At 62.7% G+C, this 115,343-nt stretch carries 97 protein-coding genes, 1 tRNA gene and 1 pseudogene (2 of these 99 only partly in view); 31 read left to right on the top strand and 68 right to left on the bottom strand.

Annotation, left to right across the window (positions count from 1 at the left end):
- Positions 1-347, top strand: partial view of an MFS transporter gene (locus ACVWY1_RS17545; protein WP_457378566.1) — the final stretch only. It extends 841 nt beyond the left edge of the window; the window shows 347 of its 1,188 coding nt (coding positions 842-1,188); the start codon falls outside the window, past its left edge; the stop codon is at positions 345-347.
- A 108-nt stretch (positions 348-455) separates the two neighbouring features.
- Here ACVWY1_RS17545 and ACVWY1_RS17540 read toward each other — a convergent pair whose 3' ends face one another.
- The 5 genes from ACVWY1_RS17540 to ACVWY1_RS17520 form a co-directional block, all read right to left on the bottom strand.
- Positions 456-1,805, bottom strand: coding sequence for a TolC family outer membrane protein (locus tag ACVWY1_RS17540; protein WP_198754640.1), 1,350 nt, complete (start codon positions 1,803-1,805; stop codon positions 456-458).
- 9 nt (positions 1,806-1,814) lie between these two features.
- Positions 1,815-3,107 (bottom strand): HlyD family type I secretion periplasmic adaptor subunit, encoded by a 1,293-nt coding sequence (locus ACVWY1_RS17535; RefSeq protein WP_457378565.1) that lies wholly within the window; start codon positions 3,105-3,107, stop codon positions 1,815-1,817.
- Complete coding sequence (locus tag ACVWY1_RS17530) at positions 3,104-4,825, bottom strand: type I secretion system permease/ATPase (protein WP_457378564.1); 1,722 nt, start codon at positions 4,823-4,825, stop codon at positions 3,104-3,106. The genes ACVWY1_RS17535 and ACVWY1_RS17530 overlap by 4 nt, the downstream gene beginning before the upstream one ends.
- Before the next feature lie 44 nt (positions 4,826-4,869).
- A complete protein-coding gene (locus ACVWY1_RS17525) occupies positions 4,870-5,235 on the bottom strand; it encodes an AprI/Inh family metalloprotease inhibitor (RefSeq protein WP_457378563.1) in 366 nt (121 codons plus the stop codon).
- A 64-nt stretch (positions 5,236-5,299) separates the two neighbouring features.
- Positions 5,300-6,757 (bottom strand): serralysin family metalloprotease, encoded by a 1,458-nt coding sequence (locus tag ACVWY1_RS17520; protein ID WP_102684208.1) that lies wholly within the window; start codon positions 6,755-6,757, stop codon positions 5,300-5,302.
- Positions 6,758-7,196: 439 nt separating this feature from the next.
- Between ACVWY1_RS17520 and ACVWY1_RS17515 the strand changes: the two genes are divergently transcribed.
- Complete coding sequence (locus ACVWY1_RS17515; RefSeq protein ID WP_457378562.1) at positions 7,197-7,574, top strand: hypothetical protein; 378 nt, start codon at positions 7,197-7,199, stop codon at positions 7,572-7,574.
- 235 nt (positions 7,575-7,809) lie between these two features.
- Entirely contained in the window at positions 7,810-9,939 is a 2,130-nt protein-coding gene (locus ACVWY1_RS17510; RefSeq protein ID WP_111532678.1) for a TonB-dependent siderophore receptor, read from the top strand.
- Between the two features lie 158 nt (positions 9,940-10,097).
- Here ACVWY1_RS17510 and ACVWY1_RS17505 read toward each other — a convergent pair.
- Positions 10,098-10,187: transfer RNA gene (locus ACVWY1_RS17505), tRNA-Ser, on the bottom strand.
- 290 nt (positions 10,188-10,477) lie between these two features.
- Here ACVWY1_RS17505 and ACVWY1_RS17500 point away from each other — a divergent pair.
- From ACVWY1_RS17500 to ACVWY1_RS17490, 3 genes are all read left to right on the top strand, one after another.
- A complete protein-coding gene (locus tag ACVWY1_RS17500; RefSeq protein ID WP_457378561.1) occupies positions 10,478-11,167 on the top strand; it encodes a crotonase/enoyl-CoA hydratase family protein in 690 nt (229 codons plus the stop codon).
- A gap of 184 nt (positions 11,168-11,351) precedes the next feature.
- On the top strand, positions 11,352-12,086 hold the full coding sequence (locus tag ACVWY1_RS17495; protein WP_457378560.1) for a lysophospholipid acyltransferase family protein: 735 nt from the start codon (positions 11,352-11,354) through the stop codon (positions 12,084-12,086).
- Between the two features lie 67 nt (positions 12,087-12,153).
- Complete coding sequence (locus ACVWY1_RS17490) at positions 12,154-13,125, top strand: magnesium and cobalt transport protein CorA (protein ID WP_102684204.1); 972 nt, start codon at positions 12,154-12,156, stop codon at positions 13,123-13,125.
- A gap of 73 nt (positions 13,126-13,198) precedes the next feature.
- On the opposite strand, the gene ACVWY1_RS17485 is transcribed toward ACVWY1_RS17490, so the two are convergent.
- Entirely contained in the window at positions 13,199-13,933 is a 735-nt protein-coding gene (locus tag ACVWY1_RS17485; protein WP_457378559.1) for an amidotransferase, read from the bottom strand.
- Positions 13,934-14,461: 528 nt separating this feature from the next.
- Here ACVWY1_RS17485 and ACVWY1_RS17480 point away from each other — a divergent pair.
- Entirely contained in the window at positions 14,462-15,265 is an 804-nt protein-coding gene (locus ACVWY1_RS17480; protein WP_277503206.1) for a cytochrome c, read from the top strand.
- Positions 15,266-15,285: 20 nt separating this feature from the next.
- Here the strand turns inward: ACVWY1_RS17480 and ACVWY1_RS17475 are convergent, their stop codons facing one another.
- From ACVWY1_RS17475 to ACVWY1_RS17460, 4 genes are all read right to left on the bottom strand, one after another.
- On the bottom strand, positions 15,286-15,618 hold the full coding sequence (locus ACVWY1_RS17475) for a ribonuclease E inhibitor RraB (protein ID WP_102684201.1): 333 nt from the start codon (positions 15,616-15,618) through the stop codon (positions 15,286-15,288).
- A 185-nt stretch (positions 15,619-15,803) separates the two neighbouring features.
- Positions 15,804-16,040 carry a hypothetical protein gene (locus tag ACVWY1_RS17470; protein ID WP_102684200.1) on the bottom strand — a complete coding sequence of 79 codons (237 nt, stop codon included), beginning with the start codon at positions 16,038-16,040 and terminating at the stop codon, positions 15,804-15,806.
- Positions 16,041-16,185: 145 nt separating this feature from the next.
- A complete protein-coding gene (locus ACVWY1_RS17465) occupies positions 16,186-18,261 on the bottom strand; it encodes an LTA synthase family protein (protein WP_139672742.1) in 2,076 nt (691 codons plus the stop codon).
- 186 nt (positions 18,262-18,447) lie between these two features.
- On the bottom strand, positions 18,448-18,639 hold the full coding sequence (locus ACVWY1_RS17460; protein WP_023629733.1) for a PLDc N-terminal domain-containing protein: 192 nt from the start codon (positions 18,637-18,639) through the stop codon (positions 18,448-18,450).
- Positions 18,640-18,766: 127 nt separating this feature from the next.
- On the opposite strand from ACVWY1_RS17460, the gene ACVWY1_RS17455 reads away from it, so the two are divergent.
- Entirely contained in the window at positions 18,767-19,705 is a 939-nt protein-coding gene (locus ACVWY1_RS17455) for a ZIP family metal transporter (protein ID WP_457378558.1), read from the top strand.
- A 48-nt stretch (positions 19,706-19,753) separates the two neighbouring features.
- Here ACVWY1_RS17455 and ACVWY1_RS17450 read toward each other — a convergent pair whose 3' ends face one another.
- Positions 19,754-20,284, bottom strand: coding sequence for a hypothetical protein (locus ACVWY1_RS17450; RefSeq protein ID WP_102684198.1), 531 nt, complete (start codon positions 20,282-20,284; stop codon positions 19,754-19,756).
- A 60-nt stretch (positions 20,285-20,344) separates the two neighbouring features.
- On the bottom strand, positions 20,345-20,866 hold the full coding sequence (locus ACVWY1_RS17445; protein ID WP_110698120.1) for an ankyrin repeat domain-containing protein: 522 nt from the start codon (positions 20,864-20,866) through the stop codon (positions 20,345-20,347).
- Positions 20,867-21,134: 268 nt separating this feature from the next.
- On the opposite strand from ACVWY1_RS17445, the gene ACVWY1_RS17440 reads away from it, so the two are divergent.
- Positions 21,135-21,407: a DUF3509 domain-containing protein gene (locus tag ACVWY1_RS17440; protein WP_046856587.1), complete on the top strand. Its 273-nt coding sequence runs from the start codon at positions 21,135-21,137 to the stop codon at positions 21,405-21,407.
- Between the two features lie 74 nt (positions 21,408-21,481).
- On the opposite strand, the gene ACVWY1_RS17435 is transcribed toward ACVWY1_RS17440, so the two are convergent.
- The 3 genes from ACVWY1_RS17435 to aroC form a co-directional block, all read right to left on the bottom strand.
- Positions 21,482-22,018, bottom strand: coding sequence for an oxidase (locus tag ACVWY1_RS17435; RefSeq protein WP_277503204.1), 537 nt, complete (start codon positions 22,016-22,018; stop codon positions 21,482-21,484).
- Positions 22,018-23,172, bottom strand: coding sequence for an MFS transporter (locus ACVWY1_RS17430; protein WP_139672751.1), 1,155 nt, complete (start codon positions 23,170-23,172; stop codon positions 22,018-22,020). Before ACVWY1_RS17430 ends, ACVWY1_RS17435 begins: the two co-directional genes overlap by 1 nt.
- A 133-nt stretch (positions 23,173-23,305) precedes the next feature.
- Positions 23,306-24,397, bottom strand: a complete 1,092-nt coding sequence (aroC, locus tag ACVWY1_RS17425; protein WP_139672754.1) for a chorismate synthase — start codon at positions 24,395-24,397, stop codon at positions 23,306-23,308.
- 210 nt (positions 24,398-24,607) lie between these two features.
- Here aroC and ACVWY1_RS17420 point away from each other — a divergent pair, with 210 nt between their 5' ends.
- Positions 24,608-25,567, top strand: a complete 960-nt coding sequence (locus tag ACVWY1_RS17420) for an alpha/beta hydrolase (RefSeq protein WP_139672757.1) — start codon at positions 24,608-24,610, stop codon at positions 25,565-25,567.
- A gap of 101 nt (positions 25,568-25,668) precedes the next feature.
- Positions 25,669-26,451 (top strand): hypothetical protein, encoded by a 783-nt coding sequence (locus tag ACVWY1_RS17415; RefSeq protein ID WP_457378557.1) that lies wholly within the window; start codon positions 25,669-25,671, stop codon positions 26,449-26,451.
- Between the two features lie 139 nt (positions 26,452-26,590).
- Here the strand turns inward: ACVWY1_RS17415 and prmB are convergent, their stop codons facing one another.
- Positions 26,591-27,499 (bottom strand): 50S ribosomal protein L3 N(5)-glutamine methyltransferase, encoded by a 909-nt coding sequence (prmB, locus tag ACVWY1_RS17410; RefSeq protein WP_046856593.1) that lies wholly within the window; start codon positions 27,497-27,499, stop codon positions 26,591-26,593.
- A gap of 179 nt (positions 27,500-27,678) precedes the next feature.
- Between prmB and ACVWY1_RS17405 the strand changes: the two genes are divergently transcribed.
- The 5 genes from ACVWY1_RS17405 to ACVWY1_RS17385 all read left to right on the top strand — a co-directional run bounded on the left by ACVWY1_RS17405 (position 27,679) and on the right by ACVWY1_RS17385 (position 30,366).
- Entirely contained in the window at positions 27,679-28,269 is a 591-nt protein-coding gene (locus tag ACVWY1_RS17405; protein WP_457378556.1) for a cysteine hydrolase family protein, read from the top strand.
- 88 nt (positions 28,270-28,357) lie between these two features.
- Positions 28,358-28,678 (top strand): hypothetical protein, encoded by a 321-nt coding sequence (locus tag ACVWY1_RS17400; RefSeq protein WP_110698106.1) that lies wholly within the window; start codon positions 28,358-28,360, stop codon positions 28,676-28,678.
- An 82-nt stretch (positions 28,679-28,760) separates the two neighbouring features.
- Positions 28,761-29,321, top strand: a complete 561-nt coding sequence (locus ACVWY1_RS17395) for a Smr/MutS family protein (RefSeq protein ID WP_023631547.1) — start codon at positions 28,761-28,763, stop codon at positions 29,319-29,321.
- Between the two features lie 69 nt (positions 29,322-29,390).
- Positions 29,391-29,936 carry a GTP cyclohydrolase I FolE gene (gene folE / locus ACVWY1_RS17390; RefSeq protein WP_023631546.1) on the top strand — a complete coding sequence of 182 codons (546 nt, stop codon included), beginning with the start codon at positions 29,391-29,393 and terminating at the stop codon, positions 29,934-29,936.
- Between the two features lie 58 nt (positions 29,937-29,994).
- On the top strand, positions 29,995-30,366 hold the full coding sequence (locus ACVWY1_RS17385; RefSeq protein ID WP_102684190.1) for a glutathione S-transferase N-terminal domain-containing protein: 372 nt from the start codon (positions 29,995-29,997) through the stop codon (positions 30,364-30,366).
- A 94-nt stretch (positions 30,367-30,460) separates the two neighbouring features.
- Here ACVWY1_RS17385 and ACVWY1_RS17380 read toward each other — a convergent pair whose 3' ends face one another.
- Positions 30,461-31,063 (bottom strand): glutathione S-transferase family protein, encoded by a 603-nt coding sequence (locus ACVWY1_RS17380; protein WP_139672769.1) that lies wholly within the window; start codon positions 31,061-31,063, stop codon positions 30,461-30,463.
- A 144-nt stretch (positions 31,064-31,207) separates the two neighbouring features.
- Here ACVWY1_RS17380 and ACVWY1_RS17375 point away from each other — a divergent pair, with 144 nt between their 5' ends.
- Positions 31,208-32,398 carry a benzoate/H(+) symporter BenE family transporter gene (locus tag ACVWY1_RS17375; RefSeq protein WP_457378555.1) on the top strand — a complete coding sequence of 397 codons (1,191 nt, stop codon included), beginning with the start codon at positions 31,208-31,210 and terminating at the stop codon, positions 32,396-32,398.
- Between the two features lie 15 nt (positions 32,399-32,413).
- On the opposite strand, the gene ACVWY1_RS17370 is transcribed toward ACVWY1_RS17375, so the two are convergent.
- From ACVWY1_RS17370 to ACVWY1_RS17360, 3 genes and pseudogenes are all read right to left on the bottom strand, one after another.
- On the bottom strand, positions 32,414-33,277 hold the full coding sequence (locus ACVWY1_RS17370; protein WP_371041576.1) for a methyl-accepting chemotaxis protein: 864 nt from the start codon (positions 33,275-33,277) through the stop codon (positions 32,414-32,416).
- Positions 33,272-33,499 (bottom strand): annotated as a pseudogene (locus tag ACVWY1_RS17365) (HAMP domain-containing protein); the annotation flags it as partial. The pseudogene ACVWY1_RS17365 and the gene ACVWY1_RS17370, both read right to left, overlap by 6 nt.
- 969 nt (positions 33,500-34,468) lie before the next feature.
- Positions 34,469-35,866 (bottom strand): aminotransferase-like domain-containing protein, encoded by a 1,398-nt coding sequence (locus tag ACVWY1_RS17360; protein WP_457378554.1) that lies wholly within the window; start codon positions 35,864-35,866, stop codon positions 34,469-34,471.
- Positions 35,867-35,982: 116 nt separating this feature from the next.
- On the opposite strand from ACVWY1_RS17360, the gene ACVWY1_RS17355 reads away from it, so the two are divergent.
- Positions 35,983-37,164, top strand: coding sequence for an MFS transporter (locus tag ACVWY1_RS17355; RefSeq protein ID WP_457378553.1), 1,182 nt, complete (start codon positions 35,983-35,985; stop codon positions 37,162-37,164).
- Here the strand turns inward: ACVWY1_RS17355 and ACVWY1_RS17350 are convergent.
- Entirely contained in the window at positions 37,115-37,876 is a 762-nt protein-coding gene (locus ACVWY1_RS17350; RefSeq protein ID WP_457378552.1) for an SDR family oxidoreductase, read from the bottom strand. The genes ACVWY1_RS17355 and ACVWY1_RS17350 overlap by 50 nt on opposite strands.
- A 179-nt stretch (positions 37,877-38,055) precedes the next feature.
- On the opposite strand from ACVWY1_RS17350, the gene ACVWY1_RS17345 reads away from it, so the two are divergent.
- Positions 38,056-39,057 (top strand): NADP-dependent oxidoreductase, encoded by a 1,002-nt coding sequence (locus ACVWY1_RS17345; protein WP_139672784.1) that lies wholly within the window; start codon positions 38,056-38,058, stop codon positions 39,055-39,057.
- 167 nt (positions 39,058-39,224) lie between these two features.
- On the opposite strand, the gene pyrF is transcribed toward ACVWY1_RS17345, so the two are convergent.
- The gene (gene pyrF, locus ACVWY1_RS17340) at positions 39,225-39,926 is read right to left on the bottom strand and encodes an orotidine-5'-phosphate decarboxylase (RefSeq protein ID WP_277503197.1); all 702 of its coding nucleotides are present in this window, start codon (positions 39,924-39,926) and stop codon (positions 39,225-39,227) included.
- A 182-nt stretch (positions 39,927-40,108) separates the two neighbouring features.
- Here pyrF and ACVWY1_RS17335 point away from each other — a divergent pair, with 182 nt between their 5' ends.
- Positions 40,109-40,276 (top strand): DUF2897 family protein, encoded by a 168-nt coding sequence (locus ACVWY1_RS17335; protein WP_082120463.1) that lies wholly within the window; start codon positions 40,109-40,111, stop codon positions 40,274-40,276.
- A gap of 46 nt (positions 40,277-40,322) precedes the next feature.
- Here ACVWY1_RS17335 and ACVWY1_RS17330 read toward each other — a convergent pair whose 3' ends face one another.
- From ACVWY1_RS17330 to mtnA, 24 genes are all read right to left on the bottom strand, one after another.
- Positions 40,323-40,661 (bottom strand): ComEA family DNA-binding protein, encoded by a 339-nt coding sequence (locus ACVWY1_RS17330; RefSeq protein ID WP_277503196.1) that lies wholly within the window; start codon positions 40,659-40,661, stop codon positions 40,323-40,325.
- 250 nt (positions 40,662-40,911) lie between these two features.
- Positions 40,912-41,982: an acyltransferase family protein gene (locus ACVWY1_RS17325; protein ID WP_277503195.1), complete on the bottom strand. Its 1,071-nt coding sequence runs from the start codon at positions 41,980-41,982 to the stop codon at positions 40,912-40,914.
- Between the two features lie 292 nt (positions 41,983-42,274).
- Positions 42,275-43,357 carry an acyltransferase family protein gene (locus ACVWY1_RS17320; protein WP_277503194.1) on the bottom strand — a complete coding sequence of 361 codons (1,083 nt, stop codon included), beginning with the start codon at positions 43,355-43,357 and terminating at the stop codon, positions 42,275-42,277.
- A 188-nt stretch (positions 43,358-43,545) separates the two neighbouring features.
- Complete coding sequence (locus tag ACVWY1_RS17315) at positions 43,546-45,540, bottom strand: polysaccharide biosynthesis protein (protein WP_102684357.1); 1,995 nt, start codon at positions 45,538-45,540, stop codon at positions 43,546-43,548.
- 102 nt (positions 45,541-45,642) lie between these two features.
- Positions 45,643-46,674 (bottom strand): MraY family glycosyltransferase, encoded by a 1,032-nt coding sequence (locus tag ACVWY1_RS17310; protein WP_277503193.1) that lies wholly within the window; start codon positions 46,672-46,674, stop codon positions 45,643-45,645.
- A complete protein-coding gene (locus tag ACVWY1_RS17305; protein ID WP_277503192.1) occupies positions 46,671-47,669 on the bottom strand; it encodes a UDP-glucose 4-epimerase family protein in 999 nt (332 codons plus the stop codon). The genes ACVWY1_RS17310 and ACVWY1_RS17305 overlap by 4 nt, the downstream gene beginning before the upstream one ends.
- The gene (locus ACVWY1_RS17300) at positions 47,666-48,814 is read right to left on the bottom strand and encodes a glycosyltransferase (protein WP_277503191.1); all 1,149 of its coding nucleotides are present in this window, start codon (positions 48,812-48,814) and stop codon (positions 47,666-47,668) included. Before ACVWY1_RS17300 ends, ACVWY1_RS17305 begins: the two co-directional genes overlap by 4 nt.
- 1 nt (position 48,815) lies before the next feature.
- The gene (locus ACVWY1_RS17295; protein WP_277503190.1) at positions 48,816-49,787 is read right to left on the bottom strand and encodes an NAD-dependent epimerase/dehydratase family protein; all 972 of its coding nucleotides are present in this window, start codon (positions 49,785-49,787) and stop codon (positions 48,816-48,818) included.
- Positions 49,784-51,010, bottom strand: a complete 1,227-nt coding sequence (locus ACVWY1_RS17290) for a hypothetical protein (protein WP_277503189.1) — start codon at positions 51,008-51,010, stop codon at positions 49,784-49,786. The genes ACVWY1_RS17295 and ACVWY1_RS17290 overlap by 4 nt, the downstream gene beginning before the upstream one ends.
- Before the next feature lie 7 nt (positions 51,011-51,017).
- Positions 51,018-51,881 carry a glycosyltransferase family 2 protein gene (locus tag ACVWY1_RS17285; protein ID WP_277503188.1) on the bottom strand — a complete coding sequence of 288 codons (864 nt, stop codon included), beginning with the start codon at positions 51,879-51,881 and terminating at the stop codon, positions 51,018-51,020.
- A 44-nt stretch (positions 51,882-51,925) separates the two neighbouring features.
- Positions 51,926-53,176 (bottom strand): O-antigen translocase, encoded by a 1,251-nt coding sequence (locus ACVWY1_RS17280; protein ID WP_277503187.1) that lies wholly within the window; start codon positions 53,174-53,176, stop codon positions 51,926-51,928.
- A 4-nt stretch (positions 53,177-53,180) separates the two neighbouring features.
- On the bottom strand, positions 53,181-54,293 hold the full coding sequence (locus tag ACVWY1_RS17275) for a DegT/DnrJ/EryC1/StrS family aminotransferase (protein ID WP_102684359.1): 1,113 nt from the start codon (positions 54,291-54,293) through the stop codon (positions 53,181-53,183).
- A 242-nt stretch (positions 54,294-54,535) separates the two neighbouring features.
- Positions 54,536-55,885 carry a Wzz/FepE/Etk N-terminal domain-containing protein gene (locus ACVWY1_RS17270; RefSeq protein WP_277503186.1) on the bottom strand — a complete coding sequence of 450 codons (1,350 nt, stop codon included), beginning with the start codon at positions 55,883-55,885 and terminating at the stop codon, positions 54,536-54,538.
- 342 nt (positions 55,886-56,227) lie between these two features.
- A complete protein-coding gene (locus ACVWY1_RS17265) occupies positions 56,228-57,163 on the bottom strand; it encodes a WxcM-like domain-containing protein (RefSeq protein ID WP_457378551.1) in 936 nt (311 codons plus the stop codon).
- A 231-nt stretch (positions 57,164-57,394) separates the two neighbouring features.
- Positions 57,395-58,456: an LPS O-antigen chain length determinant protein WzzB gene (locus tag ACVWY1_RS17260; protein WP_277503184.1), complete on the bottom strand. Its 1,062-nt coding sequence runs from the start codon at positions 58,454-58,456 to the stop codon at positions 57,395-57,397.
- A gap of 447 nt (positions 58,457-58,903) precedes the next feature.
- Positions 58,904-59,128: a lipopolysaccharide assembly protein LapA domain-containing protein gene (locus tag ACVWY1_RS17255; RefSeq protein ID WP_102684360.1), complete on the bottom strand. Its 225-nt coding sequence runs from the start codon at positions 59,126-59,128 to the stop codon at positions 58,904-58,906.
- Positions 59,129-59,144: 16 nt separating this feature from the next.
- A complete protein-coding gene (gene ihfB / locus ACVWY1_RS17250; protein ID WP_102684335.1) occupies positions 59,145-59,441 on the bottom strand; it encodes an integration host factor subunit beta in 297 nt (98 codons plus the stop codon).
- Positions 59,442-59,680: 239 nt separating this feature from the next.
- Positions 59,681-61,357 carry a 30S ribosomal protein S1 gene (gene rpsA, locus ACVWY1_RS17245; RefSeq protein ID WP_046856619.1) on the bottom strand — a complete coding sequence of 559 codons (1,677 nt, stop codon included), beginning with the start codon at positions 61,355-61,357 and terminating at the stop codon, positions 59,681-59,683.
- Positions 61,358-61,480: 123 nt separating this feature from the next.
- Positions 61,481-62,167: a (d)CMP kinase gene (gene cmk, locus ACVWY1_RS17240; RefSeq protein WP_102684336.1), complete on the bottom strand. Its 687-nt coding sequence runs from the start codon at positions 62,165-62,167 to the stop codon at positions 61,481-61,483.
- Entirely contained in the window at positions 62,164-64,404 is a 2,241-nt protein-coding gene (locus ACVWY1_RS17235; protein WP_457378550.1) for a bifunctional prephenate dehydrogenase/3-phosphoshikimate 1-carboxyvinyltransferase, read from the bottom strand. The genes cmk and ACVWY1_RS17235 overlap by 4 nt, the downstream gene beginning before the upstream one ends.
- 163 nt (positions 64,405-64,567) lie before the next feature.
- A complete protein-coding gene (gene pheA, locus ACVWY1_RS17230; RefSeq protein WP_110698041.1) occupies positions 64,568-65,662 on the bottom strand; it encodes a prephenate dehydratase in 1,095 nt (364 codons plus the stop codon).
- On the bottom strand, positions 65,662-66,747 hold the full coding sequence (serC, locus tag ACVWY1_RS17225; RefSeq protein WP_094010761.1) for a 3-phosphoserine/phosphohydroxythreonine transaminase: 1,086 nt from the start codon (positions 66,745-66,747) through the stop codon (positions 65,662-65,664). The genes pheA and serC overlap by 1 nt, the downstream gene beginning before the upstream one ends.
- 157 nt (positions 66,748-66,904) lie before the next feature.
- Positions 66,905-69,667 (bottom strand): DNA gyrase subunit A, encoded by a 2,763-nt coding sequence (gene gyrA / locus ACVWY1_RS17220; protein ID WP_214501173.1) that lies wholly within the window; start codon positions 69,665-69,667, stop codon positions 66,905-66,907.
- Positions 69,668-69,915: 248 nt separating this feature from the next.
- Entirely contained in the window at positions 69,916-70,992 is a 1,077-nt protein-coding gene (mtnA, locus tag ACVWY1_RS17215; protein WP_277503182.1) for an S-methyl-5-thioribose-1-phosphate isomerase, read from the bottom strand.
- A 111-nt stretch (positions 70,993-71,103) separates the two neighbouring features.
- On the opposite strand from mtnA, the gene ACVWY1_RS17210 reads away from it, so the two are divergent.
- The 4 genes from ACVWY1_RS17210 (at position 71,104) to ACVWY1_RS17195 (ending at position 74,722) form a co-directional block, all read left to right on the top strand.
- A complete protein-coding gene (locus tag ACVWY1_RS17210; protein ID WP_457378549.1) occupies positions 71,104-72,429 on the top strand; it encodes a TRZ/ATZ family hydrolase in 1,326 nt (441 codons plus the stop codon).
- Between the two features lie 64 nt (positions 72,430-72,493).
- A complete protein-coding gene (gene ubiG / locus ACVWY1_RS17205) occupies positions 72,494-73,192 on the top strand; it encodes a bifunctional 2-polyprenyl-6-hydroxyphenol methylase/3-demethylubiquinol 3-O-methyltransferase UbiG (RefSeq protein WP_457378548.1) in 699 nt (232 codons plus the stop codon).
- Positions 73,193-73,194: 2 nt separating this feature from the next.
- Positions 73,195-73,866, top strand: coding sequence for an N-acetylmuramic acid 6-phosphate phosphatase MupP (gene mupP / locus ACVWY1_RS17200; protein WP_102684341.1), 672 nt, complete (start codon positions 73,195-73,197; stop codon positions 73,864-73,866).
- Positions 73,867-73,981: 115 nt separating this feature from the next.
- On the top strand, positions 73,982-74,722 hold the full coding sequence (locus tag ACVWY1_RS17195; RefSeq protein ID WP_110698212.1) for a YciK family oxidoreductase: 741 nt from the start codon (positions 73,982-73,984) through the stop codon (positions 74,720-74,722).
- Between the two features lie 89 nt (positions 74,723-74,811).
- On the opposite strand, the gene ACVWY1_RS17190 is transcribed toward ACVWY1_RS17195, so the two are convergent.
- From ACVWY1_RS17190 to ACVWY1_RS17160, 7 genes are all read right to left on the bottom strand, one after another.
- Entirely contained in the window at positions 74,812-75,597 is a 786-nt protein-coding gene (locus ACVWY1_RS17190; protein ID WP_457378547.1) for a TenA family transcriptional regulator, read from the bottom strand.
- A gap of 38 nt (positions 75,598-75,635) precedes the next feature.
- Positions 75,636-78,092, bottom strand: coding sequence for an EAL domain-containing protein (locus tag ACVWY1_RS17185; RefSeq protein ID WP_102684343.1), 2,457 nt, complete (start codon positions 78,090-78,092; stop codon positions 75,636-75,638).
- A gap of 159 nt (positions 78,093-78,251) precedes the next feature.
- Positions 78,252-80,084, bottom strand: coding sequence for an ABC transporter ATP-binding protein (locus ACVWY1_RS17180; RefSeq protein ID WP_102684344.1), 1,833 nt, complete (start codon positions 80,082-80,084; stop codon positions 78,252-78,254).
- Complete coding sequence (locus ACVWY1_RS17175; protein WP_277503178.1) at positions 80,077-80,709, bottom strand: DsbA family protein; 633 nt, start codon at positions 80,707-80,709, stop codon at positions 80,077-80,079. Before ACVWY1_RS17175 ends, ACVWY1_RS17180 begins: the two co-directional genes overlap by 8 nt.
- Positions 80,710-80,712: 3 nt before the next feature.
- A complete protein-coding gene (trhO, locus tag ACVWY1_RS17170; protein ID WP_023631440.1) occupies positions 80,713-81,645 on the bottom strand; it encodes an oxygen-dependent tRNA uridine(34) hydroxylase TrhO in 933 nt (310 codons plus the stop codon).
- Positions 81,646-81,862: 217 nt separating this feature from the next.
- Complete coding sequence (locus ACVWY1_RS17165) at positions 81,863-82,162, bottom strand: BolA family protein (RefSeq protein ID WP_102684346.1); 300 nt, start codon at positions 82,160-82,162, stop codon at positions 81,863-81,865.
- 10 nt (positions 82,163-82,172) lie between these two features.
- A complete protein-coding gene (locus ACVWY1_RS17160) occupies positions 82,173-82,691 on the bottom strand; it encodes a DUF2059 domain-containing protein (RefSeq protein ID WP_102684347.1) in 519 nt (172 codons plus the stop codon).
- A 153-nt stretch (positions 82,692-82,844) separates the two neighbouring features.
- Between ACVWY1_RS17160 and ACVWY1_RS17155 the strand changes: the two genes are divergently transcribed.
- Positions 82,845-84,239 (top strand): class II fumarate hydratase, encoded by a 1,395-nt coding sequence (locus tag ACVWY1_RS17155; RefSeq protein ID WP_102684348.1) that lies wholly within the window; start codon positions 82,845-82,847, stop codon positions 84,237-84,239.
- Positions 84,240-84,276: 37 nt separating this feature from the next.
- On the opposite strand, the gene ACVWY1_RS17150 is transcribed toward ACVWY1_RS17155, so the two are convergent.
- Together ACVWY1_RS17150 and pap are read right to left on the bottom strand one after the other, a co-directional pair.
- Positions 84,277-85,230 (bottom strand): DMT family transporter, encoded by a 954-nt coding sequence (locus ACVWY1_RS17150; protein ID WP_457378546.1) that lies wholly within the window; start codon positions 85,228-85,230, stop codon positions 84,277-84,279.
- 195 nt (positions 85,231-85,425) lie between these two features.
- Entirely contained in the window at positions 85,426-86,916 is a 1,491-nt protein-coding gene (gene pap / locus ACVWY1_RS17145) for a polyphosphate:AMP phosphotransferase (RefSeq protein WP_102684350.1), read from the bottom strand.
- Between the two features lie 153 nt (positions 86,917-87,069).
- On the opposite strand from pap, the gene mnmC reads away from it, so the two are divergent.
- Positions 87,070-89,040, top strand: a complete 1,971-nt coding sequence (gene mnmC / locus ACVWY1_RS17140) for a bifunctional tRNA (5-methylaminomethyl-2-thiouridine)(34)-methyltransferase MnmD/FAD-dependent 5-carboxymethylaminomethyl-2-thiouridine(34) oxidoreductase MnmC (protein WP_457378545.1) — start codon at positions 87,070-87,072, stop codon at positions 89,038-89,040.
- A gap of 62 nt (positions 89,041-89,102) precedes the next feature.
- Here the strand turns inward: mnmC and ACVWY1_RS17135 are convergent, their stop codons facing one another.
- The gene (locus ACVWY1_RS17135) at positions 89,103-89,231 is read right to left on the bottom strand and encodes a PA1414 family protein (protein WP_256206021.1); all 129 of its coding nucleotides are present in this window, start codon (positions 89,229-89,231) and stop codon (positions 89,103-89,105) included.
- Between the two features lie 124 nt (positions 89,232-89,355).
- Entirely contained in the window at positions 89,356-90,249 is an 894-nt protein-coding gene (gene ptrR / locus ACVWY1_RS17130; RefSeq protein ID WP_457378544.1) for a putrescine utilization regulator PtrR, read from the bottom strand.
- A 107-nt stretch (positions 90,250-90,356) separates the two neighbouring features.
- Between ptrR and ACVWY1_RS17125 the strand changes: the two genes are divergently transcribed.
- Positions 90,357-91,517: an MFS transporter gene (locus ACVWY1_RS17125; protein ID WP_457378543.1), complete on the top strand. Its 1,161-nt coding sequence runs from the start codon at positions 90,357-90,359 to the stop codon at positions 91,515-91,517.
- 67 nt (positions 91,518-91,584) lie between these two features.
- Here ACVWY1_RS17125 and ACVWY1_RS17120 read toward each other — a convergent pair whose 3' ends face one another.
- The 4 genes from ACVWY1_RS17120 to ACVWY1_RS17105 form a co-directional block, all read right to left on the bottom strand.
- Entirely contained in the window at positions 91,585-92,511 is a 927-nt protein-coding gene (locus ACVWY1_RS17120) for a DMT family transporter (RefSeq protein ID WP_102684354.1), read from the bottom strand.
- Positions 92,512-92,602: 91 nt separating this feature from the next.
- Positions 92,603-93,007: a transcriptional regulator gene (locus ACVWY1_RS17115; RefSeq protein ID WP_139672903.1), complete on the bottom strand. Its 405-nt coding sequence runs from the start codon at positions 93,005-93,007 to the stop codon at positions 92,603-92,605.
- Between the two features lie 116 nt (positions 93,008-93,123).
- On the bottom strand, positions 93,124-93,516 hold the full coding sequence (locus tag ACVWY1_RS17110; protein WP_139672906.1) for an SMI1/KNR4 family protein: 393 nt from the start codon (positions 93,514-93,516) through the stop codon (positions 93,124-93,126).
- A 19-nt stretch (positions 93,517-93,535) separates the two neighbouring features.
- Positions 93,536-107,332, bottom strand: a complete 13,797-nt coding sequence (locus ACVWY1_RS17105) for a hemagglutinin repeat-containing protein (protein WP_457378542.1) — start codon at positions 107,330-107,332, stop codon at positions 93,536-93,538.
- Between the two features lie 226 nt (positions 107,333-107,558).
- On the opposite strand from ACVWY1_RS17105, the gene ACVWY1_RS17100 reads away from it, so the two are divergent.
- On the top strand, positions 107,559-107,828 hold the full coding sequence (locus ACVWY1_RS17100; RefSeq protein WP_139672912.1) for a hypothetical protein: 270 nt from the start codon (positions 107,559-107,561) through the stop codon (positions 107,826-107,828).
- Positions 107,829-107,839: 11 nt separating this feature from the next.
- Here the strand turns inward: ACVWY1_RS17100 and ACVWY1_RS17095 are convergent, their stop codons facing one another.
- The 3 genes from ACVWY1_RS17095 to ACVWY1_RS17085 form a co-directional block, all read right to left on the bottom strand.
- A complete protein-coding gene (locus ACVWY1_RS17095) occupies positions 107,840-108,076 on the bottom strand; it encodes a BrnA antitoxin family protein (protein ID WP_023631177.1) in 237 nt (78 codons plus the stop codon).
- Positions 108,051-108,332 carry a BrnT family toxin gene (locus tag ACVWY1_RS17090; protein WP_457378541.1) on the bottom strand — a complete coding sequence of 94 codons (282 nt, stop codon included), beginning with the start codon at positions 108,330-108,332 and terminating at the stop codon, positions 108,051-108,053. The genes ACVWY1_RS17095 and ACVWY1_RS17090 overlap by 26 nt, the downstream gene beginning before the upstream one ends.
- Before the next feature lie 185 nt (positions 108,333-108,517).
- Positions 108,518-109,843 carry a DEAD/DEAH box helicase gene (locus tag ACVWY1_RS17085; protein ID WP_023631179.1) on the bottom strand — a complete coding sequence of 442 codons (1,326 nt, stop codon included), beginning with the start codon at positions 109,841-109,843 and terminating at the stop codon, positions 108,518-108,520.
- Positions 109,844-109,985: 142 nt separating this feature from the next.
- On the opposite strand from ACVWY1_RS17085, the gene ACVWY1_RS17080 reads away from it, so the two are divergent.
- Together ACVWY1_RS17080 and ACVWY1_RS17075 are read left to right on the top strand one after the other, a co-directional pair.
- Entirely contained in the window at positions 109,986-111,287 is a 1,302-nt protein-coding gene (locus tag ACVWY1_RS17080) for a mechanosensitive ion channel family protein (protein WP_457378540.1), read from the top strand.
- A 164-nt stretch (positions 111,288-111,451) separates the two neighbouring features.
- Entirely contained in the window at positions 111,452-112,654 is a 1,203-nt protein-coding gene (locus ACVWY1_RS17075; RefSeq protein WP_457378539.1) for an MFS transporter, read from the top strand.
- A gap of 3 nt (positions 112,655-112,657) precedes the next feature.
- Here ACVWY1_RS17075 and ACVWY1_RS17070 read toward each other — a convergent pair whose 3' ends face one another.
- The 3 genes from ACVWY1_RS17070 to ACVWY1_RS17060 all read right to left on the bottom strand — a co-directional run bounded on the left by ACVWY1_RS17070 (position 112,658) and on the right by ACVWY1_RS17060 (position 114,838).
- The gene (locus tag ACVWY1_RS17070) at positions 112,658-113,530 is read right to left on the bottom strand and encodes a carboxylate/amino acid/amine transporter (RefSeq protein ID WP_102684417.1); all 873 of its coding nucleotides are present in this window, start codon (positions 113,528-113,530) and stop codon (positions 112,658-112,660) included.
- A 283-nt stretch (positions 113,531-113,813) separates the two neighbouring features.
- Positions 113,814-114,413, bottom strand: a complete 600-nt coding sequence (locus ACVWY1_RS17065; RefSeq protein ID WP_102684416.1) for an FMN-dependent NADH-azoreductase — start codon at positions 114,411-114,413, stop codon at positions 113,814-113,816.
- Positions 114,414-114,523: 110 nt separating this feature from the next.
- Positions 114,524-114,838 carry a 3-phosphoglycerate kinase gene (locus tag ACVWY1_RS17060; protein WP_139672940.1) on the bottom strand — a complete coding sequence of 105 codons (315 nt, stop codon included), beginning with the start codon at positions 114,836-114,838 and terminating at the stop codon, positions 114,524-114,526.
- A 50-nt stretch (positions 114,839-114,888) separates the two neighbouring features.
- On the opposite strand from ACVWY1_RS17060, the gene ACVWY1_RS17055 reads away from it, so the two are divergent.
- A protein-coding gene (locus ACVWY1_RS17055; RefSeq protein WP_028693074.1) for a LysR family transcriptional regulator crosses the window boundary here: on the top strand, positions 114,889-115,343 show its 5' portion. The gene runs 469 nt beyond the window's last position; 455 of the gene's 924 nt are visible here — the first part of the coding sequence; the start codon lies at positions 114,889-114,891; its stop codon lies beyond the right edge, outside the window.

Raw genomic sequence — 115,343 nt, 5'->3', positions numbered from 1 at the left:
GGCTGGTGGCGCTATTGCTGTCGTGGGTGCCGCTGGGGTTTGCACAGAGCTCGCTGATGGCATTGCTGGTGGGCGTGCTGTTGCTCGACCTGGCGGTGCAACTGGTGCACGTGAGCAACCAGAACGCGGTGATCGTGCTGCGCCCCGAGGCGCGCACGCGGCTCAATGCCGGTTATATCACCTGCTACTTCATCGGCGGAGCGCTGGGGTCGCTGCTGGGCACGCAGCTGTTCGAGGTGCATGGCTGGGATGGGATCGTGGTTGCCGGCCTGGTGATCGGTGCGCTGGCGCTGCTGGTGTGGGGGCTGGCTGAGCGCAGGCGTGGGAAGGCAGTGGTGCCAGCCTGAAAGTATTTTGCTGACAACACCGGCCTCATCGCCGGCAAGCCGGCTCCCACAGGGTATCGCGCAACATTTGTGGGAGCCGGCTTGCCGGCGATGAGGCCTGCGCAGAAGTCAGGGCTTGCCTTCGATGAACGCTTCGTCCACCCGCGCCAGTTGCGTCTCGCTCAACACCCCCGCCTGGTAATGCAGCTTGATCCACGCCAGCAGGTAGTCGTAGCGTGCCTGGGCCAGGTCGCGGCGGGTGGTGGCCAGTTGCTGTTCGGCGTTGAGCACATCCAGGTTCACCCGTTCGCCACCTTGCACGCTCTTGCGTGTGGACACCACCAGCGCCTCGGCCGCCACCAGCGCCCGCTCGTAGGCACGCAACTGGCTGGCGCCGGACTGGCAGGCGTTGTACTGCTTGCGCAGCTCGATCAAGGCGCTGCGGGTGTTGCCGTCGAGCTCGTACTCGGCCTGCTCCAGATGCCGACTGGCCTGGCGGGTCGAAGCCAGCACCCCGCCCCCGGCGAAGATCGGCACGCTGACTTCAATGCCCACGGTGTTGGTGTCATAGCGCTGGTTGTAGGTGTTGCCGCTGTCCGACTCCTGGCGCCGCGAAGTAGCGAACGCGGTGACCTTGGGCAGGTGCCCGGCACGATTGCGCTCGACCTCGTAGCGCGCCACTTCCAGGGCCTGGCGCGATGACGACAGTTGCGGGTTGTTGGCCAGGGCCCGCTCCTGCCAGGCCTCGTAGCCGCTGGGGTCGACCACTGGCAGGGCGAAGCCCAGCCGCAGCGGCGCCAGGTCCTCGACCCGCACCGCCGGCTCGCCAATCAGCGCGCCCAGTTCGCGCAGCGCGGCATCCTGTTCGTTACGCGCCTTGATTTCCTCGGCATCGGCCAACTCGTAGCGGGCCTGGGCTTCGAGAATATCGGTGCGCGTGCCTTCGCCTGCGTCGAACAGCCGCTGGTTCTGCTGGAACTGCTGGCGGTAGGCCTGCTTGCTGGCGACGCTGATGGCAATCTGGTCCTGGGCGAACAGCGCCTGGGTGTAGCTGGTCATCACCCGCACCAGCAGTTGCTGGCTCTGGTCGCGGAAGCTCTCGTCGGCGAACAGCGCCTGGGCCACGCCCTTGCGATAGCTCGAATAGGCTTCATAGTCGAACAGCGGCTGCTGGAGGATGAAGGTCGAGCCCATGCTGTTGTAGGTGCGGTCTTCCTTTTGCCGGCGTGAATCGCCGAGGTAGCGCACCTCGGAATCGTTGCGGCCCTTGTTGTAGCTGTACGACAGGCTGGGCAGCAGGCCGGCGCGGCCGATGGCGCGGTATTCCTGGCCGGCCTCGCGGGCCTTGAACGCCGCGAGGTAGGTCGGGTCGCGGCGCAGGGCCTGCTCGTATACCTGGAACGGCCCCATGGCGGCCTGGGCGGCGGTCGGCAGCCAGGCGCAGGCCAGCAGCAGCCCGATCAGTGGGAACTTCTTCACTGGCGGTCCTTATTGTTCGGTCAAGGCGGTGCCTGCACGGTCGAGCAGGGGTTTGAACAGGTAGTTGAGCAGCGAGCGCTCGCCGGTACGCACGAACAGCTCGGCGGGCATGCCCGGGCGGATCGCCAGCCCCTCGAGACGCGCCAGCGCTTCTTCGCTGACGGTGCTGCGCAGCACGTAGTACGGCTGGCCGCTGCGCTCGTCGATCAGCTGGTCGGCCGACACCAGCGCCACCTCCCCGGTCACCCGCGGCGTGCGGTTCTGGTTGAAGGCGGTGAACAGGATGTCCACCGGCAACTGCGGTGCCACCTTGTCCACCAGGTTCACCGGCAGGCGCCCTTCCACTTCCAGCGCGGTGCCCTGGGGCACGATTTCCAGCAGGGTATCGCCGGCCCGCACCACGGCGCCTTCGGTGTGCACGCCAAGGTTTACCGCGATGCCGTCGGCCGGGGCGATGATCTCGCTGTGCTGCAGCTCAAAGTGCGCGGAGTTGAGCTGCTGCTCCAGGGTCGCGGCCTTGACCTGGGCTTCGGCCAGCTGACTGCGCACCTCTTTCTGGTATTCCTCGCGGCGCTGCTGCAAGTTGAGCCGGGCTTCGACGATCACCTGCTCCAGGCGCGCGCTTTCGCCGGCGTTCTGCGCCAGGTCGCGCTGCACCTGTGACAGCTGGCGCTGATATTCCAACACGCGGTTGCGCGGGATATAGCCCTCGCCGGCCAACGGGCGCAGGCTGTCGAGCTGCTCGCGCAACGAGTCGGCCTGGGCCTGCAGGTCGCCGCGCGCCCGGCGCATGCCGGTCAGCTGGGCCTGAGAGCCGTCGATGCTGGCAGCCAGGGCGCCCTGCTCGCGGGCCTGGGCCTGACGGCGGCTGTCGAACAGCTGGCGCTGGCCTTCGAGGATCAGCACCAGACGGGCGTCGGCGTCTTCGAGCAGCTCCGCGGGAAACTGCACCTGGCCGAGGTTGTCACGCTCGCTCTGCCAGCGTGCCAGGGCGGCGCGGGTCATGCGGTACTGGGCCTGCAGCGCATCGACGTCGGCCTGCACCTGGGTGCGGTCGAGGCGGAACAGCGGCTCGCCCTGGCGCACCAGCTGGCCTTCGCTGACCAGGATGCGGCTGACCACGCCCGCGCCCATGGACTGCACCGCCTTGCGCTTGCCCGACACCACCACGGTACCTTGCACCGGCACGCCCTGATCGAGCGGGGCGAGGCTGGCCCAGGCCATGAAACCGCCGAAACCGACCAGGGTCAGCCACCACCCCAGGCGGACATGGAAACGGGCATCACGGGTGTGCTGGCTCATGCGCCACCTCCGGCTTGCAGGGGTCGTTGCGCCGGGGCCTGGCCCATGGCGTGGAGGATATCGCGAGCCGGGCCGAAGCCCTGCATACGCCCTTCGTTCATCACCAGCAGTTTGTCGGCCTGGGCCAGCGCTGCGCTGCGGTGGGTCACCAGCACCACGGTGCGGCCCTGGGCCTTGAGCTGGACGATGGCGTTGGCCAGGGCGGCTTCACCGTGGCTGTCGAGGTTGGAGTTGGGTTCGTCGAGCACGATCAGCCGGGCATCGCCATACAGGGCGCGGGCCAGGGCGATGCGCTGCTTCTGGCCGCCGGAAAGGTCCACCCCCTCCTCGCCCAGGCGCGTGTCGTAGCCCTGGGGCAGGCGCAGGATCAGGTCATGCACGCCCGCCAGGCGCGCCGCCTCGACCACCTTGATGCCATCCAGTTCGCCAAAGCGGGCGATGTTCTCGGCGATGCTGCCGCGCAGCAACTCGATGTTCTGCGGCAGATAGCCGATGTGCGGACCCAACGCGTCGCGGTCCCATTGGCTGAGCTCGGCGCCATCGAGGCGCACATGGCCGCCGAGGGTCGGCCAGACGCCGACCAGCACCTTGGCCAGGGTCGACTTGCCCGACCCCGAAGCACCCAGCACGCCGAGCAGTTCACCCGGCGCCAGGGCGAAGTTCACCTGTTGCAGGGTGGCCAGGTTACGCCCGGGCGGGCCAGCGCTGACCTGCTCCACCGCCAGTTGCCCGGTGGGCACCGGCAAGGGCATCGGCGTCGGCGGCTCGGGGTGTTCGCGCAGCAGCCCGTCCAGGCGCTGGTAGGCCAGCTGCGCGCCGCTCCACTGCTTCCACACCGCGATCAACTGGTCGATCGGCGCCAGCACCCGGCCCATGAGGATGGAGCCGGCGATCATCATGCCCGGGGTCATCTGCCCCTCGATCACCAGCAGCGCGCCCAGCCCCAGCACCAGCGATTGCAGGCACAGACGCAGGCCCTTGCTGGTGGCGGTGATCACCGCCGAGGTGTCGCTGGCCTTGTTCTGCAGGTCGAGGAAGCGCCCGTGCAAGCTGTACCAGCGCTGGCGCAGGGCACCGAGCATGCCCATGGCCTGGATGCTTTCGGCGCTCTGCAACTGGCTGCCGGCCAGTTGCGTCGACTGCTGCTGGAAGCCACTGGCCTCGGCCAGGGTGGCATGGGTGAGGCGCTCGTTGAGGATCGCCAGGGCGATCAGCAGCAGCGCGCCGACCGTGGCCATCACGCCCAGCCAGACGTTGAAGGCGAAGATCACCGCCAGGTAGATGGGGAACCAGGGCGCATCGAAGAAGGCGAACAGCGCGGGGCCGGTGATGAACTGACGCAGTTGGGTGAGGTCGCCCAGGGCCTGGCCAGCGGCACCGTCACGCTGGCGCAGATTGCGTTCGAAGGCGGCGCGGTAGACCTTCATATTGAACGTCTTTTCCAACTGGTTGCCGACCCTAATGACAATGAAACTGCGTACGGCTTCAAGCCCGCCGATATAAACGAAGAAGCCGACCACCATCAGCGTCAGCACCCACAAAGTTGTCGTGCTCTGCGAACTCAGTACACGGTCGTACACTTGAAGCATATATATCGACGGCACCAGCATGAGCAAGTTGATCAATGCCGTGAAACAGCCGACGCTGATCAAGGTCGACTTATGTTCGCCGAGTGCCGCCCACAAAGGCGCCCCGGGCTTTTTGCTCGGTAGTTTCATGTTTCGCCCTTGCTTGCCTGAAACTTTGAAGTTTCAGGCCGGGGTTATTTGTCCAGGCGCTTGAGCACCAGTTGCGTACCGTCCGGCCGGGTCCAGGCGTAACGCTTGGCACCCTCGCGACTGAAGTGCACCACGCTGCTGCCGTCGCCGCCCACCAGGGCCAGGGTGTCGGGGGTTACCAGCCAACTGCCGGGGCGCAGGCCCAGCAGGTCCCTGGCGCAATCCAGGTCGCCTTCGATTTCGCCTTCGTTGGCGCCCAGGTGCAGGTTGCAGGCTTGCGCCTGCTGCTGTTCGGGGTAAAGCGTCCAATCACCGGCCATTTGCGCGGCGTTGGGGAGTAACAGGCTGCTCGCCATACCTACCTCGGTCATCGACATCAGGGCAATCGCGGCCAGCGCGATCGTTCGCAAGGTTGCTTTCATTCGTCTGCCTCGCCGACAAAAGGGCGACGCGCGAGCGCCGCCCCCTGGTACATCAGACCACGATGTCGGTGACAGCGGCCTGGCCAACGGTGGTCACCAGGAAATCAGCCGAGGCGTTTCCGGTGAAGTCGATGGACAGGCTGCCCAGGTTGGTGGCCTGGTCGTAGGTCAGCAGCGCCTCGCCGGCATGGCCGGTGAAGGCATTGACGAACTGCAGCGGCAGCTTGTTCACGGCGAACGCGGAGATGGCCGACAGGTCGATCTTGTCCACGCCCGAGGTGAAGTCCATGATGCGGTCCGGCGCCGCCTTGGTGGAGTCGCTGACGGCGGCGAACACGAAGGTGTCCGCGCCACTGCCGCCCCACAGCTGGTCGGCGCCGCCGCCGCCGTAGATGATGTCGTTGCCGGCACCACCCTTGAGCACGTTGGCCAGCGCATTGCCGATCAGCAGGTCGTTGCCCGAGCCGCCGAAGGCGTTTTCGATGGTCACGCCCTTGGCGATGGATACGTTGCCGACCATGCCGCCGACATCGGAGAACGACGCTTCGTTGAGGTTGATCTTCTGGTTCTGGGTGAAGCCAGAGAAGTCGAAGGTGTCGTTGCCGCCACCGTCCCACACCGAGAACACCAGCTTCGACGAGGCCGAGGTGGCCGAGTAGAAGTCGCGATCAGCGGTGGAGTTGAAGCCGTAGGTGGTGTCGCTGGCGCGGGTGGCATAGTTGGCGCCGTAGAGCTTCTGGATCGCCAGGATGTCATCCATCAACGGAGCCGAGGCGTAGTACTGCCCGCCGCCCTTGATGAAGTTCTGCCCGTTGTTGCTTTCGCTCCAGTAGCTCATGACGCTGTAGCCACGGGTATCCTGGGCGTAGTCGGCGTCACGGTAGGTCGGGTTGCCCTCGCCGGCGTTGTAGTCGCCAGGGTGGGACAGGCCGAGCACGTGGCCGATCTCGTGGGTCAGGGTCTGGCGCCCGTAGTTGCCGGTGCCCGGGGTGATGTTGACCTGGTAGCCGCTGTTGATCAGGTACCAGGACTCGCCCTTGTGCGAACCCGGGCCGTCGAACGGCAGGTAGGCAAATGCCGCGCCGCCGTTGCTGGCGCTGAAGTTACCGAAGGTCATGTGACCGTCGCCGCCCGATCCTGCCTCGGTGAAGGTGACCTTGGCCACGTCCGACCAGGACTGCATGGAGAGCTTGGCCTGTTGTTTCTGCAGGTCGCTGAACTGGCTGAACGAGCCCAGTCCGCGGCTGTAGAAGTCAGACGGTGCCTTGGTCAGGAAGGTGTAGGTGAGGCTGATCGTGCCGTCCTTGTTCAGGTCCTTCCAGGCTGCGCCATCACGCAGGAGGTGGTCGGCGGCCTGGTCGACCGTGAAGGACTTCTTGCCATTGATGTTCGCGCCGCCGCGATCGTACTGGTGGGCAAAGCTATCGATCAGGCCGAAGGACGAACTTGGTCCCTTCGGCTGCAGTGCGGAAACGGCCGAAACAATAGCGCTTTCTTTGACTTTCGACATGCAGGTTACTTCCTTGTTTACAAAAAAGCAGTTGATGTCAGACAGGATTTCCCACCTGGCGAGAACTTCCTGTCACTCGCCTTTATGAGGCGCAAAAAAACTGACACACATTGAAACTTAATGTCCAGCGTTTTTTGGCGCCATTTTTTCGTTTTCGAAAACTCAACTGCATCGCACTTATTTGCGCAAACTGCGATGGATCAATGGCGGCAGCTGCAAGCATTAGTTCCAATCATGCCCCCAGGGCTTTATAGACGACGATTCGAAGTTTACTTTCGAAAATGCGACTTGTGCCTGTGATTTGCCATCAACGCTTCGTTTAGGCGCTTTACTACGCGACGACCTGCCGCACGACCCTCCGTCGCCTCGGCGTTGACTTGCCAGCGTGCGGAGCGCTCAGTAGGCGTTGGTCAAAGCCCCTTCCTGACAGGACGACACAATGACAAGACTCACGGTGCAATCCGGCGATTTCTTGCAAGGTGAAGGCGAGTATCGCAATGGAGCGCTCACTCTCAAGACCCCGCGCAGCCCTTCGCCCGGCGAGCGCATTTCACTGACGCGGATCAAGGATCTGAAACTGGCCAACCTCGAGTCGACCCGCAGCCTGGGCACCGCCCTGGGCTGGGGGGTGGCCGGCGCCCTGGTGGCCGGCCCGGTCGGCCTGCTCGCCGGCCTGTTGCTGGGCGGCAAGGAGGAAGAAGTCACCTTCCTCGCCACCTTCAAGGATGGCCGCAAGCTGCTGGCCATCACCGACGGCAAGACCTGGTCGAAGATCGACGACAGCTGGCGCCGGCACCAGCGTCCGGCGGCGGCCTGAATCACACCCCGCTTCGTTCGTATTGACTGTACTGGCGTCATCGCCGGCAAGCCGGCTCCCACAGGAAGAGCGCATGCCTCTGCATTGCGCGGCATCGGTGGGAACGGCGGTGCGCCAATCCCACGTCTGCACCCTGCATCCCTGAAAGGCTCGGCAGCCTGCTACCATGGCGCCCTTTTGCCTGCCCGACAGCTGCCGAGCGATAACGGCGCGTCCGCTTTTCAAGGAGCCTTGCATGACCCCGCTTCGCCCCCGCCTACCCTTGGGCCTGCTCGGCCTGGGCCTTGCCCTGCACAGTGGTCATGGCCTTGCCGACGACAGTGTGGCCCTGGCCCCCGTGCGCATCTCGGATGTTCAGGACAGCGGCTACCAGGCACGCGAAGCCCAGGTCGGCGGCCTGCACAGCACACCGCTGCTCGACACCCCGGCAGCGGTCAGCGTGTTCAGCCGCCAGCTGCTGGACGACCGCCAGGTGCGCAAGCTGAGCGAGGTGCTGCAGAGCGATGCCTCGGTGGGCGAAAGCTATGCGCCGATCGGCTACTACGAAAACTTCAACGTGCGCGGCTTCGAGCTCAACGCCGCCAGCAGCTACCGGGTCAACGGCCAGACCATCGCCGGCGAGCAGAACGTGGCGCTGGAGAACAAGCAGCAGGTGGAGCTGCTCAAGGGGCTGTCCGGGTTGCAGAGCGGCGTGTCGGAGCCCGGCGGATTGGTCAACTATGTGACCAAGCGCCCGGAGGATGTACGCAGCCTCAGCGTGTCGAGCAACGAACAGGGCGAACGCTACCTGGCCACCGACCTGGGCGGCTGGTTCGGCGCCGAGCGCCAGCTGGGCCTGCGGGTGAACCTTGCTCACGAGGATATCCGCTCGTATGTCGATCATGCCGACGGCAAGCGCGATTTCGCCTCCCTGGCCCTCGACTGGCAGCTCAACCCGAATGCCGTGCTGGAGCTGGATGCCGAATACCAGCACCGCGAGCAGTATTCGGTGCCGGGGTATCAACTGCTCGGCGGCACCCAGCTGCCCCATGGCGTCGACCCCAAGGATCACTTGGCCTGGCAGTCGTGGGCCAAACCCGTGCAGAACGACTCGCTCAACCTGGGCGGGCGCTTCAAGTACCAGTTCAACGACAACTGGAACGGTACCTTGAGCGCCTCGCGCAGCAAGGTGGTAATCGATGACTACAGCGCATTCGCCTGGGGTTCGAGCGAAGGGTCCTACTTCGGCAGCAATGGCGACTACGACATCTACGATTTCCGCAGCCCTGACGATACCCGTCGCATCGACGAAGCCCAGGCCACGCTCGACGGGCGCTTCGATGCCTTGGGCGTGAGCCATGAGCTGACCGTCGGCACCAGCGCCCAACGCCGCACGCTCGATCAGCGACCGGGCTACAACGAGTGGCGAGGTACGGGCAACATCCATACCGGTGCGCCAGCCGTGGAGCCATCGGACAAGCCCATTGGCAGCAGTGAGCGTCGCCTGGACAGCCGTCAGTACGGCCTGTTCTTCAGCGACCGCATCACCTTCAACGACAATTGGCAGACCGTGATCGGCGCACGGGAAGTGCGCCTGGACGAAAAGACCTGGGACCAGAATGGCGTTGCCGGGCGCCACACCCGACAGTACCAACTGCTGCCCAACGCAGCTTTGATCTACAAGCCGCAGCCGGACACCACCTTGTACGCCAGCTATGCGAAAGGCTTGTCCTCAGGTGGCACCGCCCCCTGGTATGCCAGCAACGCGTTCGAAATCCTCGCCCCCACCCTGTCGCGCCAGCTCGAAGTCGGTATCAAGCGTGACTGGCAGGGCATGAGTTTCAGCGCGGCCCTGTTCCAGATCCGCCAGGCCTACCAGTACGCCCGCCCCGATGAAAACCCGGCGCCGACCTACGTGCAGTCGGGCCAGCAGAAAAACACCGGCCTCGAACTCGGCGCCAGCGGCTGGGTCACCTCCAACCTGCAGATCCAGGCCAGCGCCGCGGCGATCCGCGCCCGGGTGCAGAACAGCGACACCGTCGCCTACGAAGGCCACCAGGCGATCAACGTGCCGCGCCTGCGCGCCGCGCTGCAGGCAGACTACGCCCTCCCCGTCCCCGGCCTGGCCCTGCTCGGCGGCGCCCGCTACAGCGCCAGCAAGTACGCAAGCTCTGCAGGCAATGTCGAAGTCGGCGGCTACACCGTGTTCGACATCGGCAGCCGCTACCGCACGAACATCGGCGGCTACGACACCGTGCTGCGCCTGACCGTGGACAACGTCTTCGACAAGCGCTACTGGCGCGACGTGGGCGACTACCTGGGCGACAACTACCTGTTCCAGGGCGCGCCGCGCACGGCACGGCTGTCGGCCTCAGTAAGTTTCTAAAGAGGCTGCTTCGCAGCCCATCGCCGGCAAGCCGGCTCCCACAGGAGATCGCATTACCTTGTGGGAGCCGGCTTGCCGGCGATGCGATCGCACAGGTAAAAAAAAGCGACAAACAAAAAGCCCCCGAACCTTTCGATTCGGGGGCTTCTCGTAGAATGTGGCGGTGAAGAAGGGATTTGAACCCTTGATACGATTTCTCGTATACACACTTTCCAGGCGTGCTCCTTCGACCACTCGGACACTTCACCGTTTTCTCTTCAAGCTATTCAGCCTGTCGAGGCGCGCTAATTTAGTAGAAGAGCTTTTACTTGGCAAGCATTTTTTTCAGAATTTTCATGCGCTTAAGGCAATCGGCCGAAAAGTCTGGCCAATCAGGGCAATGCTGCCATTGTGCCCAGCGCTTTTTCCCACCCGCTCAGCGCTGCCCAGATGGCGCAAGGCACGGCGGCGCGGCACTGACCGACCAGTCAGCCTTGGTGCTTTACCTGGCCGGCGCCGCTGGGTAACGTCGTCGCCACGCCATCCAAAGGACTCTGCCATGAGCGAGCTGATTACCTACCACGCCGAAGACGGCATCGCCACCCTGACCCTGAACAACGGCAAGGTCAATGCCATCTCCCCGGATATGATCAAAGCCTTCAATGCCGCGCTCGATCGCGCCGCCGAGGAACGCGCGGTGGTGATCATCACCGGCCAGCCGGGCATCCTCTCAGGCGGCTACGACCTCAAGGTGATGACCGCCGGCCCCAAGGAGGCCGTGGGCCTGGTCACCGCAGGCTCCACCCTGGCCCGGCGCCTGCTGTCGCACCCCTTCCCGGTGATCGTCGCCTGCCCCGGTAATGCCGTGGCCAAGGGCGCCTTCCTGCTGCTGTCGGGCGACTACCGCATCGGTGTTGAAGGCCCCTACAAGATCTGCCTGAACGAAGTGCAGATCGGCATGACCATGCACCACGCCGGTATCGAGCTGGCCCGTGACCGCCTCGGCCGTGCGGCATTCCAGCGCTCGGTGAACAATGCCGAAGTGTTCGACCCGCAGGGTGCCCGGGAAGCCGGCTTCCTCGACAAGGTGGTGCCAGCTGAAAAGCTGCACGAAACCGCCCTGGCCGCCGCCCGCGAAATGAAGAAGCTGAACATGCTGGCGCACAAGAACACCAAGCTGAAGGTGCGCAAGGGCCTGCTGGAGGCGCTGGACGAGGCGATTCTCGCGGACCAGAACCACCTGGGCTGAGTCCGTCCAGGGATTTTCCTCACAGGACTTTGTGGGAGCGGGCTTGCCCCGCGATGCGATCACCCAGTGTGACGCCATCGCCGGGCAAGCCCGCTCCCACTTGACCTCCCACGCTACAGCAACGTTTGCCCCCACCAGTGCACACCCGTACACTGCGCCGCGACTGTCCGGTGTGAGTCGTACCATGCTTTATATGCTTCGCATGCTCCTGTTGGCGCTGCACTTCCTGCTCGTGGGTGTCGTCGGCCTGGTGATCGGCCTGCTGCGCCCGTTCAATCCCGACAACAGCCGCCTGTTCGCCCGCCTGTACAGCGTACCGGCCGCCTGGTTGCTGCGCATCAAGGTCAAAGCCGAGGTCGGCCCGCTGTGGGACCAGCCCCCCGGCTGCGTGATCATCGCCAACCACCAGTCCAACTATGACCTGTTCATCCTCGGCCAGGTGGTGCCCTGGCGTACCGTGGCCATCGGCAAGAAGAGCCTGGGCTGGATCCCGCTGTTCGGCCAGTTGTTCTGGCTGGGCGGCAATGTGCTGATCGACCGCAAGAACGCCTATCAGGCACGCAAGGCCATGCAGACCACCACCCGGACCCTGCGCGACGATACTTCGATCTGGATCTTCCCCGAGGGCACGCGCAACCCCGGCGAACAGTTGCTGGCGTTCAAGAAAGGCGCTTTCCACATGGCGATCGAGGCCGGCGTGCCGATCGTACCGGTATGCGTCAGCCGCTACACCAGGCGCCTGAGCCTGAACAGCTGGCGCCAGCGCACAGTGGTCATCCGCTCGCTGGCCCCCATCGCCACTGCGGGCCTGACCCAACAGGACCTGCCCGCGCTGATCGAACAGTGCCGCAGCCAGATGCAGCATTGCATCGACCATATGGAAAGCGAGCTCACCGCGCCCTGCCCCTCTGTCCCATAGCAGACTTGCCCCGCGCCGCTACACAGCCCAAGCTGTGTAGCGTGTTCAATCGAATAAGCGGACAACCATGGGTCGAGTCGTCGCGGCGGCGGTCTACAGCGCCGGCAGGAAGGTCACCAACATCAGCCTCGACGAAGGCGCCGACTGGGCGCGCAAGCCCGGGCACTTCGTATGGATCGGCCTGGAAGAGCCCAACGCCGAGGAACTGGCCAACCTGCAGCGCCAGTTCGGCCTGCACGAGCTGGCCATCGAGGACGCCCTGGAGAAACACAGCCGGCCAAAGCTGGAAACCTTCGGCGATGCGCTGTTCATCGTCACCTATTCGCCGGTGCGGCACGAAGGCCGGCTGGAATTCATCGAAACCCACATCTTCGCCGGCAACGGCTACATCATCACCTGCCGCAACGGCCACTCAAAGTCCTACGCCCTGGTGCGCCAGCGCTGCGAGGCGCGCCCCTTGCTGCTTGAGCACGGCGAGGACTTCGTGCTCTACGCCCTGCTGGATTTCGTCACCGAAAACTACCAGCCGGTCAGTGAGGCCATCCACGGCGAGATCGAGGAGCTGGAGCAGAGCGTGCTCAGCAACTCGCTCAAGGAAGAAGACATCCAGCGCCTGCACAGCCTGCGCCGGGACATCCTGCGCCTGCGCCGCTACGTGGCGCCGATGGTGGAGGTCAGCGAAGAGCTGCAGCGCCTGAGCTTCCCGTTCATCGACAAGAACATGCGCCCGTACTTTCGCGACGTGCAGATCCACGTGACCCGGCAGATGGAAGATTTGGCCGGCATCCGCGACATCGCCAGCCAGACCATCGAGATCGGCATGCTGCTGGAGTCGTCACGGCAAAGCATCACCCAGCGCAAGTTCGCCGCCTGGGCGGCGATCCTGGCGTTTCCCACGGCGATTGCCGGGATCTACGGGATGAATTTCCAGAACATGCCAGAGCTGGGCTGGCACTACGGCTACTTTGCCGTGCTGGGGGTGATCGGCCTTGGGTGTTCGGGGCTGTATTTCAGTTTCAAGCGCTCGGGGTGGCTTTAGGATCGCCGGGAGCGCTTTCAACCCTGTGGGAGCCGGCTTGCCGGCGAAAAGGCCGCAAAGCGGCCTCGCTTGATCAGGCAATGCTATCCCCGGCCTTCACCGACTGCTGGACGAAGCGCAGCATCCACTCGCCCACCAGATCCCCCTGGTGCGCGGTGGCAAGGCTGGCCACCGCCTTGGCATAGACCTCGTCGCCCAACGAGGCCTGGCGCGCGTCGAGCAGCGCCCGGGAATAGTCGTGGACGAACTCCGGGTGCCCCTGGAAGCACAGCACCTGATCGCGGATGTGGTAGGCGGCGTTGGGGCAGAAATCACTCGAGGCGATCACCGTAGCCCCTTCGGGCAGCTCGGTGACCTGGTCCTGGTGGCTGATCAGCAGGGTCAGCTCGGACACCTGCGGGTCCATCCACGGCGCATGGGCCGCCAGGCTGTAGCGGTGGATGCCCACGCCCCAGCCCTTGTCGGCGCGCTCGGCCTTGCCGCCGAGGGTCAACGCCAACAATTGGTGACCGAAACACACCCCCAGCAACTTCTCGCCCCGCTCATACAGCTTGAGCAGGTAGGCCTTGAGCGTCTGGATCCACGGATCATCGCCGAACGAGTCGGCCTTGCTGCCGGTCACCAGGTAGGCATCGAAAGTCCGCTCAGCCGGCGGATAGTCGCCGTTCATCACGTTGTACACATCAAACTCGGCGGCGATCGGCTGGCGTGAAAACAGCTGCTCGAACATCCTTCCGTAGCCCTGGTACTGCGCGATCAACTCCGGCCGCAGGACATCGGTTTCAAGGATGCAGATGCGTAACGACATAGCGGTAGTCCTGAACGACATGTGGGTGGGATTTGCTGTAGAGACTGACGCGAAAGGGCTACACAAGCAAGTAGGATGTCCAGACGAACGGTAGGCCCTGTAACCCTTGGTAACCCTTGCCGCGCACTCGTCTAGCGTCAGCGTGCCAGCGGGGTGGCCAGTGGCCTTAAAGCCATGAGGAATCGACATGATTTTTTTTAGAGCAAAGGGTTCTGAAACAGGGATGACGCGGGCCCTAGTGTTGGTTGTATATCCACAAACACGCGGCAAGCAGTGAGGGCGTTCGATCACGCCACTGCGATCGACCCGAAGCCAGACAAGGAAGCCAAGGGTTATTCAGGAATAACAACAAGAAGGCGGTCCGCCATGTTCAGACAATCCAAAGTACGCCAAGCCGGGCTCATACTCTTCGCCACGACCCTGCTGCTGATCCTGCCCAACCTCACCCGGTTGTTCGGTTGATCGCGGCAGTGGCCTTTTCCGACCGTGCATGGGTAACCTGCCGACCTTGATGGTTGGAGATCACCCATGCGCCTGTGCCTTACCCTGCTCTGCTTGCTGATTCCCCTGCCAGCAGCGGCCGCGCAACTGACCCTCGAACTGGGTAACGGCAGCCGGCACTGGCAGAGCGAGCAACTGCTCAACCATCCCCAAGCGCGGGACGTCACTATTGAACAGGACGTTGCCTACAAGCGCACCATGCATTACCGCGCCGTACCGCTGGCGGCGTTGCTCGAGGGCGTGAAACCGACCGCCCACCTGCAGGCGGTGGCCCTCGACGGTTTCGCAGCAGAAATGCCTGCCGGCCCGCTGTTGCAGCCAGGCCCGGCACAAGCCTGGCTGGCCATCGAGGACAACGCCCAGCCTTGGCCGCCACTCGGCCAAGGCAAGCCGGGAGCCGGGCCGTTCTATCTGGTGTGGACCCAACCCGAGGCGGGCGGCATCCGCCCAGAGCAATGGCCGTTCCAGATCGCCAGGATTCGCAGCCTGGCACCGGTCGAGGCGCGCTTCCCCGCCCTGTTGCCCGCCCCAGCGCTGCCCGATGCGGATCCGGTGCGCCAGGGTTTTGCCCTGTTCCAGCAGAATTGCCTGGCCTGCCACCGCCTCAATGGCGCTGGCGATGCGCACCTGGGCCCGGACCTGAACCTGCCGCACAACCCCACCGAATACTTTCAGCCGGCATTCCTGCGCCAATATCTTCGTGATCCGCAGAGCCTGCGGCACTGGCCGCAGGCCAAGATGCCCGGGTTCTCCACCCAGGTGCTGAGCGATCAGGAACTCGATGCATTGCTGGCATACCTGAAACATATGGCCGGGCGCAAACAACGGTAGGGTGCACGGGGCCGCATTGCCTAGGCAATCGGCCGTTCCTGCTTGACGCCCCACCCCTCGACCTCGCCGCCATGGGGTGACACGAGCCGTTCGAAGGCCTGCTCGAAAGCGCCGATGCCGCCATGGGTGGCGTACATCACCTTGCTCAGTTCAAGGTGCCAGGCACCATCATCGCGTTCGCTCACCTGGGCGCTGAGTGACTCGCCACGGAACTGCACCGCCGCCCGGCGCGCGGCGGCCTCGTCGGGAAACACGGCATAGAACTCGATGGGATGGATGCGGGTGAAATCGAAACCGCCAGCTTTCATCTGGCGCAGGACATTGCTGCTGACGTCGTCGTATTGGCTGCTCATGAAACGTCCTCCTGCAAAGCAATGGATAGACTTTCAGTGCACAAGGCACCTGCCTGGCAAGCGTGCCATGCCTGGCAATTCGAGCTGATGCAAGACGCGAGTGGAATCGACGCGGACCCGCAGATTTGGCCGGCGCCTGTCTCCAGCGTAGTGCCTGTGCAGGCACTGCGCCAGAGCGAGGCGGCTCAGGGTAGCTGGCGAATGGTGGTGATGGTCACGCCGCTCTGCTCCTTGAGCCAGCGTGCCGTGGGGGAAAAGCTGCGGTCCTGGAAGTCATTGAGGTCAAGTTCATCCATGAGCGGGAACAAACTCGAACGGATGGCGCGTGCGGCGTCTTCCTCGCTGGGGCATTGCTCGGCGTTGAGCAGCAGCGTCTTAAGCTCGCCCTTCTGGTCGGCAAAGCTGACTTCCCATGCTTTCATCGATCAGCCCTCGCTGGCACAACGGTGAATTGAACTGCGTACTAGCTTGACCATCGCACAGCGGCAAATGTTCAGCCGCATGCATGAAACCGCATGAAAAAAGCCCGCCGGTCAACGGCGGGCTTCCTGAGACCACTGGGCGCTGCTACTTCGGCGTGCCGTGGACGACACCGGCGGTGTTGTCCAGCAGGCTCTTGGTGGCCGTCTGGATGTAGGCCTCGAGCTTCTTGAGCATCTCCGGCTGGTCGGGGCTGTCGATCAGCTCGGCCTTGAACTCACGGCCCAACTGGTAGCGGTACATCCGCGGGGTCATGTCCTTGGACTCGATGAGGATGCGGTCGCCCTGCACCAGGCCGACGATCTGCTCGCTGCCCGACGGTTTGATCATGCCCACGCCCTGGTCGCCCTCAGGCAGGTTGAGCAGGTCGCGCCCCCAACACTGATGGCGGGCCTGGCCACCGAGACGGCCCATGATGGTCGGCACGATGTCGACCTGGGTGCCCACGGTGTGGTTGACCGCGCCGAACTTCTCCTGGATGCCTGGGGCGATCAGCAGCAGCGGCACGTTGAAGCGGCCCAGGTCCAGCTCGGTGACCTGCTGGTGGTTGCCGAAGCCGTGGTCGCCGACGATGACGAACAGGGTGTCCTTGAAGTACGGCTCCTTGCGCGCCTTCTCGAAGAACTGGCCCAGCGCCCAGTCGGAGTAGCGCATGGCGGTCAGGTGCTCGTCCAGGCGGCCCTGCCCGGTGACCTTCTCCACCGGCAGGTCCTTGGGCAAGGCGTACGGGGTGTGGTTGGAGAGGGTCTGCAGCAGCGCGTAGATCGGCTTCTTGCCGTCATGCTTGGCCAGCTCTTCGTTGCCGCGGTCGAACATGTCCTGGTCGGACACGCCCCAGGTCGGGTCGGAGAACACCGGGTCGACGAAGTCGTTGCGGCCGATGAAGGTGGTCATGCCCTGGTTGCCGAAGAATCCGGACTGGTTGTCCCAGGCGAAGTCGCCGTTGTAGACGTAGACGTCGTCATAGTCGCGGGCACTGAGCAGCGCCGGCAGGCCGGACAGCTTGTGGCCGCCTTCCGGGGTCTGCATCAGGTATTCGAAGCCCGGCAGGTTGGGGAAGCAGGCCATGGTGGCGAACATGCCCTGGTGGGTATGGGTGCCGTTGGAGAAGAAGCGGTCGAACAGCAGGCCCTCCTTGGCCAGCTTGTCGAAGTACGGGGTGATATTGTTCGGGCTGCCCAGGGCACCGACCGAGTGGCCGGCGAAGCTTTCCATGAGGATCACCACGACGTTCTTGACCCCCAGCGTGTTCGCCGCGGGCGGCACGAAGTCACGGCGGATCGCGGCCTCGTCGGCATCGACCAGGGTGTCGTTGGCGGTCAGCAGCTGCTCGCGCACGGTCTGGGTGGCCAGCGGTTGGTCAAGTACGGGCTTCCAGATATTGGAGCGGTCCTCGCCAAAGCGGCTCTTGGCGGCATCGATCAGGGTCAGGGTGCCGTTCAGGCCCAGTTGGTTGACGAAGTTGGAGTCGGTGGTGAAGGCATCACCCCAGCGCATCGGCGGGCCCTGGCGCAGGGTGCCGCGAGCGGCGACCACGGCCACCAGCAGGACCACCATGAACACCGCCAGGCGACCGTACCAGGGCGCCAGCTTGCGGCTGCCCGATAGCTGGGCGCTGCCGTTGCCGCGGGTCAACCGGTCGATGCCCTTGAACAGCAGGCTCAGCAGCCAGGTGCCGACCAGCCAGGCCAGCAGGTAGCGGACCACCGGGAAACCGTACCAGAGCATGCTCATGACGGTCTTGGGGTCTTCCTTGATGTACTGGAACACCAGGCCGTTCAGGCGCTGGTGGAACTCGCGGTAGAAGTCCATCTCCATCAGGCCGAGGAACATCACCACGCTCGAGGCGATGGTCAGCCAGAAGCGGAACAGGCCACGGCGGGCCATCAGCCAGGGGCTGAGCAGCGCCAGCAGCAACGGAATGCTGATGTACACCACCACGCGCAGGTCGAAGCGCAAGCCGTTGAAGAAGCCTTCGGCGACGGTGGAGTACGGCGTGTCGCCGATCATGTCGCTGTTGTAGGCCAACAGCGCCAGGCGCACCAGGCTGAGCATCAGCATGATCACCAGGCCACTGAGCAACGTGTAGGCCAGGTGGGATTTCAGGGTCGGCGAGAACGAGCCTCGCACGCCCTGTTGCTTCAAGGCGTCCGTGTTAGCCATGAATGGAGAGGTCCTAGGATTGCGGTTTGCGGGAAGGCGAAAGCGCCAATAGCCTGGTGGTCTGGACCTCGTGGGCAAGGTGAGACCAAGGCCGCATTGTGCGGCGCGGATTTTCAGAAATCGAGTGTGAAAATTTTGTCGAGAGTAGCCTGCCCTTACAAAGTTACACAGTTGGGACGTGAGGTTTCAGATCCGCACATTGCCCCGCGGCCCGGCGATCGCCCAGATGATCAGCCCCAGCACTGGCAATAGCAGGATCAGCAGGATCCAGAGCACCTTGATCCCTACCTCGGCGCCGCTCTTGAGCACATTGAGAATGGCCCAGATGTCCAGGGCCAGGATGATCAGGCCGACCAGGCTGTTGAAGGTAGACCCCATGGCGCCGCTCCCGCACGGTGTGTGTGCTGCAGAGCATAGCTGGCTATGGCCCCTATAGAAGGGAATCCTTGGTCGGGAATGCCGGTCAGTGGATAGACTGCTGTTATCCACTGCCCTCGAGGTTCGCATGCCCCCCGCCCACACTCAAAGCGCCGCCCCTGACTCCCTGCTCAGCGCCTGGCGGCAACAGGCCCTGCAGACACCCTGGCTCAGCGCCGGCCTGGTGCTGAGCCTGCTGGCCATCAGCGCATTGCTGCTGGCCAGCATCTGGAACGCGGTCAACGGCGACCATGCCGATCACCTGCACCTGGCACTGCTCGGCGGCCTGTCCGGTTTCGGCGCCACCGCCCTGGGCGCGGTGCTGGCGGTGATCCTGCGTGACGTCAGCGCGCGCACCCAGGACGTCATGCTCGGCTTCGCCGCCGGCATGATGCTCGCCGCCAGTTCGTTTTCGCTGATCCTCCCCGGCCTGGACGCCGCCCGCGAGATCACCGGCAACGGCCTTGCGGCGGCCTTCACCGTGGTGCTGGGCATGGGCCTGGGGGTGCTGCTGATGCTGGGCCTGGACCGGTTCACTCCGCACGAGCATGAAAGCACCGGCCCCTGCGGCCCGCAGGCCGAGCGGGTGAGCCGGGTGTGGCTGTTCGTGCTGGCGATCACCCTGCACAACCTGCCCGAGGGCATGGCCATCGGCGTGAGTTTCGCCAATGGCGACATGGCCATCGGCCTGCCGCTGACCAGCGCCATCGCCATCCAGGATATCCCCGAAGGCCTGGCCGTGGCCCTGGCCCTGCGCGCCACGGGGCTGTCGAACTTCAAGGCGATGATGGTGGCGATCGGCTCGGGATTGATGGAGCCGCTGGGCGCGGTGATCGGCCTGGGCATTTCCACCGGCTTCGCCCTGGCCTACCCGATCAGCATGGGCCTGGCGGCGGGGGCGATGATCTTCGTGGTGTCCCACGAGGTGATCCCGGAAACCCACCGCAACGGGCACCAGACCGCGGCGACGCTGGGGTTGATGGGCGGTTTCGCGGTGATGATGTTCCTCGATACCGCGCTGGGTTGACGGGCCGGTCGCGGAGCCCTTTCCTACGGGCTCCGCGACGGCAGCGGCTCAGATGTGCACTGCCACCTTCAGCGCTTCCAGCGCCGGCTCCACCTTGATACCAACGGCCTCGCCCAGCTCCAGCACACGGGCCAGGTCGTGCTGCCCGACCATGATCATCTGCAGCTCATCGTCGAGCAATTGGCTGAAGTTCAGCAGCACGTAGCCACCGGCTTCCTTGTTCAGCGCGCCCATCTGCACCTGGATGCGGTTGAGCGCAGTCAGCGCCTCGGTGCGCGCCAGCTGCTTCGGTTTGAGGGTGAACGGCACGCTCTTGTCGAACGAGTCGCTGATCTGCTGGAACAGGTCCTGGTAGCTGTCGGCCTGGAACAGCACGGTATCGGGCAGACTGCCGACCACCACCCATTCACCCAGCGGGAACGGGAAGCTGTCGTCGTAGTTGATGTCCGGATTGGCGGCGAGGAAGGCGGCGGGGTCGGCGTAGGCCTCGGCGGCCTCGGCGGCAATGCGCTCGATATCCTCATCGCGCATGCAACCGGCGCCGATGAGGCTGATGAATTCGAGCAACTGGTCTTTCATGGGGGGGCCTGCGGGTTGGCGTGAAAAGCGCCAAGAATAGCCGCAAAAGCCCCCGGGCAGTTAGCCGGCCAATGCTTCGAGACGTGCCGCGCTATCCACCGCACCCATGGTGCGGGCCGCCATCAGCGCGGTGGCGCCGGCGGCATCGCGGTGCGCGGGGTCGGCACCCTGTGCCAACAGATAGTCGATGATCTCCAGGCGGTTGAACATCGCCGCCAGCATCAATGCGCTACGGCCGTCCGCGGCAGCGGCATCCACCGGTACGCCGTGTTCCAGCAACAGGCGGATCATCGCCAGGTCGCCCTTGAAGGCGGCGCCGGCGATGGGCAACTGGCCGTTGTCATTGGCGATCAGCGGATCGGCACCATGGGCCAGCAGCACCTGCACGGCGTCATGGTGACCGTGGTAGCTGGCCAGCATCAGCAAGGTGTCGCCCTTGTGGTTGCGCAGGTTGGCGGGCAGGCCGTTATCGAGCAGGCGGCCGAGCATTGTCGCGTCGCCGCGGCGGGCGCGCTCGAAGACCTCTTCGGCGAAGGCCGCGGTTTCTTCAGTGGTCATGGTGGCGGGCTGGTGATCGGACATCGGGAACCTCCTGGCATCTGGCAATGGGCCAAGTTTCCATCAGGCAGCAGCGACAGGTCCAAGGTTCAGATTCTATCGGCGGCAGAGAGCCAGGCTATGACCGTGCAAAATGCACTGTGCAAAATGCACGGGCGTGCAGAATGCAATACAGGTACCTGCAAAAACAAATATAACTTATTGATTTATAAGGATTTTATTTTAATCCCAGGCTGGCACGGTCACTGCAACCATCAACCCAAGTCTGCCAGTACAACAGTCAGGAGTTGATATGGACCTCATCCAGCAAAAATTCGCCTCGCTCTTCGCCGCCTACCAGGTTGCCACCCAGCCGCGCCCCGACGGCGGCGTGCTGCTCACCCTGCGCGCCAGCGACGGCGTGGTGACCCGCCGGGTGCTGTCCTATGCGCAACTGCACAGTGCCGAACAGCTGTCGTGGGCCATCAGCGCCATCCGCCGCGACCTTGCCGAACAAGCCAGCGAGCTGCCGGTGATTTCCATGCTGCAGAGCCAGCAACGCTTCGCCCTGCCGACCTACCGCTAAGCGCGTAACCTGTTCGCGGGGCAGCTTCTGCTCACCTTTGGAGGGTGTGAGCAGAAGCTGCCCCGCGAGTTCATTCAGAGTTCATCGAAACCAGCAAATTGCCGCGCCATGGCATCCCCGGTGAAGCGTGGCTGCACACCCTGCTCACTCCCGAACAGACGCAGGGCCAGGCAGAATGGGCTAGGCCCCAGGTCCAGCCAGCGGCGCGTGCCGGCCGGCACCAGCAGCACATCGTCCTTCTCGCACAGCACGGCATACACCGCGCCGCCCAGACGCAGGCTGACCTGTGCACGCCCGCTGATCATCGCGAACACTTCATTGCTGTCATGCACATGTTCATCACGCAGGTCGGCCTGGCTCAGGTCGGCGCCATCGCGGCTGAGCACGCCAAATACCACGCTGCCATGCTTGGTCATCAGTTGATCGAGCGGCCCACGGCACGCCGCGACCACTTCATCCTGGCTGCTGCCCGGGCGCAGGCGCGCGCCGGACTGCCAGCGGCCGAAGCGCACGCCCTGCTCGGCCAGGGTCGCGGCGATGTCGTCGTGGTGGGTCAGCACCTTGTGCGGCAGGTCCGGACTGGACAGGTCGAATACGCTGAGGATGCTCATCAGGGGTGGTTCCTGCTTTCTTTGAGTCGGAAGGCAATGATAACGGCTGCCGCGAGCGCCGCGACGCTGGCCATACCAAAGGTGAAGTGTGGGCCCAGCAGTTTCCAGCTGTAGCCCGAGTACAGGGCACCCAAGGCACCGCCGGTACCTGACAGCGCCGCATACAATGCCTGGCCCTGACCCTGCTGGCGAGCGCCGAAGCTGGCCTGAACAAAAGCGATGGCCGCTGCATGGAAACAGCCGAAGGTGGCCGCATGCAATACCTGGGCGAACACCAGAACCGCCGGGATTTCGGCCAGGTTGCCCAGCAACAGCCAGCGCAGCGCGGCCAGCAGGAAGCTGGCCAGTAGTACCTTGCGCACCGAACAGCGGGCAAAGATCCGGCTCATGACCAAGAACACCAACACTTCAGCCACCACGCCAAGCGCCCACAACAAGCCGATGGCGCCGCGGCTGTAGCCCAGGTGCTCCAGGTGCAGGGTGAGAAAGGTATAGTACGGGCCGTGGCTGAGCTGCATGAGGGCCACGCACACATAGAAGGCCAGGACCCCAGGCGCCCGCACTTGCCTGAGAAAGCCCCCTGCCCCGCGCTGCTCGGCCTGCTCGACGGGTTGCGCATTGGGCACCCAGAGGCTGGCAACGACGATACCGGCCATGATCGCCACCAGCGCCAGCGGGTAGATGTCCAGGCTCAGCCATTCGAACAGGCGTCCAAGCCCCACCACGGCGAGGATGAAGCCGATCGAGCCCCATAGCCGTACCTGGCTGTAACGTGCAGTCTGGCCGTGCAGGTGGGCCAGGGTGATCACTTCGAACTGGGGCAGTACCGCATGCCAGAAGAAGGCGTGCAACGCCATGACCAGCGCCAGCCAGGCGTAGCTCTTGCCGAAGAAGATCAGCGAGAAGGTCGCCAGGGTCGACAGCGCGCCCAGGCGCACGATCAGCAGGCGCTGGCCGCTGCGGTCACCGAGCCAGCCCCACAGGTTGGGGGCCACGCAGCGCATGAGCATGGGGATGGCCACCAGCTCGCCGATGCGCGCCGGGGAGAAGCCCAGGTGGTCGAAGTACAGGGCCAGGAACGGCGCGGTGGAGCCGAGCAGGGCGAAGTAGAAGAGGTAGAAGCTGGAGAGGCGCCAGTAGGGGATGGAGGACATCGTTCGGCCCTTGGTGATGACCTGTTCCTGCCCTATCGCCGGCAAGCCGGCTCCCACAGGATTACCGCAGGCTTGAGCCCTGCAGCGGACCTGTGGGAGCCGGCTTGCCGGCGATAGGGCCAGCGCAGGCGGATCAGAGCTGGCCCAGTACCGGGGTGCCCACCTTCACTTCGGCATTCTGCGCCCGGTGGCGCAGCAGGTGATCCATCAAGGCGATGGCCATCATCGCCTCGGCGATCGGCGTGGCGCGGATGCCGACGCAAGGATCGTGACGGCCCTTGGTGATCACCTCCACCGGATTACCGTCGACGTCGATCGAACGGCCCGGGGTGGTGATGCTCGAGGTTGGCTTGAGCGCCAGGTGGGCGACGATCGGCTGGCCCGAGGAAATACCGCCGAGAATGCCGCCGGCGTTGTTGCTGAGGAAGCCCTCGGGCGTCAGCTCGTCACGGTGCTCGCTGCCGCGCTGGGCGACACTGGCGAAACCGGCGCCGATCTCCACGCCCTTGACCGCGTTGATGCTCATCAGGGCATGGGCAAGCTCGGCGTCCAGACGGTCGAAGATCGGCTCGCCCAGGCCCGGCATCACGCCTTCGGCGACCACGGTGATCTTCGCCCCCACCGAATCCTGGTCGCGGCGCAGCTGGTCCATGTAGGCCTCGAGCTCCGGCACCTTGTCCGGATCGGGGCTGAAGAAGGCGTTTTGCTCCACCGAGTCCCAGGTCTTGAACGGGATTTCGATCGGCCCGAGCTGGCTCATGTAGCCGCGCACGCGGATGCCCTGGGTGGCCAGGTACTTCTTGGCGATGGCGCCGGCCGCCACGCGCATGGCGGTTTCGCGCGCCGAGCTGCGGCCACCGCCACGGTAGTCGCGGATGCCGTACTTGTGGTGGTAGGTGTAGTCGGCGTGGGCCGGGCGGAACAGGTCCTTGATCGCCGAGTAGTCCTTGGACTTCTGATCAGTGTTGCGGATCAGCAGGCCGATCGAGCAGCCGGTGGTACGACCTTCGAACACGCCGGAGAGGATCTCCACTTCGTCCGGCTCCTGGCGCTGGGTGGTGTGCCGGCTGGTGCCGGGCTTGCGCCGGTCGAGGTCGTGCTGCAGGTCGGCAAGGGAGATTTCCAGGCCTGGCGGGCAGCCGTCGACAATGGCGACCAACGCCGGGCCATGGCTTTCGCCTGCGGTGGTGACAGTGAACAGCTTGCCGTAGGTATTGCCGGACATGGACGCTCCGCGAATCAGCCTGAAGTGAACGAAAGCGGCAGTATACGGAAAACCGCGTGGCTGTGGTTGCCTGTGGGCCCCATCGCGGGGCAAGCACGCTTCCACAAATCAACACGACTGCGTGGGAGCGGGCTTGCCCCGCGATGGGGTCCGCGAACCTTCAGGATGACCCACGGTCGAATCAGCAACGTCCCACGTAGTACCCCGCCCATGAAGTCGCGCCTCGCCGCCCTGCTCCTGCTGTTTTGCACAAGCCTCGCCCAGGCCGCCCCCACCGTGCTGCAACGCCCCATCGACCTGGACACCGGCCAGGGCGTGCTGCACGGCAGCCTGCTGCTGCCCCAGCAGGCCACGCCACCCCCGGTGGTGCTGATCATCGCTGGCTCCGGCCCTACCGACCGCGATGGCAACAACCCAGCCTCCGGACGCCTCGACAACCTCAAGCGCCTGGCCTTGCTGCTGGCCGGCGAACACATTGCCAGCGTGCGCTTCGACAAGCGCGGCGTGGCCGCCAGCCAGCCGGCCACCCCCGATGAACGTGACCTCAGCGTCGAGCGCTATGTCGCCGACGTGGTGGCCTGGGGCCGCGCGCTCAAGCAGGACCCACGCTTCGGCCCGCTGATCCTGGTCGGCCACAGCGAAGGCGCACTGATCGCCAGCCTCGCCGCGGAGCAGGCCGGCGCCAGCGCGGTGATCACCCTGGCCGGCAGCGGTAGGCCGGTGGCCGACGTGCTGCGCGAGCAGCTGGCCCAGCGCCTGCCGCCGGCGCAATTGCCCGCTGGCGTGGCGCTGATCGACCGGTTGCAGGCCGGACAGACCAGCCTCGACGTTCCCGCGCCGCTGCGCCAGGTGTTCCGCCCCAGCGTGCAGCCGTACCTGATCACCTTGCTGCACCAGGACCCGGCGGCGGCCTTCGCCCGGCTCAAGGTGCCGGCGCTGATCGTCCAGGGGCGCAACGACATCCAGGTAGAGGTGGCCGATGCCGAGCGCCTCAAGGCAGCCAAACCCGACGCGCAACTGGCGTTGATCGACGGCATGAACCACGTGCTGCGCATCAGCCCCCGGGACATGAGCCAGCAGCGTGACAGCTACCGCAACCCCGAGCTGCCGCTGGCGCGTGAGCTGGGCGAGCGCATCGTCCTATTCATCCAAGGGTTGCCGCAGGCCTGAGACCTGCCCTCAGGTATTGCCCAGGCCTGCCGATAACGCGGCTGAGAAGGCAGTGATCCGCGGCCCACGCGCCCGGCCGCCGTGCACCTGAGGAACCCCTGATGACCGATGCCCCCGCCGCCGAGGCGACCGAAGAACAAGCGCCGGAAAGCGCCCCGCAGCCCTGGGCGGACCTTGCCGCCGAGCACTTCCAGCTGCTGCGCCTGGCGCCGATGCCGACCGACCGCAACAGCGGCGCCCGCCCGCTGCGCTTCGTCCAGTTCGGCTACGCCGAGCGCCACGACAAGGCCCACAGCCTGTTGCGCATGGAAATCCGTCTGCCTGGGCAGAAGGTGCGCAGGGAACAGAACCAGCTGGACATCCGTGTCGACCATGAGCTGCGCACGGTGCGCATCGGCGACCCGGCCGGCCTGCAGCTCGAGCCCCTCAACCGTGGTGTTGGCCGCTACCTGCTGGCGCAGGCGGTGCAATGGCTGCAGCACCGCTGCTCGCACTACCAGATCGAAGGCATGAGCCTGCCGAACAAGGACGCCCTGAACGAAGACACCCGTCTGCGCCGCGACCATGTGCTGCGCAGTGTTGGCCTGGAGGTGGAATACACCGATGGGCAGCTGCTCAAGGGGCGCCTGGTGGAAACGCCGGTGGGCCAGCTCAAGGGCGGCTGGAACACCGAGAAGGTGCAGCGCGTGGACAACCTCGAGGCCGCCGGCATGCTGCAACAGGCCGAGCAGAACCTGATGGAGAAGGAAGCGCAGTTGCGCGAGCGTGACGAACGCGTGGCCAAGTACCGCCGCGAAGACAGCGGGCTGCGCTTTACCATCACCTGCCTGGTGGCCTTCGCTGTGTTCCAGGCCGGTTTGCTGATCTGGATCGCCACCCGCTGACAGCCTGGGGCCGCCAGGCGGCCCATCGCCGGCAAGCCGGCTCCCACCCCGACCGGGCCGCCTTCAGGCCAAGCGCCATCCTGTGGGAGCCGGCTTGCCGGCGATGGGCTGCGCAGCAGCCCTGGCTACTCAAGAAGGGTCAGACCCGCGCCTTGAACAGCTCCTGATGCTGCCGGCACTGCTCGGCCGTCAGCATGAACACCCCGTGCCCACCGCGCTCGAACTCCAGCCAGGCAAAGTCCACCTCGGGATAGAGCGACTCGACGTGCACCTGGCTGTTGCCCACCTCGACAATCATCAGGCCCTTGTCGGTCAGGTGGTCGGCCGCCTCGGCCAGCATCCGCCGCACCAGGTCCAGGCCATCGTTGCCGCAGGCCAGGCCCAGTTCGGGCTCGTGGTGATACTCGGCCGGCATGTCGCCGAAGTCCTCGGCATCGACATACGGCGGGTTGGACAGGATCAGGTCGAAGCGCTGCCCCGGCAGCCCGGCGAAGCCATCGCCCTGCACGGTGTACACACGCTCCTCCAGGCCATGGCGCTCGATGTTCTGGTTGGCCACCGCCAACGCATCAAAGGACAGGTCGGCCAGCACCACTTCGGCGTCCTGGAACACGTCGGCGGCCACGATGCCGATGCAGCCGGAGCCGGTGCACAGGTCGAGGATGCGCGCAGGCTCGGCGGCCAGCCAAGGCTCGAAGCGTTTCTCGATCAGCTCGCCGATGGGCGAGCGCGGTACCAGCACGCGTTCGTCGACGATGAACGACATGCCGCAGAACCAAGCCTCACCGAGCAGGTAGGCGGTCGGCACGCGTTCTTCGATGCGGCGCTTGAGCAAGTGCTGCAGGCGTACACGCTCATCATCCTCGAGTGCGCAGTCCAGATAGCTGTCGGCCACCTCCCAGGGCAGGTGCACCGCGCCGAGCACCAGCAGGCGGGCCTCGTCCCAGGCATTGTCGGCGCCGTGGCCGAAGAACAGTTCATGCTCATGGAAGCGGCTGACCGCCCAGCGGATATGGTCGCGCAGGGTGCGCAGGCGGGATGTGATCACGGGGTACTCCTTTTCAGACAGGACAAAAGTCTAACAGCCCACACCGCACAAATGTTCCCTCCGATGGCCGAATGGATAGCCACAAGCCAGTAACCATGCCGCCTGCACTGTCAACCATTCACATTGGCGCCAAGGCAAGGGAGAATAGGTACACAAAAGCCCTACCCAAGGAGCCCTTGATGTCCGTTCCAACCACGATGTTCCGCCTCACTGGCCGCGACTACCCGCCGGCCAAGCTGAGCCAAGCCAGCCTGATCGTCATCGATGCGCAGAAGGAGTACCTGAGCGGTCCGCTGGCGCTGTCGGGCATGGACGAGGCCGTGGCGAACATTGCCAGGTTGCTCGACGCCGCCCGCAAGGCCGGCCGCCCGATCATCCATGTCCGCCACCTCGGCACCGTTGGCGGTCGCTTCGACCCGCAGGGCCCGGCTGGCGAGTTCATTCCCGGGCTGGAGCCGCGCGAAGGCGAGGTGGTGATCGAGAAGCGCATGCCCAACGCCTTCAAGAACACCAAGCTGCACGAGACCCTGCTGGCCTTCGGCCCGCTGGACCTGATCGTCTGCGGTTTCATGAGCCATTCCAGCGTCAGCACCACCGTGCGCCGCGCCAAGGACTATGGTTATCGCTGCACCCTGGTCGAGGATGCGTCGGCGACCCGTGACCTGGCCCTGAAGGACACCGTGATCCCCGCCGCGCAGATCCACCAGTGCGAGATGGCCGTGATGGCCGACAACTTCGCCTGTGTCGCCCCCACCGCCAGCCTGGTCTGAACCACGACCGCCCGGCGGACGGGCGGAACCCCAAGGTGACCCGCAGGTCGAAATCCGGATCAGTACCACCCGATCCTGAGGAATTCGAATGAAGCTCAAAGGCAGTTTCGATGCCAAGCGCCTGCGCCAGCGCGAGCCGAGCAACTGGGGCGCGCGTATCGCCGCGGCACTCTCGGTGCTGCTGGCCACCCTGGGCATCCTGCTGGCCATGGCCGGCTTCGCCGGCTTGCTGGGCAACTACGCCGCCCTGGCCGAACTCAATGCCAACCGGCCATTGTCGGCGGTCCTGACCATTGTCGGCCTGACCCTGCTGTACTTCGGCGTGCGCCTGTGGCGGCGCAGCCGTATCCGCCTGCGCCGCGGGCGCGAACTGAACCTGTCGCCGCACCTGATGAAGAAGCACGACTGACGCGTCTCGTACCGTCGCCAGGGGGAGCGGGCTTGCCCCGCGATGACAGTCGCGTAAACTACGCCGCCCACGTGGAGGCACCATGCAAGACGACGACTTTTCCCTCTTCCGCAGCCAAGTGCAGGGCGTCAAGCCAATCAAGCACGATCGCGCCGAAGTCGGCAAACCCAAGGCCGACCGCAAGCAGCTGGCAGGCCTGCGCCAGGCGGCGACCATCCGCAGCGACCAGACGCTGGTGATCGACGGCCTGTCCGACCAGTTCGTCATCGATGTCGGCGCCGAGGATGAGCTGATGTGGCGGCGTGACGGCGTGCAGGAAACCCAGCTGCGCAAGCTCAAGCTCGGCCAGATCGCCTTCGAGGGCAGCCTTGACCTGCACGGCATGAGCGTCGAGAAGGCCCGCGAGACGCTGTGGGCCTTCATCGCCGAAGCGACCAAGCTGGAAGTGCGCTGCGTGCGGGTCACCCACGGCAAGGCCGCGCGCCTGGACGGCAAGCGGCCGATGATCAAGAGCCACGTCAACACCTGGCTGCGCCAGCACCCTCAGGTGCTCGGTTTTACCTCGTGCCAGGCCCGCCACGGCGGCACCGGCGCGGTCTACGTGATGCTCAAGCGAACCATGCTCGAAGGGCGCGACGAGTGACATCGCGCTTGCAGCGCCGCCGTCGCCGCCGTACCCTTCGCCTTTGCGAAATTTTCCACAGGTAGATCCATGTCCCTGGAACAGAACTACACCGCGATCCTCAGCCAGATCGGCGAGGATGTCTCCCGCGAAGGCCTGCTCGACACGCCCAAGCGGGCAGCGAAGGCCATGAAGTACCTTTGCCGCGGTTATGAGCAAACCCTGGAAGAAGTGACCAACGGCGCGTTGTTCACCTCCGACAACAGCGAAATGGTGCTGGTCCGGGATATCGAGCTGTATTCGATGTGCGAACACCACATGCTGCCGTTCATCGGCAAGGCCCACGTGGCCTACCTGCCCAAGGGCAAGGTGCTGGGCCTGTCGAAGGTGGCGCGGATCGTCGACATGTACGCCCGCCGCCTGCAGATCCAGGAAAACCTCAGCCGCCAGATCGCCGAGGCCGTGCAGCAGGTGACCGGCGCCGCAGGCGTGGCGGTGGTGATCGAGGCCAAGCACATGTGCATGATGATGCGCGGTGTCGAAAAGCAGAACTCGACCATGCTCACCTCGGTGATGCTCGGCGAGTTCCGCGAGAACGCCGCCACACGCAGCGAGTTCCTCAGCCTGATCAAGTGATCGGCCTGTTTTCCGAGCCGACCCTCTGGGGTCGGCTTTTTCATTTCAGGAGTTGCCCATGATCGTCAAAGCCCTGCGGGTCGGCCTCGGCCAGCTTATCGTGTTCGGCGACTGGATCAGCCGTCCGGCCAAGAAGCAGCGCGATGCTGCGGCCCAGGCCCAGGTCGAACAGCAGGCCAAGGGCCTGGCGCTGTACCAGTTCCATGCCTGCCCCTTCTGCGTGAAAACCCGCCGCGCCCTGCACCGCCTCAATGTGCCGGTGGCGCTGCGCGATGCGAAGAACGATGCGCAGCACCGCCAGGCGCTGCTTGAAGGCGGTGGCCGGGTGAAAGTGCCGTGCCTGCGGATCGAGGAACAAGGCGAGGTGACCTGGATGTACGAGTCCAAGGACATCATTGCCTATCTGGACAAACGCTTCGCGGCGGTCTGAGAGATCGCCATCGCGGGGCAAGCCCGCTCCCACGCAAGCCAGAACCCATGGGGCGGGTCTGCGTGGGAGCGGGCTTGCCCCGCGATAAGGCCGGTCAATCCACCATCGGCACATGCCGAGGATGACTGGCCACCCGCGCCAACCAGGCCTGCACCGCCGGGTAAGGCGCCAGGTCGAAGCCCCCCTGATGCGCCACATGGGTATAGGCGTACAACGCCACGTCGGCGATCGAGTACTGCTCGCCGACCAGGTAAGGCGTCATTTCCAGCTGCTTGTTCATCACCTTGAGCGCCTTGTAGCCGCCCTTGTGCAGCCCCCTGTACTCCTCCAGCCGCTCTTGCGGCAGCCCCAGGTAGAACTGGATGAACCGCGCCACGGCGATGTAGGGCTCATGGCTGTACTGTTCGAAGAACTGCCATTGCAGCACCTGGGTGCGCAGCCGCGGCTCGCTGGGCAGGAACTCGCTGCCATCGGCCAGGTAGTTGAGAATCGCGTTGGATTCCCACAGGCAGGTGCCGTCCTCAAGCTTGAGCACTGGCACCTTTCCGTTAGGGTTCATGGCCAGGAACTCGGGGGTTTGCGTCTCACCCTTGAGAATGTCCACCGGGTGCCACTCATACGGGCGGTCGAGCAGGCTCAGCATCAGCTTGACCTTGTAGCAGTTGCCCGACTGGTAATCCCCATACACCTTGTACATCGCCCCTCCCCTTTCACGCAGTTGCGTAGTAATGCCTCATAGTTGGCGACTGTACGGCTAAATGCAATGCCTGCTGTATGGCAAGGATCACGCCATGGCACGGTAGCCTGAAAAAACTGCTTACACCTGCACAAGGAATTCCCTATGACCGATGCCACCTCAGCGCGCCTGCGGCCGCTGGCGGACAGCTCGCCGTCGGCGATCGTCGCCGGCTTTATCGCCATGCTCACCGGCTACACCAGCTCGCTGGTGCTGATGTTCCAGGCCGGCCAGGCGGCCGGTCTTACCAGCGCGCAGATTTCCTCATGGATCTGGGCCCTGTCGATCGGCATGGCAGTGTGCAGCGTCGGCCTGTCGCTGCGCTACCGCACGCCGATCACCGTGGCCTGGTCGACACCCGGCGCGGCGCTGCTGATCACCAGCCTCGGCGGGGTGAGCTACGGTGAAGCGATCGGCGCCTACATCACCTGCGCCGTGCTGGTGCTGATCTGCGGCCTGACCGGCAGCTTCGAACGCCTGGTACGGCGCATTCCCGCCTCCCTGGCCTCGGCCCTGCTGGCCGGCATCCTGTTCAAGATCGGCAGCGAGATCTTCGTTGCCGCCCAGCACCGCACGGTGCTGGTGCTGGGCATGTTCTTCAGCTACCTGCTGGTCAAGCGCCTGTCGCCGCGTTATTGCGTGCTGGCCGCGCTGCTGATCGGCACCGCGCTGTCCGGCGCCCTGGGGCTGCTGGACTTCAGCGGCTTCCAGCTGGAAGTCGCAACCCCGGTGTGGACCACGCCAAGCTTCTCGCTGGCGGCGACCATCAGCATCGGCATCCCGCTGTTCGTGGTGGCCATGACCTCGCAGAACATGCCCGGCGTCGCTGTGCTGCGCGCCGACGGTTACCCGGTGCCGGCTTCGCCGCTGATCTCGGCCACCGGCTTCGCTTCACTGCTGCTGGCGCCGTTCGGCTCCCACGGGATCAACCTGGCGGCGATCAGCGCGGCGATCTGCACCGGGCCGCATGCCCATGAAGACCCGGCCAAGCGCTACACGGCGGCGGTCTGGTGCGGGATCTTCTACGGTATCGCCGGCACCTTCGGCGCCACACTGGCGGCGCTGTTCGGCGCCCTGCCCAAGGAGCTGGTGCTGTCGATCGCGGCGTTGGCGCTGTTCGGTTCGATCATGAACGGCTTGAGCGTGGCCATGGGCGAGGTGCGCGAGCGCGAAGCGGCCCTGATCACCTTCATGGTCACAGCCTCGGGCTTCACCCTGTTCTCGATCGGCTCGGCGTTCTGGGGGATCGTGGCGGGGGTGCTGACCTTGCTCATACTCAGCCCGCGCAAAGGCTGAGACAAGCACAGGCATTCACAAGCGGAAATGCCCCACCATTCCCTTCAGGTCATTGCCCAGTTGCGCCAGCTCTACGCTTGAACGGGCATTGTCCTCCATCGCCAGTGCCGCCTGGTCGGCGCTGCCGCGAATCTGCGTGACGCTGCGGCTGATCTCCTCGGCCACCGAGCTCTGCTGCTCGGCCGCCGCGGCGATCTGCTGGTTCATCTGCTGGATCAGCGACACCGCCGCCGCGATGCTGCCCAGGGCGCTCTCGGTCTGCAGCGTGTCGGCCACCGCCAGGCGCACCAGCTCGGTGCTGCCGCGGATCTGCATCACCGACTGCTGAGCATTGCCGCGCAAGCTGGCAACGAGGCGCTCGATCTCCTCGGTGGATTGCCGGGTACGCCGGGCCAGGGCACGTACCTCGTCAGCCACCACCGCGAACCCCCGCCCCTGCTCCCCGGCACGCGCCGCCTCGATCGCGGCATTGAGCGCCAGCAGATTGGTCTGCTCGGCCACGCTCTTGATCACCTCAAGCACGTCCCCGATGGTATGGATCTCGGCGCTGAGGCTGTCGATGCCACTGCTGGCGGTTTCAGCGGCCTGCGCCAGTTGCTCGATGCGCTGCATGCTCTGACGCACCACCTGCTGCCCTGACCCAACCTTGTCGTCGGCAGCCTGGGCCGCCTGGGCTGCCTGCTCGGCGTTGCGCGCCACATCGTGCACGGTCGCGGTCATCTGCTGCATGGCGGTGGCCACCTGCTCGGTCTCGTCCTTCTGGCTACCGACTTCGCGGTTGGTCTGCTCGGTAACCGCCGACAAGGCCTGGGCACTGCCGGCCAACTGGTCGATACCCTGCTGCAAGCCACTGACGATGCCGGACAAGCCTTCGGCCATCTGCTGCATGGCCTGCAACAGCTGGCCGACCTCGTCGGCACGCGGCGGCTCGGCCTCGATACCCAGTTCGCCTGCGGCAATGCGCCGGGCCCGGCTGATCACCCGCTTGAGCGGCGCGACCACGGCGCGGGTGATCAGCCAGGCCGCCAGCACGCCTACCAGCAGCGCCAGCGCCGTGGCCGCAGTAATGGCGACGGCGTTGCGCGCCAGGTCAGCCTGCATGGCCTGCTCCTGATCGGCATACACCTGGTCGACGCGCGCGGTGACCTGCTCGGCACGCGCCTGCAACTGATCCTTGATACCCCGCTCCTGGCCCAGCAGGTCGGTGTACTCGTTGAGCTTTTCGGAGAAACTGCCGATATGCCCGGCCACTTCGCCCAGCACGCTCTGGTAGCCGGCGTCGGCGACCGAAACCTTGAGCTGGTCGACCAGGGTCGCCGCTTCGACGGTCTGGGCGATGCGGCCCTCGGCGCTGGCTTCACCGCCCTTGCGGCTCTGGTCCAGGCGCAACCGGGCCTCGTCCATGGCCTGCAGCATCAGCCGCGACACCTGCGCCACCTGCCCGGCCTGTTCCAGGAACTCACCACCCTGCTGCCCCTGGGACTGCTTGAGGGTATAGGTGCCATCGTCGGCCAGGCCGGCCTGCAGCACATCGAGGTTGTTGGCCACGCTCGATACCGACCAGCTGGCCATGTCCAGGGCCAGCTCCTTGGCCTGCACCGCCTGGACGAACTGGTCGAAAGCTTGCCCATAGGCATTCAGATCGGCCTCGGTCGAGGCCAGGGCCGGCACGGCCTGGGCCCGCTCCACCAACCCCTGCAACCCCGAGCGCAGGGCATCGGCCTCCTTGATGTCCGAGCGCAGGGCGAAGGCCTGTTCGTGCTGGCGCAGCTTCAACAGGTCGGTATTGAACTGGGCCATCTGCCGCAGCCCATCGAAGCGTTGGCCGACATTGGCCAGGGCGTACACACCGATGGCAGCCACCACCAGGGTGAGCAGCAACACCAGGGCGAAGCCCAGGCCGAGCTTGCGCGCCATGCCCAGATTGGCCAGTACACCGTGCTTGGTCGCAGCCATCACCAATCCCCTCGCCTTGTCGGACTTTACCGACAGCAAGAGTGACAATGGCGCCGACTCCGTCACAAGAGCCAGACGCGCCAATGGTGTCATTTAGCTATGAGCCTGTCGCTTTCAGACCGCCGGAGGTCGCCCCGCATGCCGAAAGAACGCCTCGGCCCGGGAATCCTGCCCATAGGCGACATTGATGCGCAGCCAGTCACTGGCCCGGCCGTGCGGATCGAAGGCGCTGCCCGGGGTGAGCAACACGGCATGCTCCAGCGCCAGCCGCTCCAGCTCGGCAAAGTCGCGCCCGGGCACCCGGGCCCAGACGAACATGCCGCCGACCGGCTCGCAGAACACCTCCCAGTCGCAGGCCTCCAGCTGCCGCAACGTCCTGGCCCGGTGCTGGCCCAGGCGCAACCGCAGACGCTGCACGCTCTTGCGGTAGCTGCCGTTGGCGAGCATCTGCCCGACCACCTGCTCGGCGAAGCGCGAGGTGCCGATGCCCGCGACCATCTTCAGCTCGGCCAGACGCGCCACCAAGGGCGGATCGGCCACCACATAGCCGACCCGCAGCGAACTGCTGAGGGTCTTGGAGAAGCTGCCCAGGTAGATCACCCGTTGCTCGCTGTCGAGGGTAGCCAGCCGCGTCGCCGGTCCGTCCTGGAAGTCGGCATAGAGATCATCCTCGACAATCCGCAAGTCATGCCCGCGGGCCAGCTCCAGCAGGCGATAGGCGACCTTGGGCGTCAGGCTGGTGCCGGTCGGGTTCTGGTACAGGCTGTTGATGAACAGACAGCGCGGTCGGTGTTCGGCGAGCAACTGCTCGAGCACGGCCAGATCTGGACCACTGGCAGTGCGCGGCACCTCAAACATGTGCACACCGTGCAGGCGCAGTAGGTTGTAAAGGTTGTAGTAACCGGGCCGTTCCACCAGCACCGTGTCGCCCGGCACCAGCAAGGTCCGCACCAGCAGGTCGAGGGCATGGCTGGCACCCTGGGTGGTGACGATTCGCTCCGGCTCGGCGGCGATATCCAGCCGCGCCAGCCCCTTGTGCAGTTGCAGGCGCAAGCTCGCCAGGCCCTGGGGCGGGCAGTAGTCGAACAGCGCCTCGGGCGCGCCACGGCTGACCTGGCGGATGGCCTGGGCCAGTTCAGCCTCGGCTCGCCAGGCCACGGGCAGCCAGCCACAGCCGAGCTTGAGCAGTTGCTCATGCCCTTCGCGGAACTGCCGCCAACTGCCGTCGATCGCCTCGCCCCACGGCTCGCCGGGGTCGGGCCGCAGGCCTGGCTTGCGCTCGGCGACGAAAAAGCCTGCGCCATGCCGCGCCTCCAGCCAGCCATTTGCCGCCAGGCGGTCGTAGGCCTCGATCACGCACGACGCGCTGACCGCCTGGGCCTTGGCCAGCGCGCGGATCGACGGCAGGCGAGCTCCGGGACGCAGGCGCTGCTGTTCGATCCAGGCCTGCAGGTGGTCGGTCAGTTGCTGGACCAACGGGGTGGGGAGTTTGCGGTCAAGATTGAAGTGCATGGCAAGTGTTCGGAGATTTCAGACAAACAGTTAAGCACAAAAAGCGGCAGAGTGTGCCTTGGCGAACAGCCGCTCTAGATTGGATGCTGGGCGCTATCGATCTTGCGGATATCCCCATGCCCACTCGCCACACCCCGGCCCTGCTGGCCTTCGCCCTGTGCCTGATCACCCTTGCCGTCAATCTCCAGGCCCCGCTGTACATCACCTACGCCGATCTCTCCGGGCAAGGCGCCGCAGCGACCGCCGTGGCTTTCTCCGGGTACGTGCTCGGCGTATTGCCAGTGCTGCTGGCCCTCGGCGGCCTGGCCGATCGGGTCGGGCGACGACCGTTGATCCTGGTCGCACTCGCCCTGTCGATGATCGCCACCTTGATCATGCTGCTGTCCCCCAGCCTGGCCTCCCTGGGCGTGGCGCGCTTGTTCCTGGGCCTGGGCACCGGCTTGGCCTCGGCCACGGCCACCGCGTACATGAGCGAGCTGATGCGGCCCGGCGAAAGTGACCGCGCCGCGACCTGGGTTACCGCCAGCACCTCCCTGGGCTTTGGCCTTGGCGCGGCGCTGACCAGCCTGTTTTTGCTGCGCGGGCCGACACTCACCCCAGGCAGTTTCCATTTGCAGCTGATACTGGCCGCTGCGGCCCTGGTGCTGGTCTGGCGCCTGCCAGACCCACGCCCGACGCAACGCAGCGCCATGCTGCGCCTGCCGTACTATCCCAGCGGCAGCCTGGCCTATGGCCTGGCGATCCTGCTGGCCTGGGCCTGTGTCGGGCTGGTCATCGCCCTGGTGCCGGGGATCCTGCGCCAGCACGGCCTGAGCACCTGGTCGGGGTTCTCGACCTTCTGCGTGATCAGCTGCGGCCTGCTGTTCCAGCCGCTGGCCCGACGCATGGCCAGTGCCCGGGCGACCTTGCTCGGGCTGCTGATCCTGCCGTGCAGCTACGCGCTGCTGGCCTGGGGCGCCGACAGTGGCAACCTGCCGGGCGTTTTGATGGGCGCGGTGGCCGCCAGCAGCGCCTGCTATGGCTTTATCTACCTGGGCGGGTTGGCGGCGGTGAATCAGTTGGCCGGCCAGGAAAAAACCCGGGCTTGTGCCGGGTTCTTCCTGCTGGCCTACCTGGGGTTCAGCCTGCCGGTGATCTTCACCGGGCTGCTCAGTGACCGGCTGGGGTCGCAGCTGGCCTTGATCATGTTTGGTGGTGTGTTGCTGCTGGGCTGCGCGGCGGTGGCACTGGCCCTGTGGCTGGCCTCGGTCAGATCGCCAGCGCGCCACCGTCGACCGTCAGGCTGTGCCCCGTCGTGAACGCCGCGCCATCGCTGCACAGGTACAGTACCGCGCTGGCGATCTCCTCGACCTTGCCGATGCGCCCGACCGGGTGCATCGCCGCGGCAAACTCGGCCTTGCGCGGATCGGCCTCGTAGGCGCGACGGAACATGTCGGTGTCGATCACCGCCGGGCACACCGCATTTACCCTGATACCCTTCTTCGCATACTCGATGGCCGCTGACTTGGTCAGGCCGATCACCGCATGTTTGGATGCCGCATAGATGCTCATCTTCGGCGCCGCCGAGAGGCCGGCCACCGAGGCGGTGTTGACGATAGCGCCGCCGCCCTGTGCCAGCAGCAGGGGCAGCTGGTACTTCATGCACAGCCAGACGCCCTTGACGTTGACACCCATGATCGCGTCGAACTCCGCCTCGCTGCCCTCGGCCAATCGCCCCTTCTCGATTTCGATGCCGGCATTGTTGAAGGCGTAGTCCAGACGCCCGTATGCCTCGACTACCCGCTCGTGCAATTGCCGCACATCTTCGTCCCGGGTAACGTCGCAGACAACGAACAACGCTTCGCCACCACTCTGGCGAATCAGCGCCACGGTGCCTTCGCCTCCGTTCGCATCACGATCGGCCACCACCACCTTGAGCCCCTCGGCGGCGAATGCCTGGGCCGTCGCCCGGCCGATGCCCGCCGCGCCACCGGTGACCAGGGCAACCTGGCCGGAGAAAGTCATGCTCATCACTGGCTCCTGCAAAAGATGGGAAGTCGTGGCTGAGTCTAGTCAGAGCACCGCTGAGCTGGGCAGCATCATCAAGGGTACGGTTGGACTACTATCGTTCGCAGTGATCTTGCGTGACGCGGCCCATTCAACCCGCCGATCATCCCCCCCTCACACTCGTTCGTTCAGGAGAACTCGCCATGCCCCACACCAACCGCCGTTTCCTGCTGACCAAGCGCCCGGTCGGCGCCGTGCGCCGTGACGACTTCACCTATGAGCAGGCCCCTGCCGCCGAGCCGGGCGAAGGCCAGGTGCTGGTGAAGAACCTTTACCTGTCCCTGGACCCTGCCATGCGCGGCTGGATGAACGAAGGCAAGTCGTACATCCCCCCGGTGGGCCTTGGCCAGGTGATGCGCGCACTCGGCGTGGGCGAAGTGGTCAGTTCCAAGCACCCGGACTACAAGCCCGGCGACCATGTCAGCGGCGCCCTCGGCGTGCAGGACTACTTCACCGGTGAACCTCAGGGCCTGCACAAGATCGACCCGCGCCTGGCCCCCCTGCCGCGCTACCTGTCCGCCCTGGGCATGACCGGCATGACCGCCTACTTCGCCCTGCTCGATGTCGGCCAGCCCAAGGCCGGCGACACCGTGGTGATTTCCGGCGCCGCCGGCGCGGTCGGCAGCATTGCCGGACAGATCGCCAAGCTCAAGGGTTGCCGCGTGGTCGGCATCGCCGGCGGCGCACAGAAATGCCAATACCTGCTGGATGAACTGGGCTTCGACGGGGTCATCGACTACAAGGCCGAAGACGTGCTCGCCGGGCTCAAGCGCGAATGCCCCAAAGGCGTGGATGTGTACTTCGATAACGTCGGCGGCGATATCCTCGATGCCGTGCTGTCGCGCCTGAACTTCAAGGCCCGGGTGGTGATCTGCGGCGCCATCAGCCAGTACAACAACAAGGAAGCGGTCAAGGGCCCGGCCAACTACCTGGCGCTGCTGGTCAACCGCGCGCGCATGGAAGGCTTCGTGGTGATGGACTACGTCAAGGAATACGGCAAGGCCGCGCAGGAAATGGCCGGCTGGCTGGCCAGCGGCAAGGTCAAGAGCAAGGAGGATGTGGTTGAGGGGTTGGAAACCTTCCCCGAGACGCTGCTCAAGCTGTTCAGCGGGGAGAATTTCGGCAAGTTGGTGCTGAAGGTCTGATCATTGCGGGCTGCGCTCAGGCGCAGCCAGGTTTGTGGGAGCGGGGGGGGGGCCCGCGCGCGGGCGGGGCGTGGGAGGGCCGCAGGCCGGCCCCCCCCCCCCCCCCCCCCCCCACCCCCCACCCCCCCCCCCCCCCCCCCCCCCCCCCCGCTCCCACGATCCCTGATTTAACCGCGAATCTCAGCCACCACAGCAGCCAACGCCTTGGCCGGATCCGCTGCCTGGCTGATCGGACGCCCGATCACCAGGTAATCGGAACCGGCGTCCAGAGCCTGGCGCGGGGTCAGGATCCGGCGCTGGTCATCCTGGGCACTACCCGCCGGGCGAATACCCGGGGTCACCAGCTGCAGCGACGGGTGCGCCGCCTTCAGTGCCGGCGCTTCCAGCGCCGAGCACACCAGACCGTCCATGCCGGCCTTCTGCGCCAGCGCCGCCAGGCGCAGCACCTGCTCCTGCGGGTCGACATCCAGGCCGATACCGGCCAGATCCTCACGCTCCATGCTGGTCAGCACGGTCACGCCGATCAGCAGCGGCTGCGGACCGCTGCGCTTGGCAAGCTCTTCGCGGCACGCCGACATCATGCGCAGGCCACCGGAGCAGTGCACGTTGACCATCCACACGCCCATCTCGGCCGCAGCCTTGACCGCCATGGCGGTGGTGTTGGGGATATCGTGGAACTTAAGGTCGAGGAACACTTCGAAGCCCTTGCTGCACAGGGTCTCGACGATGCCCGCAGCGCTGCTGGTGAACAGTTCCTTGCCCACCTTGACCCGGCACAGGGCGGGGTCGAGCTGGTCGGCCAGCTTCAGGGCGGCGTCACGGGTGGGGAAGTCCAGGGCGACGATCAGGGGCGTCTGGCAGGCGGGCATGGGCAGGGTCTCTTGGCAAGTCGTAAACGGCGCGCATTGTAAACGAAGTGGGGCGGGGTTTGGGGGCCGCGGGTCATGAGAATTGGCCTGGGTGGGGGTGGCTCCTATAATGGAACCAACGGCTGCGGCAATGGCTCGAATGCCATGTAAGCGGTGCCCTATACGCTTTCAGGAGAATCTCGATGCCTTGGTATGCCTGGTTGATACTGCTTGTTGCGCTTGGGTCGATTGTCGGCGGATTGATGCTGCTCCGCGATACGGCGAAGAAGTTGCCGTTGACCGAGGAGCAGTTGAAGAAGGTGCATGAGCGCAATGCCGAGGCGGATGCGAAGGATGCGCAGGATCGCTGATGCGCGGCAGAAAGCCGACCGATACTCATCGGTCGGCTGACCGAGGTTAGTTCACCCTCAGCTTTTCACGGTTGCGCTCGAGCAGCGCATTGCCGATTCCCTTGATTTCCAGCAACTCATCCACCGATTGGAATGGGCCGTGCGCCTCTCGATAGGCCACGATTGCCTCTGCCTTGGCCTTGCCGATGCCATTGAGTTCGTTCTGCAGGGTCAACGCATCGGCCTGGTTGAGATCAACCGTCCCCATTTGCGCCGATGACGTGGCAGCTTGCAGTTCGACCTGTTCGACAACGGGTACCGGTGCCGCTGCAGGCGCAGCGGAAACAGAGAATGACAGGCAGGTGAAGACCGGCAGCAACAGATAGGTCAGTACATAGTTTCGCATGTTGAGACTCCTTGGTCGTGGATTCCAGAGGCAGCGTTCCTTGGCTGCCCCTAAACCCTAGACGCTAAGGCCGCACATTCAACAGGCGAACACTCGGAAGAGTATTACCAGATCATTCCGCCGACAAGAACTTAACTTTGCAAAATGTAGATGACTTATAACAAGCACCCAATAGAGCGCATTGAAAATCCAGAGACATCCGCAATGCAAAGCACCTGATGCGCGGCCCCTGTGGCGATGAGATTTTATATCACGCCGGTCGCAGGAAAGCTTTTGAATCTCTAATCCGCTGAATAAAGGTGCGCCCAGCTGCTACCCCGTATCGCTCAATAGTTTTTGTCGCCACGTAGCACAGGACGAAAAGCAACACAATCTGCTGCAACTTATAGGGGATGGCAGTAAACCCGATCTTGACGACCAAAATCTCCAGATAACCCCACGACCAAAGATGGAATAGATAAATCGCGTAGGTCATCTCGGACAACGTCTTGATAATCGCATTACTAACGATTCGTTCTCTCAATGCCCACCCCGACAAGAAGAGCAAGGTTGCCATCACTATATAATTGCTTTCCTTGAGCGCTGGTTTCAGTAGCACCGTTTGCTCAATGGAAACCACTGCAATCAAAAAAATCAAGGAAAAGCAGAGATAGCGATTCGCCAGATTTTTTTCGACAAGATAGACCATTACACCCACAAACAAAAACGGTCCAAAAATGTTGAGGTAGCCATCAGTCCAGGCACCAGCGTGTGGGAACGCGCCACCAAAGAATAGTATCAGGGTCATGACCGCAAGAACCAATGGCAGGAGTTTGGGCCGCTCAATGAGGCCCACTGCTTTCAGAACAGCCATGAACCCATAGAACAGAATTTCTATCCTCAGTGTCCATTCCACGCCACCCAGTGCATTAGGCGTATTGAAAAAATCCCCGACCAGTAGAAGCCTAGAGGTCAACTCAAGCAAAGAAGGTAAAGGCACGCTCATAACCGTATGCGTGACTACAACCTCTGACAGAATTGCAACGACGTAAAGTGGGTAAATTCTAAAAATCCGACGAATGACGAATTCGCCTGTACGTTCATGTTGCAGGACATGGGTAATGATATACCCCGACGTCATGAAGAACACAACGACACCGGCCGCCCCAGCGAAACAGATGTCATATATCAGCTGCGCGACCTGGCGAACAGTGAGATGCAGGGAGGTATCCATTGCAATCTCAGCCAGATGCTTGTTGAACAGGTGACCTATGAGTACGCTTAGAAAGGCAAACACCCTCATGAAGTCGAGAAAGTCGATCCTGCTTTTATCTCTCAACATAACTACCCGCCAGTGACCGAGGAAAAATGGGCTAGATTCTACATCAGACAGAAGCAAAAGCAAGCATCAGGATTGCTGGAGCCATCTGTATTTTTCACACCTGTTACCGCTACCACGCTTGAGGCTGTCGGACCTCATCGACAATCGGAGGCCGTTGACTGCAAGTAAGCGCTGCCCTTGCCTTTATTGCGTTATTGCACCCACTCAAAAAAAGTTCTATTACTGTCATCAAGCCGTAGCTCTATTTTTAAACAACCTTGAAAAACAAACCCGCAACAGTATGCGCCCCCCATCACACCGCCATTCCCCAGCGCCTCCGACGCCACAGTGAAATCATCTTCATTCTAGCGGGAGTTTCATAATACTTGAAAAGGAAAATACTGAGCACCAAAGAGACTACAAAATAGACGACTGCAAAGCCTGCATCCGTCAAAACAGCATGATCACTATTAAGCCTCAGCCTGAGTTCCTGACCAACAATAATTACCAACTGATGCACGAGATAAAATGCAAAACTCGCCTCCCCCAACAGAACCAACAAGCGTGAGCTTATCGCTTGCGCAAGAACTCCCTGCTGGTGCGCAAAGGAAAAAACAAGGTAAGCCATAGGCAAAAGATAATAGATATCAAATCTATAGGACTGTGGAATGAATTTACCAAGGGAGAAGAAAGCCACAAGTACGAGCAATGACGACGCCTGACAGAATGACGCCTGCCCGCTCGTGTACACCGGCCCCCCCACATAGAGCCTAAACAGCAAAATCCCCACCAGGAAATCAGCAAGGCGCAGCGGAGGAAAGATATAAAACAAGAAATGCTCCAACGCTTCGCCGCCCCACAAAGCCAAGGCACATTTCAACAAAACAATAGAGACAACGACACCTACCAGCGCGCGGGTACCGAATGAAATTAAAAAAGGAAACAATATATAGAAAAAAAGCTCTACTGACAGACTCCACGAAGGGGCATTAAACGAGAAGTACACCGATGCCTTGGCGCTCAGGGCTTGAAAAAGACTGATATTTAACAGTAACGACGATACATATTTCCAAACACTGGATGGCCCGCCGCCAACTGCCGCCAATACAGCAATGGACGCCAGCAAAGTCAGTAGATGTAGCGGGTAGATCCGCGCCGCCCTCGAAAACAGATACTCGCCGTAACCAAATACCTTGCCATGATTGGCGTAAGCAAGAATAAACCCCGAAAGCACAAAAAAAAAGGTGACCCCAATGTATCCTTCATACATATAGTCACCATAAAAATCGGACACCACTACGGAATCGCTTTGCCTTAAAAAATTCAGATGACTAACAAAAACCAAAAGCGCGCCAAAGAAACGCAACGATGTCAGGGCAGAAAGTTTAGAGCCCATAAAAATTTACCTTACCATTGCCTGACCGAGAGATGCAGGGCTAATATCGACCCACAGCGCGAGCTTAATAAAACGCAGTAACTTATAAGCACAGCACACAGTCGATCTTACTCAGAACCGGACGAACAGGTGTATCCCGCACATTGATTGCGGGGCACACCCTGATCGACATGCATACATCTATTAAATCACGGATCCATTCGCCTCTGAAGATAGATCCAATCTACAATTTCACTGTCCGGAGAATAGCCGCTGACCATTTCCCGAAGCAACTGGCGAACAGAAACATAATCATCCATCTGCACCGCACTCTGCAGTCGAACCAACTGTTCCTTGAGTGCTGACCACTCGAGGAAGTCCTCATCGGCGCTCATGATCATCGGGTGCTGAGTGGAGACGACGTTGTCGCCGATCAGCAGCTCTTCATAGAGTTTCTCTCCTGGCCGCAATCCGGTGAACTCAACGGCGATGTCACCATTCGGATTACGCTCCGACCGAACGCTAAGGCCAGAAAGGTGAATCATCTTCTCTGCCAGTTCCACGATCTTCACCGGTTTTCCCATGTCCAGCACGAACACATCCCCTCCCAACCCCATGGAACCAGCCTGGATGACAAGCTGCGCGGCCTCGGGAATGGTCATGAAGTAACGGGTAATCTTGGGGTGCGTGACGGTCAGTGGACCACCAGACTTGATCTGCTTGTGGAAAAGCGGAATGACTGAACCCGAGGATCCCAGCACGTTGCCGAACCGGACCATGGTGAACCTAGTCCGGTTGACATGAGGAAGATTACTGCTGCGGCCAAACAGGACAGGGGCAGACTCACGGCTCAACGCCTGCAGGATCATCTCTGCCAAACGCTTGGTACTGCCCATGACGTTGGTAGGACGAACCGCTTTGTCGGTGGAAATCAGCACAAAATTCGATACGCCGGCCTGCAACGCAGCCTGTGCGGTGTTGAGCGTTCCAAAAATGTTATTGAGAACCCCTTCGGCGATATTGTGCTCGACCATAGGTACATGCTTATACGCGGCAGCATGGTAGACCGTGTCGATATGCCAAGTACGCATGACGTCGAATAGTTGATCAGGATTGCGAATGGATCCCAGAATCGGTAATACCCTGACAGGCAAAGACTCGCGGGAAACCCGCTGCTCGAGCTCGCTCAGAATGCTATAGAGATTAAACTCACTGTGTTCAAACAGCAGCAGATTCTTCGGACGAAGACTCAATATCTGACGACAGAGTTCGGACCCGATCGAGCCCCCGGCCCCGGTGACCAGCACAGATTGGCCGACAACACAGCGCTCCAGCAACTCGCTCTGTGCCGGCACTGGATCACGCCCAAGCAAATCGGCGATGTCGACTTCCTGGATATCATCTACTTTGACCTGACCACGGGCCAGGTCCATGAAGCCAGGCACACTACGCACATGCAAGGGGAAGCCTTCGAGGAAGCTCAGTATTTCACGCCGGCGCGCACGGGTTGCCGAAGGAATGGCGAGCAGGATTTCCTCAGCGCCGGTCAACTCCAGCATTCTTTGAATATGCTTGGGTTTGTAGACCTGCAGCCCGGCGATCACCCGATCACTGATGCTCAGATCATCGTCAATGAAAGCCACCGGACGCATCAGCCGGCCCATGCGCAAGGCCGCGACCAACTGGTTGCCGGCAGCTCCAGCCCCATAAACCGCGACTTTCGGCAATCCATCATCACGGTTTGTGAAAGGGACATGCTTGGCCGCTGCAAACCAGTCGCCCAAAAAGTATTGGCGCATCAACAGACGCAGTCCACCAAGAAACACCAAGCTCAACCACCAGTAGTTGAAGATGATCGAGCGTGGCACCACCGCCTGATGGTTGCTGTACCAATAGACCACCAGTGCAAGGATCAACGACGAAAGGCTAACGGCCTTGGCGATGGCGATCAGCGCATCGTTACCGAAATATCGCATGACTGCACGGTACATGCCGAAGCGTATGAACAGTGGGATCGCCACAATCGGGGCGGCGATAAAGAGCCACAGGTGCTCCTTGATCGGATTGGATAGCTCTTCGACCCCCAGGCGAACAAGAAATGCCAGCCACAAGCTGCCCCAGACCAACACAACGTCAGTTGCAACCTGCAACAGCCTTTTGTATCGCCGAGGCAACCCTAGCAATGCGGACCGAAAACTATCCATAACCCCTTTCAAAATCATTCTCCTCTTACTGAACCTGAGCCGCACTCGCAACAATAGTGGCTGGCATGAACGATGCCGCCGGGGCCTTTTGGTCTTGGTCACTCATGCTGGCGACTTGTCGACCATTTCCCTTTGCCCCGCCTTGAATTTGACGGCAAGCGCGAGGAGCGGTGCATAAGCCACGATCACGCCAACCAATGCATCCACATGTCCCAGTGCCACAATGGCCGCCCAAGGCAGCAGCCAGAGCAGATTGATGGCCGTTACGGCCAGCGTGACGGGACGGTGCTTACCGAAATATCGCGAAGCATACTGGTAGGCATGGCTTCGGTGTGCTTCATAGACCTTGTCGCCACGCAACAGCCGACGAGCCAGGGTAAAGGTGGCATCGACGATGAAAACACCCATCAGGATGATCCACGACCAGAGCAGCACGGGGGCGCCGTTTGCGGCATGCAATGACAGCAGCGCCAACTGGATTCCCAGGAAACCACTGCCTGCGTCACCCATGAAAATACGTGCCGGTGGGAAGTTCCAGAACAGAAAACCAGCCACGGCCAATGCAAGCAATGCTGGTGCCCAAACCATTGATGAAGCGCCACAAGCGACATAGATGACGCATGCACCCAAACAGACCGTTATCGCCTGAAGGCTAGCCAAGCCGTCGATACCGTCCATGAAATTATAGAGATTAAGCATCCACACAATGTAGAAAGCCGCCAGCACGTAGGTAACCAGGCTGATGTCCAGTGTCGCGCCCAGGATCACCAGCTTTGGCGCATTACCTAGCCAGAACAACACCCAGCAGGCTGCGGAAAAATGTCCCAGCAATCGCCACCGGGCCGCGATATGGCCATGGTCATCGAGAAATCCGATTACTGCCACCAGGCCGCATCCACCCAAAGAACCGATCAGCAGGCCGGTCGAGATGAGATCGAGGCCGTAGGCAACCGGCAATGCCGCGAGGAACGCCAGCACGATTGCCACACCACCACCGCGTGGAGTGGGAACGGAGTGAGAACTGCGGGCATTGGGAACATCGATGATGCTTCGGGCAATTGCATAACGACGCAACGCCCCTGTCAGCAAGTAAGAAACCAGCAGAGCAGCAATGGGAAGGATCCAGTAACTCATCGAATGGGGTTTTCCAGGAAATGTTTTGCAGTGATACCGAGCGCTTCCTCCAGTGACACAGGCGGCTCCCAACCGAGCATCTGGCGTGTCTTGGAGATATCGACCTGAAGCGAGCCGCAGAGACGTTGTGACAGCGCCCGCTTACCCAGCAGATTGGCCCCGAAGGTCAGTAGCGAGCTCGGTACCGGTATCAACCTGGCCGGCTTGCCCAGGGCGACCGACATCTTCTGTAGCAGCTCCGTGGTGGAAACGTCATGGCCGTCACTCACCAGAAACACTTGGTTGGCGGCCGCCGGGTGCGAGCAGCACAACACGATCAGGTCGACGAGGTTGTCCAGGGCCACAAGGCTGCGCTTGTTATGTATGGCACCGAAAGGCAACGGAATCTGTTTGTCGAGCCAACGCATCATATTGTGGAAGTTGGCCTTGACCCCAGGTCCGTAAACCAGCACAGGCCTGATGACGACGATCTCCATGCCCAGGTCACGTCCCAGCTTCATCAACTGCTCTTCCGCTTCCTGCTTGGACACCCCGTAAGGGTCCGAGGGCGAGGCATCATCATCTGCATGGTAGGGCTGCCCCAAAGGCGTTCCCTCGCCATTGACCTTGATCGAGCTGATAAAGACAAAGCGCTTTACCCCAGCTTGGGCGGCGCGCCGGGCAAAGGCAAGCGTTGCCTCGACATTGATCTTGCGAAATTCCGCCAACGGGTCGGCGGCGACCTCGTTCATCACATGCACCCGGGAGGCACAATGAATCACCACGTCAAACGCCCGCTCAGCCTGAGGCCAGGCAGATTCGCTTGCCAAGTCATCGAACAGGTGTTGCTTGACCCCGGCGGGCAACGAGGTCGATTGCCGGCGCACTGCCGCAATCACCTCTACCGGCATCGTCGCCAATCGCTTCAACACCCCTTGACCAACAAATCCGGAACCGCCTGTTAACACTATGCGCATCGTACCATCGCCCCTTGTCCTTTCTACTTGCGGCATCATTGGCGGTCCATGATCGCCTTGATGAACATCTGCATTTCCCCAACCACCAGATCCTGCGAAAAGTCCCGGCGAGCCCTCTGCAGTCCAGAGACCGCGAGCCTATCACGAAGTACGGAGTCGCTATGAAGCCGGGTGAGAACCTGCCGAATCTGCGCAATATCCCCTGCTTCATGGAACAACCCGGTGACATCTTCTTCGACGGCATCGGTCAATCCGTAGATTCGCGAGACCATGCTGGGCACTCCCACCGCTGCCGCCTCGATGACCGCCAGGCCAAAACCCTCCCGGTAGCTGGGCATGCAAAACACGTCGGCCATTGCCATGTAGTGCTCTGGTGTCCGAGTGAAGCCCACACGATGAAACCGGCCCTGACAGGGTTGCATGATGGCGGCGAGCGACTCATCGATACCCTCGTCATCGGGGCCGACAACCAACAGATGTGCATCGGCGTACGCTTCGTCAAGCGATGCAAAGGCCCGGGCAAGATCCAATATCCCCTTGGCCGTATTGACCCGCCCAAGAAACAGGAAAACCTTGGCATTGTCGGCAATGTTCATCTCGCTACGCATTTGCGCGGCCCGCTGCGGATCCGGCTTGAAGCGCTCGATATCCACACCACTGATGGAGCCTTTGCCAAGCACCCTGATCTTGTCTCGGGCGACGATCTTCGACTCGATCAGAAAGTCTCTTTGCGAATGACTGTCAGTCAGCAGATGAGTTGCGGCGCCGGCCAGGAGACGGTCAAGGAACATCAGGAAACGACGCCCAAGCCCACGCCGCGTGAACCAGACCTGCCCGGTGAAGATGTGCACACGGCACCGTGTCGCCGACAGCCACCCCGCCAACATGGCGACAAGTCCAGACTTGGGCATCAGGGATAGCACGCAGTCATACCGACGCTGCATCAGGATTCGCCAAAGCCGGTACAGCGAGATCACGTCACGTTTGAGAGAGATCTTGCGTTCGATGGCATAGGGAATGAAATCGACATGCTCTCCCAGCAGCTCTTCAACCTCATGATGCGTACCGGGGACCATCAATGTTACGTCATATTTTTCAGAAAGGCGCTTGATATGCGCCCGCATGAACACATGCAAAACAACAGGGACTGTAGCCACTATGCAAATTTTGTTACGCGAATGCATATCAGTATCCAAATGGCTCACTTTTTTTCAAAATAGAGACTAATTGCTCGGGCATTGTGGCCGAAGGACTAAAGCCAAGGAGCGATTGCGCCAAACTGGTATCGTAAGCTGTACGCTTGACCAAGGCATCAATTCGCTCCTGAGTAAGCGGAGACAACCTTGGGGGCAGCAGCGCTACCATAGCCCTCAGAAATTTTTCTGGAAGGCGAAAACGCGGCGGGCGAACGCCTTGGATGGAGGCTATGGCCTCGACCAAAGCCACTTGCTCGCAATCATTGGATATGATGAAAGTCTGATTTTTCGACTCGGACTTTTCAGAACAGATCAGTAAGGCTCTCACTACATCATCGGCATGTATATAGGTCGAGATCGCACCTATCTGACCGATATAGAAAAACAACCTGCGATGAACAGCGCGGGCCAACTGGAAAAACGATTGGTTAGACATTGCCGCGTGAAGCACTATCGACGGCCTCACGATCGTGTAATGCAAACGCGGTGTAACAGACGCTACCGCCACCAGTGCCTCATCAGCAATGGTTTTGGTTACCTCATAGTCTCCTACTGGCGCAGGGGTACTCTGCTCATCTACCACGCGCAGCGAATGAGGAGCACCACTACCTGGTCCATATGCTCCAACACTACTTAACTGAATCCAGTGCAGATCACGCTCCGAGCGTTGGATATGACGCACCGCGGCCCCCAACAATGCACGAGTACCATTCACATGCAAATCATGCATGAACTCGGTTCTTTTCAGCTCTCCAGCGCAGTGAAATAAAACGTCCAATCCCGCGACGAATCCTGACAATTCCTGTTCGTCACTCGTCAGATCCCCCACGTGCACCTTTACACCGGGCATGTCGAAATCAGCGCGACGGGTGAGCACCACGACTTCATCTCCACGCGCCAGCAAAGCCTGGCAAAGGAGTCTGCCGATAAAACCACTAGCTCCTGTTACTCCAACCTTCACGTCTCTACCTCCCCTGACTTGTGTATACCTGCTTGGCGGAGCGTTTCGCGTTGCTGTTGCCCAGCGAACAGATACAAGGACACTGCAAAGATCGGCATGACCTGCAGTCCTTTGAAATTTATGATTACAAATATCAAAAGCAAGGCGAGCGCAAAAACCTTGATCTCCCGACTTTTTTCATAGCGTCCGGAAAAAAGTATCGGAAAAAGGTAAAAGCTATTCAAAAGTACAAATAACGCAATAGATCCCACACCCGAAAAATACAGAAGCCGCAGGTAACCAACATCGGTTCCCTTATAGAAACCTAGCACTGATGTATCCTCGGAGAAGTAACGACCGTCACCATACAGATATGTCGATAACTGATCAGGCAGTCTATACATGAATGACAGAGATTGAACACTGTCGCTGTGCAGTTCACCTGTCGTTGCAAAATTTCTGAAGATCTCTGTAGCTTGGTAGAACGCACCCGATGTTACATAGAAACTCAGCACGACCATTCCCACCAGAGCGACTAGCATCAGAACCTTCAGGCCCAGACCACGACGACTGGCGCCGAGGATCGCGAAAGGAATTATCGCGCTGCGCGCTATCGCCATCGCGACCGGAAAAATCAGAATAATCAACAACCCCTTAAAATAACCAGGGCGAGAAATTAGCAAATAATAGAAGGTCGTTATAACAAGTGTAAGGGCGCCATCAACATGAAACAGGCCAAAACCGAGCGCACGCAATCCATAAATATGCTGAAACACCTCGGCCGATCGCGGTGAAATAAAGCCTAACAGCGCAAGGTATACCTCGCGATCAACAACAGAAATGATGACCAAGGCGCTTTGCAAGGCAATCCAAGCCAATATAACCGAAGGCCTTTTACTCGTAACGCGATATATCACGTAGCCAAAAAATATATTGAGAAAAATCTTGCTGGACACGACGAAATGAAAGAACATATCTCCCGGCGCACCGGAAGTAGCGACAAGCGCACCACCGAGCAACCAGCTTCCAAACAACAATATTAAGGCAACCGAAAAACCGCCATTGGCAACAAGCAACCGAAGAAATCCAAACAGATAGAAGGGCATGAGTAAAACCGCCATTGGGATTTCGGTACCGTAGATACGCGGAAACCCAATTACCAGCACGAGTACAATGAGCGCCAACAGAAAAGAGCCTTTTTTCTCAGCCTGCTCATTGCCATGCACGCCTACATCTATTGTCATCGGATCTTTACCATTTGAACAGCAAATTAAAAAGCCCTTGCCACATGCGCACATCTCCTACTCGCCAACACACCGAAGGTAGCATCTTGACCGCTTGGAGTTTTGCCACCATGGCATGATCGCGAAACTTCATACAATGCAACATCGATTGATTGGAGGCATACAATGGGTGGAGGCGATAGGCACTCGCAATTTTTGCCATCTCATTCTGCATCAACGCATAGTTTTTTGATGTATTGCTATCATGCCGACGATAGAGAGAGACCACTTCACCGACAATTCTCAATCGCTCTCCACCATGGGTCATCCGAAGCCACAAATCCCAGTCCTCGACCTTGACTTGCGGATTAAACCCGCCCATACGGCGAACCACTTCGGTACGTAGCAGATTGGCAGGGGCCAGCAGCTTGACTTTGGCCAGGAAAATATCGGCAAAACAACAATCGCGCGAAGCAGGGTTGACCTGCCCTACGATTTTTCCATCATCGTCCATCATCATGATGCCGCCAAATGCTCCAGCAAACGTCGCGTCCTCCTCCAAGTGCGCCAACAGTTTCGTTGTCTTGTCCGGCAACATGGCGTCATCCGAAGCAATCACACAGAAGTATTCGCCGCGACTCCATGCCAATCCCTCGTTAAGGGTATTGGAAAGCCCCTTGTTTGGACGACTGCGAAATTCGAACCGTTCGAAACGCGCCTCGCACTCGGTAATAAGTTGTTTAATCACCTGGCAACTCTCATCAGGAGAGCCGTCATCGATTACGATCAACTCGATACGCGAGTAATCCTGCTCTAGAATGCTGCGTACGCACTGCTCGACGTAGCGCTGATGGTTATAAACAGGTATACAGACACTGACTAGACCTTTCACAAGTTTTTCCGATTCGCCACCGCAAGGTAGATCTAGCACCCGACTCATTTGAACACCCCGAACCGCTTCAACGCCAAGTACATGAAGACAAGATACGCTGCATAGTTCAACGCATGCGCCATAGCCAAACCCGAAAGACCTAGCCATGGCAGGAGCAAGCGCGTTAACGCATAGAATAAAAAGGCAAATAGAACTTCAGATGCAATATAAATTTTAAATCGGCCTTTCGCGATAAATACGTAAGCCAGCATCCAGCTACAAATACGCAGTACATCACCCAGCATCTGCCAGGCAAACATATCGCGAATAGGCAGAAAATCCTCAGTAAACAGCAGGCCAATAATAAAGTCGCGCAGCGCATACATTATCAGCGCACAGAGTACCGTGACAGGTACAATTATCTTGTAGCCCGCAATAATTTCACGACGAATATCCGCCAGGTCCTCCAACTCGGAGAAACGAGGCAGAAAATAAACACTGAGCGTGGTCGTTACAAGCATCAGATAAGCCGCACTAAGACGCCACATAGCCTCCCAATAGCCCGCAACTTCCCACCCAACTTGAGTACCAATGTACTCACGAATAGCAATTTGGCTGAGTGGAACACAAATGGCCGAAGCCAAAGCCATGGAGGTAAATTTAAGCAGATTCAGCGCGATAGACTTGTCGAAACGTCCAAAAAAATTAGCCAAGGTGAACCAAGAGGTTCTGAGAATGATGACCAACGTGACGAAAAAACTAAGGGACTGATACACCGCCAACGCAACCAAGGCACCGTACAACCCCAATCGAATAGCCAATACAGTAGTGACGAGAAGAGAAAAAAGACTACCGGCAATATTGGCGATTACGTAAAGCGCGATCTCCTTCCTGCCATTTAGGATAGCAATCAGCAGGGCATTGAGCGTAAAAGGGAGAAGGAATGCGGCAAACCATACAAACACACTTGCATAGGCTGAATCCTTCATAAGCAAAACAGCTAAATGATCGCTGAACGCGAAAATGAGCAGGCTCGACAGCACAGAGCCTGCCCCGGTAATGATCAACGCTGTGCGCCAAACTTCTCGCTGACGCGGCAGATCATCTCCATACTCAGCAGTATACTTGGTTACGCCAGTATTGATTGCACCACTGGCAAACGTGGTGATCATTTGAACCGCATTTTGAAACTGTCCAAGTACGGCGTAGCCCGACGGACCGACATAGATTGCTAGAATCTTGTTCAGTCCGAGCAGGGTCAACATCCGCACAATTACGGAAATACCATTGAGAAGACTGGTCTTTATAAGCGTCATCGACTTAGAGGACCATACCCTTGAAGGAGTTACAGGCAGCGATAACCTTTTCGACGTCCGCCTCCATCATGGTCGGGTCCATGGGTAGACTCAGCACCTCTTGATGCAACTGCTCGCTGACGGGATAACTGTCCCCGCGCCAGTCCGCATACGCCTGTTGTTGATGTGGCGGAATGGGATAGTGAATCAGCGTTTGTACACCTTGCTCATTAAGATGCTGCTGCAATGCTTCCCTCTGAGCCGTTCGCACTACGAAAAGATGCCAAACATGTTGCTCCTCTCGTTCTACCGTTGGCAGCCTGATCGCTGGATTATCAATACCAGCAATATAGCGACTTGCAATAACCCGCCGTTGCTGCGTATGAACGTCAAGCACACGAAGCTTTACAGAAAGCATCGCCGCCTGAATTTCGTCCAACCGGCTATTTACTCCTCTGTACAGGTTTTCGTACTTTTTGTGAGAGCCATAATTGCGCAATGCTCGCAGCGTCAGAGCGAGATCGTCATCATTGGTCGTGACAGCCCCTGCATCACCCAGGGCACCAAGATTCTTACCTGGGTAGAAGCTGAACCCTGAAGCATCCCCCCAGTTTCCACATCGCCGCCCATCAATACTTGCACCGTGTGACTGTGCGGAGTCCTCCAGAACAAGCAACCCATGCTCCTTGGCCAATTGCATGATGGCGGGCATGTCAGCCAACTGTCCGTACAGGTGAACAGGTAAGATCGCCTTGGTATTCGACGAAATGGAGCGCTTGATAGCGTCCACAGAAATATTAAACGTGTCAGGATCAGGCTCAACCAAAACGGGCTGTAACTGATTTTCCGAAATGGCAAGAATACTTGCTATATAAGTATTAGCCGGGACAATCACTTCATCACCCGCCTTGAGCCTACCCAATTCTTTCCAGGCCCGGAGCGTCAGCACCAAGGCATCCAAGCCATTAGCGACACCAACACAATGTTTTACACCACAGTACTTTGCCCAAGCACTCTCAAACTCAGAAAGCTCTTTACCCGCAATATACCATCCTGACTCGATAACCCGCTTGCACGCTTCCACCAATTCATCTTGAAGCGTTTCGTTTATTTTCTTCAGATTGAGAAAGCTGACCATCATATTCCTCATGAAATCCTGAGCCCGGTTCGACCGTGTAAGCGAACCCGGGACAACCCTATCATCACGACACTTTGAAAGCCTGTGTCTTCACGGTCGCAACGCAACGCTGCAACCCTACCTCAAGACATGAACGGTGCGCGGAATGCCTACTATCTCACATTAGTGACACCAGCGTTACAAGGCAAAATGCCACCCCACCCGTCGTTGATAAAGCCGCCGAGGGGTTAGGAAAGCAGTTCTCAACGCAACCGCCCCCCGCTGAGATCTTCGCGCCGCAGGACAGCGCCCGGAGACTCTACCCGATCGAAGGCAGTACCTTTGAACTGCGAGGCATTGCTCATGAACAGGTGCCGAAGTAGCACAAAACTCACCCCTAATAACAACCCCACCAGCATGCCGCTGATGCCTAACAGCCATTTGTTCGGTGAAATCGGTGCCTGCGGGCTCACCGCACGTTGATCAATACTCACAAGCTTGAGCATCGACGCCTGCAATTTGAGCTGCTCCAACTCAAATCGCTCCGCCCTGATACTAGCGATATCCTGTGCGTACAAATCAGTAAGCTTGCGCTGCTCAAGCGCCTCAATTTCACGATTGCGCTCGAGCATCTGCAGCTCCTTCGCAATCTGAGGAATTCGAGTGTCCACAAAATCGTCGGAGCGGCGCTGGACCAATGCTGCGCGCTCGGCCTCCAGGGCATCGCTGCCAAGGAAGTAGAGAGGGTCACGGCTGACACCATCTGCCACGACTACGCTGGTGGCATTATTCGCCGGGTTATCGGCAATCGAAGTAGGTGTGGAAGGTCGCTTGATGCCTAAGCGTCGAGCGATGAGTAGCGCCTCGTCTAATTGAGCAATACGGTTGGCGCGCAATGTTTTGAGCTCGGCACGTCGCGCACGCATCTCGTCAAGCAGCCGGGCTCGTTTTACCGAGTCTTCTTCATTCAACGAGGCAATCTGGAGGTCTTTTAATGTCTCGTAGGAGAGCCGAGACTTTTGCAACCGCAAATCCAATGCTTTCAGCTGATTATTAACAACAGTGCTTATATCACTATTGATTCTTTCACGCTCAACCACAAAGGCTTGATCCAGCAAGCCCTCCACAATAGCGACGCCCTCATCACCTGCGCGATAAGTAAGCTCGAGCACGACCGCATCACTACTTCCTTCCCCAGCTGAAGCACTGACACGGCGCACCTGCAATGAATTGCGATTAAACAACTCGAAGCGTTGCTCGACACTTAAAGCGGGGTCATTGAATGACTTGAACTGCTCGGGATGGGCTCGAAAGTAAGCAAATCGGGTGTCGTAAGATTCCAGTGCTGCGCCGACACGCTGTAACGCTTGCTCAGGCCCGAGCTTATATACCCCCGAGCGGTTCAGTGCGTCTAACTCGAATTGGGCTACCGGACGCAGGACACTTGTTACCTTATAACTGGGGGTGACAAGGAAAGCGTAGGTCAAGGCGGCGATCGTAGCCAGGCCAGTGGTGGCGAGAACCAGTCGCCTCCCGTGCCACAGCGCGGCACTCGCACTAAAAAGGTTGAACTCAAGAACACCTAATGATGGAAACTGATTGATGCTAGTCACGACAGACCTGCCTTCGAGCCTGAAAAATACCGCGGCAGGCCCCATCCCATGGCTTGGCTAAAGGCATATCCGTGCCACGACGTGGAATGCAGGGCATACCTGCATGCAAGGAAAGGGTCGTATTATGGCAGCGGGAGCTATTTATACAAGCGTCAACGCCGACCTTTTGCTGGCACGCTTGACTGACAGCAGGATGACACCCCCTGGGCATTCTCGTGACCATCGTCGAATGAGAATGGCCCGCAGCAGAAACGGCTCGGCTCCGTGCTGGTGGAGGTATCAATTGCCCCCAGAAGCCAATCGACACCTGTGAACCCAGGGGGGGAGGGGTGACAAAGGACCTTACTTTACAAGGTCGACAAAATCTTCATAACTGTTGATGTAATCTTCCACATCATAGTCATCGGATGCGAACACCAAGAGCACGGCATCACTAGAGTATTGGTATTGAACCCCCCAGGTCAGGGGAGGCAGGTAAATGCCCATGTTCGGCTTGTCGAGTAGAAATTCATCCCGCACACGACCATCATCGACAATCACATGAACACTACCCTTGACTACCACCAGGTATTGATGGCACTTCAAATGCGCGTGCTCGCCGCGAGTTTCACCAGCCGGGACACCATAGACAAGGAAATATCGCTTCGCCGCAAAAGGCACACTTCGCTCAAACTCTCCAACCGTCAGACAGCCCCGCGAATCACTCATTACTTTTTGGCAATGAAGGGTTACTCCACGAACTTTTGTGGCTGTCACACCAAGCTCGCATGACGGTTCAGTCGGCAACGGAGAGGTACGCTCAGTGTCCACATGGCCGATAATTTTCGCAGGATTGCCTATGACGACTGCCCCAGGCGGGACCGAGCGCGTAACTACAGCCCCAGCGCCGACCATGGCCCGCTCCCCAATGGTCAAACCCGGCAGTATGGTACAGTTCGCACCGAGAGACGCCCCTCGCCGAACAATAGTTCGCAGGAATTCTCCAGGATAGACTTTGCTTCGTGGGAATAGATCATTTGTAAAGGTAACATTAGGACCAACAAATACATCGTCCTCCAAGGTAATGCCATCCCACACCTGCACACCACACTTGAGTGTTACCCGGTCACCAATTACGACGTCATTCTCAACAAAAACATTATCACAGATATTACATTCCTTGCCCACTACAGCCCCAGGCAGAACATGAGCAAATGCCCATATCCTGGAGCCCGCTCCAATTGATAGAGATTCGCACAAAGCACGCTCATGCACAAAATAATCCAACTCAACACCCATTTTCCTGCTCCGAAATCCCTGCTTTAACACGCTTTCAGCATGCCGTATTTTAGTCACTTACATTACGCAAGCTCCTACCCCCGCGCCTGAGGGCTTGTACGAAAAGTACCCGAGCGACGCTCAGGCAAGTAAAAATCAGGCGAGGAAGCAGAGTTTGCGGGTTGTAAATGAGCATTCCGAGCCAGCTTTCAACGCGATATGATCGTAGCACAGGCACTGTTAGTACAAAGCTTAGCTTGACGATAACTCGGCAGCGCTGGACCCTCGACGCCGCACCCCTCGCCATACGAGGCGCGACAAAGCGGCTGCGACACCGATAAGCAGGCCCGACAGCACACCCAGCGATATGACCAGAGCACGATTCGGCTTGACCTGCTCATCAGGCTCCAACACCTCGCCATCCGGACGATACACCTCGAACACCGCTTCACCCACTTTCAATGCCTGATAAAAGGCGAGCTCTTCTTGATAAACGCGCAACCCCGGGGTAAAGGGATCGTTAGTTGCCCGCTTGCCAAGCATCTCTATCTCGGCTTTCAATGCCTTGGATCCGCGTAGATAAACCAGTTCACGCGCCCCCCCCCTTTCCGCAACCGATGTATCAACCACCTCTACTGGCTTTTCCTGCCCGATTTTTTCTGCGATCACCAGCGCTTCCGATAACTGCACCATCCGATCTTCGCGCTCTCCGAGGGCATTGGCTCGAGCGACTTCAATTTTTTTTATGAGACTGTCCACTTTTAACGCAACTTCCACCTGCGCCCCTCGAATTAAAGCTGCTTTCGCCTCTTCATTGGCCATTTGCATATAGCGAGAAAGCCATTCGGCCGCCATAACTGGAGTCGACTGCCGCATCGCGATCGAGTAACGCTCAGGCGCTTGGCTTTCAGCAACAGCTAACAGCTTGTTGAACCGCGCATACAAATCGTCCTGAGAGCGTGAGCGCTCCCCTTGCGAAAGACTGGGCAAATAATATTCAAGAAAAAACTTTCGACGCAAAAACTCCGAATTCAAACAATCCAGAAAAATAGCATAGGCATCCTTAGGCGAAATCAGCTTCAAGCCACTGTCCCCTCCCCGCCCTTGATTGAGACGCGCGACATCATGGGCAAAAGGCGGCTGGACGTACACTTTAGCTTCAAACAGAGGTGAAGCGAAAAACGCGTAGCCGATCGAAGCAAGCGTGACAACCAATGCCACACCGACCACCAGGATTTTTTCCGCCCACAACACCGCGATCAAGGTGATCAGGTCCATCTCCCCTACATCAGCGCCACCACGTATATTTTGCATCTATTCTAGTTTTCCTTAGGTCTGTCAGATCGACTACGCCTTTAGGCGCTAGCAGAACATCCTGTCACATACCCCAAGCATAGCCGGCATTACTCAATACCAAGCGCAAATTCACTCCCACGCTTAAGCCAGATAATGAAAGCACTCCTCCGCATTAGTTCCATTCATACGACAAATGGAGAAAAAACCGACAGAGCATTTCGCAATTGAGCGGCCTTTAGGCACTCTTTGTCCATGACGGTCCAACAGGTAGGCGACTGCTTCGTTAGGCCACCGGAGAATCCAAACGCTTGCGCACACCCATCACAGATGAGGGCGGCCGAAATCCCTGCTCGCTAAAGACGCATAGGCAGAAATTGAAAGTGACGACTCACTACTACTCGCTCACAACATGATGGCACTTCAACATAAGACATGCCCCCTTTACCTGCCCCTGGAAGACACGACTTACCGGGCAACCTTGCGCCACCGCCCAAACGAACCCAGCAGCGGCCCCATTGCCAAGCCAACCACCAACGCCGCCAACACTAACACTGCTATGGGGAGGGAGGGCGCCGACCAGCCAAACAAAACCAGGGAGACAGCCTGCTGGTTCTCCAACACAAAGAACAACACTACAGCCGCCAATAGCAGCACGAACAACGCCATCAGGGCGCGCTTGAGATTACGCATCAGGCTGCTCCTCCATTCAAGGGTGCTCATGCTCTTCTTCATTAACCCGGTCACGCAACTCCTTGCCGGGTTTGAAATGCGGCACGTACTTGCCGTCCAGGCTGACCGACTGACCGGTCTTGGGGTTGCGCCCTACACGGGGCGCGCGATAGTGCAGGGAAAAGCTGCCGAAGCCACGGATCTCGATACGATCCCCGGTCGCCAGGCACTGCGACATCTGCTCAAGCATGGTCTTGATGGCCAACTCGACGTCCTTGGACGAGAGTAGCCCCTGATGGGTGACAATACGTTCGATCAGCTCCGACTTCGTCATATTTTTCCCTTCGTTATCAAGCAGCTAGATCATTGCTTAATCAGTTTGTAGCACGCTCCGAGCGATTTGAACAGGCCGGTTCTTGACTAAACAAAAAAATTCAAGGTAAGGATTTGTTCACAGTCGTAACAAGCCGCCAGGAATCGGGCCAGGATACCGGAGGCTCCACACCTGCCGAGAAATCACAGGCACAAAAAAGGGCGACCCGAGGGTCGCCCTTTTTACCGATCAAACAGAACTCAGTTCTGCTTGGCCATAGCTTCGCGCAGCAGCGCGGCCATGGTGGTGTCGGCAGCCGCTTCCGGAGCGTTTTTCAGGCTCTGGATGGCTTCGCGCTCTTCAGCATCGTCCTTCGACTTGATGGACAGGCTGATGACGCGGGACTTGCGGTCGACGCTGATGATCTTGGCTTCGATCTCTTCGCCTTCCTTCAGCACGTTACGAGCGTCTTCAACGCGGTCACGGCTGATTTCGGAAGCCTTCAGAGTAGCTTCGATGTCGTCGGCCAGGGTCACGATAGCGCCCTTGGCGTCAACTTCCTTGACGATACCCTTGACGATAGCGCCCTTGTCGTTGACAGCAACGAAGTTGGAGAACGGATCGTCTTCCAGCTGCTTGATGCCCAGGGAGATGCGCTCGCGCTCTGGGTCAACCGACAGGATGACGGTTTCCAGCTCGTCGCCCTTCTTGAAGCGACGCACGGCTTCTTCGCCGGCTTCGTTCCAGGAGATGTCGGACAGGTGAACCAGACCATCGATGCCGCCGTCCAGGCCGATGAAGATACCGAAGTCGGTGATCGACTTGATGGTACCGGTGATCTTGTCACCCTTGTTGAACTGGCCGGAGAAGTCTTCCCATGGGTTGGACTTGCACTGCTTGATGCCCAGGGAGATACGACGACGCTCTTCGTCGATGTCCAGAACCATGACTTCCACTTCGTCGCCAACCTGAACGACTTTCGACGGGTGGATGTTCTTGTTGGTCCAGTCCATTTCGGAAACGTGTACCAGGCCTTCAACGCCTTCTTCCAGCTCAGCGAAGCAGCCGTAGTCGGTCAGGTTGGTAACGCGAGCAGTCACGCGGGTGCTCTCTGGGTAACGGGCTTTGATAGCAACCCATGGGTCTTCGCCCAGTTGCTTCAGGCCCAGCGAAACGCGGTTGCGCTCACGATCGTACTTCAGGACCTTGACGTCGATCTCGTCACCAACGTTGACGATCTCGGACGGGTGCTTGATACGCTTCCAGGCCATGTCGGTGATGTGCAGCAGACCATCGACGCCGCCCAGGTCAACGAACGCACCGTAGTCGGTGAGGTTCTTGACTATACCTTTGACCTGCTGGCCTTCCTGCAGCGATTCCAGCAGAGCTTCGCGCTCGGCGCTGTTTTCGGCTTCCAGGACGCTGCGACGGGAAACGACAACGTTGTTGCGCTTCTGGTCCAGCTTGATGACCTTGAATTCCAGCTCTTTGCCTTCGAGGTGGGTGGTGTCGCGCACTGGGCGGACATCAACCAGGGAGCCCGGCAGGAACGCACGGATGCCGTTAACGTCGACAGTGAAGCCGCCTTTAACCTTACCGTTGATAACGCCCTTGACCACTTCTTCAGCAGCGAAAGCAGCTTCCAGAACAATCCAGCACTCGGCGCGCTTGGCTTTTTCACGGGACAGCTTGGTTTCGCCGAAGCCGTCTTCGACCGCGTCCAGCGCAACGTGAACTTCGTCACCGACCTTGATGGTCAGTTCGCCAGTTTCGTTGTAGAACTGCTCGAGCGGGATGACACCCTCGGACTTCAGGCCAGCGTGTACGGTAACCCAGTCGCCGTCGATGTCGACAACGATACCGGTGATGATTGCACCCGGCTGAAGATTGAGGGTTTTCAGGCTTTCTTCAAAGAGTTCTGCAAAGCTTTCGCTCATTTTAATTCCTGTAGATTCGGGCGAAAAAGACGCCCATAGCCACATTCCAGACAATGTGGGTTTCGTTAAGTTAAGAAGTGCTGGCAGGACGTTGACTGGTGCCCCTGCCGGCCCTCCTCTCCATCAGGCCAGGTCGCGCAGGGCGAGCTCGCTTCTGATGCGTTGCAGCACCTGCTCGATGGACAACTCCGTGGAATCCAGCTGGATTGCATCGGCCGCCGGCTTGAGCGGGGCCACTGCGCGCTGGGTGTCGCGCTCATCGCGCGCACGGATCTCATCTAGCAGACTCGACAGACTAACATCTTCGCCCTTGCCCTTCAACTGCAGGTAACGGCGACGGGCACGCTCCTCGGCACTGGCGGTAAGGAACACCTTCAACGGCGCGTCCGGGAACACCACGGTCCCCATGTCGCGACCGTCGGCGATCAGCCCAGGGGCTTCACGGAAAGCACGCTGGCGCTGCAGCAGCGCCTCGCGCACCGCCGGCAGCGAGGCAACCATCGAGGCCCCGGCACCGACTGTCTCGGTGCGAATGGCATTGCTGACATCCTCACCTTCGAGAATGATCTGCTGCAGCTTGCCCGGCTCCGCCGCGACGAACTGCACGTCCAGATGCGCGGCCAGCGCCTTGAGCAGCTCTTCGTTGGTCAGGTCGACACCGTGATTGCTGGCATTGAATGCCAACAAGCGGTAGAGGGCGCCAGAGTCGAGCAGACGCCAGCCCAGCTCACGAGCCAGCAGCCCTGCGACCGTGCCCTTGCCCGAGCCGCTAGGCCCGTCGATGGTGATGACCGGTGCTTGCGAATTCACGACTTGCCCTCTTCGGCGACGCGGATGCCGACTTCCTTGCACAGCGCCAGGAAGTTGGGGAACGACGTGGCGACGTTGGCGCAGTCATGAATGACGATCGGGGCACTGGCGCGCAGCGAAGCGATGCTGAACGCCATGGCGATGCGGTGGTCGCCATGACCGTGCACTTCGCCGCCGCCGATCTGGCCGCCGTCGATGATGATGCCGTCCGGGGTCGGCTCGCACTTCACGCCCAGGGCGATCAGGCCGTCGGCCATCACCTGGATGCGGTCCGATTCCTTGACCCGCAGTTCTTCGGCGCCACGCAGCACGGTACGCCCTTCGGCGCAGGCGGCGGCGACGAACAGCACCGGGAACTCGTCGATGGCCAGCGGCACCAGCTCTTCCGGGATGTCGATACCCTTGAGCTTGGCGCCACGCACGCGCAGGTCAGCCACCGGCTCGCCGCCGACTTCACGCTGGTTTTCCAGGGTGATGTCGCCGCCCATCAGGCGCAGGATGTCGATAACACCGGTGCGGGTCGGGTTGATGCCGACGTGCTCCAGGACCAGTTCGGAACCCTCGGCGATGGACGCCGCCACCAGGAAGAACGCCGAGGAAGAAATATCCGCCGGCACTTCGATACGGGTGGCGGTGAGCTTGCCACCGGACTGCAGGGAAGCTACCGGACCGTTCGACTCGACCGCGTAGCCGAAGCCGCGCAGCATGCGCTCGGTGTGGTCACGGGTGGGCGCAGGCTCGGTGACGGTGGTGGTGCCTTCGGCGTACAGGCCAGCCAGCAGCAGGCAGGACTTGACCTGGGCACTGGCCATCGGCAGCGTGTAGTTCAGCGCCTTGAGCTTGTGGCCACCACGGATGGTCAGCGGCGGTCGACCTTCAGGGCCGGTCTCGACCACGGCACCCATTTCACGCAGCGGGTTGGCCACGCGGTTCATCGGACGCTTGGACAGCGAGGCGTCGCCGGTCATGGTGGTGTCGAACGACTGCGCTGCCAGCAGGCCGGACAGCAGGCGCATCGAGGTGCCAGAGTTGCCCACGTACAGCGGCCCGGGTGGCGGCTTGAGGCCATGCAGGCCGACACCATGGATGGTCACGCGACCATGGTGCGGCCCTTCGATGACCACACCCATGTCGCGGAAGGCCTGCAAGGTCGCCAGGGCGTCTTCACCCTCGAGGAAACCTTCGACTTCCGTCGTGCCCTCGGCCAGCGAGCCGAGCATGATCGAGCGATGGGAAATCGATTTGTCGCCAGGTACGCGGATCCGTCCGGACACGCGGCCACCCGGTTGGGCCAGGAAAATCAGATCGTTGGCGTTCATAGCGTCCACATAGGCCCGACGGGCAAGGATTTTACTGAAATGCTCGCGGGCAACCCGGGCGCGGGTGAACACGCCCAGCAGTTGGTGCCCGTCCCCAGCATCGACCGCGTCGCGCAAGGCGTCGAGGTCGCTGCGAAATGTATCGAGAGTGCGCAGGACCGCCTCGCGGTTGGCGAGGAAGATGTCGTGCCACATGATCGGGTCGCTGCCGGCGATTCTCGTGAAATCGCGGAAGCCTCCCGCAGCGTACCGGAAGATCTCCAGGTTTTCATTGCGCTTGGCCAGCGAGTCAACCAGGCCGAAGGCCAGCAGGTGCGGCAGGTGGCTGGTGGCGGCCAGCACTTCGTCATGGCGCTCCACCGACATGTGCTCGACATCGGCATCCAGCGCCCGCCAGAGGCGATCGACCAGGGCTAGCGCGCCCGGCTCGGTTTCCGCCAGCGGAGTGAGGATCACCTTGTGCCGGCGGAACAGCGCCGCATTGGAGGCCTCCACCCCGCTCTGCTCGGACCCGGCGATCGGGTGCCCCGGCACGAAACGCGGCAGGCGCTCGGCGAACGCCTCGCGCGCGGCACGCACCACATTGCCCTTGGCACTGCCCACGTCGGTGATCACCGCATTACCCAAGTCGAGCTGGGCCAGGCGAGCCAGGACTTTCTCCATGGCCAGGATCGGCACAGCCAACTGAATGACGTCGGCGCCGACACATGCGACCGCAAGGTCAGCCTCGCAGCGATCGACCACGCCCAGCACCACGGCTTGTTTGCGCGACTCGGCGTCGAGGTCGACGCCGACCACTTCGCGACACAGGCCGCTTTCGCGCAGGCCTTTGGCAAAGGAGCCGCCGATCAGGCCGAGACCTACGACCACCAGACGGTCGATGAGCGGAGCGGGATTGTTTGTTACAGCATTAACCACGAGTGCGAACCCTGTTCAAAAACATGCCAGTCGTTGAGACCGCAGGGGGCTGCTGCGCAGCCCATCGCTGGCAAGCCAGCTCCCACATAGGCCAGCGATACACCGCTCCCTGTGGGAGCCGGCTTGCCGGCGATGGGCCGCAAAGCGACCCCAACAAAATCGATCAGAGCACCGCTTTCGGATAAGAGCCCAACACCTTCAGCGCCACAGCCTCCTGGCTGATCTGCTCGAGTACCGCCTTGATCAGCGGATCACGGTGATGGCCGACAAAGTCGATGAAGAACACGTAGGTCCACTTGCCGCTGCGCGACGGACGGGTCTCGATGCGCGTGAGGTCGATGCCGTTCTCGTGGAACGGCACCAGCAGCTCGTGCAGAGCACCCGGCTTGTTGCTCATGGAGACGATGATCGAAGTCTTGTCGTCGCCGGTCGGCGGCACTTCCTGGCTGCCAATCATGAGGAAGCGCGTGGAGTTGTCCGGCCGGTCCTCGATCTTTTCGGCCAGGCGGGTCAGGCCATACAGGTTGGCCGCCATGTCACCGGCAATGGCCGCCGAATTCCACTCACCCTTGACCCGCTTGGCCGCCTCGGCGTTGCTGGACACAGCCACACGCTCGACGTTCGGGTAATGGGCGTCCAGCCACTTGCGGCACTGGGCCAGCGACTGGGCATGGGAGTAGATGCGGGTGATGCTGTCGGTCTTGGTGTTCTCGCCCACCAGCAGGTGATGGTGGATACGCAACTCGACTTCGCCGCAGATCACCATGTCATGCTCGAGGAAGCTGTCCAGCGTGTGGCTGACGGCGCCCTCGGTGGAGTTCTCCACCGGCACCACGCCGAAATTGACCGCACCCGCCGCCACCTCGCGGAACACCTCGTCGATGGCCGCCATCGGGCGGCTGACCACGGCATGGCCGAAGTGCTTCATGGCTGCGGCCTGGGTGAAGGTCCCTTCAGGGCCGAGGTAGGCCACCTTAAGCGGCTCTTCAAGCGCCAGGCAGGAGGACATGATCTCGCGGAACAACCGCGCCATCTCTTCGTTGTCCAGCGGCCCCTGATTACGCTGCATGACGCGCTTGAGCACCGCGGCCTCGCGCTCGGGACGGTAGAACACCGGCGCCTCGCCTTCTGGCAACGATGCGGTCTTGACCTTGGCCACTTCCTGGGCGCAACGGGCGCGCTCGCTGATCAGCTCGAGGATCTTCTCGTCGAGGCTGTCGATGCGCACGCGCAGGGCCTTGAGCTCCTGATCGGACATCAGCCGTGCTCCTTCTCGAATTCACCCATGTACTGTACCAGCGCCTCGACAGCCTCCAGGCCCAGGGCGTTGTAGATCGAGGCACGCATGCCACCGACCGAACGATGGCCCTTGAGGTTGAGCAAGCCACGGGCATCGGCGCCGGCCAGGAAGGCCTTGTCCAGACGTTCGTCGGCCAGGCGGAACGGCACGTTCATCCACGAGCGGGCGTTGACACTGATCGGGTTGGTGTAGAACTCGCTGGCATCGATGAAGCCGTACAGGCGCTCTTTCTTGGCGCGGTTGCGCTGCTCCATCGCCTCGACGCCACCCTGCTCCTTGAGCCACTCGAACACCAGGCCCGAGAGGTACCAGGAATAAGTGGCCGGAGTGTTGTACATCGAGCCGTTGTCGGCCGACACCTTGTAGTCGAGCATGGTCGGGCAGCTGCTGCGGGCACGACCCAGCAGGTCTTCGCGCACGATCACCACCACCAGGCCACTCGGGCCGATGTTCTTCTGCGCGCCGGCATAGATCAGGCCGTACTGCGACACGTCGATCGGGCGCGACAGGATGTCCGAGGACATGTCGACCACCAGCGGGACGTCACCGGTTTCGGGCACCCAGTCGAACTGCAGGCCCCCAATGGTCTCGTTGGACGCATAGTGCACGTAGGCGGCGTTGCGGGTCAGCTGCCACTCGTTCTGGCCCGGGATGGCCAGGTAGTCGTAGGGCTTGGCGCTGGCAGCAACGTTGACAGTGCCGAAGCGGCGCGCTTCCTCGATGGCCTTCTTCGACCAGATACCGGTCTCGACGTAGTCGGCGGTGCCGTTTTCCGGCAGCAGGTTCAGCGGAATCTCGGCGAACTGCTGGCTGGCGCCGCCCTGCAGGAACAGCACCTTGTAGTTGGAGGGGACGGACAGCAGGTCGCGCAGGTCCTGCTCGGCCTTTTCGGCGATGGCCACATAGTCGTCACTGCGATGGCTCATCTCCATCACCGACAGACCCTTGCCGCGCCAGTCCAGCATCTCGGCCTGGGCGCGCTGCAGCACGGCATCAGGAAGCGCGGCAGGGCCTGCGCAGAAGTTAAAGGCTCGTTTGCTCACATCCACTCTCGCTCTGCCAAATAGAACAAAATCGTAATTCGCTGCGGACCAGTCAAGACTGTATCGCCAGCATCAGGGCTGCCTCGCAGCGCCAATGCTCCACCTTCATCAGTCAAACGGGGCGACCTTGGTCGCCCCGCTCGGGTTGTTGCATCGATTATTCCTGAGGCGCCTCTTCGGTGCCGGCATCGTCGTCGCCCACCGCATCAAGCGGGGCGCCCTCCTCGTCCGTCTCGATCAGCTCATCGAGCTCTTCCTCGGAGGGTTCCTGGACGCGCTCAAGCCCCACCAGCGTCTCGTCGGTGGCCAGCTTGATCAGCGTGACACCCTGGGTGTTACGGCCCAGGCTGGACACCTCGCCAACCCGGGTACGCACCAGCGTGCCCTGGTCGGAGATCAGCATGATTTCCTCGCCTTCCTGCACCTGGATAGCGCCGATCAGCAGACCGTTGCGCCCCTTGGTGCCCATGGCGATCACGCCCTGACCGCCACGGCCGCGACGCGGGAACTTGGACAGCGGGGTACGCTTGCCGAAACCACGCTCGGAAGCGGTGAGGATCTGCGCGCCAGACTCCGGAATCAGCATGGAAATGATCTGCTGACCCTTGCCCAGCTTCATGCCGCGCACGCCACGGGCGGTACGGCCCATCTCGCGCACCACGCTCTCGGCGAAGCGGATCACCTTGCCGGCGTCGGAGAACATCATGACTTCCTTGGCGCCATCGGTGATGGCGGCGGCGATCAAGGTGTCACCTTCCTTGAGCTTCAGGGCAATCAGGCCGTTGGAACGCGGACGGGCGAACTGCACCAGCGGAGTCTTCTTGACGGTACCGGAAGCAGTGGCCATGAAGATGTAGGCGCCGGTCGCTTCAGCGACCCACTCAGGGGTGTCGCCGTCTTCCTCGTCGATCTCCTCGGCTTCCACCAGCTCGCCTTCGATCACGCTGTCATCGCTGTCTTCCAGTTCTTCCTCTGGGTCTGCGTGCTGCTGCAGCGCCTCCAGGTCGATCTGCAGCATGGCGGTGATGCGCTCACCTTCTTCCAGCGGCAGCAGGTTGACCAGCGGGCGACCGCGGGCGGCGCGGGAGGCCTCGGGAATTTCGTAGGTCTTCTTCCAGTACACCTTGCCCTTGCTGGAGAACAGCAGCAGGGTGGCGTGGCTGTTGGCGACCAGCAGGTGCTCGATGTAGTCCTCGTCCTTGACGCCTGTGGCCGACTTGCCCTTGCCACCACGGCGCTGGGCCTGGTAAGCGGACAATGGCTGGGTCTTGGCGTAGCCACCGTGGGAAATGGTCACCACACGCTCTTCTTCGGGGATCATGTCGCCGTAGTTGAGGTCGTGGCTGGCATTGAGGATTTCGGTGCGACGGGCATCGCCGTACTCGGCGCGGATCGCTTCAAGCTCTTCGCGGATCACTTCCATCAGGCGCTCGGCGCTGCTGAGGATGCGAATCAGCTCGCCGATCTGCTCGAGGATCTCCTGGTACTCAGCCAGCAGCTTCTCGTGCTCCAGGCCGGTCAGGCGGTGCAGGCGCAGCTCCAGGATCGCCTGGGCCTGTTCCGGCGACAGGTAGTACTTGCCTTCACGCAGGCCGTACTGCTCCGGCAGGTCTTCCGGACGGCACGACTCGGCACCGGCACGCTCGACCATGACCTGCACCGCGCTGGACTCCCAGGCCGTGCTGATCAGCGCTTCCTTGGCTTCGGACGGCGTCGGCGAGGCCTTGATCAGGGCGATGACCGGGTCGATGTTGGACAGCGCGACCGCCTGGCCTTCAAGGATATGGCCACGCTCGCGGGCCTTGCGCAGCTCGAACACGGTACGGCGGGTGACCACCTCGCGGCGGTGACGGACGAACGCCTCGAGCAGGTCTTTCAAATTAAGCAGGCGCGGACGACCGTCGATCAGGGCGACGATATTGATGCCGAATACGCTCTGCAGCTGGGTCTGCTGATAGAGGTTGTTGAGCACCACCTCCGGCACCTCGCCGCGACGCAGCTCGATGACGATGCGCATGCCGTCCTTGTCGGACTCGTCGCGCAGCTCGGTGATGCCTTCGATCTTCTTCTCTTTGACCAGCTCGGCGATCTTCTCGATCAGGCGCGCCTTGTTCAGCTGGTACGGCAGCTCGGTGACCACGATCTGCTGGCGGCCGCCGACCTTGTCGATGTCTTCGATCTCGGAGCGGGCCCGCATATAGATGCGGCCACGGCCGGTGCGATAGGCCTCGATGATGCCCTGGCGGCCGTTGATCAGGCCAGCTGTCGGGAAGTCCGGCCCCGGGATGAACTGCATCAGCTCATCGACCGTGATGTCGGAGTTGTCGATCAGCGCCAGGCAGCCGTCGATCACTTCGCCGAGGTTGTGCGGCGGAATGTTCGTCGCCATGCCCACGGCGATACCGCTGGAGCCATTGACCAGCAGGTTGGGGATCTTGGTCGGCATGACCGCCGGGATCTGCTCGGTACCGTCGTAGTTCGGCACCCAGTCGACGGTCTCTTTGTGCAGGTCGGCCAGCAGTTCATGGGCCAGCTTGGACATGCGCACTTCGGTGTATCGCATGGCCGCGGCGTTGTCGCCGTCCACCGAACCGAAGTTGCCCTGGCCATCGACCAGCAGGTAGCGCAGCGAGAATGGCTGGGCCATGCGCACGATGGTGTCGTACACGGCGGTGTCGCCGTGCGGGTGGTACTTACCGATCACGTCACCGACCACACGGGCGGATTTCTTGTACGGTTTGTTCCAGTCGTTGCCCAGTTCGCTCATCGCATACAGAACGCGACGATGCACGGGCTTCAAGCCGTCACGCGCATCGGGCAGCGCTCGCCCGACAATAACGCTCATCGCGTAGTCGAGGTAAGACTGTCTCAGTTCGTCTTCGATATTGACCGGGAGGATTTCTTTGGCCAGTTCGCCCATGAGAAGCCTGATTCCTTTTTCTGGTGAAACTTCGCCTGATCCCTCGAAGGACGAACGAAGCTCGCCGCCGCAGCGCAATTGGGGTGCGACGACTTACGACAAATCAATGAGTTGTGCCATGGATCTGCGCAATGAAGGCCGCGCTAAAGAGTGGCCTTGGAAACTGCCGGATGGTATCACAAACGCTGCGCGCATGGGAGATATGGCAGGTTGCCGTACAGCACCATCCGCACGGATGGAAAAACGCCTCAATGGAGGCGTTTGCGGCACATCAACTGGGCGATCTTTGCGGTATCCGGGCGCTCGACAACGCCCTTCTCGGTGACGATCACGTCGATCAGGTCGGCCGGCGTGACATCGACCACCGGGTTGTAGGCTTCGACATCAGCGGTTACCTGGATGCCCGCTACCTCCAGCAGCTCTTCCTCGCCGCGGGTCTCCAGCGGGATATCCTCGCCGGTAGGCAGATTCAGATCAATGCTGGTGCTCGGCGCCACCACCATGAAGCGCAGCCCGTGGTGCATGGCCGCCACCGCCATCTGGTAGGTGCCGATCTTCGCCGCCACATCGCCATTGGCGGCAATGCAGTCGGCGCCGACCACCACCCAGGTGATGCCCTTGGTCTTCATCAGGTGCCCGGCCGCCGCGTCGGCGACCACGGTCACCGGCACTCCGTCAGCGGCCAGCTCCCAGGCGGTCAGGCGCGAACCCTGCAGCCACGGCCGCGACTCGCAGGCATAGACCTGTTCGACCATGCCCTCCAGGGTGGCGGCGCGGATCACCCCCAGGGCGGTGCCGAAGCCGCCGGTGGCCAGGGCCCCGGCGTTGCCGTGGGTGAGCAGGGCCTGCTCGCTGCCCTGGTGCCTGCGGATCTGCTCGACACCGAACTGGGCCATGGTCAGGTTGGCCTCGCGATCACTCTGGTGAATCGCCACCGCCTCGGCCTCCATCACCTTCAGCACGTCTTCATCCGGGCGCAGGCGCTGCAGGCGCTCACGCATGCGGTTGAGCGCCCAGAACAGGTTGGCCGGGGTGGGCCGCGCCTCGCCGAGCATCATGAAGTCTTCTTCCAGGCTCTCTTCCCAGCTCTCGCCTTCGGCCAAACGACGGCGCAGCGCCAGCACCAGGCCGTAGGCGGCGCAGATGCCGATCGCCGGAGCGCCACGCACGGCCATGTCGCTGATCGCCTCAGCCACCTCGGCCGCCTCGGTGCAGCCCAGCCAGCACTGCTCAAGCGGCAGCAGGCGCTGGTCGAGCAGGTGCAGCACGCCGTCGCGCCACTCGATGCCCGTCACCGTCTCCGCCGCCATCAGTTGCTCGCGCATCGCCTCTCCCCGTCGCCCTGGCATCAAAAGCCGGCGATTATAGCGAGCCTGCGTCGCGGACGCTCGGGTATACTGCGCGTTTAGCCGAACCGATCCAGGTATATATCGCGCATGCCCATCGCCACTCCCCTCCTCGACCTGCTGCTTGTGCCGGACTGGCTGGTCCCCGTCGAGCCGGCCGGTGTCGTGCTGGAGGGCCATGCGCTGGGCATCCGCGACGGCCAGATCGCCTGGCTCGGCCCACGCGAGCGGGAGCCACAAGCGCGGGAAGTGCGAACGCTGCCCGACTGCCTGCTGACGCCCGGGCTGGTCAACGCCCATGGTCACGCCGCCATGACCCTGTTCCGCGGTTTAGCCGACGACCTGCCACTGATGACCTGGCTGCAGGAGCACATCTGGCCCGCCGAGGGTCGCTGGGTGAACGAGGCCTTCGTGGGCGACGGCACCGACCTGGCCATCGCCGAACAGCTCAAGGGCGGCATCACCTGCTTCGCCGACATGTATTTCTACCCCCGCGAGGCCTGCGACCGCGTGCACCGCAGCGGCATCCGCGCGCAGATCGCCGTGCCGCTGCTGGATTTCCCCATCCCCGGCGCGCGCACCCCGGACGAGGCCCTGCACCTGGCCATCGAACTGTTCGGCGATCTGCGCCACCACCCGCGCATCACCATTGCCCTGGGCCCGCACGCACCCTACACAGTGAGCGACGAGAGCCTGGAGAAGATCCGGGTGATCGCCGACCAGTTGGACGCACCGCTGCACATGCACATCCACGAGACCGCCAGCGAAGTCGAGCAGGCGCTCAAGGACAACGGTGAGCGGCCGCTGACGCGCCTCGCGCGCCTGGGCCTGCTGGGCCCGAATCTGCAAGCGGTGCACATGACCCAGATCAGCGACGAAGACCTGGCGCTGCTGGTAGAAAGCAACACCAGCGTGGTCCACTGCCCCGAGTCCAACCTCAAGCTGGCCAGCGGGTTCTGCCCGGTAGAGCGCCTGTGGCAGGCCGGAGTGAACGTGGCCGTCGGCACCGACGGCGCCGCCAGCAACAATGACCTCGACCTGCTCGGTGAAACCCGCACCGCTGCGTTGCTGGCCAAGGCCGTGGCCGGCTCGGCCACCGCCCTTGACGCCCACCGGGCGCTGCGCATGGCCACGCTCAATGGCGCCCGGGCCCTCGGGCTGGAGCCGATCACCGGCTCGCTCGAGGTGGGCAAGGCCGCCGACCTGGCAGTCTTCGACCTGTCGGGGCTGGCGCAGCAACCGGTGCACGACCCGGTCTCGCAACTGATCTACGCCACCGGTCGCGACTGCGTGAAGGATGTCTGGGTCGCCGGGCAGCAACTGGTCGAGGACCGCCGCCTGACACGGATGGACGAAGCCGCGCTGGCCGCCAACGCCCGTGCCTGGGGAGCCCGCATCGGCGGGCGCAATGAATGAACGACCGACAGCCACGGCTGCCGGCCCGCGACACTATTTATCGAAGATTCAGAGGACTGTTCCCATGAGCAACGTCGACCACGCCGAAATCGCCAAGTTCGAAGCCCTGGCCCACCGCTGGTGGGACCGCGAGAGCGAGTTCAAGCCGCTGCACGACATCAACCCGCTGCGGGTCAACTGGATCGACGAGCGCGTCGGCCTGGCCGGCAAAAAGGTGCTGGACGTCGGCTGCGGCGGCGGCATCCTCAGCGAGGCGATGGCCCAGCGCGGTGCCACCGTGACCGGCATTGACATGGGCGAGGCGCCGCTGGCGGTGGCCCAACTGCACCAGCTGGAGTCTGGCGTGGCGGTGGAATACCGGCAGATCACCGCCGAGACCCTGGCCGAGGAGATGCCCGAACAGTTCGACGTGGTCACCTGCCTGGAGATGCTCGAGCACGTCCCCGACCCTTCGTCGGTGATCCGCGCCTGCTATCGCATGGTCAAGCCGGGCGGCCAGGTGTTCTTCTCGACCATCAACCGCAACCCCAAGGCCTACCTGCTGGCGATCATCGGTGCCGAATACGTGCTGAAGATGCTGCCGCGTGGCACCCACGACTTCAAGAAGTTCATCCGCCCCTCAGAGCTGGGCGCCTGGAGCCGTGCCGCAGGCCTGGAGATCAAGGACATCATCGGCCTGACCTACAACCCGCTGACCAAGCACTACAAGCTGTGCAACGACGTCGACGTCAACTACATGATCCAGACCCTGCGCGAGGAATGAGCATGCGCCTGCGAGCAGTACTCTTCGACATGGACGGCACCCTGCTGGACACGGCGCCGGACTTCATCGCAATCTGCCAGGCGATGCTCGCCGACCGCGGCCTGCCGGCCATCGACGACGCGCGCATCCGCGAGGTGATTTCCGGCGGCGCCCGCGCCATGGTCGCCGCGACGTTCGCCATGGACCCCGAGGCCGACGGCTTCGAAGCCCTGCGCCTGGAGTTCCTCGAGCGCTACCAGCGCGATTGCGCGGTGCACAGCAAGCTGTTCGACGGCATGCCGGAGCTGCTGGCCGACATCGAGAAAGGCAACCTGCTGTGGGGCGTGGTCACCAACAAGCCGGTGCGCTTCGCCGAGCCGATAATGCAACGTCTGGGCCTGGCCGAGCGCTCGGCGCTGCTGATCTGCCCGGACCACGTGAAGAACAGCAAGCCCGACCCCGAGCCGCTGATCCTGGCATGCAAGACGCTTGACCTGGACCCGGCCAGCGTCCTGTTCGTCGGCGACGACCTGCGCGACATCGAGTCCGGCCGCGACGCCGGCACCCGCACCGCAGCGGTGCGCTATGGCTATATTCATCCAGAGGACAACCCCAACAACTGGGGCGCCGACGTGGTGGTGGACCACCCGCTGGAACTGCGCAAGGTGATCGACAGCGCGCTGTGCGGCTGCTGATTTCAAGTCGCAAGCGTCAAGCTTCAAGCCTCAAGAAAGAGCAGCTCCAACACTGATCCGCTTTCTCTTGTAGCTTGCCGCTTATAGCTTGCAGCTCATATTCAAGGACAGACCTATGTTCGACTACACCGCCCGCCCCGACCTGCTCAAGGGCCGGATCATCCTGGTCACCGGTGCCGGCCGCGGTATCGGCGCCGCCGCCGCCAAGGCCTATGCCGCCTTGGGCGCCACCGTGCTGCTGCTGGGCAAGACCGAAGCCAACCTGAACGAGGTTTACGACCAGATCGAAGCCGCGGGCCACCCGCAACCGGTGGTGATCCCGTTCAACCTGGAGACCGCCCTGCCCCACCAGTACGACGAACTGGCGGTGATGATCGAGGACCAGTTCGGCCGCCTCGACGGCCTGCTCAACAACGCCTCGATCATTGGCCCGCGCACGCCGCTGGAGCAGCTGTCGGGCGACAACTTCATGCGCGTGATGCACATCAACGTCAACGCCACCTTCATGCTGACCAGCACCTTGCTGCCGCTGCTGAAACTGTCGGAGGACGCCTCGGTGGTGTTCACCTCCAGCAGTGTTGGACGCAAGGGCCGCGCTTACTGGGGTGCCTATGGGGTGTCGAAATTCGCCACCGAGGGCCTGATGCAGACCCTGGCGGATGAACTGGAAGGCGTAGCGCCGGTGCGCTCCAACAGCATCAACCCGGGCGCCACGCGCACGGCGATGCGCGCCCAGGCCTATCCGAGCGAGAACCCGCAGAACAACCCGCTACCCGAGGAGATCATGCCGGTGTACCTGTACCTGATGGGGCCGGACAGCAAGGATGTGAACGGGCAGGCGCTGAACGCACAGTAAATCCGATAAGACTGATCGCGGGGCAAGCCCGCCCCACGCCTTGCTGCGTGGGGCGGCGGTGCGCCGATGCGACTTGCCCCGCGATGCTTTCAGCCCGCCGCCAAGGCCGGGCGCAGACGCCCCTGCTGGCGCCCTTCGAGCTGCATGCAACGCTCCAGGAACAGGAACATGCAGTCGTAGCTCTTGCAGATCGCCCGACGCAACTCGGTGCGCAGCCCCAGGGTCGGGCTCTCGCCCGCCAAGGTACAGATGATTTCCAGCGCTTCCCACGGGTGCGCGTCATCATACTGCGCATGCATCTTCAGCCATTTCATGGCGCGCTTGCGGGTGTCTTCGGGGAAGCCCTGGGCGTAGGTATCTTCGGCGCAGACCACCGCCGACCATTCGCCGGTGGCACCTTCGATGGCGTAGTTGGTGGCCGCCATGGCGATGGCCAGCGACTCGGTGGCGCATACTCGCCAACACCAGTCGTTCAAGCCATTGAGCTCGGGCGGCACTTCCTGGGACTGCAGTTCATGCAGGTGGATGCCATGGGCCTGGCACCAGTGCACCCAGTAGTCGGCATGATTGAGCTCGACGCGGATGTTGCGCATCAGCCAGCGGCGCGCCATGTCCTCGCCGGGGTGCCGGGCGTAACGGGTCTTGGTGAGGTTGTGGGCCATGTAGAGGGAGAACTGCTCGACCACCGGCCAGCCACCGATCAGGTACTGGCGGATGGTCGACTGCTTGAGCTGGCCATCGCGCAGGCGTTGGTAGAACTCATGCTCCACCACCCTGCGCTTGCTTTCGCGGCAATCCTCTATCAGTTGTTGGGCCCACTGCGGATAACTGGCCGGATCCATCAATGGTCCGATCCTTATGAACGCGTCGATCACTGTCAGCTCCTTGATTCCCTGTGATTTCCGGGCGTTATTCAGCGAAAGGTCCCCGGCGCCCGGTGCAGAAGGGGCCTCGCGGCAATCCGTTGGCGCTGCAGGCTGTCGCAGGTGAACACCTGCGGGCGTTCGATGAGATATCCCTGGGCGTAATCCACGCCGATCTCCTGCAAAGCCTGCTCGATCAGTGGCGTCTCGACGAACTCGGCGATGGTCCGCTTACCCATGACGTGGCCGATGTGATTGATCACTTCGACCATCGCCCGGTTGATCGGGTCATCGAGCATGTCCTTGACGAAACTTCCGTCGATCTTCAGGAAGTCTACAGGCAAATGCTTCAAATAGGCGAATGACGACATTCCGGCGCAGAAGTCGTCCAGCGAGAATTTGCAGCCCAATCCTTTCAATTCATTGATGAAGCGGATTGCGCTGCCCAGGTTGGCGATGGCGCTGGTTTCGGTAATTTCAAAACAGATCAGCCGCGGCGGGATATCGAACTCGCCAAACAGGCGCTGCAGGTACTCGAGGAACTTGTCGTCGCCGATGCTCGAACCCGACAGGTTGATGGCGCACATGGCCAACGGCCCCTCCCGCCCCTCGTCCAGGCACTGGCGAATCACCTGGAACACACTGCGCACCACCCAGCGATCGAGCGCGGTCATCAGGCCGTAGCGCTCGGCTGCGGGAATGAAGCTGTCGGGCAAAATGGTACGTCCACTTTCATCGTGCAGGCGCAGGAGGATTTCGATATGCCCCGGTCCTTCATGGGGATGCAGCGGGGCGATTTCCTGGGCGTAGAGGCAGAAGCGATTCTCCTCCAGCGCCACGTGCAAGCGCTGGATCCAGGCCATTTCACCGAAGCGCATGGACAGCTCGCTGTCGTCGGCGTGATAGACCTGGACGCGGTTGCGTCCTTTCTCCTTGGCCATGTAGCAGGCCATGTCCGCCGCGCGCAACGACGCCTCCAGGGTGCTGGGCACCTGGGCGATGTGCACCAGGCCGATGCTGACAGTGGTGACGAAGGGCCTGCCCTTCCACACGAAATGCAGGCTCTGCACGGCCTGGCGCAATTGCTCGGCGATGCGCTCGCCCTGCTCGGGGGGGCAGTTCTCGAGCAGCACGCCGAACTCGTCACCACCCAGGCGCGCCAGGGTGTCGCCCTCGCGCAGGCCCGACTGCAGCACCGCGCAGATATGCCGCAACAGCTCGTCGCCAGCGGCATGGCCACAGGTGTCGTTGACCAGCTTGAACTGGTCCAGGTCGAGGAACATCAGCGAATGTCGCCCGGCCTGGCGCGCCAGGCCATTGAGCGCTTGCTCCAGGCGGTACTCGAACTCGCGGCGGTTGGCCAGCCCGGTCAGCGCGTCATGGGTGGCCTGCCACGACAGGTTGGCGATGTACTGGCGCTCCTGGGTCATGTCGTGCAGCACCACCACGATGCCACTGACCTGCCCTTCGGTGAGAATGGGCGAGCCCACCAGGTTGACCGACACCGTGCTGCCATCCAGGCGCTGGATCAACCGGGCGTGCTCGGCGCCACCCTTGAGGCTGCCGCTGAGCACCTGCTCGACCAGCGTCATGCTATCGCCTTCGGCATTCTCGTCGAGCAGGCTGAACAGCGCCGCCAGCGGCAGGCCCTGGGCCTGCACCGCCTGCCAGTGAGTCAGTTGCTCGGCGGCCGGGTTCATGTAGCTGATGCAACCGTCGACATCGGCGGTAATCACCGCGTCGCCGATCGACTCCAGGGTGATCTGCGCCCGCTCCTTTTCCTCTTGCAACGCACTGGCGAACGCCTGGCGCTGGGCCAGCAGCTTGCTCGAGCGCCGCCAGGCCATGGCGATGAGGAACAGCGCAGTGGCCAGGTTGGTGAGCATCAGCACCTTGAGCAGCATCCGCGAGCCTTCGCCCAGGGCATCGCTGAACGCCTTGGCGGCGGGCGTCACGCCATCATTGATGGCAACGATGCGCGCCTTCCAGTTGGCTACCTGGTGGGCGTCGACCTTGTCGCCGGCAAACCCTTCGCGCATCTGCTGGGCCAGTACGTCGAGCTGGCGCAGGTAGTCGTCACCGATGTCCCAATAATCGATGGCGGTTTCCATGTAGCTGATATGGCGAAAGTTGCGGTAGAACCAGATGATCCGGGCAACGTCTTCGGGATGGTTGCCGCCCTGCAGCACGCCTTGGCGCGCCGCCTCCAGGTCTGGCTCGGGCCGATCCAGGGCCAGGCGCAGGTTGTGATCCCCCTGGGGCACCAGGATGGCCCGACGATAGCGGGCATAGGTCAGCGGATCACGATCATCGGCATAGAGGTTGAGGTAGTAGATAGCGTCCTTCTGCGCCTTGGACCACAGGCTCTCGCCCGCCACATAGGCACGCACGGCGGACAACGCATAAAGACTCAGACTGCCCAGCAGTACCTGGAAAACCACAACGGCGACGAAGGGCCAGATGATACCCAGCAGCCTTGGCGCTTCGAGAGTCCGATTTCCCTTCATGTAATCCCTGTCATGACGGCAGATAAGGCACGAATCGACCTAGACAAGCACAGCGTAGGCCATTTGCCATGAAGGAGCGACAAGCTGCAAGCCCCAAGCGGCAAGAAAAAGTGCGCTGACTTCAACTTGCCGCTTGCAGCTCGAAGCTTGAGGCGGTTTTCAGGTTTGCTGCAGGTGGCCGTAGAGCTTGGCGTACAGGCCGCCTTCGGCGATCAGTTGCTGGTGGTCGCCATCTTCGGCGACATGGCCGCCATCGAACACCAGCACCCGGTCCGCCTGCTTCACCGCCGACAGGCGGTGGGCGATGATCAGCGTGGTGCGCCCGCTGAGGAAGCGCGCCAAGGCCAGGTGCAGGTTGTACTCGGTAGCCGCGTCCAACGCAGAGGTGGCCTCATCGAGGATGACCACCTTGGGTTCGGCCAGCACCATGCGGGCGATCGCCAGGCGCTGGCGCTGGCCACCAGACAGGCGCACGCCGGAACGCCCGACGATGCTGTCCAGGCCCTGGGGCAGCGCGGCGATGGTGGCGTCCAGCTGGGCGATGCGCAGCGCCTGCCAGCAGTCCTCGTCACTGCAGTCACGACCCATGGCCAGGTTGGCACGCACGCTGTCGTTGAACAGCGAGGGGTGCTGCAGCACCACCGCGACATTTTCGCGCAGGGTCTCCAGGCCGATCTCCTGCAGGCTGGCGCCCCCGAAGCGGATGGTCCCGGCCTGGGCGCTGTACAGCCCAAGCAGCAACTGCACCAAGGTACTCTTGCCACCGCCGCTGGCACCGACGATGGCGACCTTCTCGCCCGGGGCGATGGTCAGGTTGAGCTGGTCGAGCACCGGCTCGTCGGCATAGGCGAAGCGCAGGTCGCGCACCTCGATACCAACCGTCTCGCGCCCGGCGAACGGGTCGCCGGCCGCCGGGTACTGCGGCTCGTCGGCCCGCGCCAGCAGCTCGTTCAAGCGACTCAGCGCACCGCCGGCGGCGTAGTAGGCATATTGCAGGTTCAGCAACTGCTCCACCGGCCCGATCATGAACCACAGGTAGCTGAACACCGCCAGCATCTGGCCGATCGACAGGTCGGAGAACAGCACCGTGAGCATGGCAGCGGCACGGAAGATGTCGATGCCGAACTGGAACAACAGGCCACTGGCGCGACCGCTGGCGTCGCTCTTCCACTGCGAGGCAACCGCGTAGTCGCGCACCTCGCGGGCGCGCAGTCCCAAGCGGCCGAGGAAGTAGCCCTGGCGGTTGCTGGCGCGGATTTCCTGGATCGCGTCGAGGGTCTCGGTCAATGCCTGGGTGAAACGTGCGGTGCTGTCGTTCTCGAGCTTCTTCAGGTGCTTGACGCGCTTGCCCAACTGCACGGTGAAATAGATCACCAGCGGGTTGAACAGCAGGATCAGCAGCGCCAGCTGCCAGTGCATCCAGATCAGGATGGCCGCGGTGCCGGTCAGCGTGAGCACGGCCACCAGGAAGCGACTCAGGGTTTCGCCGACGAACTTGTCGAGGGTGTCCAGGTCGGTGACCAGGTGGGTGGTCACCGTGCCGCTGCCCAGGCTTTCGTACTCCTTGAGCGAAATGCGCTTGAGCCGCTCGATCAGGCGGATGCGCAGGCGGTAGACGATGTCCTTGGCCAGGCCGGCGAACAGCTTGGCCTGGACCACGTTGAACACCAGCGCCGCCAGGCGCAGGCCGAGGGTGGCGCACAGCATCAGCCCGATGTAACCCGCGGCCACCTGCCAGCCCGCGGGCAGGAAATTGTTCATCCACTTCAGCGCCGCGTCGCCATGCCCCAGCAACACTTCATCCACCAGCAAAGGCAGCAGCAAGGGAATCGGCACGCTGCACAGGGCGGCAAGCACGGCCACCAGGTTGGCAGTCCACAGGGCTTGCTTGTGGTGCAGGGCCAGACGGCGGATTTCCGCCCAGCTCAGGCGATCGGGCACAGCGGGGGACTTCCCTGGCACAGGGTCTGGCGACCCTGGCAGGTCAAGCACAGGCGGCCTGCTGCAGCCAGCGGCCGAGCAAGGGTTGCAGGCTTTCCAGCGGCTGGTAGCCATTGGTCAGCAGGGCCAGTTGGCCATTGCGCTCGGCCAGCAGCGTGGGGAAGCCAGCGATGCCCAGGTCCTGCACCCAGGCGAAATCGGCACTGGTGGCGACTCGGGTGTCAGGGAGGGTGAAGCGCTGGGAGAACTGTTCGCGGTCGAAGCCGGCCTGCTCGGCCAGCTCCACCAGTTGCGGGGCGCGGGTGACATCCACGCCCTGCTGGTAGAACGATGCCTGGATCAGTTGCAGCAGGCGCCAGGCCCGCTTGTCGTCCAGCTCGCGTGCCGTCACCAGGGCGCGGCATGCCGGCTCCGTGTCGTAGACGAAACCGTCGGGCATCGCGTTGTCGAAACGGAACGGCTGCCCGGTGGCGTCATGCACCGCCTGCCAATGCTCGAGGATGTACTTGCGGGTCGAGGCGTCCAGGGCGCTGCCGCCGGTGCGCAGGCCGCCCGGCACCAGGCGGGTCTCGACACCCGCCTCAAGGGCCTGGGCGATCAGCGCCTCGGCCACCGGGGCAAAGCCCCAGCACCAGGAGCACATCGGGTCCATCACATAGAGCAGGCGTGCGGACATGCATCAGGCCTCGGCTTTGTAGTTGAAACCGATCGGGTGCGGCTGGTTGCGCGCCTTGGCCAGCTCGATCTGCTTTTGGCGGTCGATGGCGCTGCGCCGGGTCTTCTCGCTCAGGCTGTCCCAGCAGTGCGGGCAGCTCACGCCTGGCGAATAGTGCTCCGACTCCCGGTCCTTCACGTCAATCGGGTGGCGGCAGGCATGGCACTGGTCGTACTCGCCCTCGGTCAGGTCGTGACGCACCGTGACCCGATTGTCGAAGACGAAGCAGTCGCCGTCCCAGAGGCTTTCTTCCTGGGGTACTTCCTCGAAGTATTTCAGGATGCCGCCCTTAAGATGATAGACCGCTTCGTAGCCCTCACCGAGCATGTAGCTGGAGGCCTTCTCGCAGCGGATGCCGCCGGTGCAGAACATGGCGACCTTCTTGTGCTTGCTCGGGTCGAAGTGGGCCTTGATGTAGTCGGGGAACTCGCGGAAGGTCTCGGTCTTCGGGTCGATGGCACCCTTGAAGGTGCCGATGGCCACTTCATAGTCATTGCGGGTGTCGATCAGCAACACTTCCGGGTCGCTGATCAGGGCGTTCCAGTCTTTCGGATCGACGTAGGTGCCGACCGCCTTGTTCGGGTCCACGCCCGGCACGCCGAGGGTGACGATCTCTTTCTTGAGCTTGACTTTGGTGCGGTAGAACGGCTGCTCGTCGCAGTACGACTCTTTATGGTCGACGTCCACCAGGCGTGGGTCGTTGCGCAGCCAGGCCAGCAGCGCGTCGATGCCTTCGCGGGTGGCCGAAACGGTGCCGTTGATACCTTCGTTGGCCAGCAGCAGGGTGCCTTTTACGCCGTTGTCGAGCATCGCCTTGAGCAGCGGCTCGCGCAGTTCGACGTAGTCTTCCAGGGTGACGAACTTGTACAGCGCCGCCACGACGATCGGTTGGGTCATTGCGTTGAATCTCCAGGTGGTTGCCCTCGTAAGGGGCAGACCGGGTTTGGCAAAAGCATGGGGCCGCTGCGCAGCCCATCGCCGGCAAGCCGGCTCCCACACGCTCAGCGCAAAACTCGAAATTTGCGCAGGACTTGTGGGAGCCGGCTTGCCGGCGATGGGCCGCAAAGCGGCCCCGAAGGAATAACGCGAATTGTACCAGAACGACGGAAAGGATTCAGTGCTTGCCGCCGCCGGCACACACCGGCGAGGCCGGTGCCACACCGACCGCCGCCCATTCCTCAGGCGTGTAGGTGTGAATCGCCAGGGCGTGGATCTGGCCCATCAGATCACCCATGGTGGCGTAGACCTTCTGGTGGCGCTTGACGCTGTTCAGCCCGGCGAACTGCTCGCTGACCAGCACTGCCTTGTAGTGCGTTTCCTGGCCACGGCTGTGCATGTGGCTTTCGTTGTGCACTTCGAGGTGTTGCGTGCCCAGCGGCGCCAGTTGCTGCTCGATGCGTTGCTGCATGCTCATCGCGTCACGCTCACTTCTTCGCCGGGGCCTTGCCGGCGCTTGGGTCGAGTTCCTTGGTCATGTCTTCGAGCAGCTTGTTGACCACTGGCACGGCCGGTTCCAGGCTCTGCTGGGTCAGCTGGGCGGACTGCTGGGTGACCTTGGGCATTTCCCGCAGGACCTTCTTGCCCAGCGGCGATTCGTAGAACTTGACCAGATCGTTCAGCTCGGCCTCGGTGAAGGTCGCGGTGTACAGGTCGACCATCTTCGGCTTGAGTTTTTTCCAGCCGATGGCGTTATCCAGGGCGGCGTTGGCCTTGGCCTGGTAGCTGTCGAGCACGGTTTTCTTGGAGGCCGGCGCCTTGGTCTGCTCGAAGCGCTGGGCGAACATCTGCTGGACCTGCATGTACACCGGGGTGCCCAGCTTGTCGGCATTGGCCAGGGTCAGGAATTTCTCGGCGGCAGCGTTGTGGGCTGGAGTGGCGGCGAGTACCTGGCCGCTGGCGCAAACCAGGGCAACGGCGGCACAGAGGACACGGAGACGGGTCATTGCATTTCCTTCAAGAAAGGGAGGCGAGTACCTCAGAGTAGAGCATTCTGCGCTGTGATGGCGAAGTGCTCAAGTGGCACGACGAGCGATGGAACCGCTCTGTCGAATCAGGGCCTAAACTGCGATTTCGAACCACAAAGGAGTGAGCGCAGCATGAGCCGTATCGAGACAGACAGCCTGGGCCCGGTCGAAGTTCCAGAGGGCGCCTACTGGGGTGCGCAAACCCAGCGTTCGCTGATCAACTTCGCCATTGGCAAGGAGCGCATGCCGCTCGCGGTGCTGCACGCCCTGGCGCTGGTCAAGAAAGCCGCTGCCCGGGTCAACGACCGCAACGGCGACCTGCCCGCCGACATCGCCCGCCTGATCGAACAGGCCGCCGACGAAGTGCTCGACGGCGAGCACGACGACCAGTTTCCGCTGGTGGTGTGGCAGACCGGCAGCGGCACCCAGAGCAACATGAACGTCAACGAGGTGATCGCTGGCCGCGCCAACGAGCTGGCCGGCAAGGGGCGCGGCGGCAAGGTGCCGGTGCACCCCAATGATCACGTCAACCGCTCGCAGAGCTCCAATGACTGCTTCCCCACCGCCATGCACATCGCCGCGGCCCAGGCGGTGCATGAGAAACTGCTGCCGGCGATCGCCGAACTGTCGGCCGGCCTGGCCGAGCTGTCGGCGCGCCACTCGCACCTGGTGAAAACCGGGCGCACGCACATGATGGACGCCACGCCGATCACCTTCGGCCAGGAAGTCTCGGCCTTCGTCGCCCAGCTCGACTACGCCCAGCGCGCCATCCGCGCGACCTTGCCGGCGGTTTGCGAGCTGGCCCAGGGCGGTACCGCCGTGGGCACCGGGCTCAATGCCCCGCACGGTTTCGCCGAAGCCATCGCCGCGGAGCTGGCCGCTTTGTCCGGCCTGCCGTTCGTCACCGCGCCGAACAAGTTCGCCGCCCTGGCCGGCCACGAGCCGCTGACCAGCCTGGCCGGCGCGCTGAAGACCCTCGCCGTGGCCCTGATGAAGATCGCCAACGACCTGCGGCTGCTGGGTTCCGGCCCGCGCGCGGGGATTGCCGAGGTACGCCTGCCAGCCAACGAGCCAGGGAGTTCGATCATGCCCGGCAAGGTCAACCCGACGCAGTGCGAGGCCTTGTCGATGCTGGCCTGCCAGGTGCTGGGCAACGATACGGCGATCGGCTTTGCCGCAAGCCAGGGCCACCTGCAACTGAACGTGTTCAAACCGGTAATCATCCACAACCTGCTGCAGTCGATCGAACTGCTGGCCGATGGTTGCAGCAACTTCCAGCAGCACTGCGTGGCCGGCATCGAGCCGGATGCCGAGCAGATGGCGGCGCACCTGGAGCGTGGATTGATGCTGGTGACAGCGCTGAACCCGCACATTGGCTACGACAAGGCGGCGGAAATCGCCAAGAAAGCCTATGCCGAGGGCAAGACCCTGCGCGAGGCGGCGCTGGAGCTCAAGTACCTGACCAACGAGCAGTTCGACCAGTGGGTGCGACCAGAGAACATGCTGGCGCCCGGCGGCAAGGGTTGATCCAGCGGCCTCATTGCGGTGCGCCGTGATGAGGCCGTCAATCAACCAGCGCGCGACGCGCTTTCCAGCCAGCCACCAGCGATGGCCCCAGCGCCACCAGCGCCGAACCCAGTACCACGGTCACCGCCCCGACATACCCCAGGCCATTGATCTGCTCGGCATGCACGTAGTCCGGCCATAGCCAGGCCGCCAACGCTACCGCAACGAACGTCACCAGCGGCGTCAGCGCCAGGGTCGCGCTCACCCGCGAGGCCTCCCAATGCGCCAATGCCTCGGCGAACGCGCCATAGGCCACCAGCGTGTTCAGGCAGCAGGCCAGCAGCAACCAGCCCTGCAACGGGCTGAGCTGCAACGCCTCCAGCGGATGCACCCAAGGCGTCAGCAGCAGCGCGCAGCAGATGTAGATCACCATCATCACCTGCTGCGAGTTCCACACCGTCAGCAGTTGCTTCTGGCTCAGGGCATAGAACACCCAGATGCTGGTGGCCAGGATGATGGTGAGTACACCGGTGGTATAGCTGCCGAGTGACGTGAGCAGTTCTTCCAGGCGCTGGTTGAAGAACAACGCGAATCCCAACAGCAGCACCAACAGGCCCAGGCCCTGCCCCAGGCTGAAGCGCTCCTTGAAGACGAATACGCTGGCCACCAGCAACAACACCGGCCCCAGTTGCACCACCAGTTGCGCGGTACCGGGACTGAGCAGGTTGAGCCCGACCAGGTACAACACGTAGTTGCCGACCAGACCCGCCACCGCGACGGCCACCAACCCCTTGCCCTTGACGCCGAGTCGGCTGAACGACGGCAGTCGCCGATTGGCCGCCAGCCACGCGAACAGCAGGCCCCCGGATACGCTCAGGCGATACCAGGTGACGGTCACCGGGTCCATCACCTGCAGCACCTGCTTGAGCTTGATCGGCAGAATGCCCCAGAGAAACGCGGTCAGCAGCGCCAGCAGCAGGCCCTGGACCCAGCGTCCGGAAGATATGTGCATGGTGTCCTCGAATCAGGCTTTGGCGGGGGAAGCTGCAGTCTAAAGGCTTGCCGGGAAGGATGTGGTGGGAAAAGATTTCATCAGGTCATTCCCAGGATGCATGCTCAATGCGTGGGCAGGCTTTCGTGGGAGCGGCGGTGCGCCGATGCGACTTGCCCCGCGATAGGGCCAAGCCAACCCCCATACACGATCCGCCTACTTCTTGTCCTTGGCGAACGCCGCCTCCAGCGCCTGGTTGATCGTGCGCAGCACCTTTACCCGCGCCCAGCGCTTGTCGTTGGCCTCCACCAGGGTCCACGGCGCGATCTCGGTGCTGGTGCGGTCGACCATGTCGCCCACCGCTTCGGAATAGACATCCCACTTGTCGCGGTTGCGCCAGTCTTCCTCGGTGATCTTGTAGCGCTTGAACGGGATCTGCTCGCGCTCCTCGAACCGCTCGAGCTGGGTTTGCTGGTCGATGGCCAGCCAGAACTTGACCACCACCACGCCAGCATTGCTCAGTTGCTCCTCGAAATCGTTGATCTCGCCGTAGGCGCGCATCCAGTCCGCCGGGCTGCAGAAGCCCTCGACCCGCTCCACCAGCACCCGGCCATACCAGGAGCGGTCGAAGACGGTGAATTTGCCGCGCGCCGGAATGTGCCGCCAGAACCGCCAGAGGTACGGCTGGGCACGCTCTTCCTCGGTGGGCGCGGCAATCGGTACGATGCGGTACTGGCGCGGGTCCAGCGCCGCCGCCACGCGGCGAATGGCCCCGCCCTTGCCGGCAGCGTCGTTACCTTCGAAAACCGCCACCAGCGCATGCCGGCGCATGTGCTTGTTACGCAAAAGCCCCGCCAGGCGTGCCTGCTCGGTGACCAGCTGCTCTTCGTAATCGCGTTTGTCCAGGCGCTTGCTCAGGTCAAGTGCGCCCAGCAGGCTCTTCTGGTCAATGCTGCGCCCCAGCGGTGTCACATTGCCCTGGTGCTTGAGTGGCTTGTTGTCCAGCGCCGCCTGCAGGCTCTCCAACAGAATGCGCCCCACCGCGAGGCTGCGGTAATACGGATCGACGCCCTCGATCACGTGCCAAGGCGCGTAGTCGCGACTGGTACGACGCAGCACCCGCTCGCCGAAGCGCACGAAGCGGTCGTAGGTTTGCGACTGCTGCCAGTCCAGCGGGCTGATGCGCCAGTTGTGCAGCGGGTCTTCCTTGAGCGCCTTGAGCCGCGCCTTCATCTGTTTCTTGGACAAGTGGAACCAGAACTTGATGATCAGCGCGCCCTCGTCGCACAGCATCTGCTCCAGGCGCTCGGCGCCGGCGATGGCCTGGTCGAGCACCGCGTCCTTGAACTGGCCGTGCACCCGCCCTTCGAGCATCTGGCTGTACCAGTTGCCGAAGAACACGCCCATCCGCCCTTTCGGTGGCAGCGCCCGCCAGTAGCGCCAGGCCGGCGGGCGAGCCAGCTCTTCGTCGGTCTGCTGGTCGAAGGTGCGAACCTCGATCAGCCGCGGGTCCATCCACTCATTGAGCAGCTTGACCGTCTCGCCCTTGCCGGCGCCCTCGATGCCGTTGATCAGCACGATCACCGGAAAGCGCGCCTGTTGCTTGAGTTCGTACTGGGCTTCGAGCAAGGCCTCGCGCAGGGCGGGCACTTCGGCTTCGTAGGTGTCCTTGTCGATGCTGTGACCGATTTCGGCGGATTCGAACATGGAGGGCTCCTTCAATGGATAAGCAAGATTAGCGGATCGAGGAGGATTTTTGCGCCTTCTGCGCTCACCATCGCGACACCAGGCCGCTGCCACGAACGACGCAAGCGTCTGCAGATCGCTTAAGATCCCCCCTTTGTTGCAACCGAGCCGACCATGTCCGACACCCTCCCCCCCACACAGGCCCAGATCGACTGGGATGACCAGGGCCGTCCCCACTCCCGGCAATACCATGATGTCTACTTCGCCATCAACGAAGGCATCGACGAGACCCTGCATGTGTTCATCGAGCAGAACCACCTGCGCCAGCGCTTCGCCGAGCTGCAGCCGCATGCATGCCTGGTGATCGGTGAAACGGGTTTTGGCACCGGCATGAACTTCTTCTGTGCCTGGCAACTGTTCGCGGAGCTTGCGCCCGCCGAGGCGCGACTGCATTTCGTCAGCGTCGAGAAGTACCCGCTGGCCCGCGACGACCTGGCCCGCGCCATGCAACTGTGGCCGGAGCTGGCCGCCTTCACCCAGCCGTTGCTGGAACAGTACGTGGCGATCCACCCAGGCTTCCAGCAATTCAGCCTCGCCGGTGGCCGCGTCACCCTGACCCTGATGATCGGCGACGCGCTGGAACAGTTGCCTCAGCTCGATGCCCGCATCGACGCCTGGTTCCTCGATGGCTTCGCCCCGGCAAAGAACCCCGACATGTGGACGCCGGAACTGTTCGCCCAGCTGGCGCGGCTGTCGCACCCCGGCACTACCCTGGGTACCTTCACCACCACCGGCTGGGTGCGTCGCTCGCTGATCGAGGCCGGCTTTACCATGAAGAAAGTGCCGGGCATCGGCAAGAAGTGGGAAGTGATGCACGGGGTCTACAGCGGTGCGCCGGCCACTGGCGCACCACCCTGGTACGCACACCCGACAGCCGCATCGGGGCCACGCGAAGCGCTGGTGATCGGCGCCGGCCTGGCCGGCAGCGCCACCGCCCAGAGCCTGGCAGCACGGGGCTGGCAAGTCTGTGTGCTGGAGCGCCACGACGGCCCGGCCCGGGAGGCCTCGGGCAATCCACAAGGTGTGCTGTACCTGAAGCTTTCCGCCCACGGCACAGCCCTTTCGCAGATGATCCTCGCCGGCTTCGGCTACACCCGCCGCTGGCTCGAGCACCTGCAGCATGGCCAGGACTGGGAGGCCTGCGGCGTATTGCAACTGGCTTTCGATGACCAGGAGAACGCGCGCCAGGCCAAGCTGGCCGCGGCCTTTGACAACAGCCTGCTACAGCGCCTGGAGCACGCCCAGGCCGAAGCCATCGCCGGGGTCGCGTTGCCCAGCGGCGGCCTGTACTACCCCGAAGGTGGCTGGGTGCACCCACCTGCGCTGTGCCAGGCCCAACTGGATCACCCGCGTATCCGCCTGCTTACCCACGCCGATGTGCTCGAACTGCGCCGTACCGATGGCCTGTGGCAGGCCTGGGAAGGTGAGCGCCTGCTGGCCAGCGCACCGCTGGTGGTGCTGGCCGGCGCCGCCGATATCCGCCGCTTCCCGGCGTGCGCCGGGCTGCCGCTCAAGCGTATTCGTGGGCAGATCACCCGCCTGCCCGTGACCGAAGGCAGCCGTGCGCTGCGCACCGTGGTCTGTGCCGACGGCTACGTGGCACCCCCGCGAGGGGACGAGCACACCCTTGGCGCCAGCTTCGACTTCAACAGCGAAGACCTGGCACCGACTGTGGCCGAGCATCAGGGTAACCTGGCACTGCTCGATGATATCTCGCCAAACCTCGCCACCCGCCTGTGCACCGCCGAGCTGGACCCGGCGCAGTTGCAGGGTCGGGCGGCGTTTCGCTGCACCAGCCCGGATTACCTGCCCATCGTCGGGCCGATGGCCGATGTCGAGGCGTTCAACGAGGCTTACGCCATGCTGGGCAAGGATGCGCGGCAGGTACCGGACGTGGCCTGCCCGTGGCTGGAGGGGTTGTACGTGAACAGTGGGCACGGCTCGCGCGGCCTGATCACAGCGCCGTTGTCTGGTGAGTTGATTGCGGCGTGGGTCACTGGTGAGCCGCTGCCGGTGCCCAGGGCGGTGGCCGAGGCGTGCCATCCCAACCGCTTCGCGCTGCGTCGGCTCATACGGGGCAAGTAGCGCGCCCATTGAACGCAAAAGGCCGCCGCATCGATCGGATGCGGCGGCCTTTTGCCGGGTGCTCAGCGCCGACGCGGCTGGCGCTTGCGCTGTTCTTCGTCGGTCGGGATCGGCACCGGCTGCAACGGTGGCGGGAGCAGGCCCAGGGCGACAGCGAGGTCATGGAGCCAGTTGTACATGCGTTCGTTCATATTGCCCCCTTGACGGGTCAGCCTCTCGGTCAATCAATCTTGCGATGCGTCATACAGATCATAGTCCGATGTCTTGTATTGCGCATGCCTCTGCTTTTACAGATATGGGCGATTCTGACCCGGATCAAGCGCAGATGGCAGCTTCCGACGGTCGGTCAATCGTTTCGCTTTGTTGCAAATCAATCCAGGCCTGCAGATTGGCCCCGCGTTTGCCCTGGCGCCACATCAACCAGGTCATCGCGTGATCGAACGGTGCCTGCAATCGGTGGGCACGCACCTGGTCGCGCCCTGGCAGGCTGTCGAGCATCGACTGCGCCATCAAAGCCACCCCGGCCCCGGCGATCACGCAAGCCAGCATGCTCTGGTAGGACTCGATCTCCATCACCCGGCCCATGGGCGTGTGGGCATGGGCATACCAGGCTTCCAGACGCATGCGGTAGGAGCAGCCCTGGCGGAAGGTGAACACCGCCTTGCCGGCGACATCCCTGGCGCTGTGCACCACCGGGTGCTCGGGGCTGGTGATCAGTACCAGCGTTTCCTCGCACAGTGGCACGCCATCCAGCCCGGCCAGGTTGAGCGGGCCGTCGACCAACGCCGCGTCCAACCGATGGCTGAGCACGCCTTCGAGCAGTTCGGCACTAGGCGCCGCCTGGACCTGCAGGTTCACTGCTGGATAGGCCTGGTGATAACGCGCCAACAGCACCGGCAAGTGGATTGCCGCCGTGCTGTACATGGTGCCCAGCACGAAATCTCCCGCTGGCTGGCCACCCTGCACCGCCGCGAGCGCCTCGTCACGCAGGTTGGACAGGCGCTGAGCATAATCCAGCAGTACCTTGCCAGCCGGCGATAACTGCAGACGCTGGCGCTCGCGTAGGAACAGCTCCACCCCCAGCTGCTCCTCGAGCTGACGCAGGCGCGTCGACAGGTTCGACGGCACCCGATGCAAGCGTTCGGCGGCGCGGGTCAATGACCCCTCCTCGGCCACGGCCTGGAAGATGCGCAGTTGGCTGAACTCCATGAGATTCTCCAAAACAGAACAACTTCATCATCATTATTCAATTTTATTGAAAGTCAATGCGCCCTACCCTGCCATCCATCGCATCCCCTTCGTGCAGGAGATTTCCCATGTCGCCCTTCGTGCAACTGCTGGCCAGTGCCGTGGCGCTGATGATGGCCATGGGCATCGGCCGCTTCGCCCTGACCCCGCAACTGCCCCGGCTGATCGCCGAGGGCCAGTTCGACCTGACCGCTGGCGGCCTGGTCGCCGCCGCCAACTACCTGGGCTACTTCCTCGGCGCGGTGGACGCCATGTTCGCCCGCCAGCCACACCAGGTCCGCCTGCGCCTGCATGGCGGGCTGTGGCTGTGCGTACTGCTGACCCTGGCGTCGTGGGCGGCCGACGGGTTCTGGAGCCATTTGCTGCTGCGCTTCGGCACCGGCGTGGCCAGCGCCTGGGTGCTGGTGATGATCGCCAGCCTCAGCCAGCAACTGGCCAGTGCCCATGGCCGCCAGCGCCTCGGCGCACTGGTGTTCGCCGGGCCCGGTGTCGGGATTGCGGTGACAGGCTTGCTGGCCTTGGCTGCGCACCTGCTGGGGCTGGATTCGGCGGCCCTGTGGCTGGTTTACGGGGTCGCCGCACTGGTCATGCTGCTCGCAGTGCTGCCGTGGCTGCCGCGAGCGCTCGAACCCGTCACCTTGCCCCTTGCCAACGACCGCGGCCCCAACAATGGCATCAGCCGCCTGGGCCTGGTCTACGCGCTCTACGGGATCGGCTACATCCTGCCAGCCACCTTCCTGTCGCAGATGGCCAGCCAGCAGTTCCATGGGCAATGGCTGGCCGACCTGTTCTGGCCGGCATTCGGCCTGGCCTCGGCGCTGGGTGTGATGATCGTCAGCCTGCGCCGCCCGGGCCGCACCTCGACCTGGCTGAGCATCACCCTGTGGCTGCAAGGGCTGGGTGTTCTGGCCTGCCTGCTGGGGGGCGGCGTCGGCCTGGCATTGGGCGTGCTCCTGTGCGGCGGGCCGTTCCTGGCCTGCATGCAACTGGTGATGCAGCGCTCGCGGGAGCTGGCGCCTCATGCCACGCAGCGCAATGCCGGGATGTTGACCGCTTGTTTCGCCCTTGGGCAATTGAGTGGGCCGTTGCTGGCGGCGTTGAGCAGCCATTTCAGTGGGGGATTACAGCCCGCACTGGTAATGGCTGCGGTAGGGATGGGATTGGCCGGGATATTGACCGGGGGCTTCTCGGGTCCACCAACCTGTGCCAGCTTGAGACAGGCAGGCTGACCCTGTGATGAGGCAAGCCCTTGTGGGAACGGGCTTGCCTCGCGATAGGGCCGGAACTGCCGACCGCTTACCCCACCAGTTTGCGCAACTGCTGCCGCACCCACGCCTCGGCGCTGACCATGATCACCCCGAGCAGCACCATCACCGCGCCGATCACGAAGTTCAGGCTCAGCGGCTCGTCCAGCAGCAGCACGCCAAAGGTCACCCCGAACAGCGGCGTGATGAAGGAAAACACCGCCAGGTTCGAGGCCAGGTACTTGCGCAGCAACCAGAACCACGTCAGGTAGCTCACAAACGACACCACGATCCCCTGGAACAGCACGCTGCCCACCGCCAGCGGGGTCAGCGAGAAGTCGGCGATTTGCCCGCTCACCAAGGCGATCAGCACCAGCCCGACAAACCCCACTGCCAGCTGGTAGAACAAAGTCAGGGTCGCCGGCGCCTCGGACAACCGCGAGCCGCGCACCACCACCGTGGTCGCGCCCCAGGCCAGGCCTGCCAGGATCGCCAAGGCATCGCCCAGCAACATGCGCCCATCGAGATGTTCGAGGGAAACACCGCCCGCAAAGGCCAGGGCAATCCCTGCAAACGCCAGCAGGATCCCCAGCCACTGCAACAGCCGCAACCGCTCGCTGGGCATCATGAAATGCAGCCCCAGGGCGGTGAAGATCGGCGCGGTGTAGAGGAACACCGACATATGCGCCGCCGAAGTCAGTTTCAGCCCCTCGGCGATGAACAGGAACTCCAGGCCGAACAACGCGCCGGCCAACAGCCCGGCGCGCCAGGTGCTGCCGACCTGGTTCCAGCCACCCCGGAAGCACACCAGCAAGCCGACCAGTACCGCCGCGATGCCATTACGAAACGCCGCCTGCATGACCGGTGCGATATCCACCGCGGCGGATTTGATCAGCACCTGCTGGCAGCCCCAGATCAGGCACAGCCCCAGCATGACCTGGAAAGCAAAAGCGTCGGGGTTCTTGCGGACCGCGGTCATGGGCGGCCCCTCTGCGGGTTGAATGACATGGCAAGGCTCGGCAGTGAGAATGGATCCCGATTATCGGGGGACCGGCCTTGCCGATGCCAGTCTAAATTGACCCGCCAGCGATCTGCGCCTTGGCCGAGACGTGCTCGAAGGTGGCTTCATCCAGGGCATCGGGCTGTTCATCGAGCACCTGGCGTGGGTGTTCGAAGCCCGGAATGCTGCTGTCGATCAGGCTGAGCAGGCGCGAACCGCGCGGGCTGAGGACGAAATTCTCGCCATTGCCGCCTTCCGCTTCAGGCCGGCTCTCGATAAAACCGCGTTCGAAGAGGATCTTTTCGTACTTGCAGGCCTGGGCCTTGATCTGGTTCAGATCGCCCGGTGCCTCGCCATCAGCGGCCAGCGCGGCGGCATGCTGCTCGGCATAGGGGCGCGGCGTAAAACTGTGACCGGCGCCGTTCTGCACTTCGTGCAGCAAGCGTTCGATCAGGTCCCAGTCGTATGTGCTCATGGGGTAAGCCTCCTGCTGTGGACAAGTAGGTACACAGCGTGGGACTGACAGAGGTTGCCAGGTGTTCCATCAAAACCACGAACCCGCTCATTGCTCTGCGCAGCGCGCCCTGCAGGTTACAAGTCGTTCAGCATTTCACGGATGTATTCGGAAAAACTGTCCGCAACCTGATGAGCCTCACGGCTCACCGGGTCGATATCGACGACCACCCAACCGTTGTTCGTGTCAAACCCTGAACAGTATCCCTGCAGGTCATCCCCGAACAGCAGTATGCCTTCCAGGGCGTTCTCCCCATCCTCATCGTAGACCTGGTCAGGCGTAAGCAGGCCTTCGTACAACATATAAGCCGCCTCACCCACTTCCCCCCATCCAAGCTCCCTGATGAATGCCAGGTAATCAGCCGGCACCTGCGAATGGGCGCCAGCCAGCGCCGAGAGCACCTGCGCTTCGGCGGTCGCCAGTTTGGAAAGGGGGCCGGACACCTTGTCCGGCTGTAGATCGTCATACATTCCCATTCACCCTACCCTCTTATCGTGATGTGAAGATTTCCCTGCCCACACTGTCTTTCCCATGGATGCCACCTTGATGCTGGTCGGGGAAGCGTGCCGGGTGCATGTTCCACCATTCGTTAGGTCCGCCGAACCCACTTTCGATGATGTGGTGTGCATCGTAGGGCTGTCCGGCCTTGCGCACCACCTTTGTCCCATCCTTGCTCATCACATTTTCGGTGTAGCGGGGCCACGTCTGGCCTGTCTTGGTTTCCCACTGGCCGATCAGCTCGTCCTTGATCTTGTTGAACTCGCGTCGGTGTTTCTGGGTTTCCTTGGGCGTGAGCTTGGTGTAGTTCTTTTCCCGCAAGGCATTTGCCAGGTTGTCGCGTTGCTCGGCGGTGACTTTCAGGCCCGTGTGCGCCTCCAGCTCATTGAGATAACGCCGTGCCTGGCTGGAAAGCTGGGTGAACGCCGATGCCGGCCCCTTGGGCGGCCCCTCGCCGGCAGGAGGCTCGTGCGGCTTGCGGGTGTCCGGCACATCCAGGTGAGAGCCCGGCCCATTGCTTCCTTCATGGTGGGTGCCGCCCTTGCGTCCTGGTATGGCGCCCATGATCACGCTGGTGATCAACTTGCCACCGCCAATCAGGAAGTCGCCGCCTTCCTTCTTGTCGAGGTCGCCCTCTCCCTCCATGCGCTCGGCAATGTACTTGCCAACCTTCGCCACGGCCTCCTCGACCTTAGCATTGAAGTCCTTGCCCAGCTCCGTCTGGTCGATCACCTGGCTGACAGCCATCTGAATGACAGCCTTGGGGCCTTGCAGCATGGCAATTGCCACGGTGACCGCCTCGGCCGCATCCGGATGCGCACCCAGGTACTCGTTGATGGTAGAGACGTAGGTCAGTGTCCATTGGACGCTGTCGCGCTCCGCCGTGACATGCGTTGTATCAAGCTCAAGAGCCCCCAGTTTTCGCTCGAGCTCCCGGGTGAAATCCTGCGACTGCTCGAACACATGCTCAAGATTGTTGAGCTGCTGCAATACCTGGGTCTGGAAGTCTTCATTGCCCATCAAGACCATGGCATCGCGTGGCGACATCCCTGCCAGGATCAACGACTCGAGGGTGTTTTCCGCCAGCGCCCGGCCCGCGACCGCGACAGCGCCGCTGTCCATCGGCCGCCCGGTCATCCGCTGGTAACGATTGACCAGAGCGTTGAGGGCATTGCCGGCCTGTTCGAAGTTCTTCAGCGCCGTCTTGTCGTAGTCGAGCAGCCCATCGCTCCACTTCTGTAGCGTCTCCTTGGGATTGAGCACATCGTTCAGCGAGCTGTCGGTCACATAGAGATCGGTGCGCGACTCCTTGTCCCGCGTGATTTCGTAGGCTTTGTCGAGGTCACGGTTCAGCCCGACGGTGGAGTCCTGGCCGCTCTCGGCGTCCTTGCGCACAGTGATATCACCTGCACCCACGGTGGCACGGACGGTCTGCTCACGGTCCTTTTCATACTCCCAGCCGCTGACGCTCCAGCTGGTCTGGTTCTTCGGGCCCTTCTCGTCGTTACCTGCGTCTGCGATGACCTTGCCGTTGGAAGGATCCTGCTCGGCACTGGCCGAACCCTTCTTCCAGCTGCCACCCACATTCAGGTAGTAACCGTGCTCCTTGTCCTTGCCGGCAATGTCGCTGAAGCCCAGGGTGCCGGTGTCGAGTTTGAGATTGCCGTTGTCGGCGGCGATCAGCGCACCGTCGAGCTGGGTGTGGTTCTCGGTGCGGATATCGACCTTGTCACGCCCGGTGATGCGAGTCTGGTCCTCGACCCACTCGGTCTTGCCGGTGGTCTTGCCATAGCCGACCGACCCACTGACACCGGCGCCCGGGCCCACGGTGACAGTGGCATTGATGTCGAACTCCTTACCCTTGACCTTGCCAGTGTCGATGGCCGAGGCCACGTTGAGGTCACCACCGACACGGCCGATCACTTCGTCGCCGCGTACCTGGGCGCCCTTGATGTTGGTGTCCTTGCCGCTGGTGAACTTCAGCTGGTCACCGGCATACACATAGGCTTGCTGATGACGCTGGGTTTCACGCTCCAGGTCGCCCTTGCCCATGTTGACGCTGGCGTAAACGCCCACACCTTCCGAGCCGAAGGTCAGGCCAACCTCGCCACCGCCGCTATGACGGTTCTGCTCCTGCTGGCTGTCGTTCTTGGCAGCCACGATGTTCAGCTCATTCCCCGCGTTCAACTCCACATCGCGACCGGCCTTGACCTGACTGCCCACGATGTTCAGGTCATTGCTGGCATCGAGCTTGATGTTGCCCCCGGCCTCCAGCTGCGCAGGCGTGGAGGTACCCTGCTGGCTATCGGCACTGGCAGTGCCATGGCTGCCGCCGATGCCGACCTTGAAGCCACCGCTGGTGCCACCATGCACGCCGCCCCAGCTCTGCGACTGGTTGTTTTCCTGGCTGCTGCTGCCCTTGGCGACATCTATGTTGATATCCCGGCCTTTGATGTCGATGTCACGCCCGGCCTGGACCTTGCTGCCCTTGATATTGACGTCGTTGCCAGCCTGCATCTTCACATCGTTGCCGGCGTCCAGCGTCGAAGGCCGATTGCTCTGCTCCACGCTTTGCTGGCTGCTGGTCTGCTTGCTGTTGCCGATCTTGCCGTCACCGGTGGGGCCGGTGAAGAACTGGCCGATGGCATCCACGGTCTGCAAGGTGCTGGAACCCTTGCTGACACCATCCTCGCCCTTGCCGGTATTGCTTATCGCATCCTTGGTACTGCCGGCGTTATGTTTGATCGAGCCGCTGACCCCCTGGCTCTCATACTCGCGCTCCTGCTCCTGAATACGCGTGTCACGGCCGGCATCGATGTTGATGTCTCGTCCGGCGCCAAGGCTGATATCGTGCCCCGCCAGCAAGTCCGAACCGGTCTGGTTGATATCACGTCCAGCATTGATATCCAGGTCCTTGCCAGCCTGGATGCGACTGCCGGCAGCCAACTGCTCGCGCAGGCGGTCCTTGGCTTTCTCTTTTTCAACGCCCGCGAAGAAATTGGTACCGTTGTCGTCGGTGTCCGAATGCAGCCCGACGCTGCTCGACTTGGACCACTGTGTATCGTCACGTTGGTTCTGCGCCGCAGTGATGTTCACGTCACGCCCGGCATTCAGGCTGACATTGCGTCCGGCATTGATGCCGCTACCGAGCACGTTGATATCGCGTTCCGCCTCCAGAGTGGCGTCGCGTACGGCGACCACTTGGCTGCCGACACTGGTGCTGCTGCGCGCTTCATGCCCGGAGGTCTTTGCCGACGCAATCGAGACCGAGGGGATCGAGACGTTTTGCACGCCCGGCAGCATCAGCGCTGTCGGCGACAGCATGTCCTTGACCGAAAGCGAGAGCTTGAGCTTCTGCTTGTACTCCTCGCTGCGGCTATAGGCGGTGTCGTTGGCCGACACCAGGTTGACATCGCCCTCGTCGTCCACCAACCCGGCGCGTAGCTCCACATCGTTGCCGGCATTGGCCTTGCTCGCGCGCAAGCGCACATCGCTGCCAGCCGCCAGGACAATGTCGTTGCCGGCATCGAGCTCGCTGCCCACCTGCGTGGCGCGGGTCTGCAGCTGGCTCTTGCCGCTCTTCGACAGGCCCAGGAAGCCGGACTTGGTCTTCTTGCTGAAATCGCCGTGTTCCTCGACGCCGGACAACACCGCCACATCGCGCGTCGCGCCAATCATGAGGTCGCCGCCGGCCTTGAGCTGGCTGCCGATCACCGTGACATCGCGGCCGCCGTCCAGGGAGATGCCGCCATAGTCCTGCTTACTGACGTTGACGGTGAGATCGCCACCCGCCTCGATCACCGAGGCGACGTTGGTGCTGTGGTAGCTCTCCTTCTGGTTCGAACTCTTGCGACCGAACGACCCCTTGCTCTTCTTGAGGTAATAGGACGCGCTTTCGTTCTGGTCGGAAGCGATGGTCAGGTCGCGCTCGACGTCGATGTCGACGTCGCCCTTGCCCTTGACCTGGCTGGCGACGATGGCCATGTCCTGGCCGGCAGACAGCGACACGTCACCCCCGGCCTTGACCGTGGTCGAGACCTGGGTGACCTGGTCCTTGGACTGGGTGACCTTCTTGCTGCGGCTGAAGCTGTGGGCTTCGTTGGCGGCGGAGGTCAGGTTCAGGTCCTCGCCTGCGGCCAGGGAGAGGTTGCGGCCCGCATCGATCTGGCTGGCCACCGCGGTGAGATCACGGCCCGCGCCAATGCTCAGGTCGCGACCGGCGGTAACCGTCGCGCCATGCTGCTGCACGGTGTTGTTGCGCTGGCGGTCGCTGTAGAAGCCTTCGCGCTCCTCGACCGACAGCACGCTGACATCGCGCCCGGCGTTGAGGGACAGGTCGCCGCCACTCTGGATCACGCTGGCGACGTTGTTGATATCCTGGCCGGCCTTGAGGCTGAGGCTGTTCCCGGCTTCGATACGGGCGGCGTTATCCAGGTAGTCCTTGTGCTGGCTGGTGCCGCCGAAATGGGTGACGGCGCGCACCTGGTCACGCTGGTTGAGGATATCTCCATTGACCGCAGTCAGGCTCACGTCGCGCCCGGTGATGATGCCGCCGGCGCTGTTGCTCAGGTTGTTGCCGGCCAGCAGTTCCAGACGCTCTCCGGCCTGGATCAGGCCAGTGTTGACCAGGTTGTTGCCAGCGGTGGCGGACAGGTTGCGGCTGGCCTGCAAGGTCCCGACGTTGGTCAGGTTCTCGCCGGCGATCAGTTGTACGTCCTGGCCGGCGATCAACGCACCGTTGGGGGCCAGGCGATTGTTGGCCTGGGCCAGGTAAAGCACCGGGACCAGGACCTCTTCGCCGTTGACCTGGTGTTTTTCCATCCACACGATGTCATGGGTCAGCGCCGCCACCTGGGAGGCCGTCAGGCCCACACCCAGGCTCAGCTGGAGCTGGTCCTTGCTGCGGATGGCGTTGTCCATCAGGTACTTGAACAGCTGATCGCCAGAGGTCTGGCCATCGATGAACTGCTGGCCGGTACGGGCCACCACCGCCTGCTGGATCAGGCGTTGCTCGTAGAGTCCATCACCCAGGCGCTTCCAGCTCTGGTCCGGGTCGTAGCCCAGGTTGCCGAGCAGATAGTCCGAGCTCATGAACTGCTTGAGGTCGGTGAGGACCGGGTTGGTCTCGATCAGATATTTGTGTGGCTTGCTGGTGTACTGGCTGTCCGGCATACGGGTCACACCCGCAATGTCGGGACGCGCGCTGATCCCCAGGTTGCCGTTGACCGACGGTTCCCGGGCATCGGCACCGGGATGTCGCGTCGCGCGATTGACGTCGACCGGTGCGCCGTTCGGTGCGTAGACACCGATGGTACTTGCGTTGCCGCCCACGGCACCGCCCTGATGGGCGATGCGGTCGATCTGCTGATGGCTCTGGTTCCCCGCACTGGCATCCACAGCCTGCAGCGCACCAGGCTGGGCGCCTGGGGTCGACACCTGGCGGCCTTGGGTCAAGACTTCAGCACTGCCAAGCGTCCAGCTCGAGGCTGTACCACCTGCGCCACTGCCGCCCTGACCACTCAGGCGGAACAGTCCATTCTGCCCGGTGGGCAAGGTGAAACCACCCAAGGCGAGGGGGTTGACCTGTTGTTGTGCCAGGTCAGGGGGAAGCTGGGCATGAATATTGATGACCGTGCTGCCGGCAGCGCTCGGCAACTTGGGGTCGAACGCCTTGGCTGCCGGGCCACCGACCGTCAGCCCTTCCTGGATGACGCTGTTGATCACGTCCCTGGTGGCGTTGATGCTTACCCGGCCACCCGCCTGTACAACGGCATTCGCCGCACCGACCTGGGTGTCATGCACGATGGTGCGCGGATCGAAGAACGTGACGCCTTGAATCTGCGCGGGCAGCGGCGCTCTCACATCAGGGTTGTATGCCGGCGCGATGTTCAGCGAGCCGATCGAGAATCCGTCAAACCAGCTCTTCCAGCCGATGACCGCGATGGTGTTGTAGTTTGCGGTACCGCCAAGCCGGGTATAGGGCGTGATGCGTGATTCGTTCCAGTTGGCATCCCACATTCGCATCGTGCCTACGACATTCCTGCCGCCGTTACTGGTGTCCCTTTTATATTCCGGGTCATTGGCAGCGTTATAGCGCATCACCGCGGCAAAGTACGGCATGGCGTATTTGACCTTGTCAACGCCTGTCAGGTAGAACGACTTCAGCTCCGAATAGGTGCCCAGTGCCTCGCCCTTGTTGAGGAAGTTCTGCACGTTGACCGTGATATCACGCTGGGCGGTGATCACCGAAGCCGAGTTCTCCAGCCGCCCCCCGAGCACAAACAGGTCGCGGCCAGCACGGATTGCCCCGGCAGGCGAGTCGATCTCGACCTTTCTCTCGTAGTACTCTTCGAGCACCATATGACCGGCGCCCGGCCCAGTCTGACGCATACCGATCGAGCTCCACTTCGGTGTGCCCGTGGTCTTGAAAACCTCCTTCCTGTTCTCGATGGCCTGCGCATTCAGGCGCATGTCCCCGGCACTCTCGAGGCTGCCGGAAATGTTCTCCACCTTGTTCGCCAGCCCGCCCGCGGCATTGCCAGCCACCGTCAAGCCACCCAGGCTGTAGACGTCGCCATAGAAGTTGGTCAAGGCGCCGGTATACAGCTGCATGTCCCCGCCACTGAACAACAGGCTGTGATCGTTGCGCAGGCTGCCGGTGGTCACCCGCACCAACTGGTTGCCACCCAAAGTCCCCAGGTTGTTCACGCTACCGGCATTGACCAGCAGATCCCCCGCCGAGCTCAGCCGCCCCTGGTTGGTCAGCAGGCCCGCCACATTGATCGTGGTGTTGCCCACGCCCGTGATGCTGGCGTTGCTGCCCTGGTTCATCTGCGTCGCGCTCACCCCCAGGGTACCCAGGCTGTTCACCCGCCCATTGGCGCTGCTGTAGGTACCCCCCAGGTTGAGGCTGAGCGCGCCGTCACTGGCGATCAGACCTTCGTTGCTCCAGTTGCCGCCGTTGCCCACCAGGCTGTCGAATGCCAGCAACTGGCCGCCGGCAGTCTGGGTGAGGTTGTTGACATTGACCGTCAGGCGCCCGGCCTGGATGGCGCTGCCGTTGGTCCAGCTGTCGGCGGTCAGGGTCAGGCCGCCGCGGGTGCTGAGGCTGCCGCCGGCACGGGTAAGGTTGGCGGTGTCGATGTCGAACACGCCCTTGCCGACGTGCAGCACCTTGCCACCGACGTTCTGCAGCAGGCCGGCGCCGAGGGTCAGGTCACTGTTGCCGATCTCCACCTGGCCATTGCGGTTGTCGAACAGCCCGCCAATGGCGAACTGGCTCTTGCCGCTGGTGCCCACGGCACGCAGTTGCCCCCCCTGGTTGTCCAGAGTGGCGGCCGTGATGGCGAGGGTACTGGCGCTTTCGATGATGCCGCTGCGGTTATCCAGCGCGCCGCTCAGCCCCAGTTCGATACGCTGGCCGACCATCTCGCCGCGTGTGTCGCCACCGTTGAGCAGGCTGGCGCCGGTGACCTTGAGCAGGCCACTGGCGGAGATGCCGCCATCGCGGTTGTCCAGTTGCCCGGTGCGGATCACGGTATCACCGCCGAGCGCGGCGATGCGCCCGCCGTGGTTGTCGAGGCTGGCGCTCTGCACGTCCAGGCTCAGCGCCTGGAGGATGCCGCGCTGGCCAGTGGCATCGCTGCCATTGCGCAGTACACCGGTGGTGCGCACGCCCAGCGCCTGCTTGAGGCTGGCGAGGATGCCGCCGCGGTTGTCGAGGGTGTCGGCGGTCACGGTCAACGCGCCATCCTGGGCGATCAGCTTGCCGCCCTGGTTGTCGAGCAGGCCGGTGGTCTGCGCGGTGATCGCGCCCTTGGCCTGCACGGTGCCCTTGGCGTTGTTCAGGCTGGCCGCCTGCAGGCCTACGTCGCCCTGCTGGCTGTAGATCAGGCCATCGCCTGAGTTGTTGAGCGCCCCGCGGCTGTCGAGCGTGAGCGGGCCATTGGCGGCCAGGGTGCCGCGCTGGCTGTTGTCGACGCTGGCGGCCAGCACCTTGAGCAGGCCCTGGCTGGCGATCTGGCCAGCCTGGTTGTCGACCAGGCCGGCACGCTGGACCAGCAGGTCCTTGCCGGCGAACAGCTTGCCCTGGCGATTGAGCAGCTCGCCGAGCAGGTCGAGGGTCAGCGCGCCCTGGGCGGCGAGGCTGCCGTCGGTGTTGTTCAGGCTCGCGGCGGTCAGGCCCAGATCCTGGCGGGTGGCCACGCGGCCGCCGTGGTTGTCGAGGACGCCGGCGCTGATGACCAGTTTTTCCCCGGCATCGATCAGGCCGCCATCATGGTTGTCCAGCGCCGCCGTGATGGTCAGCTGCTGGCCGCTGCCGCTGGAGAGGATGCCCTTGGCGCTGTTGTCCAGGCTAGCGGCCTTGACGTCCAGGCGTTGCTGGGCGACCAGCGCGCCGCCGTCGCTGTTGCGCAGCGCGCCGGTCACGGTCGCCTGCACGGCGCCGGAGCGGCTCGACAGGGTGCCCTGCTGGCGGTTGTCCAGGCCCTGGCCGGTCACGGTCAGGCCCTGCCAGCCCGAGACCAGGCCATTGCGGTTGTCGATGGCGCCGCTGGTGATAGCCAGCGTCTGTTCGCTGATCAGCTTGCCGTCACGGTTGTCCAGCTCGCTGACGTCCAGCTGCAGGGCCTGGGCGGTGGAGATCTCGCCGCCCTGGTTGTCCAGTTTGGCCAGGTTGACCAGGGTCAGCGGCCCGGCGGTGGTGATCAGGCCCGCGCCGTTGTCCAGGTCGGCGCCGCCCAGGTCCAGCGCGAGGCTGCTGCCGAGCAGCTTGCCGGCGTGGTTGTCCAGGCCCTTGCTGGTGAGGGAGAGCGCGTCCTTGGCTTCGATGCGGCCGCCGTCGCGGTTGCTCAGCGCGCCGGCATGAATCTCCAGCGACTGGGCGCCGATCAGGCCCTTGAGGTTGTCCAGGCGCTGGCTGACCCGCAGCAACAGCCACTGGTCGCTGAGCAGGCGGCCGTTGCCGTTGTCCAGTTGCTCGGCAGCGACGGTGAAGGCCTGGGCGCTGGACATCTCGCCGCCCTGGTTGGCCACGGTCTTGAGGTTGTCCAGCTGCAGCGACGGGGCATTGATCAGGCCGCCACGGTTGTCCAGGTGGCCGTGGCTCAGGTCGAGCGTCACCGAGGTGTCGCTGAACAGCTTGCCGCCCTGCAGGTCGAGGCCGGTGACCGTGGCGGTGAGTGCTTCGCGGCTGCCCACGCGGCCGCCGTCGCGGTTATCGAGCTGGCCGGCGTGCACGTCGAGGGTGCGGTTGCTGCTGATGCTGCCCTGGCGGCTGTTGTCCAGGTGGCCGGTGCTGAGGGTCAGCTGGCCCTTGCTGGCCAGCGCGCCTTTGTCGGTGTTGTCCAGGCTGGCGCTGGCCAGGGTGATGTCGCTGTCGCTGAGCAGCTCGCCGCCCTGGTTGAGCAGCGCGCCGCCCGTGGTCAGTTTCAGGCGGCCGGCGCTGTCCAGTTTGCCGGTGCTGTTGTCCAGGCTATGCGCGGCCAGCACCAGCTGGCCCTCGGCGCTGAGCAGGCCGAGGCGGTTGAGGGCCGCGCCGGTCAAGGTCAGGGTCATGTCCCGCTGGCTGGTCAGGCGGCCACCGTCGTTGTCCAGGCTCAGGCCGGTCAGGGTCAAGCCGGTCTGGGCCTCGAGGCGCGCCTTGTTGCGGTTGAGCAGTGCCTGCAACGCCAGGGTCATGCCGGTGCCGGCCACCAGCAGACCGCCGTCGCTGTTGTCCAGCGAGGTGCCGGTGACCGCGACGGCGGCCTTGCCGGTGATCTCGCCGCCACGGTTGTCGATGCGGTCGACCTCCAGGGTCAGCGCACCATTGCTGCCGAGCAGCCCCGCCTCGCGGTTGTGCAGCTCACCGCCCTTGATCCGCAGTTGCTCGAGGCTGACCAGCGAACCGGCGTTGTTGAGCAAGGTGTCGGCCTGGACCTCGCCCTGGCCTTTGCCGGAAACCTTGCCCTTGCTGTTGTCCAGCGTCCCGGCAACAAGGTTGAGGGCGGTGTCGCCCACCAGGGTGCCCTGGCGGTTGTCCAGGCGACCGTCGACGGTCAGCACCAGGCCGGCGCGGCTGCTGACGGTGCCCTCGCGGTTGTCGAGGCTGGCGGCATGCAGGTCCAGGCCCTTGGCCGAGACCAGGCCCTTGGTGTTGTCCAGCGCCTGGGCAATGCGCACCGTCAAGGCCTGGTCGCTGAGCAGTTTGCCCTGGCGGTTGTCCAGGGAATCGGCCACCAAGGTGAAGCCTTGCGGGCTGGTGATTTCGCCGTTCTGGTTGTCGACGCTGCCGAGGTTTTTCAGCACCAGCACCGGGGCCTTGATCAGGCCATGATTGACCAGCGCGCCCTGGCCCAGGTCGAGGGTGATCGAGGCCTTGCTCAGCATCCGGCCGGCCTGTTGGTCGAAACCGCTGGCGGTCAGGTGCATGGCGCCATCGCTGTCGATGCGGCTGTCGCTGCCTGCGTTGTTGACCTGGCCGGCCTTGAGGGTCAGGCGGTCATTGCCGACCACATGGCCGCTGTCACGGTTGTCGAGGGTGCCGGTGGCGATGTCCATGGCCCCCTGGGCGCCAACTTCGCCGGCCCGGTTGTCGAGGCTGGCACTGCGCAGGTCGAGGGCGCCGTCGGCGGTGATCGAACCGCGCTGGTTGTCGACCTTGCCGGTGGTGGCCAAGGTCAGTTTGCCGGCGCTGCTCAGTTCGGCGTCGCTGTTGTCGAGGCTGGCGGCGGCAATGTCGAGGTCGCCCTCGCTGGTCAGCAGGCCCTTGCCGTTGTCCAGCGCCTGACTCAGGCGCAGGCGTGCGCCCTGCTCGGCGGAAACACGCCCGTCGCGGTTGTCCAGGGTCTGGCCGTCGAGGGTCAGTTGGCCCTTGCCGCGCAGCAGGCCCTGGGCCTGGTTGATGACCTCGGCCACCGTCAGCGCCAGGTCGGTGTCGGCCAGGACCTGGCCGCCGGTGTTGTCCAGACGCTGCCCGGTGAGGCTGAGCGCCTTGGCCGCGGACAGCTCGCCGCCGCGGTTGTCGACGCTATCCACGGTCAAGTGCATGCCCTGCCCGGCGCCGACCACGGCGCCCTGGCGGTTGACCAGTGTGCTGCCCTTGAGGGTCAGCTTGCCGTCGGCGGACAGCTTGCCGCCCAGCTGCTCCAGGCGCGTGACCTGGCCATCGAGATCGCCGCCGCTGGTCAGGCTGCCGCCGCTGTTGTCCAGGTGCGCGGCGACCAGGTCAAGGTTGCCCTTGGCGCCAAGGATGCCGAGCTGGTTGAGCAGCTCGCTGCCGCTGTAGCGGGCCCCGGCCTGGCCGCTGACCAGGCCCTGGTCGCGGTTGTCGAGGTGGTCGATGGTCAGTGTCAGTGCGCCGTCGGCCTCGATCTTGCCGCCGCGGTTGTCCCAGCGCTGGCCTTGCAGGGTCAGCAGGTCCTTGCCCACCAGGCGGCCACCGCGGTTGTCCAGTTGCCCCGCGTCGATATGGGTGGCGCCCACGCCGTTCACCAGGCCCTTGGCCTGGTTGTCCAGCAGCCCGCTGACCTTGGCGGTGAGCGTGCCGTCGCTGAGCAGCTTGCCTTGCTCGCGGTTGTCGAGGCTGGCGGCGCTCACCTTCAACGCCTTGTCGGCAGCCAGCACCCCTTGGCGATTGTCCACCGCCTGGGCGATGGCCAACTCCAGCGCCCCGCCAGTGACCGTACCCTCACGGTTGTCTAAGCTGCCTGCCGTTACCTGGCCGAGGTCAGCGCTGGAAATCTCGCCGTGGCGGTTGTCGATGGCTGCGCCCGTAACCACTGCCAGGCCCGATTTGCTGGTGACCACGCCGCCCTGGTTGTTCAGGGTCAGGGCGCGGATATCCAGGCCGTCGGCCGACACCAGGCCATCGAGGTTGTCGAGCAACTGGTCGAGGCGCACGGTCAGGGCCTGTTCGCTGTAGAACTTGCCGCCCGTGTTGTCGAGGCTGCGGCCTGCCAGGGTGAAGGCGCCCTTGCCGAAGATCTCGCCACGCTGGTTGTCGATATCGGCGATCTGGCGCAGGTGCAGCTGGTTGGCGGCGATCTTGCCGTCGCGGTTGTCCAGCCGGCCATGGTTCAGGTCCAGGGTCAGCGCGGTGACGCTGCTCAGGTGGCCGCCCTGCTGGTCGAGCCGGCCGACATTGACGCTGACTGCCTGGTTGCCGCTGATATGGCCACCCTGGCCGTTGTTCAGGGCCTGGGCGGTCAGGTCGAGGGTGGCCTGGCTGGCGATCCGGCCGGTGCGGTTGTCGACCAGCCCCTGGCTGGTGACGGTGATGCCGCGGTTGGCCAGGACCTTGCCAGTGCGGTTGTCCAGGCTGCCGAGATTCAGGGCCAGGGTATCGAGGCTGGACAGTTCGCCGGCCTGGTTGTCCAGATGGGCCCAGGTGGCGTTCAGTGCGCCCTGGCTGGTGATCTGACCACGGTCGCCGTTGAGCAATTGGCCACCGGTGAGGGTCATGCGCCCGTCGGCGAGCACTTTGCCCTGCTGGCGGTTGTCCAGGGTCGCGGCGTTGACGCTGAGGTCGCGCCCGGCACTGAGGCTGCCGCCCTGGTTGTCCAGGCGGCTGCCGGTGGAGACGGTCAGGTCGCCGCTGGCGATCAGGCGCTGGTTGCGGTTGTCCACGGCACCGGCGCTGAGCTTCAGGTCGGCGCCGGCCACGCGCTCGCCATCGATGTTGATACCCGCCTGGATACCGCCAAGGTTGCTCAGTTGGCCAGCCGCATCCAGTTGTACCGAACCTGCAGCAGTCAGCCCCTGGCGGTTGACCAGCTCGCTGCGGCTGTCCATCTGCAGTTGCTGGCCAGCATGCACCGGGCCCTGCGCATCGATAGCCGCCGCCTGCAGGCGTACATCACCGGTGGCGCTGGCCTGGGCCATGCGCAACTGGCCGTTGGCCTCGAGCTGGATATCGCCGCCGCTGGCGATCATCCGCCCGTCCAGGCGCACGCCGACCCCGGCCTCGGTGCCCACCAGCCTGACCGCGCCGGCATACATGCCGCCCAAGGCGCTGGAGTCGATGGCCAGGCTCGGCTTGGCACTGCCGTCGTCCTGGCGCGCCGTGGCCGTCAGGGTGCGCGCATCGACATCGTTGCGCCCGGCGACGATGGCCAGGTTGCGTGCCTGGATCTCGGCGTTGATTTTCGTGCTGCGGGCAATCAGCTCGAAGCTGTCGACGTTGCTGGCGTTGAGCCCCGCCCCTTCGATGGCGATATGGCCCTGGTCGACCTGGTAACGGCTCAGTTGGCCGTTCTCGAGCACCGGCTTGCCGGTGCTGAGCGTGGCCTGTGGCGTGTTGATGAAGCCGCAGCCATCGCAGGTGATGCCGTGGGGGTTGGCGACGATGACATGCGCCCCGCGCCCGGCCACTTCGGTGTAGCCGCGCAGCTGGCTGGCGTTGGCGCCGTTGACCTCGTTGAGGATGACGTTGGCCGCCGTGCCCTGCAGGTTGGGGTTGCCGAGGATGATGCCACCCAGCTGGGTGGCCTGGGTGCGGTCGGTGGCGTTGTTGAGGATCAGCCCCTGCTGGCCGACGTTGTAGTCGCTGAACTGGTTGTGAGACAGGCCGCTGCCGTTGGGCGCGGCGATATTGATGATCGGCACGCCGTTGCCCGCCTGGTCCAGCCGTGTGCCCGGCCCGCTGACCACCACGCCTTCGGCGGCCTGTGCCCACAGCGGTTGCCAGAACATGGCGTTGGCCAGCAGCAGCGCCAGGCCGCGCTTGGGCAGCCCGCAGAAGCGCTCACGGGGCTGAATGGCGGCCGAGCGTTGGCGGGCCAGGAAGGCAAACAGGCGGACGTCCATGTCAGGTCTCGCAAATCAGGCGGTCAGGTGCTCATGCTTGCCAGCACACCGGTAAGCATTAGCGAAAAAGAGCGCGAGATACTATTTCGCCATCATGGAAGCGTCAAATTAATATCGTCAAAAATAGTAGCCGTATGACGGCACCTGTTCCGCCAGTCGCTCGCGCTGAACTTCCGGCCAGCCAGCGACCTCCACCGCACGAATCGACTGACAAGGGAACCAAAGGATGAAACCGCTACCCTGCATCCTCTGCGCGACAGCCCTGCTCTGCGCGCAGCCCATCTTGGCCTGCACACCGGAAGAGGCCACGCAGAAAAGAGAGCAACTGGCGGGCCTGGTGAGCCAGCTGACCGAGCAGAACGCTCAAAAGGCCAAGGAAATCAATGAGGAGCTTCAGCACATGGACCTCGGCACCGCCAGCAAGGACCTGCCGGACAAATGCCAGTTGATCGACAAGCGCATCCAGGAACTTAAAGAAGCGGAAAGGAAAACCTGACTGCGCCTGGATCAGCGCCGCTGCTGGGCCTGCATGTACTGGCGAAGCAACTGGTTGATGCGGGTCTGGTAGCCGGCGCCCTGTTCCTTGAACCAGGCCAGTACGTCGGCATCCAGGCGGATGGTCACTGTCTGCTTGGCCGGCACCCGCAGCTCGGCGCGGCGGAAGAAGTCATCGTCGAGTTCGGGGATGTCCGAGGTATCGACCGGGGCTTGGTCTTGCTCACAGCTTCTGGACGGTTTCGACATAGCGCGTTACCTCACGTCGAGTGGCTCTTCTGGCGGAAATGATGCGGATCACATCACCCTGTCGTTCGGTGTAGGCGACCACGCTGAGCCAGGCATTGATCCAGCCCATGCCGATCCAGCGTGCCTCCGGGTACTCGAATCGCTCATCCCGCAGCGCCAGCATCGGTTGGCGGAACATCTCGGGCACATCGTTGAAGTCGATACCGTGCTTGCGGATGTTGAGCTGGTTCTTTTCCTCGTCCCATTCAAATCGCACGGGACAATCGTATTTACAGCTGTACATACGCTACTCCTCCTTGGCTGCACATGCCAGAGGAGTGTGGCGCTCGGGCGACAAAATGCCCGGGCTGGAACAGGGTCTGGGAAATGGGCTACGCGCCCTGGGGAAAGAGGTGAAGCAACCCGCCACCGTTGCAGTGGCGGGCTCATTGCCGGAGGGGCTTACTCAGCCGCAGGCTTGCGCTTTTTCAGCGGTGCCAGGCCATCGGCGCTGGCCAGCGGCGCGTTGGCCTTCGGCTTGGCGGACGGCTTGCGCTTGGCGGCGCCCTTCTTGTCGGCGCCCGCCTTCTTCTCGGTCTTTTTCTTCTTGGTGCCGGCAGCCTTGCCCGACGCCTTGACCTTCTTCGGACCGTTATAGGTACCCTTGACCTCCTTGATGACGCGGCGTTCGAACTGCTGCTTGAGGTAGCGTTCGATGCTCGACATCAGGTTCCAGTCGTTGTGGGTGATCAGCGAGATCGCCAGTCCTTCGCCACCGGCACGGCCGGTGCGGCCAATACGGTGCACGTACTCGTCACCGCTGCGTGGCATGTCGAAGTTGATCACCAGGTCCAGGCCGTCGATGTCCAGGCCGCGGGCCGCGACGTCAGTGGCCACCAGCACCTTGGAGCCGCCGTCCTTGAAGCGGTCGATGGCCAGCTTGCGGTCCTTCTGGTCCTTCTCGCCATGCAGGACGAACGCCTTGACCTCCTTGGCCACCAGGTGGCCGTAGATACGGTCGGCCAGGGCGCGGGTGTTGGTGAAGATGATTGCCTTCTTGTAGGTCTCGTTGGCCAGCAGCCACTGCACGATCTGCTCTTTATGCTGGTCGTGGTCGGCAGTGATGATCTGCTGGCGCGTGCCTTCGGCGAGCTGCGAGACGCTGTTGAGCATCAGGTGCTCAGGGTCTTTGAGCACCTTGCCGATGATGTCGCGCAGGGCAGCGCCACCGGTGGTGGCCGAGAACAGCAGGGTCTGCTTGCGGTTTTCGCACTCTTTGCACAGGCGCTCCATGTCTTCGGCGAAGCCCATGTCGAGCATGCGGTCGGCTTCGTCGAGGATCAGTACGTCAACGTGGGACAGGTCGAGGTTGCCAGCATTGAGCTGCTCGAGCAGGCGACCCGGGGTACCGATCAGCACGTCCGGCACCTTGCGCAGCATCGCCGCCTGTTCCTTGAAGTCTTCACCGCCGGTGACCAGGCCGGACTTGATGTAGGTGAACTGCGAGAACAGCTGCACCTGCTTGAGGGTCTGCTGGGCCAGCTCACGCGTCGGCAGCAGGATCAGCGCACGGATTTCCACGCTCGGCCCGCTGCGGTCGACCAGGCGGTTGAGCAGTGGCAGCACGAAGGCGGCGGTCTTGCCGCTGCCGGTCTGCGCCGTCACCCGCAGGTCACGCCCTTGCAGGGCCAGGGGAATGGCCGCCGCCTGCACCGGGGTCGGCTCGACAAATTTCAGCTCGGCCACGGCTTTGAGCAGGCGTTCGTGCAGGGCGAATTGGGAAAACACGGGGTAACCTCGGGCAAGTGCGAAAAATTCAGTTGCATAGGGTAACGTTTTCCGTGGCCAGAACCGAATTTCTTTTGGCAACTTTGCGCCGATCCACGCTCTAATAACGCTTCGTACCGCAACACAGACCGTTTCCAATCCCATGGACATCCAACGCTTCTGGCGTGACGCCCTCGACCTCTGGGGCACGCTGGACCAACACCCCCTGCTGCACGCCGCCCTCGGCCTGGCCGTGCTGCTGCTCGTCTCGCTGCTGATCGGCCGTCTGGCGCGCTTCCTGATCCTGCACTCCACCCGCCTGCTAGGCCGCCAACAGGCACTCAGATGGCTGGACGATCTGCGCCACAACAAGGTGTTCCATCGTCTGGCCCAGACCACCCCGTCGCTGGTGGTGCAGTTCGGCCTGAAGCTGGTGCCGGAGCTGTCGGCCGCCGCCCAGCATTTTCTCGGCAATGTCGCGCTGGCCGTGACGCTGCTGTTCATGACCCGCGCCCTGTCCTGCCTGCTCGACGCGCTGCTGGACATCTACGCCCGCACCGAACATGCCCGCACCCGCTCGATCAAGGGCTACATGCAGCTGGCCAAGATGATGCTGTGGATCTTTGCCGCCATCGTCATCGTCGCCACCCTGATCGACCGCTCGCCACTGTTGCTGCTGTCCGGTCTGGGCGCCATGTCGGCGGTGCTGCTGTTGGTGTACAAGGACACCCTGCTGTCGTTCGTCGCCAGCGTGCAGCTGACCAGCAACGACATGCTGCATGTCGGCGACTGGATCGAAATGCCCCAGGCCGGCGCCGACGGCGACGTGGTCGACATCACCCTGCACACGGTCAAGGTGCAAAACTTCGACAAGACCATCGTCTCGATCCCCACCTGGCGCCTGATGAGCGAGTCGTTCCGCAATTACCGCGGCATGCAGCAATCCGGCGGGCGGCGGATCAAACGCAGCTTGTTCATCGATGCCGCAGGCGTACGTTTCCTGACCCAGGAAGAAGAACAGCGCCTGGGCCAGGTGCGTCTGCTCGGCGACTACCTGGCCGGCAAGCGCCAGGAGCTGCGCGAATGGAACGAAGCCCAGGGCCACAACGCCGGGCTGTCGGCCAACCGCCGACAGTTGACCAATATCGGTACCTTCCGCGCCTTCGCCCTGGCGTACCTGAAGAGCCACCCCAACGTGCACCCGAACATGACCTGCATGGTCCGCCAGATGCAGACCACCGCCGAAGGCGTGCCGCTGGAGATCTACTGCTTCACTACCACCACGGTGTGGGCCGAGTACGAGCGCATCCAGGGCGATATCTTCGACTACCTGTTGGCCGTGCTGCCGGAGTTCGGGCTGAGCCTGTACCAGCAGCCCAGTGGCAATGACATGCGTGCGGGGCTGGCGGCCAGGCCGCAGCCTCAGACCCAGCCACGCAGCCTGGACGTATTGAGCGAGGCTTGACCGTCCAATCGGGGCGCCCGACCGGGCGCCCTTTGCATTGCGCCCCCAAGGCGCACTACCCTGGAGCCATCCAGGACGACGTCATCACGGAAGATCGACGGCCCAATCGCCACGCCCATCCCTGACGCTCGACAGACGCCTGCCACAACCTTCGTGAGCGAGCCATGCCTCAGGACATTCCCAGCACTTCACTGCACGACACCCCGCCATCGTCTCGGCGCAAGACCCTCGCCGCCGCCAGCCTCGCCCATGGCGTGCATGATGGCCTGACCGATGTCATCTACGTGTTGCTGCCCCTCTGGCAGGTCGCTTTCGGCCTCAGCTACGCCCAGGTCGGGCTGCTGCGCGGCGCCTACGCCGGCATGATGGCGGGTTTTCAGTTGTTGGCCAGCAAAGGTGCCCGGCGCTGGGGCCGCGAGGCCCTGTTGATCCGGGGCACGACGCTGGCCGGGCTGGCCTACCTGATGGCCGCCCAGGCGAGCGACCTGAGCCTTCTGCTGATCGCCCTGATGCTCGCCGGCCTCGGCGCCAGCACCCAGCACCCGCTGGCCAGCGCGCTGGTCGCTGATGCATACGAAGGTGGCGGCAAGGTGAAGCAGGCCCTGGCCCAGTACAATTTCGCCGGAGATATCGGCAAGGCGCTGATCCCGGGCCTGGTCGGCCTGGTGCTGGTGTATGTGTCATGGCAGACCAACGCCACCGCGCTTGGACTGCTAGGCCTGGGGGCGGCAACGGCGCTGTGGTGGCTATTGCGTCAGGCGCCACTCGCAGGGCGATCAACGCGCAAGGCCATAGCCCAAGACCGGGTTGGCTCAAGGTCGGGGCTGGCGGCGCTGATCGCCACCGGCACCCTCGACAGTGGCGTGCGCATGGGTTTTCTGACCTTCCTGCCGTTCCTGCTGCAGAGCAAGGGCGCGACGACCGCGCAAATAGGCCTGGCCCTGACATTGCTGTTCATTGGCGGCGCCTTCGGCAAGCTGTTCTGCGGCTACCTGGGCGCCCGGCTGGGGCCGGTGCGCACCGTGATCTGTACCGAGCTGCTGACCGCCGGGCTGATCCTGGTGGCACTGCTGTTGCCCTACCTGCCGTTGATGCTGGTGATGCCTCTGATCGGCGTGGCACTCAACGGCACCTCGTCGGTGCTGACCGGGCTGGTGCCGGACTTCGCCGGCAGCGAGCAGCGCGAGCGGGTGTTCGCCTGCTTCTATACCGGCACGGTCGGCGGCGGCGCGCTGGCGCCGGTGCTGATCGGCGCGATATCCGACCACACTGGGGTGGAACAGGGATTGATGGCGCTGGCAGGCATGCTGCTGCTGACCCTACCGTTATGCCTGGTCGTGCACACTGGCCTGCCGCACCGGCAATGATCCTCAGGCCGCTCCCGGCAGCCTCGCGCGCTGGCCGCCCAAGCGGCTCAACCAGACCGACGCCAGGATCACCGTACCACCAATGGCCAAGCGCCCGAGCGGTTCGTCCTGGTTCCAGATCAGCAGGTTGAGCAGCAAGCCCACCGGGACATGCAGGTTGTTCATCACCGCCAGGGTGGCGCCGGAGACCAGGCAGGCGCCCTTGTTCCACCAGTACAACCCCAGCGCCGTCGGGCACAGGCCGAGGAACAACAGCACCAGCCACTGGGTGTCGGTGCTCGGCAGGTGCTGGGTATTGCCGAACAGCAGGAAGGCCGGCAATACCACCAGCAACGCGCCCAGGTAGAAATAGCCGAACCGGCGGTAGTGCGGCAGGTCGCTGGGGTGGCGGGCCACCAGATGGCGGTACAGCACCTGCCCGGCGGCGTAGGTGAAGTTGGCCAGCTGCAGTAGCAGGAAACCGATGAAGAACTCGCCGGTAACCGTGTCGAAACGGATCACCGCCGCGCCGGCCACTGCCACCAGGGCGGCGAGCAGCGCCCAGGGGTTGAAGCGGCGGTTCAGGGCATCCTCGATCAAGGTCACATGCAACGGGGTGAGGATGGTGAACAGCAGTACCTCCGGCACCGTCAGCACGCGGAAGCTGAGGTACAGGCAGACATAGGTGATGCCGTACTGCAGCGCGCCGATCAGCAGCATCGAGCGCATGAAGCGTGGTTCGACCTGGCGCCAGCGGGTCAGTGGCAGGAACACCAGGCCGGCCAGGACAACGCGGGCCAGCACGGCGAAATAGCTGTCGACATGGCCGGCCAGGTATTCGCCGATCAGGTTGAAGGAGTACGCCTGGATCAGCGCGACGATTATCAGGTAGCCCATGGTTGGCCCTCGTGGATCAAGGCGGGGACCTTAGCGGGTTGGGCCTGGGCAGTTCAACCATGGGGATTGTGGGGCTGCTGCGCAGCCCATCGCCGGCAAGCCGGCTCCCACACCGACCGCACAATTCTCAAGGACTGCGCTGTATCCATGAGCTGGCTTGTCGGCGATCAGGCCGGCACAGGATGCGCACTGTCTGCGAGCAAAAAAAGCCCGGCCATCTCTATGGCCGGGCAGGCACACCCAAAGGAGCAACAAGGTGTCAGGGTTGGGAATTCGTCGCGACTCAGGCCACCGCGGCCAGTCTGGCCTTGGCCTGGTTCAGGCCCTTCTCGTGGAACTCGCCGCTCATGTTCAGGCCCTCGGCATGGATGAAGTCCACATCATGGATACCGATGAAGGCCATCACCTGGCGCAGGTAAGGTTCCTGGTGATCGCTGCTGGCACCGGCATGGATACCGCCGCGGGCGGTCAGCACGATGGCGCGCTTGCCGTTGAGCAGTCCCTGGGGGCCGGTCGGGGTGTACTTGAAGGTGATGCCGGCGCGCAGCACGTGGTCAAGCCAGGCTTTCAGGGTGCTGGGGATGGTGAAGTTGTACATCGGCGCAGCCATCACCAGTACGTCGGCGGCCAGCAATTCGTCGGTCAGCGCGTTGGAGCGCTCAAGTGCCTCACGCTCGGTGGTGCTGCGCTGTTCCTCGGGCTTCATCCAGCCGCCGAGCAAGTTGGCGTCCAGATGCGGCACGGGGTTCACGGCCAGGTCGCGCACCTTGATCTCGTCGGCCGGATGTGCTGCTTGCCATTGCTGGATGAAGTCCTGGGTCAGTTGACGAGAAACGGAATCCTGCTGGCGGGCGCTGCTTTCGATGATCAGAACGTGGGACATGGGTGCCTCCATCGGCGGTAAGGGGTGGCGATTCGATGGAGGTGAGATTAGAGGTTGACCTATCGATAAAAAAGCGTAAAAAGTGGGATCAACCTATCGATTAATCTGTTTTATTCCGCTTTGCAGTCAAGCACGATGCGCAGCCTGATGATCTGCCGGTTGAACTTGGCGGTGACATCCACGCTCCTGCCGGCGGGCACGTTGACCCGGCGCACCCGTGGCGCCTCGGGGCCGTTGCGGAAAATGACCTTGCACGCCGCCGGCACCTGCCCATAGTTGTTGAGGCTGATCGAGCCGATGTCGTAGGCCGTGTCGTAGGCGGTGTAGTCGACCTTGACCCCGGTCAGGTCCTTCTCCACGTCGATCGGGTAAGCCATGGCCCCGAGGGGCAGGCACAACAGCAAAGCCGCACAACATTTCTTCATACGGGCGCTCTCCTTGGGAAGAGCGCAGCTTAGGACAACAGGAGCCCTGGATGAAAGCACCGCGCGTTACCCTGGATCAGTGGCGGACCCTGCAGGCGGTGGTCGACCACGGCGGGTTCGCTCAGGCCGCCGAGGCCCTGCACCGTTCGCAATCGTCGGTGAGCTACACCGTGGCGCGCATGCAGGAACAACTGGGCGTGCCGTTGCTGCGCATCGATGGGCGCAAGGCGGTGCTGACCGAGGCCGGCAGCGTGCTGCTGCGCCGTTCGCGGCAACTGGTCAAGCAGGCCAGCCAGCTGGAAGACCTGGCCCATCACATGGAGCAGGGTTGGGAAGCCGAGGTGCGCCTGGTGGTCGACGCCGCCTACCCCAGCGCCCGCCTGGTGCGCGCCCTGGCAGCGTTCATGCCGCAGAGCCGCGGCTGCCGGGTGCGCCTGCGCGAAGAGGTGCTGTCCGGGGTCGAGGAAGTGCTGCACGAAGGCATCGCCGATCTTGCCATCAGCAG

This window comes from Pseudomonas sp. TE6288 (genome assembly GCF_054062095.1).
Note: the sequence above shows the minus strand (reverse complement) of the source record. Positions and strands in the feature narration are given on the sequence as shown.

Excerpts from the sequence above, each read along its gene's own strand:
- ACVWY1_RS17535 (WP_457378565.1), bottom strand. The coding sequence starts at position 3,107 with ATGAGCCAGCACACCCGTGATGCCCGTTTCCATGTCCGCCTGGGGTGG.
- ACVWY1_RS17530 (WP_457378564.1), bottom strand. The coding sequence starts at position 4,825 with ATGAAACTACCGAGCAAAAAGCCCGGGGCGCCTTTGTGGGCGGCACTC.
- ACVWY1_RS17520 (WP_102684208.1), bottom strand. The coding sequence starts at position 6,757 with ATGTCGAAAGTCAAAGAAAGCGCTATTGTTTCGGCCGTTTCCGCACTG.
- ACVWY1_RS17515 (WP_457378562.1), top strand. The coding sequence starts at position 7,197 with ATGACAAGACTCACGGTGCAATCCGGCGATTTCTTGCAAGGTGAAGGC.
- ACVWY1_RS17510 (WP_111532678.1), top strand. The coding sequence starts at position 7,810 with ATGACCCCGCTTCGCCCCCGCCTACCCTTGGGCCTGCTCGGCCTGGGC.
- ACVWY1_RS17500 (WP_457378561.1), top strand. The coding sequence starts at position 10,478 with ATGAGCGAGCTGATTACCTACCACGCCGAAGACGGCATCGCCACCCTG.
- ACVWY1_RS17495 (WP_457378560.1), top strand. The coding sequence starts at position 11,352 with ATGCTTTATATGCTTCGCATGCTCCTGTTGGCGCTGCACTTCCTGCTC.
- ACVWY1_RS17490 (WP_102684204.1), top strand. The coding sequence starts at position 12,154 with ATGGGTCGAGTCGTCGCGGCGGCGGTCTACAGCGCCGGCAGGAAGGTC.
- ACVWY1_RS17485 (WP_457378559.1), bottom strand. The coding sequence starts at position 13,933 with ATGTCGTTACGCATCTGCATCCTTGAAACCGATGTCCTGCGGCCGGAG.
- ACVWY1_RS17480 (WP_277503206.1), top strand. The coding sequence starts at position 14,462 with ATGCGCCTGTGCCTTACCCTGCTCTGCTTGCTGATTCCCCTGCCAGCA.
- ACVWY1_RS17475 (WP_102684201.1), bottom strand. The coding sequence starts at position 15,618 with ATGAGCAGCCAATACGACGACGTCAGCAGCAATGTCCTGCGCCAGATG.
- ACVWY1_RS17470 (WP_102684200.1), bottom strand. The coding sequence starts at position 16,040 with ATGAAAGCATGGGAAGTCAGCTTTGCCGACCAGAAGGGCGAGCTTAAG.
- ACVWY1_RS17465 (WP_139672742.1), bottom strand. The coding sequence starts at position 18,261 with ATGGCTAACACGGACGCCTTGAAGCAACAGGGCGTGCGAGGCTCGTTC.
- ACVWY1_RS17460 (WP_023629733.1), bottom strand. The coding sequence starts at position 18,639 with ATGGGGTCTACCTTCAACAGCCTGGTCGGCCTGATCATCCTGGCCCTG.
- ACVWY1_RS17455 (WP_457378558.1), top strand. The coding sequence starts at position 18,767 with ATGCCCCCCGCCCACACTCAAAGCGCCGCCCCTGACTCCCTGCTCAGC.
- ACVWY1_RS17450 (WP_102684198.1), bottom strand. The coding sequence starts at position 20,284 with ATGAAAGACCAGTTGCTCGAATTCATCAGCCTCATCGGCGCCGGTTGC.
- ACVWY1_RS17445 (WP_110698120.1), bottom strand. The coding sequence starts at position 20,866 with ATGTCCGATCACCAGCCCGCCACCATGACCACTGAAGAAACCGCGGCC.
- ACVWY1_RS17440 (WP_046856587.1), top strand. The coding sequence starts at position 21,135 with ATGGACCTCATCCAGCAAAAATTCGCCTCGCTCTTCGCCGCCTACCAG.
- ACVWY1_RS17435 (WP_277503204.1), bottom strand. The coding sequence starts at position 22,018 with ATGAGCATCCTCAGCGTATTCGACCTGTCCAGTCCGGACCTGCCGCAC.
- ACVWY1_RS17430 (WP_139672751.1), bottom strand. The coding sequence starts at position 23,172 with ATGTCCTCCATCCCCTACTGGCGCCTCTCCAGCTTCTACCTCTTCTAC.
- aroC (WP_139672754.1), bottom strand. The coding sequence starts at position 24,397 with ATGTCCGGCAATACCTACGGCAAGCTGTTCACTGTCACCACCGCAGGC.
- ACVWY1_RS17420 (WP_139672757.1), top strand. The coding sequence starts at position 24,608 with ATGAAGTCGCGCCTCGCCGCCCTGCTCCTGCTGTTTTGCACAAGCCTC.
- ACVWY1_RS17415 (WP_457378557.1), top strand. The coding sequence starts at position 25,669 with ATGACCGATGCCCCCGCCGCCGAGGCGACCGAAGAACAAGCGCCGGAA.
- ACVWY1_RS17405 (WP_457378556.1), top strand. The coding sequence starts at position 27,679 with ATGTCCGTTCCAACCACGATGTTCCGCCTCACTGGCCGCGACTACCCG.
- ACVWY1_RS17400 (WP_110698106.1), top strand. The coding sequence starts at position 28,358 with ATGAAGCTCAAAGGCAGTTTCGATGCCAAGCGCCTGCGCCAGCGCGAG.
- ACVWY1_RS17395 (WP_023631547.1), top strand. The coding sequence starts at position 28,761 with ATGCAAGACGACGACTTTTCCCTCTTCCGCAGCCAAGTGCAGGGCGTC.
- folE (WP_023631546.1), top strand. The coding sequence starts at position 29,391 with ATGTCCCTGGAACAGAACTACACCGCGATCCTCAGCCAGATCGGCGAG.
- ACVWY1_RS17385 (WP_102684190.1), top strand. The coding sequence starts at position 29,995 with ATGATCGTCAAAGCCCTGCGGGTCGGCCTCGGCCAGCTTATCGTGTTC.
- ACVWY1_RS17380 (WP_139672769.1), bottom strand. The coding sequence starts at position 31,063 with ATGTACAAGGTGTATGGGGATTACCAGTCGGGCAACTGCTACAAGGTC.
- ACVWY1_RS17375 (WP_457378555.1), top strand. The coding sequence starts at position 31,208 with ATGACCGATGCCACCTCAGCGCGCCTGCGGCCGCTGGCGGACAGCTCG.
- ACVWY1_RS17370 (WP_371041576.1), bottom strand. The coding sequence starts at position 33,277 with ATGGCCGAAGGCTTGTCCGGCATCGTCAGTGGCTTGCAGCAGGGTATC.
- ACVWY1_RS17360 (WP_457378554.1), bottom strand. The coding sequence starts at position 35,866 with ATGCACTTCAATCTTGACCGCAAACTCCCCACCCCGTTGGTCCAGCAA.
- ACVWY1_RS17355 (WP_457378553.1), top strand. The coding sequence starts at position 35,983 with ATGCCCACTCGCCACACCCCGGCCCTGCTGGCCTTCGCCCTGTGCCTG.
- ACVWY1_RS17350 (WP_457378552.1), bottom strand. The coding sequence starts at position 37,876 with ATGAGCATGACTTTCTCCGGCCAGGTTGCCCTGGTCACCGGTGGCGCG.
- ACVWY1_RS17345 (WP_139672784.1), top strand. The coding sequence starts at position 38,056 with ATGCCCCACACCAACCGCCGTTTCCTGCTGACCAAGCGCCCGGTCGGC.
- pyrF (WP_277503197.1), bottom strand. The coding sequence starts at position 39,926 with ATGCCCGCCTGCCAGACGCCCCTGATCGTCGCCCTGGACTTCCCCACC.
- ACVWY1_RS17335 (WP_082120463.1), top strand. The coding sequence starts at position 40,109 with ATGCCTTGGTATGCCTGGTTGATACTGCTTGTTGCGCTTGGGTCGATT.
- ACVWY1_RS17330 (WP_277503196.1), bottom strand. The coding sequence starts at position 40,661 with ATGCGAAACTATGTACTGACCTATCTGTTGCTGCCGGTCTTCACCTGC.
- ACVWY1_RS17325 (WP_277503195.1), bottom strand. The coding sequence starts at position 41,982 with ATGTTGAGAGATAAAAGCAGGATCGACTTTCTCGACTTCATGAGGGTG.
- ACVWY1_RS17320 (WP_277503194.1), bottom strand. The coding sequence starts at position 43,357 with ATGGGCTCTAAACTTTCTGCCCTGACATCGTTGCGTTTCTTTGGCGCG.
- ACVWY1_RS17315 (WP_102684357.1), bottom strand. The coding sequence starts at position 45,540 with ATGGATAGTTTTCGGTCCGCATTGCTAGGGTTGCCTCGGCGATACAAA.
- ACVWY1_RS17310 (WP_277503193.1), bottom strand. The coding sequence starts at position 46,674 with ATGAGTTACTGGATCCTTCCCATTGCTGCTCTGCTGGTTTCTTACTTG.
- ACVWY1_RS17305 (WP_277503192.1), bottom strand. The coding sequence starts at position 47,669 with ATGATGCCGCAAGTAGAAAGGACAAGGGGCGATGGTACGATGCGCATA.
- ACVWY1_RS17300 (WP_277503191.1), bottom strand. The coding sequence starts at position 48,814 with ATGCATTCGCGTAACAAAATTTGCATAGTGGCTACAGTCCCTGTTGTT.
- ACVWY1_RS17290 (WP_277503189.1), bottom strand. The coding sequence starts at position 51,010 with ATGACAATAGATGTAGGCGTGCATGGCAATGAGCAGGCTGAGAAAAAA.
- ACVWY1_RS17280 (WP_277503187.1), bottom strand. The coding sequence starts at position 53,176 with ATGACGCTTATAAAGACCAGTCTTCTCAATGGTATTTCCGTAATTGTG.
- ACVWY1_RS17275 (WP_102684359.1), bottom strand. The coding sequence starts at position 54,293 with ATGGTCAGCTTTCTCAATCTGAAGAAAATAAACGAAACGCTTCAAGAT.
- ACVWY1_RS17265 (WP_457378551.1), bottom strand. The coding sequence starts at position 57,163 with ATGGGTGTTGAGTTGGATTATTTTGTGCATGAGCGTGCTTTGTGCGAA.
- ACVWY1_RS17260 (WP_277503184.1), bottom strand. The coding sequence starts at position 58,456 with ATGCAAAATATACGTGGTGGCGCTGATGTAGGGGAGATGGACCTGATC.
- ACVWY1_RS17255 (WP_102684360.1), bottom strand. The coding sequence starts at position 59,128 with ATGCGTAATCTCAAGCGCGCCCTGATGGCGTTGTTCGTGCTGCTATTG.
- ihfB (WP_102684335.1), bottom strand. The coding sequence starts at position 59,441 with ATGACGAAGTCGGAGCTGATCGAACGTATTGTCACCCATCAGGGGCTA.
- rpsA (WP_046856619.1), bottom strand. The coding sequence starts at position 61,357 with ATGAGCGAAAGCTTTGCAGAACTCTTTGAAGAAAGCCTGAAAACCCTC.
- pheA (WP_110698041.1), bottom strand. The coding sequence starts at position 65,662 with ATGTCCGATCAGGAGCTCAAGGCCCTGCGCGTGCGCATCGACAGCCTC.
- gyrA (WP_214501173.1), bottom strand. The coding sequence starts at position 69,667 with ATGGGCGAACTGGCCAAAGAAATCCTCCCGGTCAATATCGAAGACGAA.
- mtnA (WP_277503182.1), bottom strand. The coding sequence starts at position 70,992 with ATGCGCGAGCAACTGATGGCGGCGGAGACGGTGACGGGCATCGAGTGG.
- ACVWY1_RS17210 (WP_457378549.1), top strand. The coding sequence starts at position 71,104 with ATGCCCATCGCCACTCCCCTCCTCGACCTGCTGCTTGTGCCGGACTGG.
- ubiG (WP_457378548.1), top strand. The coding sequence starts at position 72,494 with ATGAGCAACGTCGACCACGCCGAAATCGCCAAGTTCGAAGCCCTGGCC.
- mupP (WP_102684341.1), top strand. The coding sequence starts at position 73,195 with ATGCGCCTGCGAGCAGTACTCTTCGACATGGACGGCACCCTGCTGGAC.
- ACVWY1_RS17195 (WP_110698212.1), top strand. The coding sequence starts at position 73,982 with ATGTTCGACTACACCGCCCGCCCCGACCTGCTCAAGGGCCGGATCATC.
- ACVWY1_RS17185 (WP_102684343.1), bottom strand. The coding sequence starts at position 78,092 with ATGAAGGGAAATCGGACTCTCGAAGCGCCAAGGCTGCTGGGTATCATC.
- ACVWY1_RS17175 (WP_277503178.1), bottom strand. The coding sequence starts at position 80,709 with ATGTCCGCACGCCTGCTCTATGTGATGGACCCGATGTGCTCCTGGTGC.
- trhO (WP_023631440.1), bottom strand. The coding sequence starts at position 81,645 with ATGACCCAACCGATCGTCGTGGCGGCGCTGTACAAGTTCGTCACCCTG.
- ACVWY1_RS17165 (WP_102684346.1), bottom strand. The coding sequence starts at position 82,162 with ATGAGCATGCAGCAACGCATCGAGCAGCAACTGGCGCCGCTGGGCACG.
- ACVWY1_RS17160 (WP_102684347.1), bottom strand. The coding sequence starts at position 82,691 with ATGACCCGTCTCCGTGTCCTCTGTGCCGCCGTTGCCCTGGTTTGCGCC.
- ACVWY1_RS17155 (WP_102684348.1), top strand. The coding sequence starts at position 82,845 with ATGAGCCGTATCGAGACAGACAGCCTGGGCCCGGTCGAAGTTCCAGAG.
- ACVWY1_RS17150 (WP_457378546.1), bottom strand. The coding sequence starts at position 85,230 with ATGCACATATCTTCCGGACGCTGGGTCCAGGGCCTGCTGCTGGCGCTG.
- pap (WP_102684350.1), bottom strand. The coding sequence starts at position 86,916 with ATGTTCGAATCCGCCGAAATCGGTCACAGCATCGACAAGGACACCTAC.
- mnmC (WP_457378545.1), top strand. The coding sequence starts at position 87,070 with ATGTCCGACACCCTCCCCCCCACACAGGCCCAGATCGACTGGGATGAC.
- ACVWY1_RS17135 (WP_256206021.1), bottom strand. The coding sequence starts at position 89,231 with ATGAACGAACGCATGTACAACTGGCTCCATGACCTCGCTGTCGCCCTG.
- ptrR (WP_457378544.1), bottom strand. The coding sequence starts at position 90,249 with ATGGAGTTCAGCCAACTGCGCATCTTCCAGGCCGTGGCCGAGGAGGGG.
- ACVWY1_RS17125 (WP_457378543.1), top strand. The coding sequence starts at position 90,357 with ATGTCGCCCTTCGTGCAACTGCTGGCCAGTGCCGTGGCGCTGATGATG.
- ACVWY1_RS17120 (WP_102684354.1), bottom strand. The coding sequence starts at position 92,511 with ATGACCGCGGTCCGCAAGAACCCCGACGCTTTTGCTTTCCAGGTCATG.
- ACVWY1_RS17115 (WP_139672903.1), bottom strand. The coding sequence starts at position 93,007 with ATGAGCACATACGACTGGGACCTGATCGAACGCTTGCTGCACGAAGTG.
- ACVWY1_RS17110 (WP_139672906.1), bottom strand. The coding sequence starts at position 93,516 with ATGTATGACGATCTACAGCCGGACAAGGTGTCCGGCCCCCTTTCCAAA.
- ACVWY1_RS17105 (WP_457378542.1), bottom strand. The coding sequence starts at position 107,332 with ATGGACGTCCGCCTGTTTGCCTTCCTGGCCCGCCAACGCTCGGCCGCC.
- ACVWY1_RS17100 (WP_139672912.1), top strand. The coding sequence starts at position 107,559 with ATGAAACCGCTACCCTGCATCCTCTGCGCGACAGCCCTGCTCTGCGCG.
- ACVWY1_RS17095 (WP_023631177.1), bottom strand. The coding sequence starts at position 108,076 with ATGTCGAAACCGTCCAGAAGCTGTGAGCAAGACCAAGCCCCGGTCGAT.
- ACVWY1_RS17080 (WP_457378540.1), top strand. The coding sequence starts at position 109,986 with ATGGACATCCAACGCTTCTGGCGTGACGCCCTCGACCTCTGGGGCACG.
- ACVWY1_RS17075 (WP_457378539.1), top strand. The coding sequence starts at position 111,452 with ATGCCTCAGGACATTCCCAGCACTTCACTGCACGACACCCCGCCATCG.
- ACVWY1_RS17070 (WP_102684417.1), bottom strand. The coding sequence starts at position 113,530 with ATGGGCTACCTGATAATCGTCGCGCTGATCCAGGCGTACTCCTTCAAC.
- ACVWY1_RS17065 (WP_102684416.1), bottom strand. The coding sequence starts at position 114,413 with ATGTCCCACGTTCTGATCATCGAAAGCAGCGCCCGCCAGCAGGATTCC.
- ACVWY1_RS17060 (WP_139672940.1), bottom strand. The coding sequence starts at position 114,838 with ATGAAGAAATGTTGTGCGGCTTTGCTGTTGTGCCTGCCCCTCGGGGCC.